The sequence below is a fragment of the Kocuria sp. ICS0012 genome, assembly GCF_001665945.1.
GTDB classification, from domain to species: domain Bacteria; phylum Actinomycetota; class Actinomycetes; order Actinomycetales; family Micrococcaceae; genus Kocuria; species Kocuria marina.
This window is the reverse complement of sequence record NZ_LZMM01000031.1, coordinates 1-85,253: the sequence shown is the minus strand read 5'-3', so window position 1 is coordinate 85,253 and position 85,253 is coordinate 1. Positions and strand designations below refer to the sequence as shown.

The 85,253-nt window shown below is 70.0% G+C and carries 71 protein-coding genes and 1 pseudogene; 62 read left to right on the top strand and 10 right to left on the bottom strand.

The window, feature by feature from the left end:
- Nucleotides 1-21: 21 nt before the first annotated feature.
- From A5728_RS04505 to A5728_RS04475, 7 genes and pseudogenes are all read left to right on the top strand, one after another.
- Nucleotides 22-501: pseudogene (locus tag A5728_RS04505) on the top strand (crossover junction endodeoxyribonuclease RuvC); the annotation flags it as partial.
- A gap of 185 nt (nucleotides 502-686) precedes the next feature.
- Nucleotides 687-1,328, top strand: a complete 642-nt coding sequence (gene ruvA / locus A5728_RS04500; RefSeq protein ID WP_064845905.1) for a Holliday junction branch migration protein RuvA — start codon at nucleotides 687-689, stop codon at nucleotides 1,326-1,328.
- A gap of 2 nt (nucleotides 1,329-1,330) precedes the next feature.
- Entirely contained in the window at nucleotides 1,331-2,431 is a 1,101-nt protein-coding gene (gene ruvB, locus A5728_RS04495) for a Holliday junction branch migration DNA helicase RuvB (protein ID WP_064845904.1), read from the top strand.
- Between the two features lie 104 nt (nucleotides 2,432-2,535).
- Nucleotides 2,536-3,108 carry a preprotein translocase subunit YajC gene (gene yajC, locus A5728_RS04490; protein ID WP_231885506.1) on the top strand — a complete coding sequence of 191 codons (573 nt, stop codon included), beginning with the start codon at nucleotides 2,536-2,538 and terminating at the stop codon, nucleotides 3,106-3,108.
- A gap of 97 nt (nucleotides 3,109-3,205) precedes the next feature.
- The gene (secD, locus tag A5728_RS04485; RefSeq protein WP_064845903.1) at nucleotides 3,206-5,119 is read left to right on the top strand and encodes a protein translocase subunit SecD; all 1,914 of its coding nucleotides are present in this window, start codon (nucleotides 3,206-3,208) and stop codon (nucleotides 5,117-5,119) included.
- Nucleotides 5,116-6,150, top strand: coding sequence for a protein translocase subunit SecF (gene secF, locus A5728_RS04480; protein ID WP_064845902.1), 1,035 nt, complete (start codon nucleotides 5,116-5,118; stop codon nucleotides 6,148-6,150). Before secD ends, secF begins: the two co-directional genes overlap by 4 nt.
- 262 nt (nucleotides 6,151-6,412) lie before the next feature.
- A complete protein-coding gene (locus A5728_RS04475; protein ID WP_064845901.1) occupies nucleotides 6,413-8,866 on the top strand; it encodes a bifunctional (p)ppGpp synthetase/guanosine-3',5'-bis(diphosphate) 3'-pyrophosphohydrolase in 2,454 nt (817 codons plus the stop codon).
- On the opposite strand, the gene A5728_RS04470 is transcribed toward A5728_RS04475, so the two are convergent.
- Nucleotides 8,856-9,479: a type IV toxin-antitoxin system AbiEi family antitoxin gene (locus tag A5728_RS04470; protein ID WP_064845900.1), complete on the bottom strand. Its 624-nt coding sequence runs from the start codon at nucleotides 9,477-9,479 to the stop codon at nucleotides 8,856-8,858. The two genes, A5728_RS04475 and A5728_RS04470, sit on opposite strands and share 11 nt — an antisense overlap.
- Nucleotides 9,480-9,705: 226 nt before the next feature.
- Nucleotides 9,706-11,148 carry a DUF349 domain-containing protein gene (locus A5728_RS04465; protein WP_231885505.1) on the bottom strand — a complete coding sequence of 481 codons (1,443 nt, stop codon included), beginning with the start codon at nucleotides 11,146-11,148 and terminating at the stop codon, nucleotides 9,706-9,708.
- Between the two features lie 252 nt (nucleotides 11,149-11,400).
- Between A5728_RS04465 and hisS the strand changes: the two genes are divergently transcribed.
- From hisS to A5728_RS04445, 4 genes are all read left to right on the top strand, one after another.
- Nucleotides 11,401-12,756, top strand: coding sequence for a histidine--tRNA ligase (gene hisS, locus A5728_RS04460; protein WP_064845898.1), 1,356 nt, complete (start codon nucleotides 11,401-11,403; stop codon nucleotides 12,754-12,756).
- 196 nt (nucleotides 12,757-12,952) lie between these two features.
- Nucleotides 12,953-14,770 (top strand): aspartate--tRNA ligase, encoded by a 1,818-nt coding sequence (gene aspS / locus A5728_RS04455; protein ID WP_064845913.1) that lies wholly within the window; start codon nucleotides 12,953-12,955, stop codon nucleotides 14,768-14,770.
- Nucleotides 14,771-14,991: 221 nt separating this feature from the next.
- Nucleotides 14,992-15,444 (top strand): D-aminoacyl-tRNA deacylase, encoded by a 453-nt coding sequence (dtd, locus tag A5728_RS04450; RefSeq protein WP_064845897.1) that lies wholly within the window; start codon nucleotides 14,992-14,994, stop codon nucleotides 15,442-15,444.
- A gap of 47 nt (nucleotides 15,445-15,491) precedes the next feature.
- Entirely contained in the window at nucleotides 15,492-17,024 is a 1,533-nt protein-coding gene (locus A5728_RS04445) for a replication-associated recombination protein A (protein WP_064845896.1), read from the top strand.
- A gap of 23 nt (nucleotides 17,025-17,047) precedes the next feature.
- On the opposite strand, the gene A5728_RS04440 is transcribed toward A5728_RS04445, so the two are convergent.
- Nucleotides 17,048-18,016 (bottom strand): sugar-binding transcriptional regulator, encoded by a 969-nt coding sequence (locus A5728_RS04440; RefSeq protein ID WP_064845895.1) that lies wholly within the window; start codon nucleotides 18,014-18,016, stop codon nucleotides 17,048-17,050.
- A 176-nt stretch (nucleotides 18,017-18,192) separates the two neighbouring features.
- Here A5728_RS04440 and A5728_RS04435 point away from each other — a divergent pair, with 176 nt between their 5' ends.
- The 33 genes from A5728_RS04435 (at nucleotide 18,193) to A5728_RS04275 (ending at nucleotide 54,528) form a co-directional block, all read left to right on the top strand.
- A complete protein-coding gene (locus tag A5728_RS04435; protein WP_064845894.1) occupies nucleotides 18,193-19,920 on the top strand; it encodes a glycerol-3-phosphate dehydrogenase/oxidase in 1,728 nt (575 codons plus the stop codon).
- Nucleotides 19,921-20,081: 161 nt separating this feature from the next.
- Nucleotides 20,082-20,816: an MIP/aquaporin family protein gene (locus A5728_RS04430; RefSeq protein WP_064845912.1), complete on the top strand. Its 735-nt coding sequence runs from the start codon at nucleotides 20,082-20,084 to the stop codon at nucleotides 20,814-20,816.
- A 54-nt stretch (nucleotides 20,817-20,870) separates the two neighbouring features.
- The gene (gene glpK / locus A5728_RS04425) at nucleotides 20,871-22,442 is read left to right on the top strand and encodes a glycerol kinase GlpK (RefSeq protein WP_064845893.1); all 1,572 of its coding nucleotides are present in this window, start codon (nucleotides 20,871-20,873) and stop codon (nucleotides 22,440-22,442) included.
- Between the two features lie 222 nt (nucleotides 22,443-22,664).
- Nucleotides 22,665-23,306, top strand: coding sequence for a 30S ribosomal protein S4 (gene rpsD / locus A5728_RS04420; protein ID WP_064845892.1), 642 nt, complete (start codon nucleotides 22,665-22,667; stop codon nucleotides 23,304-23,306).
- A 231-nt stretch (nucleotides 23,307-23,537) separates the two neighbouring features.
- Nucleotides 23,538-24,017: a DUF948 domain-containing protein gene (locus A5728_RS04415; protein WP_064845891.1), complete on the top strand. Its 480-nt coding sequence runs from the start codon at nucleotides 23,538-23,540 to the stop codon at nucleotides 24,015-24,017.
- A gap of 2 nt (nucleotides 24,018-24,019) precedes the next feature.
- Entirely contained in the window at nucleotides 24,020-24,478 is a 459-nt protein-coding gene (locus A5728_RS04410; protein WP_064845890.1) for a hypothetical protein, read from the top strand.
- A complete protein-coding gene (gene alaS, locus A5728_RS04405; RefSeq protein WP_064845889.1) occupies nucleotides 24,478-27,165 on the top strand; it encodes an alanine--tRNA ligase in 2,688 nt (895 codons plus the stop codon). Before A5728_RS04410 ends, alaS begins: the two co-directional genes overlap by 1 nt.
- Nucleotides 27,165-27,668, top strand: coding sequence for a Holliday junction resolvase RuvX (ruvX, locus tag A5728_RS04400; protein ID WP_064845888.1), 504 nt, complete (start codon nucleotides 27,165-27,167; stop codon nucleotides 27,666-27,668). Before alaS ends, ruvX begins: the two co-directional genes overlap by 1 nt.
- A gap of 75 nt (nucleotides 27,669-27,743) precedes the next feature.
- The gene (gene mltG, locus A5728_RS04395) at nucleotides 27,744-28,943 is read left to right on the top strand and encodes an endolytic transglycosylase MltG (protein ID WP_064845887.1); all 1,200 of its coding nucleotides are present in this window, start codon (nucleotides 27,744-27,746) and stop codon (nucleotides 28,941-28,943) included.
- A gap of 10 nt (nucleotides 28,944-28,953) precedes the next feature.
- On the top strand, nucleotides 28,954-29,871 hold the full coding sequence (locus A5728_RS04390; RefSeq protein WP_064845886.1) for a shikimate dehydrogenase: 918 nt from the start codon (nucleotides 28,954-28,956) through the stop codon (nucleotides 29,869-29,871).
- A gap of 93 nt (nucleotides 29,872-29,964) precedes the next feature.
- Nucleotides 29,965-31,215, top strand: a complete 1,251-nt coding sequence (gene aroC / locus A5728_RS04385) for a chorismate synthase (RefSeq protein WP_064845885.1) — start codon at nucleotides 29,965-29,967, stop codon at nucleotides 31,213-31,215.
- Entirely contained in the window at nucleotides 31,212-31,769 is a 558-nt protein-coding gene (locus tag A5728_RS04380) for a shikimate kinase (protein WP_064845884.1), read from the top strand. Before aroC ends, A5728_RS04380 begins: the two co-directional genes overlap by 4 nt.
- Complete coding sequence (gene aroB / locus A5728_RS04375; RefSeq protein WP_064845883.1) at nucleotides 31,766-32,851, top strand: 3-dehydroquinate synthase; 1,086 nt, start codon at nucleotides 31,766-31,768, stop codon at nucleotides 32,849-32,851. The genes A5728_RS04380 and aroB overlap by 4 nt, the downstream gene beginning before the upstream one ends.
- A gap of 146 nt (nucleotides 32,852-32,997) precedes the next feature.
- Nucleotides 32,998-33,561, top strand: coding sequence for an elongation factor P (gene efp / locus A5728_RS04370; protein WP_064845882.1), 564 nt, complete (start codon nucleotides 32,998-33,000; stop codon nucleotides 33,559-33,561).
- The gene (gene nusB / locus A5728_RS04365; RefSeq protein WP_064845881.1) at nucleotides 33,558-33,974 is read left to right on the top strand and encodes a transcription antitermination factor NusB; all 417 of its coding nucleotides are present in this window, start codon (nucleotides 33,558-33,560) and stop codon (nucleotides 33,972-33,974) included. Before efp ends, nusB begins: the two co-directional genes overlap by 4 nt.
- 108 nt (nucleotides 33,975-34,082) lie before the next feature.
- Nucleotides 34,083-34,745, top strand: coding sequence for a bifunctional pyr operon transcriptional regulator/uracil phosphoribosyltransferase PyrR (gene pyrR, locus A5728_RS04360; protein WP_064845880.1), 663 nt, complete (start codon nucleotides 34,083-34,085; stop codon nucleotides 34,743-34,745).
- A complete protein-coding gene (locus A5728_RS04355; RefSeq protein ID WP_064845879.1) occupies nucleotides 34,742-35,725 on the top strand; it encodes an aspartate carbamoyltransferase catalytic subunit in 984 nt (327 codons plus the stop codon). The genes pyrR and A5728_RS04355 overlap by 4 nt, the downstream gene beginning before the upstream one ends.
- Nucleotides 35,726-35,735: 10 nt before the next feature.
- Nucleotides 35,736-37,046 (top strand): dihydroorotase, encoded by a 1,311-nt coding sequence (locus A5728_RS04350; RefSeq protein WP_064845911.1) that lies wholly within the window; start codon nucleotides 35,736-35,738, stop codon nucleotides 37,044-37,046.
- A 22-nt stretch (nucleotides 37,047-37,068) separates the two neighbouring features.
- Nucleotides 37,069-37,563 carry a hypothetical protein gene (locus A5728_RS04345; RefSeq protein ID WP_064845878.1) on the top strand — a complete coding sequence of 165 codons (495 nt, stop codon included), beginning with the start codon at nucleotides 37,069-37,071 and terminating at the stop codon, nucleotides 37,561-37,563.
- 57 nt (nucleotides 37,564-37,620) lie between these two features.
- Nucleotides 37,621-38,805 (top strand): glutamine-hydrolyzing carbamoyl-phosphate synthase small subunit, encoded by a 1,185-nt coding sequence (gene carA / locus A5728_RS04340; protein WP_064845877.1) that lies wholly within the window; start codon nucleotides 37,621-37,623, stop codon nucleotides 38,803-38,805.
- The gene (gene carB / locus A5728_RS04335) at nucleotides 38,805-42,125 is read left to right on the top strand and encodes a carbamoyl-phosphate synthase large subunit (RefSeq protein WP_064845876.1); all 3,321 of its coding nucleotides are present in this window, start codon (nucleotides 38,805-38,807) and stop codon (nucleotides 42,123-42,125) included. The genes carA and carB overlap by 1 nt, the downstream gene beginning before the upstream one ends.
- Before the next feature lie 40 nt (nucleotides 42,126-42,165).
- Entirely contained in the window at nucleotides 42,166-43,122 is a 957-nt protein-coding gene (pyrF, locus tag A5728_RS04330; RefSeq protein ID WP_064845910.1) for an orotidine-5'-phosphate decarboxylase, read from the top strand.
- Between the two features lie 167 nt (nucleotides 43,123-43,289).
- Nucleotides 43,290-43,604, top strand: a complete 315-nt coding sequence (gene mihF / locus A5728_RS04325; protein WP_064845875.1) for an integration host factor, actinobacterial type — start codon at nucleotides 43,290-43,292, stop codon at nucleotides 43,602-43,604.
- Nucleotides 43,605-43,715: 111 nt separating this feature from the next.
- Nucleotides 43,716-44,291: a guanylate kinase gene (gene gmk / locus A5728_RS04320; protein ID WP_064845874.1), complete on the top strand. Its 576-nt coding sequence runs from the start codon at nucleotides 43,716-43,718 to the stop codon at nucleotides 44,289-44,291.
- A 73-nt stretch (nucleotides 44,292-44,364) separates the two neighbouring features.
- On the top strand, nucleotides 44,365-44,829 hold the full coding sequence (gene rpoZ / locus A5728_RS04315) for a DNA-directed RNA polymerase subunit omega (RefSeq protein ID WP_369795608.1): 465 nt from the start codon (nucleotides 44,365-44,367) through the stop codon (nucleotides 44,827-44,829).
- Nucleotides 44,826-46,124: a bifunctional phosphopantothenoylcysteine decarboxylase/phosphopantothenate--cysteine ligase CoaBC gene (gene coaBC, locus A5728_RS04310; RefSeq protein ID WP_082943230.1), complete on the top strand. Its 1,299-nt coding sequence runs from the start codon at nucleotides 44,826-44,828 to the stop codon at nucleotides 46,122-46,124. Before rpoZ ends, coaBC begins: the two co-directional genes overlap by 4 nt.
- A gap of 11 nt (nucleotides 46,125-46,135) precedes the next feature.
- Nucleotides 46,136-47,341 (top strand): methionine adenosyltransferase, encoded by a 1,206-nt coding sequence (gene metK / locus A5728_RS04305; protein ID WP_156523383.1) that lies wholly within the window; start codon nucleotides 46,136-46,138, stop codon nucleotides 47,339-47,341.
- A gap of 29 nt (nucleotides 47,342-47,370) precedes the next feature.
- Nucleotides 47,371-49,743, top strand: a complete 2,373-nt coding sequence (locus A5728_RS04300; RefSeq protein ID WP_231885504.1) for a primosomal protein N' — start codon at nucleotides 47,371-47,373, stop codon at nucleotides 49,741-49,743.
- A gap of 253 nt (nucleotides 49,744-49,996) precedes the next feature.
- The gene (locus tag A5728_RS04295) at nucleotides 49,997-50,536 is read left to right on the top strand and encodes a DUF4242 domain-containing protein (protein WP_064845871.1); all 540 of its coding nucleotides are present in this window, start codon (nucleotides 49,997-49,999) and stop codon (nucleotides 50,534-50,536) included.
- A gap of 56 nt (nucleotides 50,537-50,592) precedes the next feature.
- The gene (locus A5728_RS04290; RefSeq protein WP_064845870.1) at nucleotides 50,593-51,678 is read left to right on the top strand and encodes an acyl-CoA dehydrogenase family protein; all 1,086 of its coding nucleotides are present in this window, start codon (nucleotides 50,593-50,595) and stop codon (nucleotides 51,676-51,678) included.
- Nucleotides 51,675-52,436: an ABC transporter ATP-binding protein gene (locus A5728_RS04285; RefSeq protein WP_231885503.1), complete on the top strand. Its 762-nt coding sequence runs from the start codon at nucleotides 51,675-51,677 to the stop codon at nucleotides 52,434-52,436. Before A5728_RS04290 ends, A5728_RS04285 begins: the two co-directional genes overlap by 4 nt.
- On the top strand, nucleotides 52,433-53,611 hold the full coding sequence (locus A5728_RS04280) for an ABC transporter substrate-binding protein (RefSeq protein ID WP_064845869.1): 1,179 nt from the start codon (nucleotides 52,433-52,435) through the stop codon (nucleotides 53,609-53,611). Before A5728_RS04285 ends, A5728_RS04280 begins: the two co-directional genes overlap by 4 nt.
- Before the next feature lie 179 nt (nucleotides 53,612-53,790).
- Nucleotides 53,791-54,528: an ABC transporter permease gene (locus A5728_RS04275; protein ID WP_229566321.1), complete on the top strand. Its 738-nt coding sequence runs from the start codon at nucleotides 53,791-53,793 to the stop codon at nucleotides 54,526-54,528.
- Nucleotides 54,529-54,648: 120 nt separating this feature from the next.
- Here A5728_RS04275 and A5728_RS04270 read toward each other — a convergent pair whose 3' ends face one another.
- Both A5728_RS04270 and A5728_RS04265 read right to left on the bottom strand, forming a co-directional pair.
- The gene (locus A5728_RS04270; protein ID WP_064845867.1) at nucleotides 54,649-55,752 is read right to left on the bottom strand and encodes a glycosyltransferase family 1 protein; all 1,104 of its coding nucleotides are present in this window, start codon (nucleotides 55,750-55,752) and stop codon (nucleotides 54,649-54,651) included.
- Nucleotides 55,749-56,804 carry an alpha/beta fold hydrolase gene (locus A5728_RS04265; RefSeq protein WP_064845866.1) on the bottom strand — a complete coding sequence of 352 codons (1,056 nt, stop codon included), beginning with the start codon at nucleotides 56,802-56,804 and terminating at the stop codon, nucleotides 55,749-55,751. Before A5728_RS04265 ends, A5728_RS04270 begins: the two co-directional genes overlap by 4 nt.
- A 178-nt stretch (nucleotides 56,805-56,982) precedes the next feature.
- Between A5728_RS04265 and leuS the strand changes: the two genes are divergently transcribed.
- From leuS to holA, 5 genes are all read left to right on the top strand, one after another.
- Entirely contained in the window at nucleotides 56,983-59,493 is a 2,511-nt protein-coding gene (leuS, locus tag A5728_RS04260; RefSeq protein WP_156523382.1) for a leucine--tRNA ligase, read from the top strand.
- Nucleotides 59,493-60,560, top strand: coding sequence for a DegV family protein (locus tag A5728_RS04255; protein ID WP_082943229.1), 1,068 nt, complete (start codon nucleotides 59,493-59,495; stop codon nucleotides 60,558-60,560). Before leuS ends, A5728_RS04255 begins: the two co-directional genes overlap by 1 nt.
- 356 nt (nucleotides 60,561-60,916) lie before the next feature.
- The gene (locus A5728_RS04245) at nucleotides 60,917-61,876 is read left to right on the top strand and encodes a ComEA family DNA-binding protein (protein ID WP_231885502.1); all 960 of its coding nucleotides are present in this window, start codon (nucleotides 60,917-60,919) and stop codon (nucleotides 61,874-61,876) included.
- Between the two features lie 338 nt (nucleotides 61,877-62,214).
- On the top strand, nucleotides 62,215-64,590 hold the full coding sequence (locus tag A5728_RS04240) for a ComEC/Rec2 family competence protein (protein ID WP_064845862.1): 2,376 nt from the start codon (nucleotides 62,215-62,217) through the stop codon (nucleotides 64,588-64,590).
- A 163-nt stretch (nucleotides 64,591-64,753) separates the two neighbouring features.
- Nucleotides 64,754-65,755: a DNA polymerase III subunit delta gene (gene holA / locus A5728_RS04235; protein ID WP_064845861.1), complete on the top strand. Its 1,002-nt coding sequence runs from the start codon at nucleotides 64,754-64,756 to the stop codon at nucleotides 65,753-65,755.
- A 118-nt stretch (nucleotides 65,756-65,873) separates the two neighbouring features.
- On the opposite strand, the gene rpsT is transcribed toward holA, so the two are convergent.
- Nucleotides 65,874-66,134 (bottom strand): 30S ribosomal protein S20, encoded by a 261-nt coding sequence (gene rpsT, locus A5728_RS04230; protein WP_035961892.1) that lies wholly within the window; start codon nucleotides 66,132-66,134, stop codon nucleotides 65,874-65,876.
- A 165-nt stretch (nucleotides 66,135-66,299) separates the two neighbouring features.
- Nucleotides 66,300-66,884 carry a type II toxin-antitoxin system PemK/MazF family toxin gene (locus A5728_RS04225; RefSeq protein ID WP_064845860.1) on the bottom strand — a complete coding sequence of 195 codons (585 nt, stop codon included), beginning with the start codon at nucleotides 66,882-66,884 and terminating at the stop codon, nucleotides 66,300-66,302.
- An 81-nt stretch (nucleotides 66,885-66,965) separates the two neighbouring features.
- Between A5728_RS04225 and lepA the strand changes: the two genes are divergently transcribed.
- Nucleotides 66,966-68,822 carry a translation elongation factor 4 gene (lepA, locus tag A5728_RS04220; RefSeq protein ID WP_064845859.1) on the top strand — a complete coding sequence of 619 codons (1,857 nt, stop codon included), beginning with the start codon at nucleotides 66,966-66,968 and terminating at the stop codon, nucleotides 68,820-68,822.
- Nucleotides 68,822-70,066, top strand: coding sequence for a radical SAM family heme chaperone HemW (gene hemW / locus A5728_RS04215; RefSeq protein WP_064845858.1), 1,245 nt, complete (start codon nucleotides 68,822-68,824; stop codon nucleotides 70,064-70,066). The genes lepA and hemW overlap by 1 nt, the downstream gene beginning before the upstream one ends.
- Nucleotides 70,067-70,071: 5 nt before the next feature.
- Here hemW and A5728_RS04210 read toward each other — a convergent pair whose 3' ends face one another.
- Together A5728_RS04210 and A5728_RS04205 are read right to left on the bottom strand one after the other, a co-directional pair.
- On the bottom strand, nucleotides 70,072-70,503 hold the full coding sequence (locus A5728_RS04210) for a DUF4870 domain-containing protein (RefSeq protein ID WP_064845857.1): 432 nt from the start codon (nucleotides 70,501-70,503) through the stop codon (nucleotides 70,072-70,074).
- A 213-nt stretch (nucleotides 70,504-70,716) separates the two neighbouring features.
- Nucleotides 70,717-71,595 carry a DUF3097 domain-containing protein gene (locus A5728_RS04205; RefSeq protein ID WP_064845856.1) on the bottom strand — a complete coding sequence of 293 codons (879 nt, stop codon included), beginning with the start codon at nucleotides 71,593-71,595 and terminating at the stop codon, nucleotides 70,717-70,719.
- 163 nt (nucleotides 71,596-71,758) lie between these two features.
- Between A5728_RS04205 and hrcA the strand changes: the two genes are divergently transcribed.
- The 3 genes from hrcA to A5728_RS04190 all read left to right on the top strand — a co-directional run bounded on the left by hrcA (nucleotide 71,759) and on the right by A5728_RS04190 (nucleotide 74,744).
- A complete protein-coding gene (hrcA, locus tag A5728_RS04200) occupies nucleotides 71,759-72,781 on the top strand; it encodes a heat-inducible transcriptional repressor HrcA (RefSeq protein ID WP_064845855.1) in 1,023 nt (340 codons plus the stop codon).
- Nucleotides 72,782-72,843: 62 nt separating this feature from the next.
- A complete protein-coding gene (gene dnaJ / locus A5728_RS04195; RefSeq protein ID WP_064845854.1) occupies nucleotides 72,844-73,986 on the top strand; it encodes a molecular chaperone DnaJ in 1,143 nt (380 codons plus the stop codon).
- Entirely contained in the window at nucleotides 73,983-74,744 is a 762-nt protein-coding gene (locus tag A5728_RS04190; RefSeq protein WP_064845853.1) for a 16S rRNA (uracil(1498)-N(3))-methyltransferase, read from the top strand. The genes dnaJ and A5728_RS04190 overlap by 4 nt, the downstream gene beginning before the upstream one ends.
- 22 nt (nucleotides 74,745-74,766) lie before the next feature.
- Here A5728_RS04190 and A5728_RS04185 read toward each other — a convergent pair whose 3' ends face one another.
- On the bottom strand, nucleotides 74,767-75,723 hold the full coding sequence (locus A5728_RS04185) for a GerMN domain-containing protein (RefSeq protein ID WP_082943227.1): 957 nt from the start codon (nucleotides 75,721-75,723) through the stop codon (nucleotides 74,767-74,769).
- Nucleotides 75,724-75,867: 144 nt separating this feature from the next.
- Here A5728_RS04185 and A5728_RS04180 point away from each other — a divergent pair, with 144 nt between their 5' ends.
- From A5728_RS04180 to A5728_RS04145, 8 genes are all read left to right on the top strand, one after another.
- On the top strand, nucleotides 75,868-76,953 hold the full coding sequence (locus tag A5728_RS04180; RefSeq protein WP_064845851.1) for a PhoH family protein: 1,086 nt from the start codon (nucleotides 75,868-75,870) through the stop codon (nucleotides 76,951-76,953).
- 47 nt (nucleotides 76,954-77,000) lie between these two features.
- Nucleotides 77,001-77,456, top strand: a complete 456-nt coding sequence (gene ybeY, locus A5728_RS04175) for an rRNA maturation RNase YbeY (protein WP_231885507.1) — start codon at nucleotides 77,001-77,003, stop codon at nucleotides 77,454-77,456.
- Nucleotides 77,457-77,508: 52 nt separating this feature from the next.
- Complete coding sequence (locus A5728_RS04170; protein WP_064845849.1) at nucleotides 77,509-78,558, top strand: GTPase Era; 1,050 nt, start codon at nucleotides 77,509-77,511, stop codon at nucleotides 78,556-78,558.
- 95 nt (nucleotides 78,559-78,653) lie between these two features.
- Nucleotides 78,654-80,264, top strand: a complete 1,611-nt coding sequence (locus A5728_RS04165) for an LCP family protein (protein ID WP_064845848.1) — start codon at nucleotides 78,654-78,656, stop codon at nucleotides 80,262-80,264.
- 171 nt (nucleotides 80,265-80,435) lie between these two features.
- Nucleotides 80,436-82,190: a 2-isopropylmalate synthase gene (leuA, locus tag A5728_RS04160; protein WP_064845847.1), complete on the top strand. Its 1,755-nt coding sequence runs from the start codon at nucleotides 80,436-80,438 to the stop codon at nucleotides 82,188-82,190.
- Nucleotides 82,191-82,281: 91 nt separating this feature from the next.
- Nucleotides 82,282-83,040: a DNA repair protein RecO gene (gene recO / locus A5728_RS04155; protein WP_064845846.1), complete on the top strand. Its 759-nt coding sequence runs from the start codon at nucleotides 82,282-82,284 to the stop codon at nucleotides 83,038-83,040.
- Between the two features lie 79 nt (nucleotides 83,041-83,119).
- Nucleotides 83,120-83,911 (top strand): isoprenyl transferase, encoded by a 792-nt coding sequence (locus tag A5728_RS04150; protein WP_064845845.1) that lies wholly within the window; start codon nucleotides 83,120-83,122, stop codon nucleotides 83,909-83,911.
- Nucleotides 83,912-84,096: 185 nt separating this feature from the next.
- Nucleotides 84,097-85,191, top strand: a complete 1,095-nt coding sequence (locus tag A5728_RS04145; RefSeq protein WP_064845844.1) for a quinone-dependent dihydroorotate dehydrogenase — start codon at nucleotides 84,097-84,099, stop codon at nucleotides 85,189-85,191.
- Nucleotides 85,192-85,253 lie beyond the last annotated feature (62 nt).

Sequence of the window (85,253 nt, the reverse complement as noted above, 5' to 3'; positions counted from 1 at the left end):
TGATGTTTATAAGAGACAGTCGTGGCCGTGGAACGCGTGTTCGCGCAGAACAACGCTCCCACGGTCGTGGGCACGGCCCAGGCCACGGGCGTCGTGATCGCCGCGGCCGCGGCGCGGGGCATCCCGGTCGCGTGGCACACCCCGTCCGAGGTCAAGGCCGCGGTCACCGGGGACGGCTCCGCGGACAAGGAATCGGTGAACCGCATGGTCGTGCGCATCCTGCGCCTGGACGCCCCGCCGCGGCCCGCGGACGCCGCCGACGCGCTGGCCCTGGCCGTGTGCCACGGGTGGCGCGGTGGGATGGCCGGTGTCAACGCGGCCGAGCGCACGTCCACCCACTCGGGTTCGCGCCCGATGCAGACCCGCCGGGGTGCCGCACTGACTCCGGCGCAGCAGGCGTGGCGACGCGCCGAGACCGCGTCGCGAGCCCCCGGTGCCACTGCGCCCCGCGCGCCGGGCGCAGCGACCGGTACCCGCGGGCGGCGCGGCCGGGTGTCCTGAGCCTCCCGTTGCGGGCCCGCCTCACGAGCGGGAGCACACGTTCTGGGTGTCCCCGACGCTTGGTACAGTGACGGGCAGGAATTCGTACACGTGTTCGAACGGCGCACCACGTCCTGCCCCCAGGTCGCGGCGCGTTCGGACACACCGATGTTCTCGGCCGGCGGCCGTGGGAGGGGAGGGGCACCGTGATCGCCTCGATAACCGGTGAGGTGCGCTTCGTGGGGGCCACGCTCGCCGTGGTGGAGGTCTCGGGCTTCGGCATCGAGGTCAACGCGAGCCCCCGCACGCTCGCCGGGCTGCGGGTCGGTGCCACCGCGCACCTGCACACCGCGTACATCGCCCGCAAGGACGAGGCGCCGGTGCTGTTCGGTTTCGCCCAGGCGGACGAGAAGGAGATCTTCTCCGTCATGCTCGGGGTCTCCGGGGTGGGCCCGCGCACCGCGCTCGCCGCGGTCTCTGTCCTCGGGCCCGACGACGCCCGGCGCGCGATCGCCGCCGGCGACGACAAGGCCTTCACGGCCGTCCCCGGGATCGGACCGAAGTCCGCGCGGCGCATCGTCCTGGAACTTGCGGACAAGCTCGTCCTGCCGGACCCCGCGCCGCAGCAGAGCGCACAGCCCGGCATGCAGGTGTGGCGTGAGCAGGTCGTGGACGCTCTCACGGGTCTGGGCTGGAGCGAGAAGGACGCGGCCCGCGGGATCGACGACGCCCTCGAGACCCAGCCGGAACTGGCGGAGTCCGCCAACGTGGCCGAGATCCTGCGCGCCGTGCTGTCCTGGCTCGGCACCGCCAAGGCCACGTCCCACACGCGGACCAGGGGGCGGTGAGCATGGCCGTGGAGGAACGTGGATCGGTGGGCCCACAACGTCTCGTGGGCGCCGAGGGCGACTACGACGACCAGCAGCTCGAGGCGTCCCTGCGCCCGGGGACCCTGCACGACTTCGTGGGGCAGAAACGGGTGCGGGCACAGCTGTCCCTCGTGCTCGAGGCCTCCAAGCTGCGCGGGCGCACCGCGGACCACGTGCTGCTGTCCGGGCCCCCGGGCCTCGGCAAGACGACCCTGGCCATGATCATCGCGCAGGAGCTGGATGTCCCCCTGCGGATCTCGTCCGGTCCCGCGATCCAGCACGCCGGTGACCTCGCGGCCATCCTGTCCTCCCTGACCCACGGGGAGGTGCTGTTCCTGGACGAGATCCACCGGATGTCCCGGCCCGCGGAGGAAATGCTGTACATGGCCATGGAGGACTTCCGCGTGGACATCGTGGTGGGCAAGGGCGCCGGTGCCACGTCCATCCCACTGGACCTGCCCCCGTTCACGCTCGTGGGTGCCACCACCCGCGCGGGGCTGCTGCCCGGGCCACTGCGCGACCGGTTCGGCTTCACGGGTCACCTGGAGTTCTACTCCGTCGAGGAACTCGAGCTCGTGCTGCGCCGTTCGGCAGGGCTGCTTGACCTCACCATGACGAGCGAGGCGTTCACGGAGGTCGCATCGCGCTCACGCGGCACCCCTCGTATCGCCAACCGACTGCTGCGGCGCGTGCGGGACTGGGCGCTCGTGCACGGCGTGGAGCGCATCGACGCGCGGGCCGCCGGATCCGCACTCGACATGTATGAGGTGGACGCCCGGGGTCTGGACCGCTTGGACCGCAACGTGCTCTCGGCCCTGGTGAACAAGTTCAACGGCGGCCCTGTGGGGTTGTCCACCCTGGCGATCGCCGTGGGGGAGGAGACCGAGACGGTCGAGACCGTCGCGGAACCATTCCTGGTCCGCGAGGGCCTGCTCGGTCGCACCCCGCGCGGGCGGATCGCCATGGCCGCGGCGTGGGAGCACCTGGGACTCGACGTCCCCGAGCACGCTGCGTTCAAGGACCCGGCGCTAAAAACCGCGCTCGCCACCGAACCGGACTCGGAGGATCCGTCCAGCACGTGACCAGATCCATCCCCTAAGCTGGGGAGGATCGGCCGGGACCTTCGCACCCCTGCGCAGTCGTGCCCGGTCGCGCTGTACGTGCACCTCGACAGAACGGATCCTTCGTGACCATCCTCGCTCAGACCCAGGACGCTGCCGGTGGCGGCGCCGGAACCGCATGGTTCCTGCCCGTGATGCTCGTGGTCATGGTCCTGCTGCTGTGGCTGCCCATGCGCCGACAGAAGAAGGCCCAGGCCCAGATGAAGGCCAAGCAGGCCACCATGGAGCCGGGCACGCGCGTGATGACGAGCTTCGGTCTCTACGGCACCCTGCGGGACATGGACCGAGAGAACAACAAGGCAGTCCTGGAGGTCTCCCCGGGCCAGCTCGTCACGGTGCACTCCCAGACCGTGACCACCGTGGTGGACGAGCTGCCCGCCGAGTCCGCGGCCACCGCCGCCCCCGGCGTGGTCGAGGCGGAGTCCGTGCAGGCCGGTACCCCCGAGGCGGCCGGTTCTGCGCATCGCGTCGACCCGGTCGACCCCGTGGACGGTTCCACGGCCGCCGGCGAGCAGGGCCCTACCCAGCGCGGCGCCGCCCAGCCCGGCACCACACCGGGCGCGTCGGCCCCGGATGCCTCGCAACGGGCCTGGCGCGACGCCCGCGACCGCGACGATCGCGGTAACCCCACTACCTGATTCCCCCCCCCACCGGGACACGGGCCGAGGACCTCGGCCCGTTTCTCATGTGTCGACCGGGCCGCGGCCCCGGTCGAGGACACGTTGAAGGACACCAATGGCAGCAGAGAAGAAGGCGCAGACCCCGGGATCGCGTGGCGGGTCCCGTTGGCGGCGCACCAGGGCCTCCAGCACGTCGGAGGGGACCCCCGGGAACGGGACCGCAGCGGCGAACGGCACGTCCGGTCGGAACGGGACGGGTACCGCGAAGCGGCGCCCCCGCTCCGGAGCGGCCGCGTCGGCGGCGCGCAAGGCACTGGTGGCCCTTGCAGCGGTGATCGCGATCCTCGCCGGGGTGCTCGTCTACGGTGTGACGACCGACCGCACCGGGTGGGCGCCCAAACTGGCGCTGGATCTCGAGGGTGGCACGCAGATGGTGCTCTCGCCCACGCTGCAGGGGGAAAACTCCGGTCAGGACATCTCCCAGGAGCAGCTCGACCAGGCAGTCGAGATCATCCGCCAGCGCGTGGACGGTACGGGTGTCTCCGAGGCGGAGATCACCACGCAGTCCGGGCGCAACATCGTGGTGTCGATGCCCGGTGTGCCCTCGTCCGAGACGCGTGAGCTGATCCAGACCTCCGCGCAGATGGCGTTCCGTCCCGTGATCGTCTCAGGCGCCGGCGCGGCCACCCCGGAGAACCAGCGCACCGACCCCACGTCGATCCCCCAACCGGAGGGTGAGCCCGAGAACTCGTCCGACCCCAAGTGGGTCACGCGGGATCTCTTCGCCAGGTACGAGGCGCTCGACTGCAGCGCGCCGCGGCCCCAGGAGGAGCGCGCCTCCCAGCCGCAGGACAAGGCGATCGTGGCCTGCGATCCGCTGAGCAACGCCAAGTTCATCCTGGGCCCCGTCGAGATCCCCGGCACGGACATCGCCACGGCGTCCTACGCCCAGGCGTCCAACTCCCAGGGCCACGCGACGGGCGGGTTCGCCGTGAACCTGCAGTTCAACGACGAGGGCACGCAGACCTTCAAGGAACTTTCCGAACGGCTCTACGGACTCGGCCAGGGTGGACAGAACGGTGCACGCAACCGGTTCGCGATCGTGCTGGACGGTTCCGTGGTCTCCGCGCCGACCATGAACGCCGTGATCACGGACGGTCGTGCGCAGATCACCGGCAACTTCACCGAGGACGAGGCCAAGTTCCTGTCCGAGCAGTTGAAGTACGGTGCGTTGCCGGTGTCCTTCTCGATCGACTCCGAGCAGCAGATCTCCGCAACCCTGGGCAGTAACCAGTTGCGGATGGGCATCATCGCGGGGCTGATCGGTCTGGCGCTCGTGTGCATCTACTCGCTGTTCCAGTACCGCTGGTTGGGTCTCGTGACCATCGCCTCACTCGTCGTGGCCGGTGTCGTGACCTACCTGGCCATCACCCTGCTGGGGTGGGGCGCGAACTACCGGCTGTCCCTGGCCGGCGTCGCGGGTCTCGTGGTGGCGATCGGTCAGACCGCGGACTCGTTCATCGTGTACTTCGAACGCATCCGTGACGAGATCCGCGCCGGGCGTACGATCCCGGCCGCCGTGGACCACGGCTGGCAACGCGCGCGCCAGACGGTGCTCGCGTCCAAGGCCGTGAACCTGTTGGCCGCCGTGGTGCTCTACTTCGTGGCCGTGGGCAATGTGCGCGGCTTCGCGTTCACGCTCGGTCTCACCGCGATCGCGGACCTGCTGGTCGTGTTCCTGTTCACCCACCCGATCATGGTGTTGCTCGCACGCACGCGCTACTTCGGCAACGGCGCGCGGCACTCCGGTCTGGACCCCGAAGCGCTCGACGCCGTCCCGCTCTACCGCGGCGCCGGCCGGCTGCGCAGCCCCGAGGACGGTGACGGTCTCACGATCGCCGAACGACGACGCCGCGCAGCACAGCAGGCGAGCGCAGCGCCGTCGTCCACCGCCGGAGCCCACGGGAACGCGTCCGTCGGCTCCACCGCGGCCACCGCCCGTCCCGATTCCGAGGAGACCCAGCGATGAGCAACCGACTCGCGCGTTTCGGCAATGACCTGCACAGCGGGCGCAGGTCCTACCCCTTCGTCCAGAAGCGGGGACCGTGGCTCGCCGTGAGCCTGGCCCTCGTGGTGATCTCCGTGCTGATCCCCGTGATCAAGGGCGGGTTCAACCTGGGGATCGACTTCACGGGCGGCTCCGAGTTCACGGTCTCGGACGTGCCCACCACGGACGTCTCCCTGGGCGAGCGGGCGGTCGCCGAGACCCCCGGTGCCCACGAGGCGACCGTGACGAACATCGCCCCGGGTACCGTGCGGGTGCAGACCCAGCAGCTCGACGACGACCAGACCCTGACCCTGAAGAACAAGTTGCAGGACGCCTACGGCGTGGGCGAGGACCAGGTGACCTCCAACTTCGTGGGACCCACGTGGGGCCAGGGTGTCACCCGACAGGCCCTGTGGGGGCTCGTGATCTTCGTGGTGCTCGCGCTCGCACTCATGGCGCTGTACTTCCGCACGTGGAAGATGTCCGTGGCCGCGATCGCGGCCATGCTCTTCACGATCGTCATCACCGCGGGTGTGTACTCCCTGGTGGGCTTCGAGATCACCCCCTCCGCGGTGATCGGCTTCCTTACGGTGCTGTCCTACTCGCTCTACGACTCCGTGGTGGTCTTCGACAAGGTGCGTGAGAACACCGCGGGGCTCGTGGGCGGCAGCGCCCCGGAGGAACGCAGGAAACGCACGTTCGGGGAACAGGTCAACCTGGCCGTGAACCAGACGCTCGTGCGCTCGATCAACACGTCCGTGGTGGGCATCCTCCCCGTGGGGTCCATCCTGTTCATCGGTGCGTACCTGCTCGGGGCCGGAACGTTGAAGGACCTCTCGCTGTCCCTGTTCGTGGGCATCATCGTGGGCACGCTCGCCACGCTGTTCGTGGCCGCGCCCCTGTACTCGTGGTTGCGCGAGCGCGAAGCCGGCGTGCGGGAGCAGACCCGCCGGGTGCTCGAGCACCGCACGGGCGAGGCCCCTCCGGTGAGCGCGGATCCCGTCGAGGTCTGACGCGACACCTCGCACTCGTGGCCGGTCGCGCATGGCGTGACCGGCCACGAGCGCTGTGACCGAACGGTGCGGGCGGCGACGTCACTCAGGACCCCGTCCGCGGCACGTGAGCACTGCGTCCGCGGCGCGTCCGTACCGTGTCCGCGGCACATCCGCACCGTTGTCCGCGGCGTGTCGGCGCGGGCTTAGACTGGGACATCAGCCCGCGGGGGCTCATGTCCGGCTTCCCGCGGTCGCGGCGACGATGAGGAGGCCACGGATCATGTCCAGCCAGTCCGAGAACGGTGGTGCCCAGGCACCCGTGGGCTCCGCGGTCACGTCCTCCGGCGCGCCCTCCGCTCAAGAGGCGTCCCGCCCCAATGCCGCCCCGCCCGCTCGCCCGAGTGTCGCGCGCGGTGACTTCGGGGGCACCCATTTCGTCCTACCCGCCTCTCGGCCCGTGTTCGGGCGGGCGGTCTTCCCGGGGCGCAGTGAACGCACCCGCTCGACCCTCTCGGTGCTCAGCGGTGAATCGGTCCCGAGCTCGCCCATCCTGGTGCCCCTGCTGCGCACGGTGCAGAACACGCATCCCGAGGAGGACCTCTCGGTCCTGGAGCGGGCCTTCACGGTCGCGGACACCCACCACGAGGGACAAAAGCGCAAGTCCGGGGACCCGTACATCACCCACCCGGTGGCCGTGACCACGATCCTCGCGGAACTCGGGATGACCGGTGCCACGCTCGTGGCCGGTCTACTGCACGACACCGTGGAGGACACGTCCTACACTCTCCAGCAGGTGCGCGAGGAGTTCGGCGAGGAGGTCGCCGCGCTCGTGGACGGCGTGACCAAGCTGGACAAGATCCAATACGGGGAGAACGCGCAGGCGGAGACCGTGCGCAAGATGATCGTGGCCATGGCCAAGGACATCCGCGTGTTGGTCATCAAACTCGCGGACCGTTTGCACAACGCCCGGACGTGGCGCTTCGTGTCCTCCGAGTCCTCCGGGCGCAAGGCGCGCGAGACCCTTGAGATCTTCGCGCCGCTGGCCCACCGACTGGGCATGAACACGATCAAGTGGGAGCTCGAGGACCTGTCCTTCGCGGCCCTGCACCCCAAGGTCTACGAGGAGATCGTGCGCATGGTGGGGGAACGCACCCCCGAGCGCGAGCGTCACCTCGCGGAGATCCGGGGTCAGATCGCCGAGGCGCTGGGCGCCTCCGGCATCGAGGCCACCATCACGGGCCGGCCGAAGCACTACTACTCGATCTACCAGAAGATGATCGTGCGGGGTAAGGACTTCGACGAGATCCACGACCTGCAGGCCGCGCGCGTGCTCGTGAACTCCGTGCGCGAATGCTACGCGGCGTTGGGCGTGCTGCATGCCAAGTGGCGGCCGCTGCCCGGGCGATTCAAGGACTACATCGCCATGCCGAAGTTCAATATGTACCAGTCCTTGCACACCACGGTGATCGGGCCCGCGGGGCGTCCCGTGGAGATCCAGATCCGCACCCACGAGATGCACCGCCGCGCCGAGTACGGCGTGGCCGCGCACTGGAAGTACAAGGACAAGGTCAACCAGGCGAACTCCGCGACCCCCAAGGCCAAGGAGGGTGAGCTGAACTGGCTCAGCTCCCTGGTGTCGTGGCAGGAGGAGGCCAAGGACTCCTCGGACTTCCTGGACTCGCTGCGCTATCAGATCAACACCGCCGAGGTGTACGTGTTCACGCCCAAGGGCGCGGTCATGGCCCTGCCCACGGGGTCCACGCCGGTGGACTTCGCGTACGCGGTGCACACCGAGGTGGGCAACCGCACGATCGGCGCGCGCGTCAACGGCAAGCTCGCCCCGCTGTCTTCCCGGCTGCAGCACGGGGACCGCGTGGAGATCCTCACGTCCAAGTCGGAACAGGCCGCTCCGTCCCAGGACTGGCTCAAGTTCGTGGGCTCCCCGCGGGCGCGCACCAAGATCCGGCAGTGGTTCTCCAAGGAACGCCGCGAGGAAGCGATCGAGCGGGGCAAGGACCAGCTCACCCGGGCGCTGCGCAAACACCACCTCCCGCTGCAGCGCACGGTCACGAGCGAAGCACTGCTCGCGGTGGCCCAGGACTTCAACCGCGGCGACGTGGCGGCGCTCTACGAAGCCATCGGTTCGGACGCCGTGGGCGCCCACCAGGTCGTCGACAAGTTGTTGCAACACCTGGGCGGGGCCGAGGGCACCGAGGAGGACCTCGCCGAGACCACGCGGGTGACCCACCCCGTGCGCCCCGGCGTCTTGGACGCGGGTGTGCTCGTGCAGGGGGCCTCGGACGTCTACGTCAAGATCGCCCGGTGCTGCACCCCGGTGCCCCCGGACAAGATCGTGGGTTTCGTCACGCGCGGGTCCGGGATCTCAGTGCACCGCAAGGACTGCGCCAACATGCGGGTCATCCCGGAGGACGACGACCGGATCAAGGACGTCTCCTGGGCGCCCACCCAGTCCTCCCTGTTCCTCGTGGAGATCCAGGTGGAGGCCCTCGACCGCAAGTCCCTGCTCTACGACGTGACCAAGGCGCTGTCGGAGAACCACGTGAACATCCTCTCGGCCCAGGTGCACACCTCGCGGTCCCGGTTGGCGATCTCCCGGTTCTCGTTCGAGATGGGGGACACCCGCTACCTGGACCACGTGCTCAACCAGGTGCGCCGGATCGACGGCGTCTACGACGTCTACCGCACCTCGGGACACCGCCCGGTCAACTCCTGACGGGTCCGCCCGCGCGTCCGGCCTCGAGCGCCCGTGCGAGCTTGCGGACGCGAGCGATCGCGACCCGGCGCCCCGGCAGCTTTGCCAGGGCCTCGAGTTCGGCGAGCAGGTGCTGCGGTGAGCAGTGCAGGCGCGGTGCGCTCAGTAGGGCGAGCAGAGCGGCGTCGCCGGCCGGGCCGGTGACGTGTATCGCGAGGTCCACGGCGGTGCGCAGGGGAGTGGTCAGTGTGATGCCGTGGTGGACCACGAGGTCCCGCGGCGCGAACCCCGTCTGGTGGATCACGAGGCCCGGCGGCACCGTGGTGGTCGTGCGCGCGGACTTGTCCACGAGGATCGTCACGGGCGAGGGCTCGGGTGCGCAGCGGTAGAACCACGCGGCTCCGAGCCGCCCCAGCACACCCCGCCGTTGCAGGTGCCCGGGCACGACCCTGCTCACCACCGTGGCTCGCAACTGGAGCGTGGGGGCGGTGGTCGCGGGTACGTAGGCGTCGAGCAGTTCGCGGCGCAACAAACCGTCCTCGGTCATCGCGCTCAGTTCGGCGCGGCTGAACGGGTGGCCCGGGAGCAGGACGAGGGGCGCGGTGGTGCCGCGAGCGGTGAGCACGGAGGTCATGGACCCATCCCACCCCACGGCGAACCGGAAGGGCAGGGCAGCGCACCGATTGTGGAGAACGCCCGTGGAACGAGACCTGCGGCGCGCTCCCACGCCACGGTGCGCGGGCCGGTGCCGTACGCATCGCGCGCCGAGGCGAGGAACGCCCCCACCCTTAGGAACCAGTGGAACGCCCCCGTCCCGGCACACCGGGGACGGGGGCGTTCCTGCAGTCAGCGGCAGAAAATCAGCGCAGTTCGGACGCCGAGGCCTGCAGCGTGGCGAGCCACTGCTCGCTCGTGGCCAGGTCCTTCTCGAGGGACGCGGCCCTCTTGGTGTTGCCACCCGCACGGGCGGCCTCGAGGGCAGCGCGCTGATCGGCGATCTTGTTCTCCAGCTGGGACAGCATGGAGTTGGAGCGCGCCTTGGTCTCGGGGTCGGTGCGCCGCCAGCGGTCGTCCTCGGCCTTCTTCACGGCGTCCTCCACGGCGCGCAGTTCGTTCTCCACGCGGCGCATGTGGGCGCGCGGGACCTTACCGGCCTCCTCCCAGCGCTGCTGGACGGACGCGAGCTGCTTCTTGGCGGCGTCGAGGTCCTTGACGGGCAGGATCTGCTTGGCCTCGGCGAGCAGTTGCTCCTTGACCGTGAGGTTGCCCGCGTACTCCTGATCGATCCGCTCGTTCGCGGCGGTGCGCGCGGAGAAGAACGCGTCCTGGGCGGCGCGGAACCGGGCCCACAAGGCGTCGTCCTCCTTGCGGGACGCGCGCGGGGCCTCCTTCCACCGGTCCATGAGCTCCCGGTACTTCCCGGCGGTCTCACCCCACTCGGTGGACGAGGACAGCGCCTCGGCCTCCTTGATCAGGCCCTCCTTGACGCGCTTGGCCTTGGCGTTGGTCTCGTCCAGAGACGAGAAGAAGGCCTTACGGTGCCGGTCGAACGTGGTGCGGGCCTTGCGGAAGCGTTTCCACAGGGCGTCCTCGTCCGATTTGGGCAGGCGTCCGCCCGAGCGCTGGTGGTCCTGCCACTGCGAGAACAGCTCCGCCATGCGCGCGGACGAGTGCTTCCACTGCGTCTTGGCGGGATCCTGCGCGGCGACCTCCTCGGCGGCCTCCACGATCGCGGTGCGGTGCGCGAGCTGCTGCGCCTTGGCGGCCTTGGTCTCCTCGCGTTCGCGGTTCAGGGCCACCTTGATCGCGTCCTCGAGGGTATCCAGGCGCGTGGAGAGATCCGTGAGATCGCCCACCATGGTGTGCGCGTCCACCTGCTCGCGCACATGGTCCACGGTCTTGCGCATGTCACCGGCGGGTGCCTTGGCGGCGATGCGCTGTTCAAGCAGCGCGACCTGCGCCTCGGCGTCGTCGAACTTGCGTGCGAAGTACGCGAGCGCCTCGTCCGGCGTGGCGTCCGGGAACTGCCCGCACGCGTACTCGGTGCCCTGCACGCTCACGTACACGGTGCCGTTCTCGTCCGCGCGGCCGAAGGCCCGAGCGCGTTCCACGGAATCGGCCGGGGCGAGCGCGGCGTGGGTGCCCTCCGCGGGACGTGGCTGAGCCGCCGCCGGTGCGGGCGCGGGTGCCGCGCTCGGGGTGGGTTTGGGGGTCGACGGCGCCGCGGGCTTGGGCGCGGACGCCGCGGGGGTGGCTGGTCCCGGGACGGGACGGCGGTCGTCGGATTCAGGACGTTCTGTCACCGCTACAACTCTTTCTGCACGACCCCGCCGGTGCTGCCCGCAGCTGCGGGCGTCGCGGTGGGGTTTCCCATGGTGGACACCGGCCATCCTATCGAGCCGCGCGGCTTAGACTGGCAGCTGACACCGTCCGCGCTCGCGCATGCCCCGGTTCCGGGGGTTGCTCGTACGACGACGCCTCGCGACCCGGGGCTTCCACGGCGCACAGGCCGAGCCCCGGACCGCCCGAGACCCACTACCGAGGAGTTCCCACCCATGGCCCGCACCACGTCTCTGTCCGGTTTCCCCGAATGGCTCCCGGAGGAACGGATCGTGGAGCAACACGTGCTGGACTCCCTGCGCAGGACCTTCGAACTCCACGGCTTCTCCTCGATCGAGACGCGCGCGGTGGAGACCGTGGAGCAGTTGCTGCGCAAGGGTGAGATCGACAAGGAGGTCTACGGGGTCTCCCGGCTGCAACAGGACGAGGACTCCTCGCGCGAGGACGCGCTGGCGCTGCACTTCGACCTGACCGTGCCGTTCGCCCGCTACGTCGTGGAGAACAGTGGCTACCTCACGTTCCCGTTCCGCCGCTACCAGATCCAGAAGGTGTGGCGCGGCGAGCGCCCCCAGGAGGGCCGGGCGCGCGAGTTCACCCAGGCGGACATCGATGTGGTGGGGGACGGCACGCTCGCGTTCCGCTACGACGTGGAGCTCGCGCTCGTGATGATCGAGGCGCTGTCCGAGCTGCCCATCCCGCCGTTCGTGCTGCGGGTCAACAACCGCAAGCTCGCCGAGGGTTTCTACCGCGGTGTGGGTCTCACGGACGCCCCCGCGGTGCTGCGTGAGATCGACAAGCTCGAGAAGATCGGCGCCGAGCAGGTCTCCCGGAATCTCCAGGACACGGTGGGTGCCACGCCCGAGCAGGCGGAGGCCGCGCTGTCCCTCGCGGCGATCCGCACCGAGGACACGTCCTTCGTGGAGCGCGTGCGGGAACTCGGTGTGAGCAACAACCTGCTGGACGAAGGCCTGAACGAACTCGCCGAGGTCGTGGGGGAGGCCTCCCGCCGCGCCCCCGGCAAGGTCGTGGCGGACCTGTCCATCGCCCGCGGTCTGGACTACTACACAGGCACCGTGTACGAGACGGTCCTCGTGGGTCACGAACAGCTCGGTTCCGTGTGCTCGGGCGGTCGCTACGAGTCCCTCGCGTCCTCCGGGAAGAAGACTTACCCCGGTGTGGGCCTGTCGATCGGTGTGACCCGGTTGGTCACCCGAATCCTGTCCCGCTCCATGGCCCAGGCCTCCCGTTCGGTGCCCTCCGCGGTGCTCGTGGCCCTGAACGACGACGCATCATGGTCCGCCGCGCAGGACGTCGCCGGGCAGTTGCGCGCTCGCGGGATCGCGACCGAGGTGGCCGCCACGGCCCAGAAGTTCGGCAAGCAGATCCGCTACGCCGAGCGCCGCGGCATCCCGTTCGTGTGGTTCTCCTCGGTGGCCGAGGACGGGAGCCCGACCCACGAGGTCAAGGACATCCGCTCGGGCGAGCAGGTGGCCGCGGACCCCGCATCGTGGCAGCCGCCCGCCGAGGACCTGCACGCCACGGTGCTGCGCGCGGCCACCACGGACGACTGACGCCGGCTCTGTCCTCCGAGAGGCGTGCCCGCGCGCGACGGCCGTGCGCTCGCGGCGTCGGCTTGTAGACTCGCGGGGACGGGAGCACGCCCTGCTCCGGGGCGCCCGATCCGGTGCGGCTCCGCGGGCACTCGGTGCGACGCGCTCCGCCGGCCCGCGATCCCGACCATCCCATTGATTGAAAAGGTGAATGCACTTGTTGCGAACGCATGAACTCGGCACGTTGACCGTCGAGAACATTGGACAGACCGTCACGCTGGCGGGCTGGGTCGGCCGGCGCCGCGACCACGGCGGCGTGGCGTTCGTGGACCTGCGTGACGCCTCCGGCGTGGCGCAGGTCGTGGTGCGTGACGAGGAGCAGTTCCACCAGCTGCGCAATGAGTACGTCCTGCAGGTCACGGGCACCGTGGAGCGCCGCCCCGAGGGCAACGAGAACCCCAACCTGCCCTCCGGTGAGGTCGAGGTCATGGTGGATGAGCTCACCGTGCTCAACACCGCGGCCCCCCTGCCGTTCCAGATCGACGAGCACGTGGAGGTGGGCGAGGAAGCCCGCCTGAAGTACCGCTACCTGGACCTGCGCCGCCCGGAGCCCGCCCGCATCATGCGGCTGCGTTCCGAGGTCAACCGGGTGGCCCGCACCCTGCTGCACGAGCAGGGCTTCACCGAGGTGGAGACCCCCACCCTCACCCGTTCCACTCCCGAGGGTGCCCGTGACTTCGTGGTGCCGGCACGGCTGTCCCCGGGCTCCTGGTATGCGCTGCCGCAGTCCCCGCAGCTGTTCAAACAGCTGCTGCAGGTGGGCGGGATCGAGAAGTACTTCCAGATCGCCCGCTGCTACCGGGACGAGGACTTCCGCGCGGACCGCCAACCCGAGTTCACCCAGCTGGACGTTGAGGCCTCCTTCGTGGAGGAGGACGATGTCATCGCCCTGGGCGAGCAGATCGTGAAGTCCCTGTGGGCTCTGATCGGCGTGGACGTCTCGACCCCCATCCCGCGCATGACCTACGCCCAGGCCATGGCCGACTACGGCTCCGACAAGCCGGACCTGCGCTTCGACCTGAAGCTCACGGAGCTCACCGAGTACTTCAAGGACACCCCGTTCCGCGTGTTCCAGGCCCCGTACGTGGGTGCCGTGGTCATGCCAGGCGGTGCATCCCAGCCCCGCCGCCAGCTCGACGCGTGGCAGGAGTGGGCCAAGCAGCGCGGCGCCAAGGGCCTCGCCTACGTGCTGTTCAAGGAGGACGGCGAGATCGCCGGGCCGGTGGCCAAGAACATCTCGGAGGAGGAGAAGGCCGGACTCGCGGAGGCCGTGGGCGCGAAGCCCGGCGACTGCGTGTTCTTCGCCGCGGGCGGGGCCAAGACCTCCCGCGCGCTGCTCGGTGCCGCGCGCGTGGAGATCGGCCACCGCGTGGGCCTGATCGACGAGAATGACTGGGCCTTCGTGTGGATCGTGGACGCGCCGCTGTTCGAGCCCGCGTCCGAGGCGGTCGAGTCCGGCGACGTTGCCGTGGGCTCCGGTGCGTGGACGGCCGTGCACCACGCGTTCACGTCCCCCAAGCCCGAGTTCATGGACACCTTCGACACGGACCCCGGCTCCGCGCTGGCCTACGCGTACGACATCGTGTGCAACGGCAACGAGATCGGCGGCGGTTCCATCCGCATCCACCGCCGGGACGTGCAGGACCGCGTGTTCCGCGTGATGGGGCTCAGTGAGGAGGACGCCCGGGAGAAGTTCGGCTTCCTGCTGGACGCCTTCCAGTTCGGCGCGCCCCCGCACGGCGGCATCGCCTTCGGCTGGGACCGCGTGGTCGCGCTGCTCGCGGGCACCGAGTCCATCCGGGACGTCATCGCGTTCCCCAAGACCGGCAACGGCTACGACCCCCTGACCGCCGCGCCTGCGCCCATCACGGCGCAGCAGCGGAAGGAAGCCGGCGTGGACGCCAAGCCCGAGCCCAAGAAGGCCGAGGCGCCGCGCGAGGCAGCCTCCGCCGACAAGGGCGGCGACGCGAAGTAACGCCATCGACACGTGACACCGTCGCTACTCGCTGCGGGGCCGCCGATCCGGGATGTCACCCCGAGGTCGGTGGCCCCGCAGCTTTCGTGCGCGGTCCGGTTGCGTGACCCGCCGCGCTCGCGGGACGACCGGTTCCACTCCCGGGGCAACCCGTTTCCCCATGGGACGGGCCGTGTCAGCAGTGGGACGGTGCCGGGGTGCGAGTGTGATGGACTGGGGGCATGAGAATCGTGCTACAGGTGGCGTCGCGGGCCAGTGTCGCCGTAGGGGAACGGGGCACGGGCGAGATCACCGGCCCCGGACTCGTCGCACTCGTGGGGGTCACCCACTCGGACACCCCGGAGATCGCCGCGCAGCTCGCGGCCAAGATCGCCGGGCTGCGCATCCTGCCGGGAGAGACCTCGTGCGAGGACCGCTCGGCCCCGGTGCTCGTGGTCAGCCAGTTCACGCTGTACGGGGACGTGCGGAGGGGGCGCCGACCGTCGTGGTCCCGCGCCGCCCCCGGGGACGTGAGCGAACCCCTCTTCGACGCCTTCGTGGCGGCGCTACGTGAGCGCGGTCTGCCGGTGGAAACCGGGGAGTTCGGTGCGCACATGGAGGTCTCGCTCGTCAACGACGGGCCCGTGACCCTCGTGGTGGACAGCGACGAGCTGCAGCGCCCGCGTCGCGGCTGAACCCGCGGCGGCCCGTGCGTGTCCGAGGCGGGCAGTAGGGTCGGGGCGTGAGCGATGCATTGTTCGACGTCCCGGATCCCCTGAGCGAGGACGGGTCCGGCCCATCCGCCCACGCGAGGGATCGGACCCCGTCCCGCGCGCGCTCCCGCGCACCGCTCGCCGTGCGCATGCGCCCCCGCACCCTGGACGAGGTCGTGGGCCAGAAGCACCTGTTGCGCACCGGCTCGCCCCTGCGCGGACTGACCGCGGGGCGCTCGGGACCGACCGCGGCGTCGTCGGTCATCCTGTGGGGCCCGCCGGGCACGGGCAAGACGACGATCGCGCACGTGATCGCGCGCGGCCACGACACCACCTTCGTGGAGCTGTCCGCCGTCACGGCCGGGGTCAAGGACGTGCGGCGCGTCATGGACGAGGCGCTGACCGCGCGCGACCTGCACGGGCGGACCACGGTGCTGTTCCTCGACGAGATCCACCGGTTCACCAAGGCGCAGCAGGACGCGCTGTTGCCCGGGGTCGAGAACGGGTGGGTGGTCCTCGTGGCCGCCACAACCGAGAACCCCTCGTTCTCCGTGATCGCACCGCTGCTCTCGCGCTCCCTGCTGCTGACCCTGCAACCGCTCGAGCGCCCGGACATCGGGGAGTTGCTCGACCGCGCGGTGACCGACCCGCGCGGGATGGACGGTGCCGTCGTCCTGAGTCCGGAGGCGCGCGAGCACCTGCTGGACGTCTCCGGGGGAGACGCGCGCAAGGCGCTCACGTCCCTCGAGGCGGCTGCGACGGTCGCGCTCTCCCACGCGGCGGCGTTGGACGACGACGCCGATGGCGCCGCGCGTTCCGGGGCCGAGGGCCCGGGCACGGAGGGTTCGGGAGCCGAGGTATCGGACGACGGCGCGGCCGAGCCCGGGGCAGCGGACGAAACCCCCGATGCATCGGTCGTGACCGTGACGCTGGAGCACGCGCAGGAGGCGGTCAACCGCGCGGCGGTGCGCTACGACAAGCAGGGCGATCAGCACTACGACGTCGTGAGCGCGTTTATCAAATCGATCCGCGGCTCGGACGTGGACGCCGCGATGCATTACCTGGCCCGGATGATCGAGGCCGGGGAGGACCCCCGGTTCATCGCGCGCCGGTTGATCATCAGCGCGTCGGAGGACATCGGTCTCGCGGACCCCACGGCGCTGCAGACCGCGGTCGCGGCCGCCCAGGCCGTGCAGTTGATCGGGATGCCCGAGGGGCGGATCCCGCTCGCCGAGGCCGTCGCACATCTGGCCACCGCGCCCAAGTCGAACGCCGCGTACCTGGCCATCGACGAGGCCATCGCGGACGTCCGCGCCGGACGTGCCGGGCCCGTGCCCCCGCACCTGCGGGACTCGCACTACCCGGGCGCGAACGAGCTCGGCCACGGCGCGGGCTATGTCTACGCCCACGACACGCCCAACGCGGTGGCCACCCAGCAGTACCCGCCGGACGAGCTCGTGGGGAAGGACTACTACCGGCCCACGGGGTACGGCCACGAACGGGACCTGGCGCAGCGCGTGATCCGGTTGCGCGACATCGTGCGCGGCGACACCCGGCCGTAGGGCGCGGCTACGACGGTGCGTGGTCAGGGCCGTGCTCCCGCGCCGTCCACGTGGTCCAGCACATCCTTGGCGGTCAGGTCGTCGATCACCAGGTCCGTCACCGCCCCCGACCGCAGCGCACCCACGATGCCGCGCACCTTGTGCCGCCCGGACACCACGCACACACGGCGGGGGATCCTGGCGAGATCCGCGGGGGTGGGTCCGGAGGCCCGCCGGTTCAGCTCGATGTCCGAGTAACTGCCGTCCTCGCGGATGAAGACGGTGCAGATGTCCCCGACGACGCGGTGCGCGTTCAGACTGCGCAGCTCGGACGAGCTGAGGTGACCCTCCGTGTAGACCTGGGACAGCACCGGGCCGTGGAAGGCCCCCACGCTGAACACCGCCAGGTCAACACTCGCCCGGGCCGCGAGGATGCGGCGGACCGAGGATTCCTGCCAGAGCAGCGTCCGGGTCTGTTCCCAGTCGAAGAAAGCGGGGGTCGGGAACGGGTACAGCTCGGCGTTAAAGGCCTGCGCCAACGTCGAGAGCAGTGGGGCGGACGTATCCGTGCCGGCCGTCCGCGGCCCGGCGGCCCCGTTGAGCTGCACCACCGAGACGTCCTGGGCGTTGGTGTGGCGCACGTGAGAGGCGATCGCGGAGGTCGTGGTGCCCCACGCGACCCCCAGGGACGTCCCGTCCCGGACCCACGACGCGAGTAGTTGTGCGGTGTAGCGCGAGACCGCGTCGAGTCGCTGGCCGCTATGCGACGCCCGCTGAGTCCCCGCGATGTGCGCCGTGACCCGGAACGTGTCGTGGATGCGACGGGACAGCCGGTCCGTGGGTGTGTCGGGTGGGCGCAGGGTGATCGTCACGATGCCCCTGGCTTTCGCATCCGCCAGCATGCGCGAGACCGTGGACCGTGAGACCCCCAGCCGCTCGGCCACGGCACCCATGGTCATGTCCTGCACGAAGTACAGTTCCGCGGCTTGGTAGAGCAGTGAATCGTCGTGCATCGCCCCTCACCTCCCGTGCACACATGTGCAAATAGGTTGAGCATACGTGCATCGGCGCGACATGGTAGTGCGCACGGCTACGAAATGGGATGTATGTCACATCCCGGTGCGTAGCGTGGTCCGCAAGAACTGCGGGCCACACCGCATCCACACCGACATTGAGTGAGGAAGATACTGTGACTGCCACCCAATTGAATTCCGAGACCCGTCAGGCCGCGCTCCGTGAAATGAGCGAAGGGGCCGAGTTGGACGTCCTGGTGATCGGCGGTGGCATCACGGGGGCCGGCATCGCGCTGGACGCGGCCACGCGAGGGCTGCGCACCGGCATCGTGGAGGCCCAGGACTGGGCGGGAGGGACGTCCCGCTGGTCGTCCAAGCTGGTCCACGGTGGCCTGCGCTACCTGCAACAGTTCGACTTCAAGCTCGTCACGGAGGCGCTGCACGAACGGGAGCGCCTGCTCTACACGCTGGCTCCCCACCTGGTGAAGCCCGTCCCCTTCCTCTACCCGATCCTGCACCGGTTCTGGGAGCGCCCGTACGTGACGGCGGGCGTCGGTCTCTACGACACCCTGGCCCACGTGGGCTCCAAGGTCGCGTCCATGCCCTTCCACCGTCAGCTCTCGCAGCGCGGCGTGAAGGAGGCGTTCCCCAGCATCAAGCCGGGCGTCATGGTGGGCGCCGTCAAGTACTGGGACGGTCGCGTGGACGATGCCCGTCTGGTGCTGACGCTCATCCGCACGGCCGTGGGCTACGGCGCCCTGGCCGCGACCCGCACGCGAGTCACGGAACTCCTCAAGAACGACGACGGCGCCGTCGTGGGCGCGCGCGTCACGGACCTGGAGGCCGGCACGCAGCACGAGATCCGCGCCCGCAAGGTCATCGCGGCCACCGGCGTGTGGACCGAGGAGACCCAGGACATGGCCCACACGGACGGGGGCCTCAAGGTGCTCGCATCCAAGGGCATCCACATCGTGGTGCCCCGGGACAGGATCCGCGGTGAGGTGGGCCTGATCCTGCAGACCGAGAAATCGGTGCTGTTCGTGATCCCGTGGGAGCACTACTGGATCATCGGCACCACGGACACCCCCTACGAGCAGGACATCTCGGCCCCCGTGGCCACGGCCGCGGACATCGACTACGTACTCGAACACGCGAACGTGGTCCTGGACGAGCCCCTGACCCGGGACGACGTCATGGGCACCTACGCGGGTCTGCGGCCGTTGCTGCAGCCGGGCGTCAAGGAGGGCACGGAAACCGCGTCCACCAAGATCTCCCGCGAGCACACGGTCGCGGAGGCGACGCCGGGGCTGATCTCGATCGCCGGCGGCAAGTTGACCACCTACCGCATCATGGCCCAGGACGCCGTGGACTTCGCACTCGGCAAGGAGCGCGCCAAGATCCTGCCCTCGGTCACCGACCGGACGCTGCTCCACGGTGCCAACGGGTACGTTCCCATGACCCGGCAGGCGGACCGGATCGGCGCACGCCACGGCTGGAGCGACGACATGGTCGACCACCTGTTGAACCGCTACGGATCGGCCATCACGGAGATCGAGGACCTCGTGGCGGAGCAGGAAGATCTGGCCCGGCCGCTCGCGGCGGCGCCCGCCTACCTGCGGGCCGAGGTGGTCCAGGCGGCGCGGCACGAGGGTGTCCTGCACGTCTCGGACGTCTTCGAGACCCGGACCCGGATGTCCTACGACCAGCCTGATCACGGTCTGGCCGCGGTCGAGGAGGTCGCCGATCTGCTCGCCGCCGAACTGGGCTGGGACGACGCCCGTAAGGAGCAGGAGATCCAGGCCTACCGCGCCGTGTGCGCCGCCGAGGACGCCGCCGCGCAGACCACGGACGACGCCTCCGCGGCGGCCGCGCGCAGCGCAGCCCCCTCGCTCAACACTCTGTGACGTAGGCGGGCGTCCCATTCCCGCCGACACCGCTTCCCGGTGGCTCATGCCATGGGGAGGCGGTGTGTCCAAATCACCCAACAACGACACGAACTGCAAGGAGTCAATCCATGACCACTTTGAACGCGATGCTGCCCATGGAGGCGGCGGAAGTGGTACCCCTGGGCACGGTGTTCTGGTCCGAAGTCCTGGGCACCGCACTGCTGACCCTTCTGGGTGTCGGTGTTGTGGCCAACCACCTCCTGGGCAAGACCAAGGGCAATGCCGGCGGCTGGTTGCTCATCAGCTTCGGGTGGGGTCTCGCCGTGTTCGCCGGCGTGTACGTCGCCTGGCAATCGGGCGCCCACCTAAACCCCGCCGTGACGGTCGGCATCTGGGCCTCCGGAGCCGATGTCTACGCGCCGGGGGTGGCCATCACCGCCGCGTCGACCGTGGTCTACCTGGCCGCCGAGTTCCTGGGTGCCTTCCTGGGTGCCGTGGTTTGCTGGATCGCGTACAAGCAGCACTACGACGAGCCGCTGGACCCGGCCGCCAAGCTGGGCACGTTCTCCACCGGACCGGAGATCCGCTCCGCGGGGTGGAACGTGCTGACCGAGGTGATCGCCACGTTCGTCCTGGTCTTCGTCATCCTCATGTTCGGCGGGACCCCCTCCGGACTGGGCCCCCTGGCCGTGGCGCTGCTCGTGGTCGGGATCGGTGCGAGCCTCGGCGGCCCCACCGGCTACGCGATCAACCCCGCGCGTGACCTGGGCCCTCGCGTCGCCCACGCGATCCTCCCGATCCGAGGTAAGGGTGGTAGCGACTGGGGCTACGCGTGGGTCCCGATCGTGGGTCCCATCCTCGGCGCGCTGCTCGCCGGCGGTGTCTTCCAGTTGTTCCCGGGTGCGGCTTTCTGATCCCCTGAACGCATCCCCATCGATTTCCGCCCCTCGACCCAAGGAGTGAGCACCATGAGCAAATCAAACACCACCAAGACCGCCCGAGGTACCAGGACCACAGGTTCTGGTGATCCCCAGTACGTGATGGCCATCGATCAGGGCACCACGAGCACCCGCGCAATTGTCTTCGACCATTCCGGCACCATCATGGGTGTGGGCCAGTACGAGCACCAGCAGATCTTCCCTCGTGCCGGGTGGGTCGAACACGATGCACAGGAGATCTGGCGCAACACCCGCCGTTGCGTCGCGGACGCGCTCGCAGAGACCGAGCTGACCAAGGACGATCTCGCCGCGGTGGGTATCACCAACCAGCGCGAGACCACTGTGGTGTGGGACAAGAACACAGGCGAACCCGTGTATAACGCGATCGTGTGGCAGGACACTCGCACGCAGGAGATCGTAGACGAACTCGCCAAGGACGGCGGGGAGGAACGCTTCCGCAAGCTCACGGGTCTGCCCCTGGCCAGCTACTTCGCCGGTCCCAAGGTCAAGTGGATCTTGGACAACGTGGAGGGCGCCCGTGAGCGCGCCGAGGCCGGGGACCTGCTCTTCGGTACGACCGACAGCTGGCTCGTGTGGAACTTGACCGGCGGCTCCGAGGACGGGGTGCACGTCACGGACGTGACGAACGCGTCCCGGACCCTGCTCATGAACATCGACACCCTCGAATGGAACGAGGAGTTGTGCGAGACCGTGGGCGTGCCCATGTCCATGCTCCCGGAGATCCGGTGCAGCAGCGAGGTCTACGGCAAGGGCCGCGCCCGCGGGTTCCTCAAGCAGGTCCCGATCGCTGGCATCCTGGGTGACCAGCAGGCGGCCATGTTCGGCCAGACGTGTTTCGAACCCGGCATGGGCAAGAACACCTACGGCACCGGCAGTTTCCTGCTCATGAACGTGGGGGAGACCCCGGTGCGTTCCGAGCACGGATTGATCACCACCGTGTGCTACCAGATCGAGGGCGAGAAGCCGGTCTACGCGCTGGAGGGTTCCATCGCGGTCACGGGTTCGCTCGTGCAGTGGGTGCGGGACAACCTGGGGCTGATCCAGGACGCCAAGGAGATCGAGCCGCTCGCGCGCGCGGTCGAGGACAACGGCGGGGCGTACTTCGTCCCCGCGTTCTCGGGTCTGTTCGCACCGCACTGGCGTCCGGACGCCCGCGGCGCCCTGGTGGGGCTCACGCGTTACGTGCGCAAGGAGCACATCGCCCGTGCCGTGCTCGAGGCCACCGCGTACCAGTCCCGTGAGGTGGTCGAGGCCATGAACAAGGACTCCAAGCAGGACCTCACGGAGCTGCGCGTGGACGGTGGCATGACGGCCAACGAGCTGCTCATGCAGTTCCAGGCGGATCAGCTGGGTGTGCCCGTGATCCGGCCGAAGATCACTGAGACCACGGCCCTGGGTGCGGCGTACGCGGCCGGTCTCGCCGTGGGCTTCTGGGCGGACCTCGAGGAGATCTCCCGCAACTGGGCCGAGGAGAAGCGCTGGGGCCCCCAGGGGGACCGTGAGCAGCAGGAGAAGCTGTTCCGCAACTGGGGCAAGGCCGTGACCAAGTCGTTCGACTGGGTGAACGAGGACGTGGACTGAATCGGCTATAGTGGACGGTTGGCTGGCACGTCTCGTCGGCGCACTCCCGGGACCCGTGGCACCCTCACGATCCCGCGCGTGCCCGGCGGACGCTAGGTCCGTCGGATTGCGGCTGATCCGCACCTCTCCCGTGGGAACCGATTCCCGCGCCGGAGGCCAGTACCACCCAGAACGGAACGCGGGTCCATCCCGTACGCCGTCGAACCGCATGAAAGGCAAGTTGTGTCCAACAGCTCCAACAGTGTTCGTGTGCGCCGTCAGGTGCGCAAGTCCCGTGCCCTCGGCATCCCGCTGACGCCGAAGGCCGAGAAGTACTTCGAGCGCCGCCCGTACGCTCCCGGTGAGCACGGCCGGGCCCGCCGCAAGCAGGACTCCGACTACAAGGTCCGGCTGATGGAGAAGCAGCGGCTGCGCGCGCAGTACAACATCCGCGAGAAGCAGATGCACCGCGCGTACGTCGAGGCCAAGCGCGTCGAGGGTCAGACCGGTGAGAACCTCATCGCCCTGCTCGAGACCCGTCTTGACGCCCTTGTCCTGCGTGCCGGCTTCGTCCGCACGATGGCCGCCGCCCGCCAGGCCGTGGTGCACCGCCACATCATGGTGGACGGTCAGCGCGTGGACCGCCCCTCGTACCGCGTGCGCCCGGGCCAGACGGTCCACGTGCACCCGCGTTCCGAGAAGATGGTCCCGTTCCAGATCGCCGCGACCGGCGCCAACCAGGATGTCCTCCCGGACACCCCGGCCTACCTGGACGTCGCGATCGACCGTCTGCAGGCCAAGCTCACGCGCAAGCCGCAGCGTTCCGAGGTCCCCGTGACCTGCGAGGAACAGCTCGTGGTGGAGTACTACGCACGGATGGTCTGATCCTCCGTGCCCTCCGTCGCCCGTGTCACGGGTGACGGGTGACGAGCGAACAGCCCGCGGCCCTCGGCTGCGGGCTGTTCGCGTCCCGGGGACGACGGCGCACGGGCACACCGGGCCCGGTGGCGCCGGATTCCCCGTTGCACCCGGGTTCTTGGGTAGAGTTGCGCTTCGGTCGGTCTTGCGCGCGGGTCCGACCTTGATCTCGAAGTAGGAACGGAGTTGTGGTCGCCCATGGACGGTGGGGATATCGCCGGATTGCTCGCGGCATTGGTCTTCGCGGTGCTCGTGGGGTTGCTCGCGGTGCCCATCATCAAGCTAGGTCGTGTCTTCGATGAACTGCGCCTGAGCATCCGCTCCATCAACGACGGCACCGCCCCGCTGATCGACGAGGTCACGCGCACCGTGGCCACCACCAACACCCAGCTCGAGAAGGTGGACGGGATCACGTCCAACGTCTCGGACGCCTCCGCCAATGTCTCCGCACTGTCCTCCCTCGTGGCCTCCACGGTGGGGCAGCCGCTGATCAAGGTCGCGTCCTTCTCCCACGGGCTGCGCCGCGCGTTCAGCCCCCAGGCCGGTGCCCAGACCCGGCCCGGCCCCCATACCGAGCCCGGTGCCGCGTCCGGTGGCGCAGCGACCGGCACGACCACCGGGTCCACGGACGCGCACGCCGCAGGCCGTGCGCCCGGGCCCACGGACACCAGGAGCTGAGCATGGGTTTGTGGTCCAAACTCGCACTGCTCGCCGCGGGCGCCGTGGTGGGCGGAGCGGCCACACGCGTGGCCTCCGACCCCGCCGCACGCGAGGCGATCGGGCGGCAGGTGCAGAGCGGCACCCAGGGTGCGGTGGCCCGCCACGGCTCCGAGGGCGCCGTCGAACGCCGCGCGAGCGGGAGCGCCGTGGAGCTCTTCCGCACCGCCGCGCGGCGGTTCCAGGACTTCGCCGCCCGGGTGCGCGCGGGGATGAACGAACGCGAGGCCGAGCTGCACGAGAAGTTCGGCGTGCGCACGCCCGTGGACCACACCGCGAACCACCCGGACGCCCCGCACCACGCCGCACCACCGCCGGATGCCCCGTGGCGGGCGGACACCGCCCACGAACCGGGCCCCGCACCGGGCGACCCCCGGGGTCGGATCATCACACACGTCCCATCGGAAGGGAATGACCGGTAATGCTCTCCCATGAGATCACACAGCGCTGGCTGAGCTACTTCGAGGGCAAGGGCCACCAGGTGGTGCCCTCGGCCTCGCTGGTGTCGCAGCAGCCCGGAGCCATGTTCACCATTGCCGGTATGGTCCCGTTCATCCCGTACTTCCTGGGCCAGGAGACGCCCCCGTACTCGCGGGCCACCTCGGTGCAGAAGTGTATCCGCACCCTCGACATCGACGAGGTCGGCAAGACCGCCCGGCACGGCACGTTCTTCCAGATGGCCGGGAACTTCTCCTTCGGTGACTACTTCAAGTCCGGCGCGATCCCCATGGCGTGGGAGCTGCTGACCTCCTCGCTCGAGGACGGCGGCTTCGGGCTGGACCCGGAGCGGTTGTGGGTCACCGTGTACGAGGGGGACCAGGAGTCCTACGACCTGTGGCACGACACCGTGGGGTTGCCCGCCGAGCGGATCCAGCGCATGGGCCGGGACGAGAACTACTGGGACACCGGCCAGCCGGGCCCCGCGGGTCCCGACTCCGAGATCTTCTACGACCGCGGTCCGCGCTACGGCCAGGACGGCGGTCCGGCCGTGGACGACGAGCGGTTCATCGAGATCTGGAACCTCGTGTTCATGCAGTACCAGCGTGGCGAGGGCAACGGCAAGGACTACGAGATCCTGGGGGACCTGCCCCAGAAGAACATCGACACCGGTCTCGGCGTGGAGCGAATGGCCATGCTGCTGCAGGGCGTGGAGAACTTCTACGAGACGGACCAGGTCCGCCCCGTGCTCGACGCCGCCGCCGAACTGTCCGGTCGCGCCTACCGCGGCGCGGAGAAGCCGGGGGAGCAGGGCTACGAGGACGACGTCCGCATGCGCGTCGTCGCCGACCACGTGCGCTCCTCGCTCATGCTGATCGCGGACGGTGTCACGCCGGGCAACGAGGGCCGCGGGTACATCCTGCGCCGCTTGTTGCGCCGCGCGGTGCGCGCGATGCGCCTGCTCGGGGTGACGGACCCTTGTCTGCCCGTGCTGCTGCCGCGCTCTCGCGACGCGATGAAGGGCGTCTACCCCGTGGTCGCGGATGACTTCGAACGGATCTCCAAGATCGCGTACGCCGAGGAACGCGCGTTCCTCAAGACCATCGAGTCGGGCACCACCCGCCTCGAGCACGCCGTGGAGCTCGCCAAGGGCGAGAAGCGCGCACTAAGCGGCGCGGACGCGTTCGCGCTGCACGACACGTTCGGTTTCCCCATCGACCTGACCCTGGAGATGGCCGGCGAGGCGGGCGTGGCCGTGGACGAGCGGGCCTTCCGTGAGCTCATGGCCGAGCAGCGTGAGCGGGCCCAGCAGGACGCGCGCGCCAAGAAGGGCGCCATGGCGGACCTGTCCGAACTGCGCCGCCTGTTGGACGACCACGGCAGCCGGTTCACGGGCTACACCGAGCTCGTGACCCCCACGACCGTGCGCGCGATCCTCGCCGACGGTGTCCCGGTGCCCGCGGCGAGCGAGGGCGCGCGCGTGGAGGTCGTACTCGAGGCCACGCCGTTCTACGCCGAGTCTGGTGGCCAGGCCGCCGACACCGGCGTGATCGACTCCGCGGACGGGCTGCGCCTGATCGTGGAGGACGTCCAGCAACCCGTCAAGGGACTGTCCGTGCACCGGGTCACCGTGGCCGCGGGCCAGGTCGTCACGGGTGACGAGGTCACCGCGCGCGTGGACTCGCGGCGCCGTCACGACGGCGAGGCCGCCCACTCGGGCACGCACGTGATCCACGCGGCGCTGCACGACGTGTTGGGTCCCGACGCCGTCCAGCGCGGGTCGTTCAACAAGGAGGGTTACCTGCGCTTCGACTTCTCCCACGGGGAGGCCCTCACGCCGTCCCAGGTGCAGGAGATCGAACAGATCGCCAACACCGCGATCCGGGACGACTTCGAGGTCGTGACCCGCGAGATGCCGCTCGCCGAGGCCAAAAAGCTCGGGGCGATGTCCCTGTTCGGTGAGAAGTACGGGGACGAGGTGCGCGTGGTCGAGATGAACGGCCCGTGGTCACGTGAACTGTGCGGTGGCACGCACGTGGGCTCCACGTCCCAGCTCGGCTCGCTGTCCCTGGTCTCGGAGCAGTCCGTGGGCTCGGGCAACCGCCGTGTGGAGTCGCTCGTGGGGTTGAATTCGTTCAACCACCTGGCCGCCGAGCGCACCCTGGTCAACCAGCTCACGGGCATGCTCAAGGTCCAGTCCAGCGCCGAACTGCCCGAGCGCCTCGCCGCGACGCTCGAGAAGCTCAAGGAGACCGAGCGCCAGCTCGCGGGGCTGCGCCAGCAGCAGCTGCAGGCGCAGGCCGGCCAGCTCGCGCAGGACGCGCAGACCGTGGGCTCCGTGCGCGCCGTCCTGCACGACGCCGGTGAGATCGCCTCGGCGGACGCCCTGCGCACCCTCGCGCTCGACCTGCGCGCCCGTCTGGGATCCGACGCCGCCGTGGCCGCGGTGACCGGTGTCGCGAACGGGCGCCCGCTCGTCGTCGTCGCCGTCAACGACGCCGCTCGCGACGCCGGCCTGGCCGCGGGCCAGCTCGTGCGCACCGCAGCGACCGCGCTCGGTGGTGGCGGGGGCGGAAAGCCGGACGTGGCCCAGGGCGGCGGTTCCGACCCGGCCCGCATCCCCGATGCGCTGGCCGGGATCCGCGAGCAGATCCTGGCCACGGCGGGCTGATGCCGCAACCCTTCGCACGCGGTGTGCGCATGGGCGTGGACGTGGGGACGGTCAGGGTCGGTATCGCCCTGACCGACCCCGACGCCGTGCTCGCGACCCCGCACGACACCCTCGGGCGGGACAGCAACCCCCGTAAGGCCTTCGATGTGAAGATCATCACCCGGTTGTGCGAGGAACGGGACGTGGTGACCGTCTACGTGGGGCTGCCGCGCAGCCTCGACGGCGGTGAGAATGCCTCGACGCGGATGGCTCGTGATTACGCGGCCTCACTGGTTCGTCGGTTAGGCTCACGGGGGTGCGCCACAGCGGTGCGCCTGGTGGACGAGCGGTTGTCCACGGTGAGCGCGCACCGGTCGCTGTCGGACTCGGGTGTGTCACGACGTCATCACATGGACAGGGTCGATCAGGCCGCCGCGGTGACGTTCCTGCAGACGGCGGTGGACCAGGGGCGGCGGACCGGTACGGAACCGGGCGAACCCGTCCCGGACCGGGCTGCTGATTAGAGTTGACCGTGCGGGCGGTGATCCTGGCCCGCAGCACCCCACATGTGCACCATGAACGGCGGACGGAGAGAATTCGTGAGCAGAGAGCCGCGGGAGACCGGCACCGGTGACGGACAGGGCCACCGGTCCGACGGTGACGTGTTGACCTCTTCGAACGACGCGGGGGAATCCCGCCTGGCGGGGGCCTTCGAGCACCACGACGTGACCCCGGAACAGCGGCAGCGCCGCAAGGTCCGTTCGCGCGCGTCCCTGGCCACGGCGATCGCGCTGTTCATCGCGGCTCTGGTCGTGGTCGTGGCCGTCCTGGGGTCCGCGTTCGGTCTGTTCGAACGCAAGGACTACCACGGTTCCGGGGACCAGGACGTCACGTTCTCCGTGGCGGACGGCAGTTCCACGGGACAGATCGCCCAGGACCTGCAGGCGCAGGACATCGTGGCCAACGCCTCCCACTTCGTCTCCACGTTCCAGCAGCGCTACCCAGAGCAGTTCATCCAGCCCGGGGAGTACCAGCTCAAGACCCGCATGAGCTCCGACGCCGCCATCGACGCCCTCATGGAACGGGGGGAGGCCACCCACTATGCGGCCATCCCCAAGACCCAGCGCAAGGGGGACACGTTCGCGGCCCTGAGCCAGGCCACCGGGATCGACAAGTCCGAGTTCGAGAAGTTCGCCACGGACAAGGCCAAGTTCGGCATCCCGGACCGCTTCCCCGACCTGGAGGGCTGGCTGCACCCGGGGGAGTACCACTTCCCGCTCGACGCCACCGCGGAGCAGATCCTGCAGGAAATGGTGGACCGGACCAAGGACACGCTGTCCAAGAACAACGTCCCCGAGGACCGCTGGTTCGAGGTGCTCACGATCGGCTCCATCGTGGAGTTCGAGGGCACGCCGCAGGTCTACCGTTCCGTGGCCGGGGCGATCGAGAACCGGATCAACAACCCGAACGGCGAGACCAGCGGCTTCATCCAGTCGGATGCCTCCGTGACCTACGGGCTCGGCAAGACCACCGTGCACCTTACTGACGAGGAGAAGCGGGACAAGTCCAATCCGTACAACACGTACGCGAACCCGGGCCTGCCCGTGGGTCCCATCGGGTCCCCGAGCGACGACGCGATCGCCGCAGCGGCGAACCCCGAGAAGAACGACTACTACTACTGGGTAACGGTGAACCTCGACACCGGTGAGACCAAGTTCTCCAAGACGTACGAGGAGCACCAGCGCTACGTGCAGGAGTACCAGCAGTGGTGCTCGGACAACCCCGGTAAGTGCTCCTGAGGGGCGCGCGATGACGCGATCCTCCGTGCGGGCCGCGGTGCTGGGGCACCCCGTGGGCCACTCTCTGTCCCCGGTGCTGCACGCGGCCGCCTACGAGGCCCTGGGGCTCACGGCGCACTACACGCGCCGGGACGTGCCCGTGGGCGAATGGGACACCTTCTGGGCGGGCGCCCGGGCTGCGGGGGACTGGGGCGGGTTCTCGGTCACCATGCCCCTGAAACCCCTCGCCGCCCGAGACGCCGACCGGGTCACCCCGCTCGTGCGGGCGCTCGGCGTGGCCAACACACTCACGTTCGAGGACGACGGACGCGTGGTCGCGGACAACACAGATGTCATGGGCATCATGTCCGCCGTGAGCGCGGCCGGCGCGATCCCGGGGACCCCGCGCGCCGTCGTGCTCGGCGGAGGGGCCACCGCCAGCGCGGCCGTCGCGGCCCTGCACGGGCTCGGGGCCGAGACGGTGGACGTCGTCGTGCGGACACCCTCGCGCGCTCGGACCCTCGAGGCCGTGGCGCGGGCGGTGGGCACCGAGGTGCGCACCGTGGCGTGGGAGCACGCCGCCAAGGCACTGCACACCGCGGACGTGGTCGTGGCGACCCTGCCCCCGCGCGGTGCGGACGAGCTCGCGTTGCAGTGGCGCGCTCAGGCGCCGTCGGTGTCCGGCGTGCTGCTCGACGCCGCGTACGACCCGTGGCCCTCACGGCTGGCGTCTGCATGGCAGGACGCGGGGGGCGCGATCGCCCCCGGTGTCGATATGCTGATCTTCCAGGCCGTGGATCAGGTCCGCTGGTTCACGCAGGGCGATCCCCTCGCGGCGACACCGCACGAGGACCGGGTGACCGCGGCCATGTGTCGCGCGGTGGGACGGCCCGAACGTGGCATCCCGCAGCGCGTGCGCATCGCGCAGGCCACACGACTCGCGCCGTGACCCGGCGCGCGTGCCGCCCGGGCCGGGGCGCACGACCGAGCGAGACGAATTGACCGCGGGGCGTGGACCCCGGGCGAGAACTGGAGTGTTTAGATGTTGCGTTGGCTCACGGCCGGGGAATCACACGGTGAGGCGCTCGTGGGGATCATCGAAGGTGTCCCCGCCGGTGTGGAACTGACCACCGGGATGATCCAGGACGCGCTGGCCCGGCGCCGGCTCGGGTACGGCCGCGGCGCCCGCATGAAATTCGAACAGGACCGCGTGCGCATCCTGGGCGGGGTCCGCCACGGGCTCACGCAGGGCGGGCCGGTCGCGATCGAGATCGCCAACACGGAGTGGCCCAAGTGGCAGGACGTCATGAGCTCCGACCCGGTGGATCCCGCGGTGCTCGAGGGCCGGGCCCGCAACGCGCCCCTGACCCGCCCGCGCCCCGGTCACGCGGACCTCACCGGCATGCAGAAGTACGACTTCGCCGAGGCCCGCCCCGTGCTCGAACGGGCGTCGGCCCGAGAGACGGCCACGCGCGTGGCGCTCGGTGTCGTGGCCTCCCAGGTCCTCGCGGCCCTCGGGGTGCGGCTCGTGTCCCACACGACCGCGATCGCGGAAGTGTCGGTGCCCGAGGGCGCCGCGCTGCCCGGCCCGGACGACGTCGCCGCGCTGGATGCCGACCCGCTGCGCTGCTTCGACGCCGGGACCTCCGAGGCCATGGTGGCCGCGGTGGACGAGGCGCACAAGGCGGGGGAAACCCTGGGCGGCGTCGTCGAGGTGCTCGCCGAGGGCCTGCCCCCGGGACTCGGCTCGTACGTGCACTGGGACCGACGCCTGGACGCGCGCCTGGCTGGGGCCCTGATGGGCATCCAGGCCATCAAGGGCGTGGAGGTCGGGGACGGGTTCCGTACCGCCGCGCGCCCGGGCTCCGCGGCCCACGACGAGACGCTGGCTGCCGACGGGACCGTGCACCGGGTCTCCAATCGCGCCGGCGGCATCGAGGGCGGCATGTCGATCGGTGACCTGTTGCGCGTGCGTGCCGCGATGAAGCCCATTGCCACGGTCCCGCGCTCGCTGCACACCGTGGACGTAGCCACGGGTGAACCCGCCCGCGCCCACCACCAACGCTCGGACGTGTGTGCGGTACCCGCGGCCGGCGTGGTGGCCGAGGCCATGGTCGCGCTCGTGCTCGCCCAGGCCGCCCTCGAGAAGTTCGGCGGCGACTCGATCACCGAGACGGTACGCAACAAGGACGCCTACCTCGCGAGGATCCCCGCCAACCTGCGCACGTCCCCCGAGCTCGCGGACCCCGCCGCGCTGGCCGCCCTGGACGAGGTGCGCGGGGACCTGGCGTGACGCGCCCCGCCCTGCCCGTGGTGCTGATCGGGCCCATGGCGGCGGGCAAGTCCCACGTGGCACAGCACCTCGCGGAGCACTACGGGTTGCCCCACGTGGACACCGATCGCGTGATCGAGTCCCGCTACGGACCCATCCCTCGGTTGTTCCGCGCCCGCGGGGAGGCCGAGTTCCGCCGGATCGAGGCGCAGGTCGTCGCCGAGTTGCTCGATGACCCCGACACTGCCGGGTGCGTGATCTCCCTGGGCGGGGGCGCACCCATGTCCCCGCTCGTGCAGCCGCTGCTGGCCGGGCACACGGTCGCATACCTGGAGGTGGACCTGGACACCGTCCGTCCGCGGATCAAGGGCAACACGACCCGCCCCATGCTCCAACCGGATCCCGAGGCCCGCTGGAGCCAGATCATGGCCGAGCGCCGCGAGACCTTCGAACGCCTCGCGACCATCCGGCTCGACGGCGCCGCGCCGCGCACCGTGGCGCAGATCGCCCGTGAGCTCTACCTCGCGCTGGGCGAACCGATCGCGCAGCCGCGCGGAAAGGAACACACCGCATGAGTGATCCCGTCAGCATCCCCGTCCACGGCGGTCCCGACAACCGCTACGACGTCCTCGTGGGCAACGGCCTGTTGGACCGCGTGCCCGAACTGCTGGGCGAGCGCGTCAAGAAGGTGCTCATCATCCACCCCCGCGCGCTGCGCGCCACGGGTGACGTGGTGCAGCAGAACCTCTCCGCCGTCGGGATCCAGAGCTTCGTGGCCGAGATCCCGGACGCTGAGGAGGGCAAGCGCGTGGAGGTCGCGGCGTTCTGCTGGCAGATCATGGGCCAGTCGGACTTCACGCGCACGGACGCCGTGGTCTCCGTGGGCGGCGGCGCCGTGACGGACCTCGCCGGTTTCGTGGCCGCCACGTGGTTGCGCGGGGTGCGCGTGATCCACCTGCCCACCACGCTGCTGGGCATGGTGGACGCCGCCGTGGGCGGGAAGACCGGGATCAACACCGCCGAGGGCAAGAACCTCGTGGGAGCATTCCACCCACCGGCGGCGGTCGTGTGCGATCTGGACTCGTTGCAGACCCTGCCGCAGAACGAGCTGCTCACGGGCATGGCCGAGGTGGTCAAGTGCGGGTTCATCGCGGACCCGCGCATCCTCGAGCTGATCCGGGAGAACCCGCAGGAGGTGCGGGACGCGGCGTCACCCGTGGTGCGCGAGCTGATCGAGCGCGGGATCCGGGTCAAGGCCGAGGTCGTCTCCTCGGACCTGAAGGAATCCGGGCGGCGCGAATACCTTAACTACGGCCACACGCTGGGGCACGCGATCGAGCACAACGAGCGTTACCAGTGGCGCCACGGCGCGGCGGTGTCGGTGGGCATGGTCTTCGCGGCGGAACTCGGGCGCGCGGCCGGGTCGTTGTCCGACGACGTGGTGCACGAGCACCGCGAGATCCTCACGTCCCTGGGGCTGCCCGTGACGTATCGCGCGGACCAGTGGCCCCGGTTGCTCGAGGTCATGAAGCGGGACAAGAAGACCCGCGGCAACCTGTTGCGCTTCGTGGTGCTGGACCGGATCGCCGCCCCGCGGATCATGGAGGTCCCGGACCCCGCGATCCTCTTCGCGTGCTACCAGGAGATCGCGGAGTGAGCCCGCGCGGACGGCACGGCGAGCGCCGTCGTCCGCGCCCCTGAGCACTGCTCGGCTGGCACGGCGAGCGGGCGCACGCGGTAGACTGGTCCGGCTCCACGCGCCCCGCCGCCGTGCGGCGACGTTCCCGACGAGAAAGTGACACCGTGGCAACCAGCAACGACATCAAGAACGGCACCATCCTCAAGCTCGACGGCAACCTCTGGCAGACCATCGAGTTCCAGCACGTCAAGCCCGGGAAGGGTGGCGCGTTCGTGCGCACCAAGCTGCGCAACGTGACCAGCGGCAAGGTGGTGGACAAGACGTTCAATGCCGGTGCCAAGATCGAGACCGCCACGGTGGATCGCAGCGAGTACCAGTACCTGTACCAGGACGGCGAGGACTACGTCTTCATGGACAACTCCACGTACGACCAGATCACGGTGCCGGCCGCCGTCGTGGGGGACGCCGCGAACTTCATGCTCGAGAACCAGAACGTGACCGTGGCCATGCACGAGGGCGCGCCCCTGTACATCGAGATGCCGCCGTCGGTCGTGCTCGAGATCACCTACACCGAGCCGGGTCTGCAGGGTGACCGCTCCACGGGCGGCACCAAGCCCGCCACGGTCGAGACCGGCTACCAGATCCAGGTCCCGCTGTTCCTCGAGCAGGGCACCAAGGTCAAGGTCGACACTCGCACCGGTGACTACCTGGGACGCGTCAACGAGTGAGCGGCGCCCGGAGCAAGGCCCGGATCCGCGCCGTCGAGATCCTGTTCGAGGCCGAACAACGTAACGAATCCGTCCGGGACGCCTTGGTGCGGCGGCGGGAGAACTCCTCCTCGCCCATCAACCCGTACACGGTGGACATCCTCGAGGGCGTCCACGACCGGCGCGAGGACATCGACGAGTTCCTGGAGACCTACTCCCAGGGCTGGGAGCTGGACCGGATGCCGGCGGTGGACCGCAACGTGCTGCGCGTGGGGGCATGGGAGCTGCTGTACAACTCGGAGATCCCGGACGGCGTGGCCGTCGCGGAGGCGGTGGCCGTGGCCCGGCAGCTGTCCACGGACGATTCGCCCCGCTTCGTCAACGGGCTGCTGGGGCGGCTGCAGAAGGTCAAGCCCTCCCTGCTCGACGACTGAACCCACCCCGGTCCGTGCTCGCCACGGGCCGGGGTTTTTCGTGTGGTAGCTTCGACTACGGATCGCACCCTTTAAGTCCGTCCGGTGAGGCGGGGAAGGAGGCGGCACGTGAGCGTGCCCGAACACGCCGAGCAGTCACCGCGGAGCATGACGTCCCGCGTAATTCTCTCGACACCCGACATCGACCGGGCCCTGTCCCGGATCGCCCACGAGATCCTCGAGTCCAACAAGGGCTCCCGGGGTCTCGTGCTGCTGGGGATCGCCCGTCGCGGCTACCCCTTGGCCCAGCGGTTGGCCGCCAAGCTCGAGCAGATCGACCCCGACTTCCACGCGCAACAGAGCACGGGTCAGCTCGACATCACGATGTACCGCGACGACCTGCGGCGTCATCCCGCGCGCACCCCGCAACCCACGGTGATCCCGGGCTCCGGGATCGACGGGCGCACCCTGGTGCTCGTGGACGACGTCCTGTTCTCGGGGCGCACGATCCGCGCGGCCCTGGACGCCCTCGTGGACGTGGGACGCCCCAACGCGGTGCGCCTGGCCGTGCTCGTGGACCGTGGCCACCGCGAGCTGCCCATCCGCGCGGATCACGTGGGCAAGAACCTGCCCACGTCCTCCCACGAGAAGGTCCGCGTGCTGCTGCGCGAGTCCGATCCCCAGCCGCGCGCGAGGGGTCACGAGGACTGCGTGATCATCGACTCACCGGTGGTCTCCGACGATGACGTCGCCCGCGCCCCCGGTACCGCCGGGAAGGGACCGCGCGTATGAAGCACCTGCTGACGACCAACGAGCTGAGCTACCCCGAGGCAGTGCGGATCCTGGACACCGCGGACCAGATGGCCGCCGTGTCCTCGCGCTCGGTCAAGAAACTGCCCGCCCTGCGTGGGCGCACCGTGGTCAACCTGTTCTTCGAGGACTCCACGCGCACGCGGATCTCGTTCGAGACCGCGGCCAAACGGCTCAGCGCGGACGTGATCAACTTCTCCGCCAAGGGCTCCTCGGTGTCCAAGGGCGAGTCGCTCAAGGACACCGCACAGACGCTCATGGCCATGAGCGCGGACGCCGTGGTGATCCGCCATGCGTCCTCCGGCGCCCCGCAGCAGCTCGCGGACTCCGGGTGGATCGACGCCGCGGTGATCAACGCCGGGGACGGCAAGCACGCGCACCCCACCCAGGCCCTGCTCGACGCCATGACCCTGCGCCGCGTGCGCTCGCGGGCCACGGGCATGGCGAGCACCGGGATGGACCTCGAGGGGATGCACGTGGTGATCGTGGGGGACGTGCTGCACTCCCGCGTGGCCCGCTCCAACGTGTGGTTGCTCACGACCCTGGGCGCACGCGTCACGCTCGTGGCCCCGCCCACCCTGGTCCCCGTGGCCATGGACGACTGGCCGTGCGAGGTCGGCTACGACCTGGACGCCGTGCTGGCCGAGGCCCCGGACGCCGTGATGATGCTGCGGTTGCAGCGTGAGCGCATGAACGCCGCGTTCTTCCCGAGCGAGGCCGAGTACACGCGCGGCTGGGGGCTCACGTCCCAGCGCGTGCAGCGCCTCGAGCACATGGGTGCGCCCACGGTGTTCATGCATCCCGGGCCCATGAACCGCGGCCTGGAGATCTCCTCAGAGGCCGCCGACTCCCCGCGCTCCACCGTGTTGGAGCAGGTGGCCAACGGTGTGGCCGTGCGGATGGCCGTGTTGTTCCTATTGCTCTCCGGCGACGAGAGCTCCCCGTACCCGAGTGAGAACTGAGGTGGCCCGCATGAGCTCCTACCTGATCAGCAACGCCCGCCCCGAGGGCGGTGAGCCCGCGGACCTGTTGCTCACGGACGGGGTGATCGCCGCCGTGGGGCCCGTGGGCACCCTGGACGTGCCCGAGGGCACGGACGTGATCGACGCTGCCGGCGCCGTGGCCCTTCCGGGTCTCGTGGACATGCACACCCACCTGCGCGAACCGGGTCATGAGGACGCCGAGACCGTGGAGACCGGAACGCGTGCGGCGGCCCGCGGCGGGTTCACCGCGGTGTTCGCGATGGCCAACTCCCACCCCGTGGCGGACACCGCCGGCGTGGTCGAGCAGGTGTGGCAGCTGGGCCGCGACGCAGGCTGGGCGGACGTCCACCCGGTGGGCGCGGTCACGGTGGGGCTCAAGGGCACGCAGCTGTCCGAGATCCGCGCGATGGCGGAGTCTCGCGCGGGTGTACGGATGTTCTCCGACGACGGCAAGTGCGTCCACGACCCCGTGTTGATGCGCCGGGCCCTCGAGTACGTCAAGTCCTTCGGGGGGATCATCGCCCAGCACGCCCAGGAACCGCGCCTGACCGAGGGCGCCCAGATGAACGAGGGCGCGGTCTCCGCGGACCTCGGTCTCACGGGCTGGCCCGCGGTGGCCGAGGAGGCGATCATCGCCCGGGACGTGCTGCTGACCCAGCACGTGGACTCCCGCCTGCACATCTGCCACCTCTCCACCAAGGGGTCCGTGGACATCGTGCGCTGGGCCAAGGAGCGCGGCGTGGCCGTGACCGCGGAGGTCACCCCGCACCACCTGTTGCTCACCGACGAACTCGTGCGCACCTTCGACCCCGTCTACAAGGTCAACCCGCCGCTGCGCACGGACGACGACGTCCAGGACCTGCGCCGTGCCGTGGCCGAGGGCACGATCGACGTGATCGGCACGGACCACGCCCCGCACACCGCGGAGGACAAGGAATGCGAGTGGAGCTGCGCGGCCCACGGCATGACGGGTCTGGAGACCGCCCTCGCGGTGGTCCAGTCGACCCTCGTGGACACCGGGTTGATCGGGTGGGAGCGCGTGGCGCAGATCATGTCCCGCACCCCCGCCCGGATCCTGGGCCTGACCGACCAGGGCCAGGAACTGGCCCCCGGGGCCACCGCGAACATCGTGCTGTGGGACCCCAGCGGGCAGACCCCCGTGGATCCCACGATCCACGCGTCCAAGGGCCGCAATAGTCCGTACCGGGGGATGACCCTGCCCGGCGGTGTGCGCGCCACGTTCTACCGCGGTCACCCCGTGGTGCGCGACGGCGAACCCGCCACGCCGCTGACCCGCTGACCACCCCCACGAAAGGCCGCCCATGTCGGACAAGCTCGTACCCACCCTGTTGACCATCCTGATCGTCGTGGTGCTCTTCGCCCTGATCCGGTGGGGTTGGCGGGGTCGGGTGCGACGCCAGGCGGGCTTGGCCGCGCCGGCCCAGGCGCCCCGGGACCTGCTGCAGCGGGCCACCGCGCGCGTGGACGGGATGTACGTGGTCACCACCTACACCGCCCAACCGCTCGAACGTATCGCGGGGCATGACCTGGGGGTGCGCACGAACGCGGAGGCGATCGTGGCCCCGGACGGCGTGTTCCTCAACCGCCAGGGCGCCCCGGACGTGTTCATTCCACGGGCGGATCTGCGCGCGGTGTCCACCGCGTCCGGGATGGTCGGCAAGTTCGTGGAACGCGACGGACTCGTGGTGCTGACCTGGGACCTCGGGGACACCCGCGTGGACACCGGCTTCCGCGCGCGCACCGGTGAGGGATCCCGACAACTGGAGGACGCGGCGTCGGCCCTGCTGGACGCCTGAGAACCGAATTCCCGGGAGCCCTCACGCTCCCGGCACGCTCAACGAAAGGAGTTCGCCATGAACTCACCACGCATCGAACCGGCCGTCATGGTCCTCGAGGACGGCACGGTGTTCGAGGGCCGCGCCTGGGGTGCCCCCGGGACGGCCTTCGGCGAAGCGGTCTTCGCGACCGGGATGACCGGCTACCAGGAGACCCTGACCGACCCCTCGTACGCGGGGCAGATCGTGATCCAGACCGCCCCGCACATCGGCAACACGGGCGTGAACCTGGACGACATGGAATCCCGCAAGATCTGGGTCAACGGCTTCGTGGTGCGTGACCCCGCCCGCCGGCCCTCCAACTGGCGCAGCGAGCGCAGCCTGGACGAGGAGCTCGCCGAGCAGGGCATCACCGGGATCCAGGGCGTGGACACCCGCGCGCTGACCCGCCACCTGCGCGACAAGGGTGCGATGCGCGCCGGGATCTTCTCCGGCGATCAGGCCGGTGAGCCCGTGGCCCAGCTCGTGCAGCGGGTCACCGAGCAGCCGGGGATGGCGGGCCGCGCGCTCGCCGAGCACGTGAGCACGGACGAGACCTACGTGGTGGAGCCGCGCGAACACGGCTGGGACGCCCCGGTGCGCCACGAGGTGGTCGCGGTGGACCTGGGGATCAAGTCCATGACCCCGCAGCGCCTGGCCGAACGCGGGGTACGTGTGCACGTGGTGCCCGCGGACGTGAGCTTTGAGCAGGTCCAGGCGCTGCACCCGGACGGCGTGTTCTTCTCGAACGGCCCGGGGGACCCGGCCACCGCGGACGAGCAGGTGGCCCTGCTGCGCCGCGTGCTGGACGAGGGCATCCCGTTCTTCGGGATCTGCTTCGGTAACCAGCTGCTCGGCCGCGCGCTGGGCTTCGGGACGTACAAGCTCACGTTCGGCCACCGCGGGATCAACCAGCCGGTCATGGACCTCGCCACGGGCACGGTGGAGATCACCTCCCAGAACCACGGCTTCGCGGTGGACGCGCCCGTGGGGGAGCCCGTGACCGCGCCCGAGTCACGCTACGGGCGAGTCAGCGTGTCCCACGTGGGGCTCAACGACGACGTCGTGGAAGGACTGCGCTGCGAGGACATCCCCGCGTTCTCGGTGCAATACCACCCCGAGGCCGCCGCGGGTCCGCACGACTCCGCCTACCTCTTCGACCGCTTTATCGACATGATGGACCGGGCCGGTCAGAGCCCCGATCCGGAAGCAGGAGACAAGTAATGCCCCGCAGGCAAGACCTCAACAGCGTCCTGGTGATCGGCTCCGGTCCCATCGTGATCGGGCAGGCCGCCGAGTTCGACTACTCCGGGACCCAGGCCCTGCGCGTGCTCAAGGATGAGGGGCTGCGCGTGATCCTGGTCAACTCCAACCCGGCCACGATCATGACCGATCCCGAGTTCGCGGACGCCACCTACGTGGAACCCATCACCCCGGAGACGGTCGAGAAGATCATCGCGAAGGAACGTCCCGACGCCGTGCTGCCCACCCTGGGCGGGCAGACCGCGCTGAACACGGCCCTGGCCCTGGACGCCAACGGCGTGCTCGAGAAGTACGACGTCGAGCTGATCGGCGCGGACGTGGACGCGATCAACCTGGGCGAGGACCGCGAGGCCTTCAAGGGCGTCGTCGAACGCTGCGGCGCGGAGTCCGCGCGCTCGATCATCGTGCACTCCATGGACGAGGCGCTCGTCGCCGCCGAGAAGCTCGGTTACCCCATGGTCGTGCGCCCGTCCTTCACGATGGGCGGATTGGGCTCGGGTCTCGCGTACGACGAGACCGATCTGCACCGCATCGCCGGCGCCGGGATCCAGTACTCACCCACCTCGGAGGTGCTCCTCGAGGAGTCCATCCTGGGGTGGAAGGAGTACGAGCTCGAGATGATGCGCGACGCCAACGACAACGTGGTGGTCGTGTGCTCGATCGAGAACGTGGACCCGGTGGGCGTGCACACGGGCGATTCGATCACTGTGGCCCCGGCCCTGACCCTGACCGACCGCGAGTACCAGCGCATGCGTGACATCGCGATCGCCGTGATCCGTGAAGTGGGCGTGGACACAGGCGGGTGCAACATCCAGTTCGCGGTGGAACCCGCAACCGGGCGGATCGTGGTCATCGAGATGAACCCGCGCGTCTCCCGTTCCTCGGCGCTCGCGTCCAAGGCCACGGGCTTCCCGATCGCCAAGATCGCGACCAAGCTGTCCCTGGGGTACACGCTCGACGAGATCCCCAACGACATCACGCAGAAGACCCCCGCGAGCTTCGAGCCCACCCTGGACTACGTGGTCGTGAAGGTCCCGCGCTTCGCGTTCGAGAAGTTCCCGGCCGCGGACCCCACGCTGACCACGACCATGAAGTCGGTGGGTGAGGCCATGGCGATCGGGCGCAACTTCACCGAGGCGCTGCAGAAGGCCATGCGCTCGCTCGAGCAGAAGGGTTCGTCCTTCAGCTTCGCCCGCCCGGCCGTGGAGCCCGGGCCCAACACGGTGGCCCGGCTCGTGGAGACGTGCCGCGAGACCACCACCCACCGGTTGCGCAACGTGCAGCAGGCCCTTCTCGCGGGTGCGAGCGTGGAACAGGTCTTCGAGGCCACGGCGATCGACCCGTGGTTCCTGGACCAGATCCAGTTGCTCAACGAGACCGCGGACCTGGTGCGCGCGGACCCGGACCTGCGCCCGGTCACGCTGCGGGAGGCCAAGCGCCACGGCTTCTCCGATGCCCAGATCGGTGAGCTGGTCCACCTCGAGGAATCGGTGGTGCGCGGGGTGCGCCACGCGCTGGACATCCGCCCCGTCTACAAGACCGTGGACACGTGCGCCGCCGAGTTCGAGGCGTTCACCCCGTACCACTACTCGAGCTACGACCGCGAAACGGAGGTGGCCCCGCACGAGAAGCCTTCGGTCATGATCCTGGGTTCCGGGCCCAACCGGATCGGGCAGGGGATCGAATTCGACTACTCGTGCGTGCACGCGTCCATGGTGTTGCGCGAGGCCGGGTACGAGACCGTGATGCTCAACTGCAACCCGGAGACCGTTTCGACCGACTACGACATCTCCACGAGGCTGTACTTCGAACCGCTCACGTTCGAGGACGTCATGGAGGTCGTGGAGGCCGAGCGCCGCTCGGGTGGGCTGCTCGGTGTCTTCGTGCAGCTCGGCGGGCAGACCCCGCTCAAGCTCGCGGCTGACCTCAAGGCCGCGGGCGTGCCGATCCTCGGGACGACCCCCGAGGCGATCGACCTGGCCGAGGACCGCGGGGAGTTCGCGCGCGTGCTCACTGAGGCGGGGTTGCGCCAGCCCAAGAACGGCACGGCCCACACCTTCGAGCAGGCCAGCCGGATCGCCCACGAGATCGGCTACCCCGTGCTGGTGCGCCCGTCCTACGTGCTCGGGGGGCGCGGGATGGAGATCGTCTACGACGAGGCGTCCCTGAAGTCCTACCTCGAGAACGCGACCGAGGTCAGCCCGAGCCGCCCGGCCCTGATCGACAAGTTCCTCGAGGACGCGATCGAGATCGACGTGGACGCGCTCTACGACGGCAAGGACTGCTACGTGGGCGGGATCATGGAGCACATCGAGGAGGCCGGGATCCACTCCGGTGACTCCGCGTGCGTGCTGCCCCCCATCACCCTGGGCCCGGACGTGATCTCCCGCGTGCGCGAGGCCACCGAAGCCATTGCGCGCGGCGTGGGCGTGAAGGGTCTGATCAACCTACAGTTCGCTCTCGCCTCAGATGTGCTCTACGTGATCGAGGCCAACCCGCGGGCCTCGCGCACGGTGCCGTTCGTGTCCAAGGCCACGGGCGTGCAGATGGCCAAGGCCGCCGCGCTGATCGGTACCGGGCGCACCGTGGCCGAGCTGCGCGAGCAGGGGATGCTCCCCGCGGACTACGACGGCACGACCCTGCCCGAGCAGACCCCCACCGCGGTCAAGGAGGTCGTGCTGCCGTTCGCGCGCTTCCGCACCCCGGAGGGCACCGTGGTGGACTCCCTGCTGGGCCCCGAGATGCGCTCCACGGGTGAGGTCATGGGCATCGACCGCTACTTCGACACCGCGTTCGCCAAGGCGCAGGCCGCCGCGGGCGGGCCGCTGCCCACGTCCGGGCGGTTGTTCGTCTCGGTGGCCAACAAGGACAAGCGCTCCGCGGTGATCCCCGTGAAGATGTTCGCGGACCTGGGCTTCGAGATCGTCTCCACGGGCGGCACGGCCCAGGTGCTGCGGCGCAACGGCATCGAGTCCACGGTCGTGGCCAAGATCGCCGACGCCGACGACGGGTCCCCCTCGGTCGCGGACCTGATCACGGACGGGAAGATCGACCTGATCTTCAACACGCCCTCCGGCGGTCAGCAGGCCCGCGGCGACGGGTACCAGATCCGTGCGGCGGCCACGTCCGTGGGCGTGCCCACCATGACGACGGTCTCGGAGCTCGGTGCGGCGCTGCAGGCGATCACCGCGCAGCGGCAGTACTCGTGGTCCGTGACGTCCCTGCAGGAGCACGAGCAGAAGCTGCGGGAGCAGGTCGCCGCGGGGGACACCCGTGGCTGAGTTCGCGCGCGTTCCCTTCGGGGCCCGCCTCGAACGGGCGATGACCGTTGCGGGTCCATTGTGCGTGGGCATCGACCCCCACCCGTCCCTGTTGGACGCGTGGGGGCTGCCCGCCACGGCGAACGGCCTCGAACGCTTCGCGCTGGGCGTCCTGGAGGCCGCGGCGGAGCGGTGTGCGGCCGTGAAACCGCAGGTCGCCCTGTTCGAGGCGTACGGTTCCGCGGGCTTCGCGGTGCTCGAGCGCGTCCTGCGGGAGTCCCGCGCGGCCGGGCTGCTGAGCATCGCGGACGCCAAGCGCGGGGACATCGGTTCCACCATGGCGGCCTACGCGAGCGCGTGGCTCTCCGACGACTCGCCCCTCGCGGCCGACGCCGTGACGCTGAGTCCCTACCTCGGCTTCGAGTCCCTGCGCCCGGCACTGGACCTCGCGCGTGAGACCGGGCGCGGGACGTTCGTGCTCGCGCTGACCTCCAACCCGGAGGGCGCGTCCGTCCAGCACGTGGGCGGCACCGGGTCCGTGGCCGGGTCCGTCCTGGCCGCGATCGCCCGGGAGAACGCGACGGCGCAGCCCCGGCCGGGCACGGCGTCGTCGTCCCCGGACGGTTCGACGGCGCCGTCGGACGGCGCCACCGCGGCGGCCGTTCGCGGCGTCACCGGCGCCAATACGGGGGCCGGGAACAATCGTGATGAAATCGTGACGTCACCGTCGGTGGCCACCCTGGGCTCGTGTGGAGCGGTGATCGGGGCGACCGTGGGGGAGGCCCTGGCGTCCCTGGACATCGATCTGAGCACCCTGAACGGGCCGATCCTGGCCCCCGGTTACGGTGCCCAGGGCGCGGACGCCGCGGCCGTGGCCACGGTGTTTGAGCACGTCAGGCCCACAGTGCTCGCGAACTCCTCGCGAGGTGTGCTGCGTCACGGTCCCGACGTCCCCGCGCTGCGGGACGCCATCGACCGCAGCACCGAGGAACTACGCACGCACCTCCAGCTCTCCTGAGACCCCCGTGAACGCCCCTGGCGGCGGCCCGAAAGGCCACGTCAGGGGGGCGTTCATCGTGTTTACGGCGGCAAACGTGTCCGGTACTTTCAGGGGGACGGCTTGCGTGCGTCCCCCCCCATCAGGCGCACGGCCGAGCCGCTGTCACACGAGGAGGAGAGCTGGGCATGGCATTGCGGCCACTGACGGACGAAGAGCGCGCACGCGCGCGCGAGAAAGCCACGGCGGCGCGGACCGCGCGGGCGGAGATCAAGAAGGGACTGCGGGACGGGTCGATCACCGTGGCACAAGTGCTGCGCAGGGGCGAGGAGGACGAAGCCGTCAGCCGCCTCAAGGTCACCGAACTGCTCGAGGCCACCCCCGGGATCGGGAAGGTGCGCTCGGCGGCGATCATGAAGCAGATCGGGATCGCACCCACCCGCCGGGTGCGTGGCCTGGGTCAGCACCAGCGCAAGGCGCTCGTGGACTACCTGGACCGCTGAACCCTGGTCCCCGATCCGCACGATCCCGGGCGCAACCACTAGGACCCGCGGTTGATACAGTGACGGGCGAGCTGACCGCTCGCCCGTCACCGTCTTCTCCCGGAGGTATCCGTGCGTCCCACACCCACCGTGACCGTTCTGGCCGGCCCCACGGCCGTGGGCAAAGGAACGGTGTCCACCTATATCCGGGACCACTACCCGCAGGTGTGGTTGTCCGTCTCGGCCACCACGCGTGCGCCGCGGCCCGGCGAGGTGGAGGGCGTGCACTACTTCTTCGTCAGCGACGCCGAGTTCGACGACATGATCGATCGCCACGACCTGCTCGAATGGGCGGTCGTGCACAACCTCAACCGGTACGGCACACCGCGCCACAAAGTGGAGGAAGCGCTCGCGGCCGGGCGCAGCGTCCTGCTCGAGATCGACCTGCAGGGAGCGCGCAGCGTGCGCCAGGCCATGCCGGACGCCCAGTTCGTGTTCCTGGCCCCGCCGAGCTGGGAGGAAATGGTGCACCGGCTCGTGGGCCGGGGCACCGAGACCCCCGAGCAACAGCAGCGTCGGCTGGAAACGGCTAAACTGGAACTCGCGGCGCAATCAGAGTTTGATCACACCGTCGTCAACGACACGGTGGAACGCGCCGCCGCCGAACTCGTGGCCCTCATGGGGTTGCCGAGCACATCGCACCGTTGAGGCGGTCACCCGCCCCGGATCCGCGCAGCCCCCACGGCCAGTAGCACCACCTTTTCCGTCCACCACAGGAGTCATGAAACACGTGAGCACGAACAACGAAGGCATCGTCAACCCGCCCGTCGATCGGTTGCTCGACAAGACGGATTCCAAGTACGGACTCGTGATCTTCGGGGCCCGCCGAGCCCGCCAGATCAACGCCTACTACTCGCAGTTGCACGAGGGTCTGTTCGAGTACGTGGGTCCGCTCGTGGATACCCAGCTCAACGAGAAGCCCTTGTCCATCGCGTTCCGCGAGGTCGACGAGGGCCTGATCGAGGCCGTGCACGTGGACCACGCCGGGTTCACCCCCAACGGCCAGATGGTCAACGACGAGCCCACCGCCACGGACATGTTCACCGGCGACTTCTTCGCCCAGGGTGAGCAGGACGGCACCGCGGTCTTCTCCGACGGCGTCCAGCTGGGGGAGACCTCCGAGGAGATCCCGGCCGCGGACACCGAGGACCCCGCCGAGGGTTCCGCAGAGTCCTCCGAGCAGTGACCGACCCGCACAGCCGCGACGCCCCCGTCCCCTCCGCGCCCCGCGCCCCGTTGCGCGTGGTGTTGGGTGTGGGCGGGGGCATCGCCGCATACAAGGCCGCCCTGCTGTCCCGGTTGTTCTCCGAGGCCGGCCACCACGTGGTGCCCATGCCCACCGAGGCCGCCCTGCAGTTCGTGGGTGCGCCCACGTGGGAGGCCCTCACGGGCGAGCACGTCTCGGGGTCGGTCTTCGACCGGATCGACACGGTCAACCACGTGGCCCAGGGCCAGGCCGCGGACCTCGTGGTGATCGCCCCGGCCACGGCGGACCTCATGGCCCGGGTGGCCCACGGGCACGCGGACGACCTGCTGACCACCACGGTGCTCGCGACCGCCGCGCCCGTGCTGCTGGCCCCGGCCATGCACACCGAGATGTGGCAGAACCCGGCCACGCAGCGCAACGTCGCCCTGTTGCGCGAGCACGGCCACACGGTCCTCGACCCGGCCAGCGGTCGGCTCACGGGCAAGGACAGCGGCCCGGGCCGGTTGCCCGAGCCGCAGGAGATCTTCGACGCCGCGCTCGCCCTCGTGGACCCCGCCTCCAGCTCCGCCCACTCATCGTCCGACGGCGACGACGCTCTGCGCGGACGCCGCGTCCTGGTCACCGCGGGCGGAACGCGCGAAGCCCTGGATCCCGTGCGCTTCCTGGGCAACCGGTCCTCGGGCAAGCAGGGCGTAGCCCTGGCCCGTGCCGCGCGCGACGCGGGCGCACACGTGCACCTGATCGCCGCGCACGTGGAGACCGAGCTGCCGAGCGGCGTCGACATCACGCGCGTGTCCTCGGCGCGTGAGCTGCAGGACGCGACCCTGGCTGCCGCGCGCGAGGCCGACGTCGTGATCATGGCCGCCGCCGTGGCGGACTACCGCCCGGACGCCGTGGGCGAGCACAAGATGAAGAAGTCCGAGGACGGCGCGGACCCCGTGATCCGGCTGGTGCGCAACCCGGACATCCTGCGCGCCGTCGTGGCCCAGCGTGCCGAGCGCTCTCTCGAGCAGCTGATCGTGGGCTTCGCCGCCGAGACCGGGGACGCCGAGCACTCGGTGCTCGACTTCGCCCGCGCCAAGCTCGAACGCAAGGGCTGCGACCTGCTCGTGCTCAACGAGGTGGGCACGGACAAGGTCTTCGGTCGCGACGACACCGAGGTCACGGTGCTCTCGGCCCGCTCGAGCGAGGACCGCGGGGCGCACGGGACCAAGGACGAGGTGGCGCGGTTCGTGGTGCAGCGCATCGCCGAGGACATCCGCACCGACGGGTAATGTGGTCTCCCGTGAACGAAGCGAGCAAGCACCTGAGAATCTTCACGTCCGAGTCGGTGACCGAGGGGCACCCGGACAAGATCTGTGACCAGATCTCCGACGCGATCCTGGACGCTCTGCTAACCGAGGATCCCAATTCCTCGGTGGCCGTGGAGACCATGGTCACCACGGGCCTCGTGCACGTGGCGGGCGAGGTCAAGACGGACGCTTATGTGGAGATCCCCCACATCGTGCGCAAGACCCTGCTGGATATCGGGTACAACTCCTCCGTGCACGGTTTCGACGGCGAGTTCTGCGGTGTGTCCATCAGCGTGGGCGAGCAGTCCAACGAGATCTACGAGGGTGTGTTCACGTCCCTCGAGGAGCGCACCGGTGCCGCGCGTGACCCCCGGGACGCGCAGGGCGCAGGGGACCAGGGCATCATGTTCGGGTACGCCTCGGACGAGACCGACACGCTCATGCCCGCCCCCATTCTGCTGGCGCACCGGCTGTCCGAGCAGCTCACCCGGGTGCGCAAGACCGCGGTGCTGCCCGGTCTGCGCCCGGACGGCAAGACTCAGGTGACCCTGGGCTACGACGGGCACACCCCCGTCTCCGTGGACACGGTGGTCGTCTCCTCCCAGCACGCGGAGAACTACGACCTGGACCAGCTCACCCGCGATCTCACGACCAGCGTGATCAGCCCCGTCCTGGAGGACTCCGGGCTGGACCTGTCCGCGACCAAGATCATCGTCAACCCCGCGGGCAACTTCGTGCGCGGCGGTCCCGTGGGGGACGCCGGGTTGACCGGACGCAAGATCATCGTGGACACCTACGGTGGTATGGCCCGCCACGGCGGCGGCGCGTTCTCCGGCAAGGACCCCTCCAAGGTGGACCGCTCCGCCGCGTACGCGATGCGCTGGGTCGCCAAGAACGTCGTGGCCGCCGGACTGGCCCGCCGTGCGGAGGTCCAGGTGGCCTACGCGATCGGTCAGGCCCGTCCCGTGGGCCTGTATGTGGAGACCTTCGGCACCGAGACCGTGGACCCCGCGCGGATCGAAAAGGCGATCTCCGAGGTGTTCGACCTGCGGCCGTTGGCGATCATCGAGGACCTGGACCTCAAGCGCCCCATCTACGCCAAGACCGCCGCCCACGGTCACTTCGGCCGTCATGACCCCGACTTCACGTGGGAGCGCACGGACCGGGTCCAGGAGTTGCGTTCCGCCGCGGGGCTGTGAGCCCCGGCCCCGCCGGGACGGAGCCCGCCATGCCGGAGTCTCCCAGGCTGGAGTCGGCGGGCACCGCGCGCCCGGGCTCCGCGACTGCGGGTTCCGTCCCCGCGGACCGGGACACCCCCGAGCGGGACACGTCCGGTGAGCAGCTCGCGCTCGCGGGTCTGCCCGAGGCCGCACCCCCGGACCAGCCGCGTACTTTGCCCCGAAAGGCCCTGGGCTCCGAGGGTCGCGCGGCGCGCGACCCCGTGGCCAAGGTCCTGCTCGAGGCCTACGTTCCGCACCTGGACCGGGTCTTCGATTACCGCGTGACCGCTGCCCTCGACGACCAGGCGGTCGTGGGGTCCAAGGTCTCGGTGGTTTTCGCGGGCCGGAAGATGTCCGGGTGGGTCGTGGATCGTGTGGCCCACACGGACGTCCCCGAGGACCGATTGCTGCCCATCCGCCGTGTGCTCACGCCGCTGCCGGTGGCCCGCCCCGAGATCGTCGAGCTCGCGCAGGCCGTGGCCGAACGCTGCGCGGGCACGGTCGCGGACGTCCTGCGGGTCGCGATTGCCCCGCGGGTCGCGCGGGTGGATAAGGAGTTCGCGGCTCCCGAAGCTGCCGAGACCTCCGAGACGGGCGTTGTGAATGCGGACGACGACGCCGCGGTGCCGGCCGACCTATCAGCGGGCCCCGCTTCCGACGGCGCCGCCGATGCGGACCCGACCGCGGCCCCCGAGCCCGGCCGAGCGCCCTCGTCTCCCGTGGAGCCCGCGACGACCGGCTGGCAGCACTACACGGGCGGCCTGGAGTTCGTGGCGTCCGTGGGGCGTGGTGAGCCGGCGCGCGCGGTCGTGGAGGTACTGCCCTCGGCCGGGGACCATGACTGGGCGGGGCTGACCGCGAGCGCCATGGCCACCGCGTACGCCGCTGGTCGTGGGGCTGTGGGCGTGGTCGCGGACCATAAGGCACTGGAGCGGCTCGAACGGGCGCTGTGCGAGCTGGTGGGGGAGGACGTCGTCGTCCGCCTGCACGCCGACGACGGACCCACGCCCCGCTACCGGGGGTTCCTCGAGCTCGCGCTCGGGAAGAAGCGCCTGGCCGTGGGCACGCGCTCTGCCGCGTACGCGCCGGTGCAGGACCTCGCGCTCGTGTGTTGTCATGACGACGGGGACGTGAACTTCGTGGAGCAGCGCGCCCCCTACCAGCACACGCGGGACGTGTTGTTGCTGCGTACCCAGCAGCAGGGTCTGGCCGCGCTGTTCACGGGGTATGCGGTGAGTCCCGAGGCGCTGCGGCTCGTGGCCACAGGGTGGGCGGCGCGCGTGGCACCAGATCGCGCGGACCTGCGCCGGTTCTCCCCGCGCATCGAAGCGACCTCCGATTCCTACAACACCGCCCTCGACCCGCTCGCGGCGCGCGCCCGGTTGCCGCACGAGGCGTTCCGGGTGGCACGCGAGGCCCTGAAGTCCGGGCCCGTGCTCGTGCAGGTGGCGCGCAAGGGCTATGCTCCCGTGCTGGCCTGCCAGCGGTGCCGTACGCCCGCGTGCTGCCAGGCATGCGACGGGCCCCTCGCGCTGGATTCCGCCCACGCCGTGCCGGTGTGCACGTGGTGCGGGCGTCACGCCCATGACTGGCGGTGCGTGGAGTGTGGGTTCACCCGGGTGCGATTGAGCACCGTGGGGGCGTCCCGGACCGCGGAGGAGCTGGGCCGTTCGTTCCCGCAGGTGCCCGTGATCTCGTCGAGCGAGCGCACCGTGCGGCCCCGGGTGGGGTCCGCCCCGGCGCTCGTGGTGGCGACGCCGGGAGCGGAGCCCGTCGCGGACGGCGGCTACGCCGCCGCGCTGTTGCTGGACGGCAACCGGATGCTTGCCCGGCCGTGGCTGCGTGCGGAGGAGCAGACCCTGCGCCGGTGGTTTAACGCCGCTGCCCTGGTGCGGGCGTCCTCCGACGGCGGCACCGTGGTGGTCACCGCGGACCTGGACCGTGCCGTCTCGGCGCTCGTGCGCTGGGACCCGGCTGGGCACGCGGAGCGAGAGCTGCGGGAGCGCCACGAGCTGGGTCTGCCACCGGCTGTGCGGACAGCGGCGCTGACCGGCCCGCGGGATGCCGTGGACGCCACCCTGCGGGACCTCGCGCTGCCCGAGCGCGTTCGTGTGGTTGGCCCCGCACCGGTGGAGCAGACTCCCGGCAATGGCGCCGACCTTGCTGAGACCGTCACCAACGACGCCGCCACTCTGGACGGCGCCGACGCCGCCCGCTCCTGGGAGCGCGGCGGGAACCGGCCCTACCGTGCGCTGCTGTTCTTCGGCTTCGGGATCGCGCCGCGGGTCACCGGTGCCCTGCGGGCGGAGAAGGCACGCGCCTCCGCGCTGCGCGAACACGCGCCGGTCACGGTGCGCTGCGACGTCGCCGACCTGCTGTAGGGCGCGTCACAGCCGTCGTCGACGGACCCTGACGTGCCGCGGATCGCGAGGCGGGACCCGGACCGCATGCGTGCACCAGGACTGGCTGACCTGCTCAGTCAAATGTGTCGAATTGTTAATCCTCTTGCACGGGGTGGACGGGGCAGTCCTACGGTGGAGGGCACGTTCACGCGGGGTGGCACCGCGCACCGGGGCAAAGAGTCCCGGCGTGCGCGCGAGTCATCACCGCAGACCCGTTCCCGAAAGGATCCGCATGTCGCTGCAGCTCATTGAAATTGTTCCCGCCGTGGCCGAGAAGGAGGCCGTGCGCTCGATCATCGACGCGACGTCGAGCGCTGTCACGCAGGCCTCTGCCGAACTCATCGAGTCCCAGGTGACGGCGGACCACGCTCGCGTGTTCGTCATCGTGGAGACGCAGCAGGACACGCCCGAGGGTCTTGCGCAGACCGTGCGCACGGCGCTGGGCGAGTCCGTCACCGAGGTCACCGGCCCGGACGAGGTACGCCTGGTGGGCGCGGAGCTCGAGGACATCAAGAAGCTCCGTGGCCAGACCGACTACCTCGTGGAGTGGGACATCCCCGCCGAAATCACCATGGAGCAGTACCTCACCCGCAAGAAGGCGAACGCGCCCAAGTACGCCGAGGTTCCCGAGGTGTCGTTCCTGCGCACCTACGTGCGCGAGGACACCGCCAAGTGCCTGTGCTTCTACAACGCACCGGACGAGGACGCCGTGGCGCGCGCCCGCGCGGCTGTGGACACCCCCTTCGACCGGATGTTCAAGCTCGAGGTCTGAGTCCCGCGTCCACCCATCACCACCACCGGGTGCCGCGGCCCGTCAGAACGGAACCCATGTCCCAGCCCAGTGCTTCGGCAACCTTCGAGACTGCCTCCGACCAGGAGCTCCTGGCCCCACTGACCGACTACCCGGAACACGGCCTGGTCCGGGCACGCGCGGCCGAGCGTGCCAGGGCCACCGACGAGGCGGACACCACCCCGTTCGAGACCCTGCGCGAGCTCGGGCAGCGGGGCCTGCTGGACCTGGGTCTCGGGGGCGGGGACCTGCGTGGACAGGCAGCCGTCGTCTTCGACCTCGCGGCCGAGTGCACGGCCACGGCGTTCTCACTGTGGGGCCACCGCTCCGGCCTCGAGTACCTCGACGCGGTGGGGGCGCCCGTCGCGTCTGAGCTGCGCACCGGTGACGTGCCGCTGTGCTCCGCCATGGCACCGGCGTTCAAGGCCGCGGCGGGTATCGGTGAGATCCCCGTGACGCTCACCCGCCGGGGGGACCACCTGGTGCTCGACGGCACCGTGCCGTGGGCCTCGAACCTGTACCCGGACGCCGTCGTGATCCTGCCGGTCGTCCGGGAGGACGGACGCCCCGCGATCGTCCGCACCCGGGTGGCGGCCCGCGGGGTCAGCGTGCGGCCGCTGGAGAACCTCATGGCGCTCAACGCCACGGCGTCCGGCATCCTGCGCCTGGAGGGTGTGGAGATCGACGCGGAGCAGGACGTCCTCACCGAGGACGTCCCCGGGTTCCTGGCCACGGTCCGCGGACCGTTCCTGCTGCTGCAGACCTCGTTCTGCCTCGGTCTCTCCGCGGCGGCGCTGACGAGCGCGCGGGAGAACCTGGGCGGCGTCGGCGAGATGTTCCGCGAGGACCTGGACGACGCCGTGGCGGAGCAGCAGCGCCTGCGCGCGGACCTCGTGCGCCTGGCACGGGAACCGCGTGCCGCCGCACCCCGCGAGCTCCTGCAGTTGCGCCTCGACGCAGCCCTGCTCACCGGCGAGGCCACCCGCCTGGAGGCGAAGATCGTGGGCGGCCGTGGCTACGCGCTGTCCTCGCCCACGGCGCGCCGCGCACGGGAAGCAGCGTTTCTGCCCGTCCAGTCGCCCACGGAAGGCCACCTGCGGTGGGAACTGCGCAGGCTCGGGTGAGGCACGGGCACGACGGCACCGCGGTGACCACGGACCCGGGCACGGCGCTGCGGGTGCACGGTGTCAGCAAAACCTACCCGGGGGCCTCCGACCCCGCCCTCGACGGCGTGGACCTCACCCTGCACCGGGGCGAGACCCTCGCCGTGCTGGGCCCCAGCGGTTCCGGGAAGTCCACCCTGCTGCGTGCCATCGCCGGGCTCGAGACCCTCGACGGAGGCAGTATCGAGTTCTCGGACCCTGACGCCCGCCTTGCCGTGGTCTTCCAGACCCCGGCACTGTTCCCCTGGCTGTCCGTGCGGCGCAACATCGCCCTCGGCGGCAGGTACCGGCGCAACCGCGACCGTTTCGACGACGAGCACGTGGGCGAGCTGCTCGAGATCCTCGGCCTCTCCCACCTCGCCCACACCCCCGTGGAGGAGCTCTCCGGCGGCCAGGCCCAGCGGGTCTCCGTGGGCAGGGCGCTCGCCGTGCGCCCGGACGTGCTGCTGCTCGACGAACCCTTCAGCGCGCTGGACCCCGCCACCCGCGAGGACCTGCAGCAGTGGCTGCGGCAGCTGACCACTGACCTCGGGCTGACGGTCTTCCTGGTCACGCACGACGTCGCCGAGGCCATGGCGTTGGGGGACCGCATCGGCTTCTTCGCCGGACCGCGCGGTTTTCGGCGGCAGTGGGTTCCGTCCCAGGACGGCACCACGGCCGGACAGATTCTCGCGACGTACCGCGGCACGGACGACGAGGCGGGAACCTGGGAGATATGAGCGGGTCTCTCACCACACGGCGGACCGTCCTGCGCGCCGGGACCGCGGCGGTGGCACTGACGGGTGCGGCGTGGGGCGCCGGTTCCCTCTACACGGGAACCCGCATCGGCAGCGGTGGTGACGGCGGCTCACGGCCCGTGCGCATCGGGTACCTGCCGATCACTGATGCCGCGCCCCTGCTGGTTGCCCACGCCAACGGCTACTACGACGACGCCGGGGTGGCCGTCGCGCGGCCCGTCCTGTTCCGCAGCTGGTCCTCACTGTCCGAGGCCTTCGTGGCGGGCAAGGTGGAGGCCATCCACATGCTCATGCCCATGGCCCTGTACATGCGCTACGAGCTGCAGGCGGACGTGCGGATCACGGCGTGGAACCACACGAACGGCTCTTCGCTCACTGTGCACCCGGAGATCACGGACCTGGCGGGGCTTGCCGGCCGCACCGTGGCGATTCCCGCGTGGTGGTCCATCCACAACGTGGTGGTGCAGAAGATGCTCCGCGCCGAGGGGCTGACACCCGTGATGCGTGAGAGCCCGTCCACGAGCGCCCGGACCGTGGCGCTGGTCCCGATGGCCCCCTCGGACATGCTGCCCGCACTGAACAACGGGGTGATCGGCGGGTACGTGGTCGCGGACCCGTTCAACGCGGCCGCGGAGGCGAAGCACGTGGGCACGATCCACCGGTTCCTGGGGGACGTGTGGCGGGACCACGCCTGCTGCGTGACCATGCTGCGCGGGGAGATGCTGAGGGATCGTCCCGAGCAGGCGGCGGGTTTCATGGACGCGCTGGTCCGCGCGCAGGCGTGGGCGCGGACAAACCGCCCCGAGACCGCGGCGGTGTTGGCCTCCGGCTACCTCCCGCAGCCGAAGCCCGTGATCCAGCGGGCCCTGACCTACACCGCGGCCGCGCACGCCGACGCGCTGCACCACCCTGACTGGCACGGCGAGTCGCTGGACTTCCGGCCCTACCCGTACCCGAGTTTCACGCAGGAGCTGGTGCGCGCGATGCAGGACACGGTGGTGGATGCCCCCGCCGGGTTCCTCACCGGGCTCGATCCTGCCACCGCGCACCGCGAGCTGGTGGACGACGCATTGGTGACCCGGAGCATCGCAAGGGCAGGCGGCTGGGGTGCGTTCGGGATGCACGGCACCACACGCACCGAGGAGATCCAGGCATGAGTCCCACATCCCGCAGCACGCCCGAGAGCACGGGCACGGATCTCGCCGCCGCACCGTCAGCGGGTGGCACCGGCTCGGCCCCTGTCCGAGACTCCAGAGCGGGTGCGCACAGTGACCGAGCGAAATCGGCGTCCACGTCCCGGAGACGGGCGGGCGGGGGCGCCGGACGAGGTGCGGCCGTGGCTTGGGGCACATTCGGCGTCCTCGTGACCGTGGCGGCGTGGTGGGCGTTCACCCACGCGGCCGCTGGCGGGTCCACGATGATCGCGGCTTTCCGCCCCGAGCAGCTGCCAGGTGCCGTCGGTTCGCTCCTGGAACGGGGAGTTGTGGTCCAGGACGCAGTCACGAGTCTGTGGCGCCTGCTCGGCGGTCTGTTGCTGGCGACGGCGATCGGCGTGCCGCTGGGACTGGTGATCGGTTCCTGGCAACGGGTGCGGTGGGCGAGCGCGCCCGTGGTGCAGTTCCTGCGGATGGTCTCGCCGCTGTCGTGGGCACCGGTGGCCGTGGCCCTGTTCGGAGTGGGCAGTGCGCCGGTGGTCTTCCTCGTGGCGGCCGCCGCCGTGTGGCCGATCACCCTGAACACCGCGGCGGGGGTCGCCGCGCTGGACCCGGCCCACCTCCGGGTGGCACGTACCCTGGGCGCAACACCGTTCGAGCGGCTGCTCACGGTGGTGTTTCCGAGCATCCGTCCTTACGTCATGACCGGGGTGCGCCTAGCGCTGGGCATCTCGTGGGTCGTGCTGGTGCCCGCGGAAATGCTTGGGGTCAGCACCGGGCTGGGCTACGAGATCCTCAACGCGAGGGACCGTCTGGCCTACGACGAGATGCTCGTGGTGATCCTCGTCATCGGGCTGCTCGGCATCGCGCTGGACGCCCTCGCCCAGTGGCTGCTGCGGGAACGGGTGGTGCGCACCTGAGGGGGTCGGCGACGTCGCCCCCGGTCACCGTCCGGAGCGCTGGCTGCTGAAACCTTCCGGGCTGAAGACCCCAGGGCCGAGAACCGGGGGGGCGAGTACGGGGGAGCTGTGCACAGCGGTTCAACCGCGCTGGTGCAGCTCCCACGCCAGGTCCAGCAGGTCCCGCGCGGAGTCCTCCCAGGTGTGCTCGCAGATCCGCTCCAACCCCGCGAGCACGCGTTCGTGGGCCACGGTGGGGTTCGTGAGTTCGCGCACCCGGGCGGCGAACGCGGCGTCGTCGTCCGCGGGAGCGTAGCCGGCGGCATCGCCGGCGACCTCGCGGAAGATCGGCAGGTCGGAGCAGACGACAGGCGCACCCTCGGCGAAGGCCTCCACGAGCGGCAGGCCGTAGCCCTCCGCGCGGGAGGCCGTGATCAGCGCGGCGCACGAGGACAGCAGCTCGCGGTACTGCTCCTCGCCCACTCCGCCGTGGAAGACCACGCGGGCCCCGGCCGGCACCTGGGCCTGAAGCTCGGCGCGGCGCGCGGGGGAGATGCGCGAGAGCAGGTGCAGGGTGCGCCCCGGGAGGTGGGCCATCGCCCGCAGCAGGGTCTCCACGTTCTTGTACGGCAGGAACGAGCCCATGTACACCAGGTCCGTGCCGCGGCGTGAAAGCCGCGCGAGCGCCTCGTCCTCGGGGACCCCCGCTGACGGCGCCGCGTTGGCAATCACGCGCACGTCCCGTTTCGTGAGGCGGTGCGCAAGGATCTGCTGCCGGGAGGTCTCGGAGACCGTGGCCACGGCGTCGGCGCGGTTGAGCGTGAGCTGCTGGGGCCACCAGGCCTTGTGGTACGCGCGCCAGCCCCACTGCACCGGCAAGGAAAGATCGCCCGGGGGCTGCGGGTGCTCGTAGTAGATCAGGTCGTGCAGCGTGAGGATCAGCTTGTGGCGGCGCCCCAGCGAGCCCATGGTCTGCATGGGGGAGAACACGACGTCGGGTGCGTACCGGCTCAGCAGGGCGCCCGTGAGCACCTCGGCCGGGGACGTAACGGACGGGCCCAGCAGCGTGGGCAGACCCTCGGAGATCAGGGCAGCCTGGGCGGGATCGCTGATCAGTGCGGCGAGGCGGACGCGCGGATCGGAGGCAACCGCCCGAGCCGTGGCGGCGAGCAGTTCGGCGCTGTAGCGGCTGATCCCATCGTGGTGATCGGTGCGGATGTAGCGGGCGTCGAAGAGCAGCTTCACCGTTCGTGGGTCCCGTAGAGTCCGCGCGCGGTGGCCTCTTTGGTGAGCTGGTGCTCACCAAAGCCGGGGTCCACCGCGGGGATCATCCCGGTGAGTTGGTCCGGGGTGGAGGCGGTCGTGTCCGCGTGGGGTAACTGGTCGTAGCCCTCGAGGGGTTCCGGCGCGGGGGACGCCAGGAAGTCTTCGATGTATTCCGCCGCGAGCTGTGGGGTCTCGTAGTGGATCAGGTGACCCACCCCGGGGATGATCTTGAGGCTGTGGCTGCGGATCCACGAGGCCATGGTGCGCTGCGAGTGCACGGAGCCCAATTCGTCCTGGTCGCCCACGATGAGCAGGGTGGGCATGGTCAGGTTCATCGCGACCTCCGCGACGGTGTGGGAGATCGACGCCTGATAGGCCTCGGTGAGCACGTCCCGGTTGGCGAAGGTGTTGAAGTAGGCCTGGTGCTGGCGCAGCGCGTAGTTGCGGATCCCCGGGTCCTCGGACTTGACCATCACGTCCGTCATGAGTTTCACGACGGCGTTTGAGGTCAGTAATTTGGTGCCCAGCCGCCGGGGGAGGGACGCGCCCGCGGAGTAGTAGAGCTCCGTGAGCTTGGTCAGCCGCTTCTGCTGTCCGGCCAGGGCGGGTTCTGAGATGGGGTTGAGCAGGATCAACCGTTCCACCATGGCGGGGTACTCCACGGCGAAGTGCGCGGCCAGGGTGGACCCGAAGGAGTGCCCCGCGAGCACGATGCCCGTCTCGCAGCCCGGATGGACGGCGTTATCGGTCAGTGCCTCGAGGAACTCGCGCACGAACTCCACGTAGCTGGGCACCGAGTGTTCTCGGTCAGGGAAGGGTTCCGAGCGTCCGAAACCGGGCAGGTCCGGTAGCACCACGTGGTATTTCTCGCGTAGGGCGGTCGCGATCAGCTGCAGACCGTGGTGGTCCCCGCGGAACCCGTGGAGCATCACGAGCAACGGTTTGTGCTTCTTGTCCGCGTCGTAGAACCAGTAGCGCACGCGGTACCCGTCCAATTGCACGCTGCGGCGTTCGGCGTAGGTGTTCTCCACGGGTCCTCCAGTCGTGCGGCGTCGGCGCATCCATGCTAGCCGGGAGAGGCGCGGTGGCGGGCTGGTCTAAACTGGGAGAAATCCCCACACGAGAACGGGGGACCAGGCTGTCACCGCGCCGGTACCGGGGCGAGCGAGCATCCCCGGCCCATCCCCGTGAACTTTGAAGGCGAGGCACGTGAGCGAGCACAGCACCCCGGATGCGGGCACGGACTACGACGTCCAGCGCATCGAGGCCACCTGGTCCGGCTACTGGGAGGACAACCGGGTCTTCGCGCCCCGGGACGACGGTTCCGCTCCGCGGCGTTACGTCCTGGACATGTTCCCCTACCCCTCGGGGGACCTGCATATGGGCCACGCGGAGGCGTTCGCCATGGGGGACGTCGTCTCCCGCTACTGGCTGCACCGCGGGTACGATGTGATGCACCCGATCGGCTGGGACTCCTTCGGCCTGCCGGCGGAGAACGCCGCCATCAAGCGTGACGCCCATCCCGCGGAGTGGACCTACCGCAACATCGACACCCAGCGCGCCTCGTTCAAGCGCTACGCGATCAGCGTGGACTGGGACCGGGAGATCCACACGTCCGACCCCGAGTACTACCGCTGGACGCAGTGGCTGTTCCTGCAGTTCTACAAGCACGGGTTGGCGTACCGGAAGGACTCCCCGGTCAACTGGTGCCCCAAGGACCAGACGGTGCTCGCCAACGAGCAAGTGGTCAACGGTGCGTGCGAGCGCTGCCACACCCCTGTGACCAAGAAGTCCCTGAACCAGTGGTATTTCAAGATCACCGACTACGCCCAGCGCTTGCTGGACGACATGGGTGAGCTGGAGGGCCACTGGCCCGAGCGCGTGCTGGCCATGCAGCGCAACTGGATCGGGCGTTCCGAGGGCGCGCACGTGAAGTTCGTGATCGAGGGCGCCCCCGCCGAGGGCGCGGACCCCGAGGACACCTCCGGGCGTACCGTCACCGTGTTCACGACCCGCCCGGACACCCTCCACGGCGCCACGTTCTGCGTGGTCGCCGCGGACGCCGCGATCGCCCAGGAGATCGTGGCCCCCGAACACGCCGACGCGCTCGCCGCGTACCGGGAGGACGTCAAGGCACTGTCGGACATCGAGCGTCAGGCCTCCGACCGGGAGAAGACCGGTGTGTTCCTGGGCCGCTACGCGGTCAACCCCCTCACGGGCGAGAAGCTGCCGGTGTGGGCCTCGGACTACGTCCTGGCTGATTACGGCACCGGCGTGATCATGGCGGTGCCCGCCCACGACCAGCGGGACCTGGACTTCGCCCGGGCCTTCGACCTGCCCGTGCGCGCGGTCCTGGACACCGGCGAGGAGGACCCCGCGAGCACGGGGGTCGCCACCACCGGCGACGGCACCCTGATCAACTCCGGACCGCTGAACGGGCTGTCCAAGGCGGAGGCGGTGGCCAAGGCCATCGAGATCGTCACTGAGGCCGGGACCGGCGAGCATCACGTGAACTTCCGACTGCGGGACTGGTTGCTGTCCCGGCAGCGGTTCTGGGGTGCACCCATTCCCATCGTGCACTGCCCCTCGTGCGGTGAAGTGCCCGTGCCCGAGGACCAGCTGCCCGTGCGGCTGCCCGAGGACCTGCGCGGTGAGCAACTCGCGCCCAAGGGCAGGAGCCCGCTCGCAGCGGCGTCGGACTGGGTCACCGTGGCGTGCCCCGCGTGCGGCGGGCAGGCCACGCGCGACACCGACACCATGGACACGTTCGTGGACTCCTCGTGGTACTACCTGCGCTACGCGTCCTCGCACGACGACGCTGCGCCGTTCGACCGCGCCGAGGTGGACCGGTGGCTACCCGTGGACCAGTACGTGGGCGGTGTGGAGCACGCGATCCTGCACCTGCTGTACTCGCGGTTCTTCACCAAGGCGCTCTACGACTTCGGGTTGATCGGGTTCCAGGAGCCGTTCAAGGCGCTGCTGAACCAGGGTCAGGTGCTCAACGGGGGCAAGGCCATGTCCAAGTCCTTGGGCAACGGCGTGGACCTGGGTGAGCAGCTGGACGAGTTCGGCGTGGACGCCGTGCGCCTGATCATGGTCTTCGCGTCACCGCCCGAGGACGACGTGGACTGGGCGGACGTGTCCCCGCAGGGCGCCCAGAAGTTCCTGGCCCGCGCGTGGCGCCTCGCGAAGGACTGCACGGCCGCCCGGGACGCGGACGTGACCACCGGGGACCAGGCGTTGCGCCGTGCGACCCACAAGACGGTCGCGGACGCCGAACAGCTGCTCGAGGCGCACAAGTTCAACGTGGTGATCGCCCGGACCATGGAGCTCGTGAACACCGTGCGCAAGGCCATCGACGCGGGCTGCGGTCCGGCCGATCCCGCCGTGCGCGAGGCCACCGAGGCCGTGGCGATCCTGCTGAGCCTCGTGGCGCCGTACACCTCCGAGGACATGTGGCACCTGCTCGGGCACGAGGACTCCGTGGTGCGCGCCCCGTGGCCCACCGTGGACCCCGCGCTGCTCGTGGAGGACACCGTCACCGCGATCGTGCAGATCAAGGGCAAGGTCCGTGACCGGTTGCAGGTCCCCGCGGACATCACCGACGAGGACCTCGAGGCCGCGGCCATGGGATCGGAGGCCGTCCAGCGCCTGCTGTCCGAGGCCACGGTGCGCAAGGTCATCGTGCGCGCCCCCAAGCTCGTGAACATCGTGGTCTGATGTTCCCCCGCGAGCCCCGGAGCCCGTCCCCCCGTTCCACCGAGCGGGAGGGCGGGCTCCGCCCGTTCGGAGATGCGGCCTCTATTCCTGTCGGAGCGCCGTCAGCGTCCCCGTCTGCGTCCGCTTCCGCGTCCTCGGGGGACGACGACGCCGCGCCGCCCCGCGTCGCCGTCGTCACCGACAGTGCCGCCGCCCTGCCCGATGCGTGGCTCCGCGCGTTCGAGGACGCACCGGGCTTCGCGCTCGTGGACATGCCCGTGCTGATCTCCGGTCAGCTCTACACCGCCGACGAGTCCGACACGCTGTCCTCGCTCGTCGTCGCGCTCGCGGAGGGCACACCCGTGACCACGTCCCGGCCGGCCCCGGGGCAGCTGCGTGCCGCGTACCGGCGGTTCGAGGAGGAGGGGTACGACGCCATCGTCTCGGTGCACCTGTCGGGGGAGCTGTCCGGGACGGTGGGCGCCGCCCGGATTGCTCGCCAGGACATCGGGATCCCCGTGCGGATCGTCGACACCGCGAGCGCCGGTCTGGGGCAGGGTCTGGGGGTGCGCGCGGCACTACGGGCAGTGGCGTCGGGGGCGGGGATCGACGACGTCGCTGCGGCCGCCTGTGAGACCGCCGCCCAGGCACAGGTACTGATTCAGGTGCGCTCGCTGGAAACCCTACGCCGGGGTGGACGGGTGAATCCGACCACGGCGATGGTCGGTTCCATGTTCCAGCTCAAACCGCTGCTGAGCATGGCCGAGGGCAAGATCGTGACCGTGGAGCGGCCGGTGTCCTTGTCGCGGGCTAAGGCGCGGTTCATGGTGCTGGCGGGGGAGGCTCTGGCCCACGCAGAGACCGACCGGCCGGTGTTGTGTATCCACCACGTCGCGGACCCGCACGGGGCGCGCGAGATCGGTGAGGTGCTCATGGATCGCTACCGCCCGGACGCGGAGCTCGTGATCAGTGACCTGCCCCCGGTGCTCAGCGCGCACGTGGGGCTCGGAACGAAGGCCGCGGTGATCGAGGGCCCCACGTCCCGGCCCGTGTGGCACGGCGGGCGGGCTGCACAACCGCACCCCTGATCCGCGTGTCGGCCGAGTAATCCACCGGTGGCGTCGCGCACCCACGAGCCCTGTCGCCCGTGCGGTGGGGTGGGCGCATGAGCGGAATCGATTTCAGGGGACGGCGCCGGTTCCGGGACAGCGAGGCCACGGAGCGGTTGACGGCGCTCTTGCGGGAAGACCGGCAGTCGGGTGCGGGGCTGCCATGGGCGGAGCCAGGACCCGATCGGAATGGTGATGTGGCTGGCCGTGGTGCGACGGGTCGCCGTGCTGCTGGCCATGATGAAGAGGGCGCCGATCTCGCTCCGGACGGTGGTGCTGAACCGGCCGACGACGCCGCCGATGGTGCCACCGGTCCATCGCTCAGTGCAGACCCGGTGTCCGAGCACTCCCGGCATCGCGAGGACGTCGTGGTCCGTCGGCACATTGCTCGCCCCGCGCTGGTAGCACTGTGCGCCGTGCTGTTGGTGGCCCTCGGGATCGGGGGCTGGAAGCTGCTCCCCGATGGACAGGGGGACGACGTCGTCACGTCCACTTCCGTGAAATCGCAGGGCGCCGTCGCCGGTACGGATGGCGCGGGGGCAGATGAGGGTTCCGACCGCGCTGACGCCGCCCGTGAGGGCACTGAAGTCACCGGCCGGGACGACACAGCACCTCACGGGGTGTCCGGGTCCGCGACGTCCTCAGGGCTCGTCGGGGGAGCCGGAGCCGGTTCAGCGGGCGGCGGTACCGCCTCCGCTGAAGAAGCCGGGGTGCTCACGGTCCATGTGATCGGGGAGGTCAAGGACCCATCCGTGGTGACGCTGTCCCCGGGTGCGCGCGTCATGGATGCGGTGGCGGCAGCCGGTGGATTCACGAAGGGTGCGGTGAAGGATCGGATCAATCTGGCGCAGCCTGTGAGCGACGGCGCCCAGATCACGATTCCCAATGCGGAGAACGTCGATCGGGTGACCGAGGCTGCCGCGCAGGGCGGTTCCGTGAATGGCGCCGGGACCGGTGCCCCGGCCGAGGGAGCAGCGAACAGCGCCAGCATTAAGACTGGAGTGAGCGGTAGTGCTTCCGAGGGTGGCGCGGCCACGGGAGGTTCATCGTCCGGATTAGGCGCTGCGGCTAAGGCGGGTGGTGCGGCCGCCCTGCCCGGCGGCGCCCCGGTCAACCTCAACACGGCCTCGCAAGCGGAGCTCGAGACCCTACCTCGCGTGGGACCGGTCCTCGCACAGCGGATCGTGGAGTTCCGCAACCAGCACGGCCCGTTCACCTCCGCGGAACAGCTCGACGACGTCAGCGGGGTGGGTCCCGCCATGCTGGAGGCACTGCTACCACTGGTCACGGTGTGAGCGTGCGATGGGACCTGCGCCTGGTCCCGGTTGCCATTACCGCGTGGGTGTGCGGATCGCTGACACTACTTGCCGGGTGGACCGTGGGGGCCGTGGGGGCTCTTGGCTGCGTGCTGGTCTTCGGCCTCGCGTGGTGCGCACCCGCTCTTCTCGACCGGTCTCGCATCCGGCGGGCGAACCGCGGGCCACGAGGGAAGACGCCCGCCTCGGCACAACGCAGCTGTCCGCCGGCCGGGCAGCCGAGCCGCGCGCGATCCTGGACGCATGCATCGGACGCGCACGGGGGTTCCTCCTCCCATGGATGCCCGCGGCCATCATCCAGCGAGTCCCGCGCCCGGATGAGGTCCCTCCTGCCCAGCCTGGCTGTTCTGGCGGGGGTCGTGGCGCTGAGTGCCGCGGCGGCCATCACGACGGCGCTCGCCGCCATCGCACCGTCCCGCGACTTCCTGACCGAGCATCCTCCCGGTTCCGTGGTCCGCGTCAACGCCACGGTCACCGGGATGCCCCGCGAATACACGGGCTCACCGGCGCCAGAGGAGCAGGAGGCATCGCGCGGCGTCGTCGTACCCCTGGCCGTCCACGCCGCGGACGGGAAGGCCGCAACCGCCGAACTCACGGTGTTCGCCGCCCACCCCAGGTGGGACGGCCTGCGCGACGGGGACACCGTCAACGCTGTGGTGAACGTGACGCGCACCGCGAACCCGGCGCGGCTCACTGCCCGGGCCACCTCCCCACCCACCGGATGCGATCACGGCTGCCGGGGAGCCCGGCACGGACTGCTGGACACCGTGCGCGCGAACCTGACCCGGGTGTCCGGACGGTTCGGTGCAGTGAGCGCCGGGTTGGTCCCCGGCATGACCGTGGGAGACACCTCCCAGCTGCCCGAGGCGCTGGCGCAGAGCATGAAGGACACCGGACTGACCCACCTCACGGCCGTCTCCGGGTCCAATTGCACCGTGGTGATGACCCTGACCGGGTACGCCGCCCTGACCCTGGGCGCGGGGCGGCGACTGTGCGTGGGTATCGGGCTCGCCGCGCTCGCCGGGTTCGTGCTGCTCGTGGGCCCCGACCCCTCCGTCCTGCGCGCCGGCGTCATGGGTGCACTCGGCGGGGCCGCCATGCTCAGCGGCCGCGCCGGCGTCAGCCTCAATGCCCTGTGCGCCGCCGTCACCGGCCTGGTGCTCGTGCAACCGCCCCTCGCCATCGATTTCGGCTTCATCCTCTCCGTCCTCGCGACCGCCGGCATCGTCGTGAGCGCCCGCCCCGTGACCCGCGTCCTCGCCTCCCGGATCCCCACAGCGCTCGCCGCGTGCATAGCCGTGCCCCTCGTCGCCCAACTGTGGTGCGGGCCCGCCCTGCTCGTGCTCAACCCCGCTCTGCCCCTGTACTCGTTGCCCGCCAACATGGCCGCCGCCCCTCTCGTTCCCGTGGTCACCGTCGCCGGTCTACTTGCAGTATGCGTCCTGCTCGCGGGGCACCTGGCCTCACCCGCTCTGAGCTGGCTGCTCCCCGGCGCCCACGACGCCGCGGCGCTCGCCGGCTGGGAGCGCGCCGCCTCCCTGCCCGTGGGCGCCGCCTCGGTTCCCGCGCGGGTCATTGCGTGGCTCGCGGACGGTTTCGCCGCTCTGCCCGGCGCGCAGCTGCCCTGGCCGGGCGGTGTCCCGGGGATTGTCATCCTCACCGCGGTCACACTGCTGTTCCTCGGCGTCCTGCACGGGGTGGACCACCGCCTGCGTCAGGCATCACCCATCGCGGGCACGGTCGACGCCTCATCGGCCCCGCCGCCCGAGCCCGATGCCGTATGGCGCGTTCGCGCGCGCAGGCTACGGGTACGACGTCGCGCGCTCGCGGTGATCGCGTCCCTCGCGGTGGTCGTGTTGGTCGTCCTGGGTGCGGTGTGGTGGTTCCGACCGGCGCCCGCGTGGGAGTCCGTGGTGTGCGACGTCGGGCAGGGAGATGCCGTGCTGCACCGCACCGGGGAGCTCAGCGCGGTGCTCGTGGATGGCGGGCCCGACCCCAGGGCTCTGCGTCGCTGTCTCGACCAGGCGGGCATCACGCACCTGGACGCGGTGATCGCCACGCACAACCACGACGACCACGTGGCCGGCCTGGAGGGGCTCTCCGATGCGGTGGATGTGGAGCGGGTGTGGTACTCCACGGCCGGGACGGAGCTACCACGCGAACTGGCACCGCTCGCGGAGAAGGCCGAGCAGCCTGCGCCCGGGGCACGACTAACCGCCGGACCGCTCACGGTCGAGGTACTCGCCCCGCGGGTCACGCCTACTGCAACGGGCGGAATCCCGCGCGCTCCCGTGCACAGCCGGGTGAGTTCGGAGGACGAGAACAATGCGTCCCTCGTCCTGTTCATCACCCGCACCGCTGACCAGGGGACCACCACCTGGTTGACCGCGGGGGACCTCGAAGCCGATGGGTACCGAGCGGCCACCAGGCTCCTGCCAACAGCAGCCGCCCCACACGCAGATGTGTTGAAGGTCTCCCACCACGGCGCGCGCAACGGTGGGACCGACATCATCAGGGACTCAGATCCCGCCCTGGCGGTGATCTCGGTGGGGGAGGGCAACAGCTACGGCCATCCCCACCCCGCAACCGTGGCGGCCCTGCAGGAGACCGGGGCGGCGGTGGCGCGCACGGACCTCAGCGGTTCGTTGTGGATCCGCAAGGAAGGGAATCAGCTCGTGGTCTCGACACGGTGACCGCGCGTCAAGCCACTGGGTGCACCGGGTTCGTCGCGTGTGGCTCACGTTTCTTGTTCCAATGCCTCACCCGTCCACACCGGGCCACGGCATGTCCCCACCCGGCGCTAGCATGAGGACCACAGCGGCGCCCTCCCATGCCGCGCGCACCTGAGGAGTTCCGATGCCCCCAGCCCGTCGCAAGGCCGCCGCGCCGCCGCAGACCTCGTGGCGGGACGTCACCCCGCAGCCGCTCGTGCTGGCCTCCGGCTCCGACGAGTACATCCTGCAGCGCATCAAGGACTCCCTGCGGGACCAGACCCGGGAGCAGCGCGGGTCGTGCGAGGTCACGGACGTCTCCGCCGCCGACTACGAGACCGGGAGCTTGGCCGTGGTCACGAGCCCCTCCCTGTTCGACGATCCCAAACTCGTGTGCGTCCACGACCTCGCGAGCATGCACGAGAACCTCCTCGCGGACGGCCTGTCGTACGTGGCCAACCCGGACCCGGACGTGACCGTGCTGTGGGAGCACTCCGGGGGTAACCGCGGCAAGAAACTACTGGACGCTCTCAAGGAGTCGGCGCTCGTCCTCGATTGCACGCCGCCCAAATCGGACCGCGACAAGACGGCCTTCGTCCTAGCCGAGTTCCGCGCGCACGGCAAACGCATCGAGCCGGACGCCGCCCGCGCCCTCGCCGCGGCCGTGGGCACGAGCACCGCGGAGCTCGCCGCCGCGTGCGCGCAGTTGATTGCGGACGGCCCGCTCACGGTGGATCACGACCTCGTGGAGAAGTACTACGGCGGGCGCGTGGAGGTCACCGCGTTCCGCGTCGCGGACGCCGCGGTGGCCGGTAACGCGGATCAGGCCCTGAAGCTGTGGCGGCAAGCCGTGGACGTGGGAGTGGACCCGGTCCCCATGGTCGCCGCGCTGGGCTCCAAGATGCGGTTGATCGCGCTGACCGCAGGATCCCGCGGGGGAGCGGGAGCACTTGCGCGGGACGTGGGCGCGGCACCGTGGCAAGTGGAGCGCGCGCAGAACGAGGCCCGCCGGTTCACCGCCGGGGACGTGGCCGCCGCCCTGCAGGCCGTGGCCGAGGCCGACGCCCAGGTCAAGGGTGCGTCCCGGTCCCCGTACTTCGCGGTGGAGCGGGCGATCACCGTGATCGCGACGTCCGGCCACCACTGAGGGGCCATCTCTGAGGGCCACCAGTGCGATCCCGGAAGACCCGGGGAAAGACTGCGGGCCCGGCCCCGAGAAACGGGGCCGGGCCCGCAGGCGTCCTGTGCGGACGGGGTCAGTCGATTCAGATCTTGGCGACCTTCTTGGCCAGACCGGACTTCTTGTTGGCCGCGGTGTTCTTGTGCAGCACACCCTTGGACACGGCCTTATCGAGCTTGCGGGACGCGTTGCGCAGCGTCTCGGTCGCAGCTTCCTTGTTGCCGGACTCGACCGCGGCGTCCACCTTGCGGATCAGGGTCTTGAGCTCGGACTTGTAAGAGTTGTTGCGCAGGCGAGCCTTCTCGTTGGTGAGGATGCGCTTCTTCTGCGACTTGATGTTGGCCACGTAAAACTCCTAGAACGTTTGCGGAAGTAGGTCAGTGAGGGCTCACGGATGATCATCGACTGAGTTGTGAGAGTGGGGATGCTCGGTGGCAACCATCCGCTGTGCCCGACGACCAGCGCGGACACACAGCGATCCACTTTAGCAGATCACCGGCCGCGGCGCCGGTCAGTGGCGGGCGCGGGCGGCGAGCTCCGCGGCCACCGCGTCGAAGCGTGAGCGGGCGAGCACCGCGCCCTCCCGGCGCACGTCCTCGGGGCGCACGGGGATGATCCGGTCGATCCGGGCCTCGGACGGGCGGCCCGAGCGGTCCCAGTCGCCGGTTCCCACGTCCACGAAGTCGGGATCGTCGTGGGCCGCGGTGTCGTGGTCCTTGGAGGTGAGCATCACGCACAGCACGTACTCCCCGGCGCGGTCCACGATCAGCACGGGACGGTCCTTGCCGCGTGAGTGGTCCTCCTCGTAGGGTACCCAGGTCCACACGACCTCGCCCGGATCGGGGCGACCATCCGGGTGGGGGTCGTAGTGCGGGGTCACCGGCCCCGTCCAGTCACCGGGGTAGAGCCGGGAGGTGCCGGCGGGCGACGTCGTCGTCCCCGGCGCGGCGGCCCGATCGCGGCGCGCGTGCCCGGAGGCGTCCCGGGGCAACGGCGCGCGGCCGGCGTCCCGCCGCCCGCGCAGGGTCCGCGAGACCCGCTGGTACATCCGGTAGGCCCGCAGGCCCTGGCGCGCGAGGCGCATGAAGTCAGCCATGTGCTCATCGTAGGGGCAGCGGTTCGTCCGTTGCCGCGGAACGTGGGAAACTGGGGAGTCATCCGATCGAAAGGACCGCCCGTGTCACCGTTGGCCGTCAATCCACCGGTTCCCGCCTCGACCGACCCCTCGGTGATCAGGAACTTCTGCATCATCGCCCACATCGACCACGGCAAGTCCACCCTCGCGGACCGGATGCTGCAGGCCACGGGCGTGGTGACGCCCCGGCAGATGAAGGCCCAGTACCTGGACCGCATGGACATCGAACGCGAACGCGGGATCACCATCAAGTCCCAGGCGGTGCGGATGCCGTGGAACGTGGACGGCACGGACTACGCGCTGAACATGATCGACACGCCTGGGCACGTGGACTTCACGTACGAGGTCTCCCGGTCCCTGGCCGCGTGCGAGGCCACGATCCTGCTCGTGGACGCCGCCCAGGGGATCGAGGCGCAGACGCTGGCCAACCTGTACCTCGCGATCGAGAACGACCTCACGATCATCCCGGTGCTCAACAAGATCGACCTGCCGGCCGCGCAGCCGGAGAAGTACGCTACTGAACTCGCCAATCTGATCGGCGTGGAACCCGAGGACGTGCTCAAGGTCTCGGGCAAGACCGGTGAGGGCGTCGAGGAGCTGCTGGACACGATCGTGCGCCAGGTCCCGGCGCCCCAGGGGGTCAAGGACGCGCCGTCGCGTGCCATGATCTTCGACTCGGTGTACGACACCTACCGCGGCGTGGTGACCTATGTGCGCGTGGTGGACGGGACGCTGTCCCCGCGAGAGCGGATCCAGATGATGTCCACCGGGGCCACCCATGAGCTGCTCGAACTCGGTGTGATCTCCCCGGAGCCGGTGCCCTCGCAGGGGCTGAGCGTGGGGGAGGTGGGCTATCTGATCACGGGCGTGAAGGACGTCCGCCAGTCCCGCGTGGGTGACACGGTCACGAGCCAGACCAAGCCCGCGCAGCAGTCCCTGGGTGGGTACGAGGACCCCAAGCCCATGGTGTTCTCGGGACTGTTCCCCGTGGAGGGTTCGGACTACCCCGTGCTGCGGGACGCCCTCGAGAAGCTCCAGCTCAACGACGCCGCCCTGGTGTACGAACCCGAGACTTCCGCCGCGTTGGGCTTCGGCTTCCGTTGCGGTTTCCTGGGGCTGCTGCACCTGGAGATCACCCGGGACCGGCTCGAACGCGAATTCAACCTGGACCTGATCTCCACCGCGCCGTCCGTGTCCTACAACGTGACGCTCGAGGACAACTCGGAGGAGCAGGTTACTAACCCGTCCGAGTTCCCGGAGGGACGGATCCTGGAGATCCGCGAACCCATGGTCTCGGCCACCATCCTGGTGCCGTCCGAGTTCATCGGCGCGGTCATGGAACTGTGCCAGTCCAAGCGCGGTGAGATGAAGGGGATGGACTACCTCTCCGAGGACCGCGTGGAGCTGCGCTACCGGTTGCCGCTCGCGGAGATCGTCTTCGACTTCTTCGACCAGCTCAAGTCCAAGACCCGGGGCTACGCGTCCCTGGACTGGAAGGCGGACGGCGAGCAGGCCGCGGATCTCGTGAAGGTGGACATCCTCCTGCAGGGCGAGCAGGTGGACGCGTTCAGCGCGATCACCCACAAGGACAAGGCGTACTCGTACGGCGTGCTCATGACGGGCAAGCTGCAGAAGCTCATCCCGCGCCAGCAGTACGAGGTCCCCATCCAGGCCGCGATCGGTTCCCGGATCATCGCGCGCGAGAACATCCGCGCGATCCGTAAGGACGTGCTCTCCAAGTGCTACGGCGGTGACATCTCCCGTAAGCGCAAGCTGCTCGAGAAACAGAAGGAGGGCAAGAAGCGCATGAAGATGGTGGGCCGCGTGGAGGTCCCCCAGGAGGCCTTCGTGGCCGCGCTGTCCTCGGACGAGGACACCGGGAAGGACAAGAAGAAGTAATGCCCGCCCAACCGGAGGGTGATCCCGCACCCCGGGACGGCGCGCTCCCCGCGGCATCGGTCGCCCGCGCCACCGATCGCACCCTGAGCCTGTACGTCCACGTCCCGTTCTGCGCGGTGCGCTGCGGGTACTGCGACTTCAACACCTACACCATGGACCAGCTCGGGGACGGCGTCTCCCAGCGCGACTACCACGCCGACGCCGCCGCGGAGGTCCGCTTCGCCCGGTCCGTGCTCGACGCCGCCGGGGCACCGCCGCGCGCGCTGCACAGCGTGTTCTTCGGCGGGGGTACGCCCACCCTTCTGCCCGCCCGGGAGCTCGCGCTCATGCTCGAGCAGGCCCGGGAGAGCTTCGGGCTGGCCCCGGACGCCGAGGTCACCGTGGAAGCCAACCCCGACTCGGTGAGCGAGGAGACATTCGACGTGCTCGCCGCGGCCGGGGTTACCCGGGTGTCCTTCGGGATGCAGTCCGCGGTGCCCCACGTGCTGCGCGTGCTGGAACGCACGCACACGCCGGCGAACGTCCCGCGCGCCGTCGGCTGGGCCAAGGACCGCGGACTGGGCGCGAGCGTGGACCTGATCTACGGTACACCGGGGGAGAGCGTGGCCGACTGGCGCACCTCGTTGGAGGCCGCGCTGGCCATGGACCCCGACCACGTCTCCGCGTACTCCCTGATCATCGAGGACGGCACCAAGCTGGCCGCCCAGATCCGCCGCGGTGAGGTGCCGGACGTGGATCCGGACGACCAGGCGGAGAAGTACACGCTCGCGGACGCGCTGCTGTGCGAGGCCGGGTTCGAGTGGTACGAGGTGTCCAACTGGTCCCGCGCGGCCCACGGGCGCAGCGCGGTGCAGAACCGCAGCGTGCACAACCTCGCGTACTGGCGCAATCAGGACTGGTGGGGGATCGGCCCGGGGGCGCACTCACACAGTGACGGCGTGCGCTGGTGGAATCTCAAGCACCCGTTGCCCTACACGGCCGCCGTGCGCCGGGGTGACTCACCGGCCGTGGGCCGCGAGACCTTGGATGGCGAGACGCAGTACGTGGAACACGTGATGCTCGGGATCAGGATCCGTGAGGGAATCCCGCTCGAGGGGCTGCGCCCGGAGGGGCGGCACGCGGTGGCCGGATTGATCGCCGACGGCTGGCTGGACGGCGCCGCCGCCCTCCGCGGGTCCGCGGTCCTCACGGACGCGGGGCGTCTGATGGCCGACGCCGTGACGCGCCGCTTGCTCGACTGGTGACCGTGTCAGGAGTTGCGGGCCGCGAACTTGTCGTAGAGGTGGGTGTTGAACCGGTACTGGTGCGGTTCGCCGCGGTTGACCGTCACGCCCGCGCGCACGGAGGTGATGGCCAGGAACAGCCAGGTCACGGCGGCGATGACCGAGAAGAGCCATCCGATGAACGGGATGAGTGAGAGCACGATGCCCGCGAGGATCACCAGGGTGGGCAGCATGGTGTAGTTGGCGGCTTCCCGGGATTCCTGAGCGGTGAAGGGACCGCGGTCCTTGAACACCCGGTGGATCATGTAGCTGGGCAGTACGCCCACCACGCCACCCAGGTGGGCGAGGGTGGCCCACTGCCGGTCCTGGGACACGTCCAGGGGTTGCGCCACGGGGGCCACGGACTCGAACGGAGTCTCGGCGGAGCGAGTGGAGGGGGAGGGAGCAGCGTCAGTCACGAGCGGGTGTGCCTTTCACGGGCGGTAGCCATCCGGGTCGGTGGACGCCGGTGCTCCCATCCTACGGTCGTTCCCGCGTGGCTCGCGCCGGACGACGGCACCAGGCGTCACCGACGCTGAGGGTTACCGCTAACGCGGGTCACCGAAGCCGTAGACCACCGGCTGTGAGCGCCGTCGACGTCGTGGGTCACCGCAGGTCAGGCGCAGCCCGGGTCAGGAATCGGCGGCGTCCGGGGCGGTGAGGAAGTCGATGAGCTCCTCCACGCGGCCCAGCAGGGCCGGTTCGAGGTCTGCGTACGTGTTCACTCGTGCAAGGATCGCCTGCCACGCCCGCCCCACGTCCTGGGGTGTGCGGTGCGGTAGGCCCAGCGCGCGTGCCATCCCGGTCTTCCAATCCACCCCGCGCGGGATCACGGGCCACTCCCGGATCCCCAGGGCGCTGGGCTTCACGGCCTGCCAGATGTCCACGTAGGGGTGTCCGAGGATGAGCACATTGTCCCGGGCACCCGGGACCGCGAGCGCCTCCTGGGCGATCCTGGACTCCTTGGAGCCCGCGACCAGGTGGTCCACTAGGATCCCGAGCCGGCGCTGCGGGCCGGGGTGGAACTCGGCGATGGCTGAGGGGAGGTCGTCGATCCCGTGCAGGGGTTCCACCACGGTGCCCTCGACCGCGAGGTCGTGGCCCCACACCTTGGCCACGAGCTCGGCGTCGTGGTACCCCTCGACCCACACACGCGACTCCTTGGCCACGGACGCGCGCAAGTTCTCGACCTCGACCGACCCCGAACGCGTGATCCGGGGCTTGGCCGGGGCGCTGCGGGTCTCGGGCGGGCCCAGCCGCACGGGTTCGCCGTCCAGGAGGAAGCCCGGGCCCAGGGGGAAGGACTTCACGCGCCCGTGCCGGTCCTCCAGACCCACCACGCGCATCCCGCCGATGGTCTCCACGCCCACGACGGCCCCCACCCACCCGGTCTCCACGTCCTCGAGCACCATGTCCCGGGCCACGGGGACGTCCCGGGAGACGGGACCGGTGCGGGCGACGTCGGGACTGCCTAGGTCCTGGGGACCCCAGGACCAGCCGGATGCGTTCACGGGCGACTCCTCCACGTCGTGCCGCGGCGCGAGCGCGCCGCCGGGCAGGCGAATCAGCCGCGAGCGTATCAAAATCGGCCCCTGACCCACGGGCCCTTGACTGCCAGGATTAGCACTGTGAACTCTTGAGTGCCAGAATTGCCAGCAACGGGAGGTGAGACACATGGAGCATCCGCGCCGAGCGCAGATCCTGCGCGCCATCGTGGAGGACTACGTCCATTCGCGTGAACCCGTGGGGTCCAAGGCGCTCGTGGAACGCCACCGTTTACCCGTCTCCTCCGCCACGGTGCGCAACGACATGGCCGCCCTCGAGGAGGACGGGCTGATCGTGGCACCGCACACGAGCTCGGGTCGGATCCCCACGGACCGAGGTTATCGCGAGTTCGTCAATCAGATCGCAGCCCTGGAGCCCCTCACCTCCGCCCAGCGCCGCGCGATCCAGGTGTTCATGGACGGCGCCCAGGACCTGGACGACATCATGGAGCGCACCGTGCGCCTGCTCGCCCAGCTCACCCACCAGGTGGCCGTGATCCAGTATCCCGTGCGCACCGGGATCACCGTGCGCCACGTGGAACTCGTGGACGTGGGGGACGCCCGCGTGCTCGTGATCCTGATCCCCACCACCGGACGCGTGGCCCAACGCACCGTGGAACTGCCCGTCACCCTGACCGAGGCCCAGCTGCTGGAGCTGCGCGCCCACGTGCTCGCACGCCTGCTCGGCACGCCCGTGGAAGACGTCCCCGACGCCGCCGTGACCCTGCCCCCGGTCCTGCCCGAGGAACTGCGCGACGCCGGGACCGCGGTGACCGGGGCGCTCGCGGTGCTCGCAGCGGTGTCGGACGAACACCGCTTGGTGATGGCCGGGACCGCGAACCTCGCGCGCTTCAGCGGGGACTTCCCGCAGAGCATCTCCCCGGTGCTCGAGGCGCTTGAGGAACAAGTGGCCATGCTGCGATTGTTGTCCGAGATGCAGCAGGACGAACGCGGGGTCGCGGTGCGCATCGGCTCCGACCACAGCGACGACCCCCTGGCGGAGGCGTCCGTGGTGGCCACGGGTTACGGTCCGCACGCCGCGTCCAAGGTGGGAGTCGTGGGGCCCACACGCATGGACTACCCCACGACCATGGCCTCCGTGCGCGCGGTGGCCCGCTACCTGTCCAAGAACCTGGGGGCTGAGCGCACGTGAGCGCCGCCCGCCCCGCTCGACCGTAGAACCGTAGAACCGACGAAAGAAGAAACGACGACATCGTGAGCGATCACTACGAAACCCTCGGCGTGAGCCGGGACGCCAGCGCCGAAGAGATCAAGCGCGCCTACCGCAAGAAGGCCCGCAAACTCCACCCGGACGTGAACCCCTCACCCGAGGCCGCCGAGGAGTTCAAGCGCGTCTCCCACGCCAATGACGTCCTCTCCGACCCGGACAAGCGTCGTGTCTACGACGCCACAGGCAACGAGAACGGCACGGACACCGGCTTCGGCGGGGGCTTCCCCGGCACGGGCTTCGGCTTCTCCGACATCTTCGAGACGTTCTTCCAGGGCGCGGGAGCCGGTGGCCAGCGCGGCCCCCAGTCCCGCACCCGCCAGGGCCAGGACGCCCTGATCAACGTGCGGATCTCCCTCAAGGACGCCGTGTTCGGCATGGAGAAGGACATCACGGTGGACACCGCCGTCGTGTGCCCCACGTGCCAGGGCACGTGCTGCCAGCCCGGCACGAGCCCCGTGACGTGTACCATGTGCCGCGGCTCCGGCCACATGCAGTACCAGCGCCAGTCCATCCTGGGCATGGTCACCACCCAGGCCCCGTGCTCCCAGTGCAACGGCTTCGGCACCGTCATCGAGAGCCCGTGCCACGAGTGCTACGGCGAGGGCCGCGTGCGCGACCGCCGCCCCCTGACCGTGAAGATCCCCGCCGGCATCCAGTCCGGCAACCGCATCCGCCTGAGCGGCCAGGGTGAGGCCGGCACCGCCGGCGGACCCAACGGCGACCTCTTCGTGGAACTCAAGGTGGATCCGGACCCCACCTTCCTCCGCGAGGGCGACGATCTCCACGCCCGCCTGCGTATCCCTATGACCGCCGCCGCGCTCGGCACCACCGTGAGCCTCGAGACGTTCGACGGCGCTCGCACGGTGGACGTCGATCCCGGCACCCAGTCCGGTGCGACCGTCACGCTCGACGACTTGGGCGTCACCCACCTGCGGGGCAAGGGCCGCGGGGACCTCAAGGTGCACTTCGAGGTGGAGACCCCCAAGGACCTCTCCTCCGAACAGCGCGAACTGCTCGAGCGACTCGCCGAGCTGCGCGGTGAGGAAGCAGCGGACGGTACGACCGTGAACACCAACCACTCCGGTGGGTTCTTCTCCCGGTTGCGGGACCGGTTCAACGACCTGTGACCAACCCCGTCTTCCACGTCCCCGCCGAGGACCTCTCCCGGGCGCACCCGGGGGAGGTCCTGGACGTCGCGGGTCCCGAGGCCAAGCACGCGGTGACCGTGCGGCGCCTGCGCGCGGGGGAGGCCCTGGACCTCGTGGACGGGCACGGCACCCGTGCGGTGTGCACGTTCGACTCCGGGGCCAAGGACCGGATGAGCGTGACCGTCCAGGAGATCCACCACGACGCCGCGCAGCAGCCGGAGTTCACGCTGGTGCAGGCACTTGCCAAGGGGGACCGGGACCTGCAGGCCGTGGAGGCCGCCACGGAACTCGGGGTCTCCCGGGTGATCCCGTGGCAGGCGGAACGCAGCATCGTGCGCGTCCACGCGGACCGCGCGGCCAAACTCATGGCCAAGTGGGACTCCACCCTGGCCGCGGCGGCCAAGCAGTCCCGGCGCGCCCGCTGGCCCGAACGCGGTGACTGGGTGGACACCGCGGGTCTGGCCCGGCTGATCGCTGCGGAACCCCAGATGCTGTGGCTCGTGCTGCATGAATCGGCGAGCCCACGCTGGTCCACCCCGGACGTGACCCGGTGGGGCGATCGGCCCCGGATCGCGGTGATCGTGGGCCCGGAAGGAGGGATCGGTGACGGAGAGCTCGAGGCGTTGTGCGCCGCCGGTGCTCAGCCGATGCGCCTGGGGACCACTGTCATGCGATCGTCCACCGCGGGACCCGCGGCACTGGCCGCGCTGCACGCGGTGCTCGGGCTCTGGGACTGACCCGGGACCCAACGGGGAGGGCTCAGTCCCCGGCGCGCACCGTGATCGTGTGATCGTCGGACACGGTGGTGCCGGAATCGTCCGTGCCGCTCACGCGCACGGTGTACGTCCCGGGGTCGAGCGTGACACTCGTGCGTAGTTCCGTGCCCGTGGTCGGATCTGAGCCGGGGGAAGCGGGTGCGATGTTCCCACTGTGCACGACGCGGTCGTCCTCGAGCACCTCCCAGCGGGCGTCACGCACCGAGGGCAGCACGCGGGCGAAGACCGTCACGAGGCTCTTGGGTTCCGCCCCGGTCTGGGGGTCCACGAGCCACACGGGCGCGGCCAGTGCGGAGTCACGCGTGAGCGGGGCATTAAGTTCCACGGCTCCGAAGGCCTTGTACCCGCTCTGCCCGTTCACGAGGACCCGCACCTCCTTGGCCGTGGACGAGTCCAACAGCCCGGCGGTCACGGCCGCCGCGGAGACCGTGTACACCATTTGCTGCAGTGCAACCCGCGCGTCCTGCGGGGAGAGTTGGGAGGCGAACGCGGCGGCGGGCAGGTCCACGGTGATGGTTCCGTCCGGGGACACGGAGGTGCCCACGGTGTCCACGGCGGACCACAGGGACCGGTAGTCCGGGTCCGCGGGGGTGGCCGAGGTGACCATGAGCGCCGCCTGGGCCACGGGGTCGGTCGTGTCCTGGGAGGTCGGGGTGCGGAACTCGCGGAACAGGTAGCGCGATTGGTCCCCGGTGCCCACCCAGTACACGGGGGCCTGTTCGGTGGCCACGCCTTCCATCGCGGTGTCCGTGTTCATGGGCGCGGAGGCGATCCCGGGGGCGGCTTCGGAGTTGTGGTCCGGTCGGTCGGCGGCGGTCCCGCACGAGGCCACGACCGCGGCGAGCGACACGGCGAGCGCCCCCGTCGCGGCGCGCCGAAGTCCGCCGGGCGCGGTGGCGCGACGACGCTGCGGCTCGGTCGTTCCTGCGGGATTTTTCACGGCTACACAACTTACCCACCGGGAGCCACGGGCGCTAACGTCGCACGTGGATCCGGGCGGACCGTTATTGGATTGCAACCTGCGGCGCGCGAGCCCGTCGGTCCCGGCGGGTCCGGGTCCGCGCGCACCGGTAGGCTGGACCCGATGAGCGAACCAACCGAAGGGACCGAGGCACTGAGCACTCCGCCCACCGAACGAACCCGCGTCACCGTGCACGTACCGGATCGGGAGACCGCCGTCCGGACCTTGGGCCACGGGGACGCGACCTTGCGTCTGCTCGAGCAGCAGTTCCCGGCCGTGCGGATGACCGTGCGGGACCTGGACGTGGCCCTCGAGGGGCCCGTGATCGACACCCGCCTGGCCGCCTCCCTGCTCGAGGAACTTCTCGCGATGGCGCTGCGCGGCACCGAGATCACCGAACGCACGGTGCTGCGAGTGGCCCGCATGATGCGTGACGCCCAGGACCTGCGCCCGTCGAGCGCGCTGTCCACGAGCATCCTCTCCACCCGCGGCAAGACCATCCGGCCCAAGACCGTGAACCAGAAGACCTACGTGGACGCGATCGACGAGCACACCGTGGTCTTCGGGATCGGGCCCGCCGGTACCGGCAAGACGTACCTGGCCATGGCCAAGGCCGTGCGCGCCCTGCAGGCCAAGGAGGTCAACCGGATCATTCTCACGCGTCCCGCGGTGGAGGCCGGCGAGCGACTGGGCTTCCTCCCGGGTTCGCTCAACGACAAGATCGACCCCTACCTGCGTCCCCTCTACGACGCCCTGCACGACATGATGGACCCCGAGTCCATTCCGCGGCTCATGGAGGCCGGGACCATCGAGGTCGCCCCGCTGGCCTACATGCGCGGGCGCACCCTCAACGACGCCTTCGTGATCCTCGACGAGGCCCAGAACACCACCCCGGAACAAATGAAGATGTTCCTCACCCGTCTAGGCTTCGGCTCACGGATCGTGGTCACCGGTGACGTGACCCAGGTGGACCTGCCCGGGACCACCAAGTCCGGACTGCGCCAAGTCCAACACGTGCTCGGGAAGATCGACGACATCGCGTTCTGCGAACTGACCTCCGCGGACGTGGTGCGCCACGAACTCGTGGGCGAGATCGTGGCCGCCTACGACCGGTTCGACACCACCAACCGCCACCGCGTGGAACGAGCCCGCCGCAAGGACGAACGCCGAGCGGCGTCGTCCGAGCGCACCGGGGGAGACACCCCGTGAGCGTGGCCTTCGACCTGCCCTGGGACACCCCCGCCGAACAGGCCGAGCTGCCCACTGCCTACCGCGCCGTGGACACCGACCAGCTCGAGGCCCTCGTGGACCTCGCCTTCACCCGCTGGCACCTGCACCCCGACACCGAGGTCAGCATCGCCGTGGTGGACGAGACTCGCATGGCCGAACTGCACGAACAGTGGCTGGACCTGCCCGGAGCCACCGACGTCATGTCCTTCCCCATGGACGAACTGCGCGAGGGCACCCCCGACGACCCTAGCCTGGGCGTCCTCGGGGACGTCGTACTGTGCCCACCCGTGGCCGAACGCCAGGCCGCGGCCGCCGGCCACAGCACCCAGGACGAACTGTGCCTGCTCACCACCCACTCCCTGCTGCACCTGCTGGGCCACGACCACGCCCACGAGGACGAACGCGCCCGCATGTTCACCGCCCAGCGCTCGCTGCTCGAGGAGTTCCTGGGCCGGGACGCGCCCGTGGAGACCATGACGTGAGGCGCCGCACCGCCTCCGACCCCCGCACCGACTGAACGACCGAGGACCCGCGATGACCCAGCCCACTGAACAGCCCGCTGACTTCCGCGCCGGTTTCGCCGTGTTCGTGGGCCGGCCCAACGTGGGCAAGTCCACGCTGACCAATGCGCTCGTGGGGCGCAAGGTCGCGATCACGTCCAACCGTCCGCAGACCACGCGGCACACCATCCGCGGGATCGTGCACCGCACCGACGGTCAGTTGATCCTCGTGGACACCCCCGGCCTGCACCGTCCGCGCACGCTGCTCGGTCAGCGGCTCAACGACGTCGTGGCCCAGACCCTGGGTGAGGTGGACGTGATCGGGTTCTGCGTGCCCGCGGACCAGAAGGTGGGCCCGGGGGACCGGTACATCGCCCAGCAGGTCGTCGCCGCCGTCGGGCGCACCCCCGTGGTCGCGATCGTGACCAAGGCGGACCTCGTCCCCCAGCAGCGCCTCGCCGAACAGCTCGTGGCCGTGAGCGAGCTCGGGCGCGAGGTCGTCACCGAGGAGCGCGCCCAGCGCGACGCACGACGACGACGTCGCGACGCGGCGCCGTCCGCCAAGGGCACCGGCGGTCGCCCGGCCGCGCAGCGCACCGAGGACACGCCGGCCGGATGGGCCCACGTGATCCCCGTGAGCGCGGCGGACGGCTTCCAGATGGACGAGATCGCCGAGCTGCTCGTGTCGCTGATGCCCGTCTCCCCGCCCCTGTACCCGGAAGGGGACCTCACCGACGAGCCGGAGGTCACCATGATGGGCGAACTCATCCGCGAGGCTGCGCTCGAGGGCGTGCGGGACGAACTGCCCCACTCGCTCGCCGTGGTCGTGGACGAGGTCTCCGAACGTGAAGGCCGCTCACCGGACAACCCCATGCTGGACGTCCACGCGAGCCTGTACGTGGAACGGGACTCCCAGAAGGCCATCGTGATCGGCAAGCGCGGTGCGCGACTGCGCGAGATCGGGACGCGCGCCCGAGCCCAGATCGAGTCTCTACTGGGCACCCGGATCTACCTGGACCTGCACGTCAAGGTCGCCAAGGAATGGCAACGGGACCCCCGACAGCTGTCCAAGCTCGGGTTCTGACCGGACACACACCACACGCCAACCCGGTGCCGTAGCCTGACCCACCAGTCAGGGCCGCACGCCCCCCCGATCCGAGACCCCAGGAGACGTCACCGGTGGATCCCAGCTCAGCACCACGCCGGAGCCGCCGGAGTTCGCGTACGAGCGCGCCGTGGAGCACGCACCCCGCCCGCCGCACGAATCGCGACGGCGAGGCGTACGACCTGCGCCAGACCGGACGCCATCACCGCGCCCATGTCCACCGCCCCTCGGTACGCAGGATCGCCGTGATCCTGGCCGTGTTCGGGCTGCTGGCCGTGCTCGGCATCGGCGGGATCGCCGCGCTGCGCCTGACCGGCAACCTCACCTCGAGCCCCCTGAACCTCTCCGACGGTGCCGAGAACGTGGACGACGGCCCCCTGGACATCCTCATTATGGGCTCGGACACCCGCCACGGTCAGGGCAACAGCGAATACGGCAGCGAGGACGACGCCGAGGGCCGCACCGACGTCATGATGCTCATGCACGTGACCGAGAACCGCGACGCCGTCACCGTGGTCTCCTTTCCCCGGGACCTCTTGGTCAGGATCCCGCAGTGCACGGACCCCACGAGCGGCACCGTGTACCCGGCCACAACCGGGATGCTCAACAGTGCGGTGGAACACGGCGGCCCTGGGTGCACCGTGGCCGCGATCAACCGACTCACCGGCGTGAACATCGACCACTTCATGCTCGCCGACTTCAACGCCGTCAAGGAACTCTCCAGCGCCGTGGGCGGCGTGCAGGTGTGCGTCAACGAACCCGTGGATGACCCCAAGTCCGGGCTGCGTCTGCCCGCCGGGATCTCCTCCGTGGAGGGCGAACAGGCACTCGCGTTCCTGCGTTCCCGCGCGGCGTTCGGCAACGGTGGGGACGAGGCCCGCATCCGCTCGCAGCAGTCGTTCCTGGCGTCCCTCACGCGCAAGATCCAGGCGGACGGGACGCTCACCAACCTCCCGCAGCTCTACCACATCGCCGAGGTGATGACCCAAAACCTACACGTGGACCAGGGGTTGACCTCCATCCCCACCCTCGTGGGCATGGCCGGTGCGCTCAACGGCATCGATCCCGGCCGGATCGCGTTCGTGACCGCGCCGTCCGAGCCCTACCCGCAGGACCCCAACCGGTTGCAGCTGGACGAGAAGCCCGCCGAGCGGCTCTTCGAGACCCTGCGTCGGGACGTCTCCGTCACGGAGGCCCGCGACGCGCCGTCGGCGTCCCCCGGGCCCTCCCACGCGGTGGGGGAGACCGCCACCCCCGCGCCGAGTGCCGCGCACCCCACGGAGCCGGCGGCATCGCCCACCGCGATCGGCCCCGCCGTGGACCCGTCGCTCGTGCCGATCACGGTGAGCAACCGCACGGACGCCGGGGGCCGGGACCACCAGCTCGTGAGCGTGCTCGAACGCGCCGGCTACGACCAGGCGCGCACCGCGTCCTCCGGCACGCAGCTCGCGGCCACGCAGATGTTCTACAACCCCAACTGGGCGCTGGCCGCGGACGACGTCGCCGCTGTCCTGAACGTCTCACCGAGCCAACTCGTGGCGAGCTACGACGTGCCCGGGATCGAGGTCGCGGTGGGCCAGGACTTCCGTAGCGGTGACACGATGGACCGCAACGCCGCCCTGCCCGACGACCTGCAGGGCCAGACCGCGGAGCAGTTCACGTGCCAGGAGACCGCGGTGGGGTAACGATCCGGTGTGCCGGCGACCTAGTGGTACGTTGGATCACATGCGGCAAGGGATGACGCTACTCCTGCTTACGTGCCGCAGCGGGGCCTGAACCGATCCTCACGACCGACCACCCGCTGCGGAGTTCCGTGGTGCCGGCCCACAAGCTTCTGATCGAAAGGCCCCCTTCCCATGAAGAATTTGCAGCGTCCCTCCGGAATGCCCGTCCACAAGTACACCCCGTACCACCAGAACTTCCCGTTCGACATGTCCGACCGCACGTGGCCGGACAAGGTGGCCACCACGGCCCCGCGCTGGTGCGCCGTGGACCTGCGGGACGGCAACCAGGCGTTGATCGACCCCATGGACTCCGAGCGCAAACTGAAGATGTTCCAGTTGCTGGTGAAGATGGGCTACAAGGAGATCGAGGTGGGCTTCCCGTCCGCCTCGCAGACCGATTTCGACTTCGTGCGCACCCTGGTCGAGGACGACCTGATCCCGGAGGACGTCTCCATCCAGGTGCTCACGCAGTCCCGCGAGCACCTGATCGAGCGCACGTACGAGGCGATCGAGGGCGCACCGCACGCGATCGTGCACCTGTACAACTCCACGTCCACCTTGCAGCGACGCGTGGTCTTCGACCGCGACATGGACGGCATCGTGGACATCGCCCTGACCGGTGCCAGGTTGTGCCGCAAGTACGAGGAACAGCTCAAGCACACCGACGTCACGTACGAGTACTCCCCGGAGTCCTACACGGGCACCGAGCTCGAGTTCGCCGCGCGGATCTGCAACGAGGTCGCCGAGACCTTCGAGGTGGGCGACGGTCGCAAGATGATCATCAACCTGCCCGCGACCGTGGAGATGGCCACTCCCAACATCTACGCGGACTCGATCGAGTGGATGGGCCGGCACCTGTACCACCGCGACGACATCATCCTGTCGCTGCACCCCCACAACGACCGCGGGACCGGTGTGGCCGCCGCCGAGCTGGGCTACCTGGCCGGGGCGGACCGGATCGAGGGGTGCCTGTTCGGCAATGGCGAGCGCACCGGCAACGTGGACCTGGTGACCCTGGGGTTGAACCTGTTGACCCAGGGCGTTGACCCGCAGATCGACTTCTCGGACATCGAGGAGATCCGCCGCACGGTGGAGTACTGCAACCAGTTGCCCGTGCCCGAGCGCAGCCCGTACGGCGGTGACCTGGTCTTCACCGCGTTCTCCGGTTCGCACCAGGACGCGATCAAGAAGGGCTTCGAGGCCATGCAGCGGGACTCGCAGGAGCGGGGCGTGGACATCGATGACATGGAATGGGCCGTCCCGTACCTGCCGGTCGACCCCAAGGACGTGGGCCGCAGCTACGAGGCCGTGATCCGCGTGAACTCCCAGTCCGGCAAGGGTGGCGTGGCCTATCTGCTCAAGAGCGAGTACGGCATCGACCTGCCCCGCCGGGCCCAGATCGAGTTCTCCGGGGTCGTGCAGAAGTACACCGAAACCTCGGGCTCGGAGGTCACCGCGCAGCAATTGTGGAAGATCTTCACCGACGAGTACCTGCCCACCAAGGACGGCGGCGGCGAGCTGTGGGGTCACTACCGCATCACGTCCATCTCCACCCATGCCGAGGACGAGGGCAACACGGTCCTGGAGATCGGCCTGGACGTGGGCGGCGAGCACCACGAGCGCACCGCGCACGGCACCGGGCCCATCGACGCGCTGATTCAGCTGTTCAACGCGGAGGGCGTGGACGTGCGCCTGCTGGACTACACCGAGCACACGCTGTCCGCGTCCGCGAACGCGCAGGCCGCGAGCTACGTGGAGCTCGCCGTGGGTGACCGCGTGCTGTGGGGTGCGGGGATGGACAACAACACCACGCGAGCGTCCCTGAAGGCCGTGATCTCCGCGGTCAACCGCGCCGTGCGTGACGCGCAGTTGGCCCAGCAGGACTGAGCGCGCTCCTTCCCTTCTCCGACGACTCCGCTGCGCGCACCCGGGTGCGCCGCAGAGGAGTCGTGTCCGGGGTAGGTGACACAATGACCCGATGGCCCGTTCAACCTTCGCATCGCGCAGCTATCGGGACGACGCCGTGGTGCTGCGCACCTACGACCTCGGTGAAGCGGACCGGATCGTGATCCTGCTGACGGCCGAGAACGGCCAGGTCCGGGCGGTGGCCAAGGGGGTGCGGCGCACCAAGTCGCGGTTCGGTGCGCGCCTGGAACCCTTCCACGTGGCCCAGGTGCAGCTCGTGCACGGACGGAACCTGGACATCGTGTCGCAGGCCATTGGCAAACGGGCATACGGGCAGAGCATCGTGGCCGACTACGAAAAATACACCGCCGCGGCGGCCATGGTCGAGACCGCGGAGAAACTCACCGCGGACGACTACGACACCGCGGTCCAGCACTACCAGTTGCTCGTGGGAGCGCTGTCCGCCCTCGCGCGTGGTCTGCACGAGCCGGGGCGCATCCTGGACTCTTACCTGCTACGCGCCGTGGCCCTGGCTGGTTGGACGCCCAGTTTCGTGGACTGCGCACGGTGCGGGGCTCCCGGGCCCCATCGCTCGTTCTCCGCGGCCCTCGGCGGTGCGGTGTGTCCTCAGTGCCGTCCGCCGGGATCCGCCGCGCCCAGTGCGGCCACGTTCGTGCTGCTGGACGGGCTGCTGCGCGGGGACTGGTCCACGATCGACGCCGCCGACACCAAGACCGCGCGCGCAGCTGCCGGGTTCGTGGCGGCGTACATCCAATGGCACATGGAGCGCACGGTGCGTTCCCTGGCCCTCGTGGATCGCGGGGACGGCTGAGGCGGGGAGTGCCCGCTACTCGGTGGGAAGTTCTAGGGTGGGGGAGGACCACCCCGTCGCTTCTCGAAAGGATCCCCGCATGAGCCGCTTCGCCCCGCCGCCGCCCCATCCCAGCGGTGCCACGGTGCCCGCCCTGGATCGCGATGCCATTCCCCGACATCTGGCCCTCGTGATGGACGGCAACGGCCGCTGGGCCAACGACCGCGGACTGCCGCGTACCGAGGGGCATCGGGAGGGTGAGCGAGCCCTCATGGAGGTCGTCGCGGGAGCCATCGACCTGGGGATCCCGTACGTGTCCGCGTACGCGTTCTCCACGGAGAACTGGAAACGGTCCCCAGCCGAGGTCGCGTTCCTCATGAACTTCACGGGGGACGTGATGTCCCGCCAGCTGCCCACGTTCAAGGAATGGGGGATCAAGGTGCGGTGGGCAGGGCGGCGCCCCCGCCTGTGGAAGTCCGTGATCAACCGACTGGAGACCGCGGAGCGCGAGACCCAGGACAACGATGTCATCACGCTGACCATGTGCGTGAACTATGGCGGTCGCGCGGAGATCGCCGACGCCGCGGTCGCGATGGCTCGGGACGTCCAGGAGGGGCGGCTCATGCCCGGGTCGATTACCGAGGACATGGTCCAGCGGTACTTGGATGAGCCCCAGTTACCGGACGTGGACCTGTTCCTGCGGTCCTCGGGAGAACAGCGGCTGTCCAATTTCATGCTGTGGCAGTCCGCATACGCGGAAATGATGTTCCTGGATATCCTGTGGCCGGACATGGACCGCCGTGTGCTGTGGCGTGCGGTAGAGGATTACGCTCACCGCAACCGACGATACGGGGGAGCGATGGATCAGATGGCCCCGGCCACGGGGGAGTAACCACCGAATTGGGTCCTCAGTATCTAGAGTTTCACCTGAATATTGACACTTATAATTCGAGTTGAGATTGAGACTGTATCTGACTGAACTCGCCTTCCCGTCGTACTAGCGCCCACGTGGCGTACCCGCCGGTGATGCGCCCGAGGTGGTCCGGGAGCGGGCATCCCGTGTGAAAAACTGGCCCCATGCGCGTGTACCCCGCTTTCTTCAATCTCGTTTTCTCCTGGATGGACCCGGAACTCGCCCACACCGTGGGGTTCGCGGGGATCAAGTTGGCCCGCCGTGTGGGCCTGGGGCGGGTGCTGCACCGCCTCACCCGCCCGGATCCGGGCAACGAGGTCCATGTCATGGGGCTCACGTTCCCGTCCCCATTCGGTCTGGCCGCGGGTTTCGACAAGGGCGCTACCGGTACTCACGCGTTGACGGACCTCGGCTTCGGCCACGTGGAGATCGGCACGGTCACGGGCCAGGGTCAGCCGGGCAATCCCCGTCCGCGGCTGTTCCGCCTGGTCGAGGATCGCGCCGTGATCAATCGTATGGGCTTCAACAACGACGGCGCGGAGGCCGTGGCCCCGCGAGTGGCCTCGGCACTGCAGAGCCTCGCCCAGGACGCCGCCCGTACGCATCGTGCGCGCCCCGTGGTGGGCGTCAACATCGGCAAGACCAAGGCCGTGGGTCTCGAGGACGCCACGGACGACTACGTGCGCAGCACCCGCGTGCTCGCCCCGTATGCGGACTACCTCGTGGTCAACGTTTCCTCCCCGAACACCCCCGGACTACGTCAACTCCAGGAGCTCGACGCGCTGCGACCGCTGTTGCGAGCCGTGCGGGAGGAAGCGGACCGGGTCACGTCGTGGCACGTGCCGCTGCTCGTCAAGATCGCCCCGGACCTCGCGGACCAGGACGTCCTTGCGGTCGCGGACCTGGCCCGGGACCTGGGGCTGGACGGCATCGTCGCGACAAACACCACGATCGCTCGCGACGGGCTCGGCCTGCGCAGCGACGCACAGGACGTGATCGCGTGTGGAGCCGGCGGACTCTCGGGGGCGCCCCTGCGGCGTCGTTCCCTCGAGGTGCTCAAGCTGTTGCGAGGTCACGTGGGGGAGGACCTCGTGCTCATCTCCGTGGGAGGGGCCACGAGCGCCCGGGACGTGATCGAGCGACTGGACGCCGGTGCTTCCCTGGTGCAGGGCTACACCGCGTTCCTGTACGAGGGGCCGTTCTGGGCGGCGCGGATCAACCGCGGCCTGCGCCGGGCCGCACGGCGCACCTCGCACTGAGGACCCACGGAAGTGATGGAACGAGGGGCCGGCCCACCATGGTGGGCCGTCTCTTATACACA

Coding starts and splice junctions, on each gene's coding strand:
- ruvB (WP_064845904.1), top strand. CDS start 1,331: ATGGCCGTGGAGGAACGTGGATCGGTGGGCCCACAACGTCTCGTGGGC.
- secF (WP_064845902.1), top strand. CDS start 5,116: ATGAGCAACCGACTCGCGCGTTTCGGCAATGACCTGCACAGCGGGCGC.
- A5728_RS04390 (WP_064845886.1), top strand. CDS start 28,954: ATGACGCGATCCTCCGTGCGGGCCGCGGTGCTGGGGCACCCCGTGGGC.
- glpK (WP_064845893.1), top strand. CDS start 20,871: ATGAGCAAATCAAACACCACCAAGACCGCCCGAGGTACCAGGACCACA.
- A5728_RS04440 (WP_064845895.1), bottom strand. CDS start 18,016: ATGCACGACGATTCACTGCTCTACCAAGCCGCGGAACTGTACTTCGTG.
- aroB (WP_064845883.1), top strand. CDS start 31,766: ATGAGTGATCCCGTCAGCATCCCCGTCCACGGCGGTCCCGACAACCGC.
- aroC (WP_064845885.1), top strand. CDS start 29,965: ATGTTGCGTTGGCTCACGGCCGGGGAATCACACGGTGAGGCGCTCGTG.
- hrcA (WP_064845855.1), top strand. CDS start 71,759: ATGGAGCATCCGCGCCGAGCGCAGATCCTGCGCGCCATCGTGGAGGAC.
- rpoZ (WP_369795608.1), top strand. CDS start 44,365: ATGAAACACGTGAGCACGAACAACGAAGGCATCGTCAACCCGCCCGTC.
- hemW (WP_064845858.1), top strand. CDS start 68,822: ATGCCCGCCCAACCGGAGGGTGATCCCGCACCCCGGGACGGCGCGCTC.
- recO (WP_064845846.1), top strand. CDS start 82,282: ATGGCCCGTTCAACCTTCGCATCGCGCAGCTATCGGGACGACGCCGTG.
- pyrF (WP_064845910.1), top strand. CDS start 42,166: ATGACCGTTGCGGGTCCATTGTGCGTGGGCATCGACCCCCACCCGTCC.
- A5728_RS04225 (WP_064845860.1), bottom strand. CDS start 66,884: ATGGCTGACTTCATGCGCCTCGCGCGCCAGGGCCTGCGGGCCTACCGG.
- A5728_RS04475 (WP_064845901.1), top strand. CDS start 6,413: ATGTCCAGCCAGTCCGAGAACGGTGGTGCCCAGGCACCCGTGGGCTCC.
- A5728_RS04170 (WP_064845849.1), top strand. CDS start 77,509: ATGACCCAGCCCACTGAACAGCCCGCTGACTTCCGCGCCGGTTTCGCC.
- A5728_RS04145 (WP_064845844.1), top strand. CDS start 84,097: ATGCGCGTGTACCCCGCTTTCTTCAATCTCGTTTTCTCCTGGATGGAC.
- leuA (WP_064845847.1), top strand. CDS start 80,436: ATGAAGAATTTGCAGCGTCCCTCCGGAATGCCCGTCCACAAGTACACC.
- A5728_RS04255 (WP_082943229.1), top strand. CDS start 59,493: ATGTTCCCCCGCGAGCCCCGGAGCCCGTCCCCCCGTTCCACCGAGCGG.
- A5728_RS04300 (WP_231885504.1), top strand. CDS start 47,371: ATGCCGGAGTCTCCCAGGCTGGAGTCGGCGGGCACCGCGCGCCCGGGC.
- hisS (WP_064845898.1), top strand. CDS start 11,401: ATGGCCCGCACCACGTCTCTGTCCGGTTTCCCCGAATGGCTCCCGGAG.
- A5728_RS04345 (WP_064845878.1), top strand. CDS start 37,069: ATGTCGGACAAGCTCGTACCCACCCTGTTGACCATCCTGATCGTCGTG.
- carB (WP_064845876.1), top strand. CDS start 38,805: ATGCCCCGCAGGCAAGACCTCAACAGCGTCCTGGTGATCGGCTCCGGT.
- A5728_RS04280 (WP_064845869.1), top strand. CDS start 52,433: ATGAGCGGGTCTCTCACCACACGGCGGACCGTCCTGCGCGCCGGGACC.
- A5728_RS04415 (WP_064845891.1), top strand. CDS start 23,538: ATGGACGGTGGGGATATCGCCGGATTGCTCGCGGCATTGGTCTTCGCG.
- A5728_RS04240 (WP_064845862.1), top strand. CDS start 62,215: ATGAGGTCCCTCCTGCCCAGCCTGGCTGTTCTGGCGGGGGTCGTGGCG.
- A5728_RS04470 (WP_064845900.1), bottom strand. CDS start 9,479: ATGACCTCCGTGCTCACCGCTCGCGGCACCACCGCGCCCCTCGTCCTG.
- mihF (WP_064845875.1), top strand. CDS start 43,290: ATGGCATTGCGGCCACTGACGGACGAAGAGCGCGCACGCGCGCGCGAG.
- secD (WP_064845903.1), top strand. CDS start 3,206: ATGGCAGCAGAGAAGAAGGCGCAGACCCCGGGATCGCGTGGCGGGTCC.
- ruvX (WP_064845888.1), top strand. CDS start 27,165: ATGCCGCAACCCTTCGCACGCGGTGTGCGCATGGGCGTGGACGTGGGG.
- carA (WP_064845877.1), top strand. CDS start 37,621: ATGAACTCACCACGCATCGAACCGGCCGTCATGGTCCTCGAGGACGGC.
- alaS (WP_064845889.1), top strand. CDS start 24,478: ATGCTCTCCCATGAGATCACACAGCGCTGGCTGAGCTACTTCGAGGGC.
- A5728_RS04350 (WP_064845911.1), top strand. CDS start 35,736: ATGAGCTCCTACCTGATCAGCAACGCCCGCCCCGAGGGCGGTGAGCCC.
- A5728_RS04180 (WP_064845851.1), top strand. CDS start 75,868: ATGAGCGAACCAACCGAAGGGACCGAGGCACTGAGCACTCCGCCCACC.
- A5728_RS04290 (WP_064845870.1), top strand. CDS start 50,593: ATGTCCCAGCCCAGTGCTTCGGCAACCTTCGAGACTGCCTCCGACCAG.
- A5728_RS04150 (WP_064845845.1), top strand. CDS start 83,120: ATGAGCCGCTTCGCCCCGCCGCCGCCCCATCCCAGCGGTGCCACGGTG.
- dtd (WP_064845897.1), top strand. CDS start 14,992: ATGAGAATCGTGCTACAGGTGGCGTCGCGGGCCAGTGTCGCCGTAGGG.
- holA (WP_064845861.1), top strand. CDS start 64,754: ATGCCCCCAGCCCGTCGCAAGGCCGCCGCGCCGCCGCAGACCTCGTGG.
- A5728_RS04295 (WP_064845871.1), top strand. CDS start 49,997: ATGTCGCTGCAGCTCATTGAAATTGTTCCCGCCGTGGCCGAGAAGGAG.
- A5728_RS04410 (WP_064845890.1), top strand. CDS start 24,020: ATGGGTTTGTGGTCCAAACTCGCACTGCTCGCCGCGGGCGCCGTGGTG.
- A5728_RS04355 (WP_064845879.1), top strand. CDS start 34,742: ATGAAGCACCTGCTGACGACCAACGAGCTGAGCTACCCCGAGGCAGTG.